The following is a 115343-nucleotide window of genomic DNA, read 5'->3' as shown; positions in this document are numbered from 1 at the left end:
CCGTCCCGACGGTCGATATCGCCAAGACGCCGCTCTATGGCAAGGTGCAGAACCTGCATCCGAACCTGATGCTGGCGCTGTCCGTGGAGTTTCCGACCACGGGCGTGGCGTACCGCGGCGCATACAGCGCCAACACCGAGTACGTCGGCTACTTCAACAGCGGCAAGTGCTACGCGTACGATGCCACGAACGGCTACTTCACGATCAGCGGCAATGCGTCGGCAACCCGCACCTGCTCTGGCCAGTTCAGCGGCAACTTCATGAACTGGGCGGCCTCGTCGGCCATCGACATGCTGCGGCTGGCCATGACCGGCGGCGACCGCGTGGTCGACACCCGCACCCAGACCGTGCTCCAGCGCGCCGTGCTGCAGGCAGACTTCTTCAAGAGCGGCAGCTATTTCCCGCTGAAGACACTGTCGAAGAATGCCAATGGCGTATCGCCCAGCGAAGTCACGCCATACACGTACTCCACCCTGTACATGGCGTCATGTGGCAACCATATCTTCTTCGCCAACTCGGATAGCAACGGATTGAGCTGCAGCAGCCTGGGCCAGTACGCGGACCAGGTCGACCGACGGGGGAACCTGACGGAACGCCGCTCGTACCGGGTGCAAGTGCAGGTTTGCGACAGCAACGAAGCCACGTCCCGGACCGATCTCTGCTACAGCTACGACGGCACCAACTACAAGCCGGTGGGCGAAATGCAGCGCAACGCCGAGCGCGTGCGCTTTGCGGCGTTCGGCTACCTGAACGACAACTACAACAACGGCAACCTGGCGCAGAACGAACGCTACGGCGGTGTGCTGCGTGCGCCGATGAAGTACCTGGGCAATTCGGCCGTCAACACCGACCTCAAGACCATCACGAACACCGCCAAGGAATGGGATGCCTACGGCGTCTTCGCGGCCAACCCGCTCGGCGACAGCACGGGCAACAGCGGCGTGGTCAATTACCTGAACAAATTTGGCCGAACGACGATTACCAGCCTTGGCAAGCCGACCGACAACCCGACCGGCTCGTACAAGACCTACGACCCGCTGAGCGAACTGTTCTACGAATCCATCCGCTACCTGCAGTTCCACAACAAGGGTCCCACGCCGGAAGCGGTCAATAACCTGACCACGGCCAACACCGACAACTTCGCGGTCTACTCGTCCTGGAACGTCGACCCGATGCTGAACAAATGCCAGCGCAACTACGTGCTGACGATCGGCGACATCAACACCCACCAGGACAACTACGTGCCCGGCAACACCTACACCGGGCGCGGCGATCCGACGCGGGCCGTGGACAGCTACAGCGGCTTCGACGTTGTCGACTGGACCAAGCGCGTCCAGGCCATGGAAATGAACAGTCCCGACGTAGGCAACCCGTACGCGGATACCAGCACCACCATCGCCAACATGCTCTCGAGGGGGCACCCGAGCTCGTCGAACTCGTCCTACTACATGGCGGGCGTGGCGTACTGGGCGCACACGGCCGCCTTCCGTCCCGACATGCCGGACGCCCGCGTCACCACTTTCGGCATCGACGTCAACGAGGCGGGCAACGGCACGGTAGGCGACGCGCAGCGCCGCAGCCAGATCTACCTGGCGGCCAAGTACGGCGGCTTCCTGAACGCCCTCAAGGACGGAGGCAACAACGATGGCAACCCGTTCCAGACACTGGTCAACGGCAAGCTGACCAAGACCAATACCGAATGGGAAACGGCCCCCGGTTCGAAACTGCCGACCAACTGGTTCCTGGCCAGCCAGCCGGCCGACATGATCCGGTCGATCCGCAAGGTGTTCGACGTGGTGGCCAACTCCGGCGGCACACTGTCCGGCATCGCGCTGAGCAGCAACACCGTCTTCACCGACCAGACCGTCTACACCCCGGGCTTCGACAGCCAGTGGAACGGCAAGCTGACGGCCTTCCCGCTGGTGCGCGGCACCGACGGCACGGTGAGCGTGTCCGGCACCCAGAAGTGGGAAGCCGGTGCGAAGCTCGCGGGGCGCACTCCGGCCTCGCGCGTCATCTATACGCTGAACAGCCAGACCGGCACCGGCGCGCCGTTCCTGTGGGACAGCCTGTCGAAGGACCAGCAAACGGCGCTGAACCTGAATCCCGAAACCGGCAGCGCCGACGGCCTGGGCAGCAGGCGCGTGGACTACCTGCGCGGCGACCGCAGCCAGGAGAATGACGGCGCCGGCAACGGCGGCTTGTTCCGCCAGCGCCAGACCCGGCTCGGCGACATCATCAACTCGGGCCCCGTGTACGTTGGCGCCCCCGCCCCCCTGCGTCCGGGCACCGGCTACAGCACGTTCTACTCGACCTACCAGTCGCGCACACCGGTGGTCTACGTCGGCGCCAATGACGGCATGCTGCACGGCTTCAATGCCGAGACCGGCGACGAAGTGCTGGCCTACGTGCCCAACGCGCTGTACGGCACCCTGAACCAGCTGACCTCACGCACCTACAACCACCGGCCCTATGTCGATGCCACGCCGACGATCACCGAAGCCCAGATCGGCGACAAGTGGAAGTCGGTGCTGACCGCTGGCTTTGGCGGCGGCGCCCAGGGCGTGTTCGCGCTGGACGTGACCGCCCCGGACAGCTTCGGCGCCGCCAATGTGCTGTGGGAGTTCACCGACCAGCATGACAAGGACATGGGCAACGTCATGGGCCGGCCCCAGATCGCCAAGCTCATGAAGGGCAAGGACAGCAAGGGCGTGCCGCAGTATGGCTGGTACGTGATCGTGGGCAACGGCATCAACGCGAACCTGGAAGACAAGTCCTACGACGCCGACGCCCCCGCGGTGCTGTTCATCCTGTCGCTGGACAAGGCGCCCTCCGAGAACTGGCTGGAAGGCGTCAACTACTGGAAGATCAAGACGCCCGTGCCGGCCGCGGTCCCGCCCTACTCCACCGCCAACGGCCTGAGCACGCCTGCCGTGGTCGCCGGCGCGAACGGCACCGCGCTGGCCGCCTACGCGGGCGACCTGCAGGGCAACCTCTGGAAGTTCGCGCTCTCCGGCACCAGCGACACGTGGAACGCCGGCGAGAAGGGCGCCCTGCCGGCCTATGGCGGCTACCCCGGCAAGCCGATGTTCATTGCCACCGACAAGACCACGGGCACGCGCCAGCCCATCACGATGCAGCCTTCGGTGACCTATGCGCCGGGCGGCTACATGGTGTTGTTCGGTACCGGCAAGTACTACGAACTGGCCGACACCGCACCCAACCCGACGTCGGGCAACGCCTTCTACGGCATCTACGACGACAACACGCTGTCGTATGCCGGCAACCGCAGCGCCCTGAACCCGCTGACGCTGAAGTACAGCGCCGACGGCTCGACGATCCAGTTCACCGGCACGGCGATCGCGCCGGGCTTCGTGGGTCTGCGCAAGCCCGGCTGGGTAATGGACTTCCTGGACAAGACCGAGCGCCAGATCACCTCGGCGGCGCTGTCTGGCGGCCTTGTTTACTTCAACTCGATCTACACGGCCGTCGACGCCTGCAACACCGCCGGCGGCAGCCGCAGCTACACGCTGAACACGCTGACGGGGCTGCCGGTGAACGGCACATCGGGCATCCAGTCGTCCAACGGCCTGCTCGGCGCGCCGACGATCATCGTCGTGACACGCAGCTCGGACCCGCGCGGCTCAGTCGGCGGCTACATCCAGACCACCAAGACGATGGCCCTGAGCTTCGGCGCCGACGGCACCATCTCCACGTCGGGCGGCGGCCCGACCGACCCCGGCCAGAAGAAGCGCCCGGGCCGCCAGAGCTGGCGCGAAGTCCGCAACTTCAAGATTGACTGATGGAGCCCGCGATGCATACTCGACTGCGGGGCCGGCAAGCCGGCTTCACGCTGATGGAACTGATGGTGACGGTCACCGTCATCGGCATCCTGGCCGCGATTGCCTACCCGTCCTACCAGGAATTCATCCGCAAGGGTCGGCGCACCGAAGCCAAGGCGGCGCTGATGGAAAACATGCAGCTTTTCGAGCGGCATTTTTCGCAGGTGAATACCTACTACGCCGCCGGCACGACCGTCACCTGGGACGGCTACAAGAAATACTCGGGCGACAACCCCACCGGCGCAAAGTACACGATCTCGGCGATTCCCTGCACCGGTGCCGGGACACCCAACGACGGGCAGTGCGTGGAGCTGCGTGCAAAGCCGAATGCCGGCTTCGACGATCCCACGTGCGACGCGCTGGTACTGCGCAGCACCAACGAGAAGCTGGTCGCCATCGGCAGCACGGCGCCCAAGTCCGTCCCCAACTGCTGGTGACCGCCATGACCGCTACCCGGCAAAGGCTGCCGCGCCATCGCGGCTTCACGCTGATCGAGTTGATGACCACGATCGCGGTAGCCGCGGTCATCGTCGGCTTCGCCGTGCCCAGCATGGCCACGTTCATGAAGAACCAGCGGCTGCTGACCACGGCGGACAGCCTGAACGCGGCATTGACCAAGGCGCGCACCGTGGCAGCGGCCAGCAACAGCTACATCACGGTGGCGCCGGTCGACGAAGACTGGAAGAAGGGCTGGCAGGTCTTCAACGAGCATGCGTCGCCTGACGGCAAGTACAACGGCACGGACACGCTCATCGCGCAGTACGACCCGCTGCCGGACGGCATGGAGTACGCCTACGACGCCACGAACGGCTACAAGTACATCTCGTTTTCGCCAATCGGCTATTCGCAGTCGGCCAACAAGGCGCAAATGGCGATGGCAATCATGTTCACGCTGGGCGACGCGCGGCGACTCGTCGAAGTCAGTCCCCTCGGGCGGGCCCGGGTCTGCAATCCCGCCGCCGACACGCAGTACTGCGTGATGCCGACGATCAACCAGTAGCCTGGCTGGCGCGGCCGAGGGCGGGAGCGGCCGCCCCCGGCCAGTTCCGAGCCCGGCTCGGACACACATTGACGCAACCCCGCAACGTCCCGACACGTTTCGACCCCGCTTTCGCCGCTATCTTGGCCATCCGTTCCGACCGAACCGATGCGCCATGTCTTCGGCTGTTCCCTGCCCGCTGCACCGCCCTGCCCTACGGCCGCTTCGCGCTCGCGCGGGCGGTGACGTGCTTGTTGAATCGCTGGTCTGCCTGGCGCTGGTGGGCCTGGGCGCGCTGCCGCTTGCGATGCTCGGCAGCAGTTGGCTACGCTGGAGCGGCGATCTCGAACGGCTGAACGGCACGCTGCGGGTTGTCGCCGAACAGGCGGAAGCCGGCCCGGACCGCTGGACGCTGATCGGCGGCGATGCCGACGGCATCGCGCTGTGCGGGGCGCCGATGGCCGGTGACGGTTGCGCGCCGGGAGAGCGGTTCGCTGTCGCCCGGCTGCCGTCGGCCCGCGCTGGCTCGCCGTTCGACATGGCGGCGCCGGCCACCCACGTCGCGTTGTGGGTGCGGCCATGATCGGGCGCCATCGCGCGGCAGGCTTCACACTGGCCGGGATGATGGTCGGCGTCGCGCTGGGCATGTTGGCGATGCTGGCCGTGCTGGCCTGCCTGCAGGTCGTGCGCGACGCCTACGCGAGCGTGGTCGACAGCGTGCTGATCGAAGAACGCGGGCAGCGGGCGCTCGCCATCGTGTCGCACGCGATCCGGCAGGCCGGATGGATCCCGGCGCATGTCGCGCTGGCGCCCGCTCACGCCGCGCCGGCCTCGCCCGTCGAAGGGCGGGACGATTGCGCGCTGCCGTGGCTCCAGTCCGGGCTCCAGTCCGGGCTCCAGTGCGGCCGCTCGGGCGTGCATGCCAGCGACGCGTTGCTGGTGCACGTATCGGGCAGCGGGCTCACCGCCGATCCCACCCTTCCCGACGGCACGATGACCGACTGCGGCGGCTACCCGCTGCCGGCCCGCGCCGTGGCGGCCGAGGGTAGCCGGCCGCCCTACCACGCATCGGCCAATCTGTTCTATATCGGCACCGGCGGCGACGGCGTGCCGCAACTGCTCTGCCGCTATCCGAGCCGGCAGGGAAACCGGGTGCGGTCCGACGCGCATACCGCCGGGACCCTGGTGCGCGGCGTGGAGACGATGCAACTGCGCTATGGCGTCGACATCGACGGCGACGGCGCGCTCGACCGCTTCGTGCCGGCCGACGCCTGGCACGCCCAGGGCCCGGGTGGCTGGCACCGGGTGCGGGCCGTCCAGATCGCGCTGGTCGTGCGCGGCGACCGGCCAACGCTCGCGCCAGGTACGGTGCAGACGCTTCGGCTGTTTCCGATGGACGGTACCGATACCGCCGACGCGTACACCTTCCAGCCGACGACCCATTCGCGCCTGCGGCGCCGGGCCTTCCTGACGACCGTGCGGCTGCGCAATCCGTCGCCCTGCCAGGAGGCGCTATGTTGACCCGCCACCACAGCCAGGGCACCGCGCTGCTGGCATGCGTCGCCATGCTGCTGCTCCTGATGGGCGGCGTCAGCGTCGCCGCCCTGCACTTCCTGCTGGCCGGGCGGCACCTCACGAGCCAGCCGCTCGACCGCGAGATCGCATTCCGGGCCGCCGAGGCGGCCCTGCGCGATGCCGAGGCGGACTTGCTCGCCGCCATTGCCGCCGACGCGGAGCGGATTGCCACGTGGCCGGCCGCCGGTACCTGCGGCCTGGGCGCGCAGCGCGGTCTCTGCGCGGCCGATGGCGACCGCAGCGCATGGCGCGCATGGCTCGAAGGCACCGCGCCGGGCGACCTCGGCATCCCGGTTGGCACCTACACCGGCGCCACGCTGCCGGCGCTGCCCGGCGGCGTCATCGGCGCCACTGTCGCACCGCGCTACCTGATCGAGATCATGGACGACCCGCCGGCCTCGGGCATGTGGCCGCGCATGCGAATCGTCGGGCTGGGTCTGGGGCGTGACCCGGATGTCCGCGTGCTGCTGCAGACGGAATTCCAGCCATGAACGTCTGCCGTCGATTCTTGCGTCTGCTTGTTGGCCTCGCGCTGGCGGCCGGAGCCATCGACAGCGCCGCCGCCATGCCCGGCCAGTTGCCGCTCGGCTATCGGATTGCGGCCGGCACCTATCCCTGGACCGGCCAACTGCACGCGCTGGCGTTCCGCACGGCGAACCTGTCTTCGCAGGCGGTGCTGACGCAATGGGAAGCCGGCGCTCAGCTCGACCGACAGGACATTCACGCCAGGCGGGTGTATCTCGGCGGCAGCCGGCTGACGCCGCTGTACTGGACGGCCGTCGACACCGAGACGCAGGCCGTGCTCGACGGCATCGAGCCCGACGGGCTGGGCGCGGCGCGGCTGGCGTGGCTGCGTGGCGACCTGCGCGACCGCACACTGAGGCGGCGCGACACGCGCCTGGGCAGCGCCGCGGGGTCGCGCGTCCACGTGGTGGCGCCGCCGTCCTGGCAGCCGATGCAGCCCGGCCATGCGGAATTCCGCCAACGCCATGACCGACGCTCGACCATGGTCTGGCTCGGCACCCGTGACGGCTTGCTGCATGGCTTCGACGCCGTGACGGGCCGCGAGCGCGCGGCCTTCCTGCCCCGGGCGATGCTGCCGGAAGCGGCCGCTTTCACCGCCCCCGACGGGGCCATGCCTGCCGCGCCCTGCCCGCGACCGTCGAGCATCGATGCCGATGTCTCGGGCGTGTGGCGGACGCTGCTGCTGTGCGCCATCCCCGCAGCCAGGACGACGACGCCCGCGCACCCGGGCACCGTGTTTGTGCTCGACGTCACCACGCCGGACGCCGCCACACCGATCGGCCTGCTATGGGAAGCCGGCGGCAATCCGGCGTTGCCGTTGTCAGGCAGCGGGCCCGTTGGCGCGGTGATGTGGAAACAGGACGGAATACGACGCTGGGCGGCGGTGGCGCTCGCCGCTTCGGACCGGGACGCGGGACAACGGGCCGGCCTTGCGCTGCTGCCGCTAGACCGGACGCCCCAGCGCTGGTCGGGCACGCATGCGGTGCGTCGCATGGCGCTGCCAGCATCCGGCTGCGGCGCGCCGACCGACGCGACCGAACTGCTGGCTGTCACCGTGCAATCCGCAGCCAACGGCGTGGCCCGCGCGGCGTATGCGACGGATCGGCAAGGCCGGCTCTGGCGCTTTGCGCTCGACGATCTGGGCGGCCCTGCGCCGGGGCCGGCGGCGACGTGCCTCTACCGGCAGCGCGGCGTAGCCGGGCAGGCCGTGGAAGCGCCAGTCGTGGTGCAGACCGGCCAGGGCGCGCTCATCGTCTATGGCACGTCCAGCGAGTTGACGGCGGTGGCCGATGGCGCAAACCCGGCGGCATCTGGCACGCCCGCACGTATCCTGGCGCTGCCGAGCGGCGACGGCGTCGTGCTGCGCTCGGAACGGTCCGACGCCGCCTCACGTGGAGACGGCTGGACGCTGACACTGCCGCACGCCGGCGAGCGCATCGAGACGCTATCCAGCGCCACGCCGGTGCACCTTGGCTTTACGACACTGGACGAACACGGGCAAGCGCGCAGCTATCTCGTCGATGCCGGGACCGGCGAATCGGTCGTCGTGGCCGGCACCGATGGCTTGCCGGCCCACGCGGTCACGGGGCTACCGTGGTCCGGTGGCACTGGCGTGCCGATCGGCGTAGTGTCGCCAGTGGCCACGGGCCCGGCCACCGCGCCGGGGACGTCGGTGCGCGACACCTTCTCGCTCGACCAATGGAACGTCCGTGGCGATGTCGCCGAGCCGTTGCAGCAGGCGCGCTGGCATCGGCGCCGGGGACGGCTGGGCTGGCGCGAACTGATCCGGACCTCGCCATGACCGTGCCACGTGCCAACCCATCGCGCCGGCCCGGGTTCAGCCTCATCGAGTTGCTGATCGTGCTGTGCATCGTCGTCATCCTGACGGTGATGGCCGTACCGGCGTGGCAGCGGCACGTCGAACGGAGCTGGCGGATGCAGGCGCGGGCCGAGCTGCTGTCCGCGATGCTGGCGCTCGAACGCCACGCGCTGCTGACGCTGTCATTCGCGGCCACGCCCGGCGGCGCACACGCCGCTGGCGAGTGGCCGAGGCCAGTCCCCCCGCCGCCGGCCCGGGTGCGACACTGGCTGACGGCGACCAGTTGCGCCGGCATGGACCTGTCGCGCTGCGTCGAAGTTCGCGCAGCGCCCACGCAGCCCGACCCGCGCTGCGGCACGCTGGTGCTTCGCAGTACGGGCGAGTGGCTTTCACTGCCCCCGTCAGGCGATGCGGCAGTGCCAATGCCGGAGGGGTGCTGACATGGCGCGCGCTGACAGGCAACCTTGGCCTCGCGGCATGACGGTCATCGAACTGCTCGTATGCCTGGCGGTGGCCGCGGTGCTCGCCGTCGTGGCGTGGCCATCGATCGGCGCGATCCTGGCCGAACACCACGCATCCCATGCGGCGGACCGGCTGGCGGCGTCGCTGGCGCTGGCGCGGACCACCGCGTCGGCCCGGCGCATGGAGGTCAGCCTGGCGCCAATTGCCGGCGCCAACACGCTGGACCGGGGCTGGCAACTGGCCGTGGTCGGCGCGGCGGGCGGCGATGAGGCCGGGCCGGACCCGCCATTCCTCGTGGTGCCGCTGCACGAGCGATGCCTGCACATTGCGTTGCGGGCGCCCGGCGGCGTTGCAGCCAGGCAAAGCCTGCGCTTGACACCTGTGGGATACTCACGGTCTGAGCGGGGCGGCTTTCTGGCGGCCACATTCCAGGTGCGCTGCGGCAACGCGCAGCGCCAGGTCCGGCTGGGCGCGCAGGGGCGCATCCGGATCTGCCGGCCCGGCGCCGATGCCGATTGCCAATGAGATCCAGCGGACGCGACCGGCATTGCCGCGGACCCATGACCATCCACGCTGTCCCCTGCCCGCCGTTTCACCCGACGCACTTTCAGGCCCGACTCGCCACACCATGTTCTCCGATTCCGACCACACCGCCATGGAGCAGGCCCTCGCACTCGCGGCGCGGGGCATGTTCACCACCACGCCCAACCCGCGCGTCGGCTGTGTCCTGATGAAGGATGGGCAGGTCATCGGCCAGGGCTACACCCAGCCGGCCGGCCAGGACCATGCCGAGATCCAGGCCATGAAGGACGCCATCGCGCATGGCCACGACCCCGCCGGCGCGACGGCCTACGTCACGCTGGAGCCGTGCAGCCACTTCGGGCGCACGCCGCCGTGCGCCGACGCGCTGGTCCGTGCCCGCATCGCGCGCGTGGTGGCGGCCATGGAGGACCCGAATCCGAGCGTGTCCGGGCGTGGCCTGCAGCGGCTGCGCGACGCGGGCATCGACGTCCGCTGCGGCTTGCTGGAAAAGGAAGCGCGCGATCTCAATATCGGCTTTGTCTCGCGGATGACGCGCGGCCTGCCCTGGGTGCGCGTCAAGCTGGCGGCATCGCTGGACGGCGGCACGGCGCTGCACGACGGCACCAGCCAGTGGATCACGGGCCAGGCCGCGCGCGACGACGGGCACTTCTGGCGCGCGCGCGCCTGCGCCATCCTGACCGGCATCGGCACGGTCCGCGACGACAACCCCGCGCTGACCGTGCGGGCAATTCCCACGCCGCGCCAGCCGCAGCGTGTGCTCGTCGACTCCCGGCTCGAAGTGCCGCTGGACGCCCAGATCCTGCACCGCGATACCGGTGAGTTCGCCAAACCCGTGCTGGTGTTCTGCGCCGTGGAAGACCGCGCCCGCCAGCGCGCGCTGGAGGATCGCGGGGCCGAGGTCGTGGTGCTGCCCAACCGCCACGGCAAGGTCGAACTGCGCCGCATGCTGGAAGTCCTGGGCCAGCGCGGCATCAACGAACTGCACGTGGAGGCGGGGTTCAAGCTCAACGGTTCGCTGATTCGCGAGCGTTGTGCGGACGAACTGCTGCTCTACCTCGCACCGCGGCTGCTCGGCGATGCCCAGGGCATGTTCAACCTGCCGCCGCTGGCCCGCCTGGACGACGCGGTGCCGTTCCGCTGGCACGAAATCCAGCAGATCGGCGACGACCTGCGCCTGATCGCCCGCCGCGAGGACAGCATGGACTGACCCCGGCCGCGCGATCCGCATCGCGCCCCGAATCCAAGCCATCAACGCATTCAGACAAAGGCAAGCATGTTTACAGGCATTGTGGCGGCCGTCGGCCGCATCGAATCCGTTTCCCCGCTCGGCGACGCCGATGCGGGCGTCCGCCTGCGCGTGGCCGCCGGCGACCTGGACCTGTCCGACGTGGGCATCGGCGACAGCATCGCCATCCAGGGCGCCTGCATGACGGTCGTGACGCTCGCGGTTGGCCACTTCGACGTGGACGTGTCCCGCGAATCGCTGGACAAGACCGTCGGGCTCGACCAGCCCGGGCGCGTCAATCTGGAGAAAGCGCTACGCCTGGCAGACCGTCTCGGCGGGCACCTCGTGTCCGGTCACGTCGACGGGCTGGGCGAAGTGGTCCGCTTTGCCCCGGTCGGCGAATCGCACGAACTGCGCATCCGCGCCCCGCGCGAGCTGGGTCGCTACCTGGCGTACAAGGGGTCGGTGGTGGTCAACGGCGTGTCGCTGACCGTCAACAGCGTCAGCGACGAGGCCGATGGCTGCGAGTTCTCGATCAACCTGATTCCGCATACCGTGGAAGTGACCACGCTCAACGAACTGGCCGCCGGCAAGCGCGTGAACCTGGAGATCGACCTGATCGCGCGCTACGTCGAACGGATGCTGTCAGCCGCGGACGCCGACGCCAAGCGCTGATCAGGCATCGGACGGACCGGACGGCAAGAACCGCGGCGCCCCGAGGGTGTCGAGCGTACCGTCCGCCTGCTCGACGAACAGCCCGCGCGCCACATTGTGCGGATGCCGGGCGGCTTCGGCGATGCTGAGCACTGGCGCGTAGCAGACGTCCGTGCCACCGAGCAGGCTGTCCCAGTGGGCGCGCGGCTGGCTCAGGAACCGGGCCGCAAAGCGCTGCTTCAGCGCCGGCCAGGCCGCGTGGTCGTACTGACTGGCCGGGTCGACGTCGTCGAAGCCGAGCTTCTGCAGCAGCAGCGCGTAGAACTGGGGTTCCAGCGCGCCGATGGTGACAAAGCCACCGTCGGCGCAGGCGTAGACATCGTAGAACGGCGAAGCGTGGAACGGGCTCGGCGCCGGGCCGTCGAGCTGGCCATTGTTGCGGACCCACAGCGCGATGCTGCCGAGCATGCCGACCATGTCGACGATGGCCGCGTCCACCACGCGCCCGCGTCCGGTGGCGCGGGCGTCGAGCATCGCGCAGACCATGCCGAAGGCCAAGCCCAGCGCGCCGCCGGCGTCGCCCAGGACCGTCGGCGGGGTGATCGGCGCCTGGCCGGGCCGGGCCGACAGGGACAACATTCCGGTCAGCGCCACGTAGTTCAGATCGTGCCCGGCGGTCTGTGCGAGCGGGCCGGCCTGGCCCCAGCCGGTCATCCGGCCGTAGGCCAGCCGAGGGTTCCGGGCGGCGCAATCGGCCGGGCCAAGGCCCAGCCGCTCCATCACGCCGGGCCGGTTGCCTTCGATCAGGCCGTCGGCGGCGGCCACCAGGCGCATCGCCTCGGCGTGGTCGGCCGGCTGCTTGAGGTCCAGCAACACGATGGTCTTGCCGCGCCGCAGCGGGCTGGGCTTGTCGCCGCCGAGCTGGTTGGCCACGGCGCCGCGCTGGGGCCGGGCCACGACTGTCACCTCGGCGCCCATGTCGGCCAGCATCCGGCCGGCCAGCGGTCCGGGCCCCAGGCCCTCGAATTCGACGATGCGGATGCCCTGCAATGGCGGCTTCATGCGCAAACTCCCGGCCGGTCAGTCCCGGCGATGGCTGGCGTGCGGCGACGCGACCCTATCGATATGCCGCCGAATCCACTTGGACGCAACCCGGGCCAACCCGCCCCCCGGGGCCCGGCGGCACGGCTTGCGAACGGGGCGATGGGGGGCGGCATGTCGTACAATAGCGGCCTTGATTTCGCCGGTATCGCGGCATCCGCGCCGGCCTGCCCGCCTGATTGCTCGCATTCCGCATCCCCGCCTGCCACTGAACGCCGCCCCAAGCCATGACAATCGCCCGTACTGAAGACATCATCGCCGACATCCGCGCCGGCCGCATGGTCATCCTCGTCGACGAGGAAGACCGCGAGAACGAGGGCGACCTGGTGCTGGCGGCCGATTTCGTCACGCCCGAGGCGATCAACTTCATGGCCAAGTACGGCCGCGGCCTGATCTGCCTGACGCTGACCGCCGAACGCTGCCGCCAGCTGGAGCTGTATCCCATGGTGTCGCGCAACGGCACGGTGCATGGCACGAACTTCACGGTGTCGATCGAGGCCGCCGAAGGCGTGACCACCGGCATCTCGGCCGCCGACCGCGCCCGTACGGTGCAGGCGGCGGTGGCGCGCGACGCCAGGGCGTCGGACCTGGTGCAGCCCGGCCACATCTTCCCGCTGACTGCCCAGCCCGGCGGCGTGCTGATCCGCGCCGGCCACACCGAGGCCGGCTGCGACCTGGGCGCGCTGGCCGGCCTGACCCCGGCGGCCGTGATCTGCGAGATCATGAAGGACGACGGCACGATGGCGCGCCTGCCCGACCTGGTCGAGTTCGCGCGCGAGCACGATCTGAAGATCGGCACGATTGCCGACCTGATCCACTACCGCAGCCGCACCGAGAGCATCATCGAACGCGTGGGCGAGCGCGACATGCAGACGCCGTGGGGCCAGTTCCGCAGCGTGATGTACCGCGACAAGGCGTCGGGCCGCGCGCACCTGGCCTTCGTGAAGGGCCAGCCGCACCCCGAGCAGGAAACGCTGGTGCGCGTGCACGAGCCGCTGTCGGTGCTGGACCTGCTCGAAGCCAGCCGCACCACCCATTCGTGGAGCGTGCCGGCCGCGCTGGAAGTGCTGCACGGCGCCGAGCGCGGCGTGGTGGTGCTGCTGAACTGCGGCGACGCCCCCGAGCAGTTGTTCGAACAATTCGCGGCGCTGGACGCCCCGCAGGAACGTCCGCGCCGCAAGCCGGACCTGCGCACCTACGGCGTGGGCGCCCAGATCCTGCGCGATGTGGGCGTGGGCAAGATGCGGGTGCTGGGCTCGCCGGGCAAGATGCCCAGCATGACCGGCTACGACCTGGAAATCGTCGGCTGCCAGCCCATGGAAGGCGAGCCGGCCTGCGACTGATCGGCCGGGCGGCCTCTGTCCCGCCCGCCATACGGCATCACACGGCATGACGCGGCATCGGCCCCAACCCGCCGGTGCCTGACCCCAACAACGGAGAAATGACAATGGATCACGGCTTCTACGAGAGCAACCTCGACGGTGAAGGCCTGCGCATCGGTATCGTGCAGGCGCGCTTCAACGAGCCCGTCTGCGACGAACTGCGCGAAGCCTGCACGGCCGAGCTGGAAAAGCTGGGCGTCGAAGGCGAGGACACGCTGCTGGTGACCGTGCCGGGCGCGCTGGAAGTGCCGCTGGCCCTGCAGAAGATGGCCGAGAGCGGCCAGTTCGACGCGCTGATCGCGCTGGGCGCCGTGGTGCGCGGCGAGACCTACCACTTCGAACTGGTCTCGAACGAATCGGGCGCCGGCATCACGCGCGTGGGGCTGGATTTCAACGTGCCCATCGCCAACGGCATCCTGACTGTCGACACCGACGCGCAGGCCCATGCCCGCACCCGCGAGAAAGGCCGCGACTGCGCCCGGACCGCCGTGGAAATGGCCAACCTGGTGGTGGCCCTGGATTCGCTGCGCGAGAACGATGGCGACGACGAAGACGACGAGGAAGATGATGAGTAATGCGCCCGACAACGGCGACGCGAACGACGTTGGCGCCAAGCCGGCCGGCGCGAAGCCCCGCACCGAACCGAAGGCCCCGCCCAAGAGCGCGCGCCGCCGGTCCCGGGAACTGGCCCTGCAGGGCCTGTACCAGTGGCTGCTGAATCGCAACGATATTGGTGCGATTCAGGCCCACCTGCATGACGCGCAAGGCTTCAACAAGGCCGACCGCGAGCATTTCGATGCGCTGCTGGGCGGCGCCGTGCGCGAGGAATCGCGCCTGACCGCCGCGTTCGAACCGTTCCTGGACCGTACGGTCGACGAACTGTCGCCGGTGGAGCGCGCCGCGCTGCTGGTGGGCAGCTACGAACTCGTGCATTGCCTGGACATCCCGTACAAGGTCGTCATCAACGAGGCCGTGGAGCTGACCAAGACCTTTGGCGGCGTCGAGGGCTACAAGTACGTGAACGGCGTGCTGGACAAGCTTGCCGCCCAGGTGCGCGCGGCCGAGGTGGCGGCGCGGCGCTGAGCATCGTCCTGGCGCCTGTCCGGGCATCGCCCGGCCGCCAGGTTGCCGTCCCGATAGTTGTTGCCTTCCGGCCGATGGCATCCGATGATGCCTGTTGACGCCCGTTGGCCGGCATGACACCCGCCCCGGCGGGTGTTTTCATTTGAACCGCTGATCTTTCGCCCTTCAGTCATGGACTACGCCCGCATTGCCACCGCTTCCCGCCTTGCCAACATCGAGGCCTTCCATGTGATGGAACTGGCCAAGCAGGCGGCCGAGCTGGAGCGGGCTGGTCGGCACATCATCCACATGGGGATTGGCGAGCCCGATTTCACGGCGGCGGCGCCGGTCGTCCACGCGGCCGAAGTGGCCATGCGGCGCGGCGTCACGCAGTACACGGGCGCGCTGGGCATCCACGCGCTGCGCGAGGCCATCGCCGGCTACTACAAGACCGCGTACGGGATCGACATTCCCGAGCGGCGCGTGATCGTGACGGCCGGGGCGTCGGGCGCGCTGCTGCTGGCGTGCGCGGTGCTGGTCGAGATTGGCGCCGAGGTGCTGATGCCCGACCCAAGCTATCCGTGCAACCGGCACTTCGTGGCGGCCTTCGACGGCCACGCCAAAATGATCCCGAGCGGCCCCGCCGAACGCTTCCAGCTCACCGCCGCCCAAGTGGCCGCCAACTGGGGCGAAAAAACGCGCGGCGTGCTGCTGGCGTCGCCCTCGAATCCCACGGGCACGTCGATCCTGCCGGACGAACTGAAGGCAATTCTGGCGGAAGTGCGAGAGCGCCGCGGCTTCGCGATCCTGGACGAGATCTACCAGGGCCTGTCGTACGACGCCCCGCCGGTCTCGGCCCTGTCGCTGGACGACAACGTGGTGACCGTCAACAGCTTCTCGAAGTACTTCAACATGACGGGCTGGCGGCTCGGCTGGCTGGTCGTGCCCGATGCGCTGGTCCCGGCCTTCGAGAAAGTGGCGCAGAACCTGTTTATCTGCGCGTCGGCCGTGGCCCAGCACGCGGCCGTGGCCTGCTTCTCGCCCGAGGCGCTGGCGATCTACGACGAGCGCAAGGCCGAGTTCCACCGCCGCCGCGACGCCATCCTGCCCGCACTGGAGGCCCTGGGCCTGCGCGTGCCGGTCAAGCCCGACGGCGCGTTCTACGTCTACGCCGACTGCCGCCACGTGAACCACCCCGCCGCCGGCAACGCCGACAAGCTGACGCAGGCCATCCTGCACGACGCCGGCGTGGTCATGGTGCCCGGCACCGATTTCGGCCCGCACACGGCCAACGACTACATCCGCATCTCGTATGCGACGTCGATGGCCAATATCGAGGAAGCGATGGACCGGATGCATCATTTCCTGCGATGAGACGGGTTGGCGGCCCCTGCGGCACCGGCGTCGTCATCGTCATCGCCAAATGAAAAAAGGCACCCCGAGGGGTGCCTTTCCTTTGCCTGCGCACTGGCGCGCTGGCGGGCCAGCCGTGGCGGGCCCGAGCGGGGATCAGGCCGCCTGTGCCGTGTTGCCCGATGCCTCGAGCTTCTCGCCGTTCTGGTGGTGCTCGGCCTGCGTCTTGTCGTCGCCGGCCGCCTTGGCGGTGGCCGTGTCGGCATTCGAGAGGCCCAGCAGGGCCCGCAGCCGCGCACGCTCGGCCAGCACCTTGGCGCCGTAGCCGCCGTCGGTATTGGTCGTGGCGCCCACGTAGTACTTCAGGCCGCCTTCGATCGTACCGGCGCGGGCGATGCAGTCCTTCAGCACCAGCGCGCCGATCTTGATGTTGGCGTACGGGTTCAGGGCCGCGGTCACGCCGCCCACCGCCTCGTACTTGTCCTGGTGGACCTTGGTCATCACCTGCATCAGGCCCTGCGCACCGACACCGCTTTCGGCGTACGGGTTGAAGCTCGACTCGATCGCGATCACGCCCAGGATCAGCAGCGGATCGATGCCAACCTCGCGGCCGGTCATGTAGGCCGCCTTGACCAGTTGCGCGGTCGCCTGCGTCGCCACGCGATACTTGCGGGCGATGTAGTCGGCCACGGCCGCCTGCTCACGGGCGGACCCGAGGGCGCTCGTGTTGCGGGCGTCCAGCGCCACGCGCTGCACCGGAATCTGGGCAGCCAGGTGCGCCACCGACGGTACCTTGCCGGCCGGCGTCTGGCTCCACTCGTCCACGCCCGACACGGTCGGCAGGCCCTTGGCCTTGACCGGGGTCGTGGCCAGCAGGCGCGCGGCGGCCGCATCGGCAGACATCGACGGCACGGGCGTGCTTGCCACGGCGTTGATCGTGCTGACCGCCTGCGCGTTGGCCACGGCGGCGTCCACCAGCACGGCAGGCGCTTCGTTGCCCGCCAGCGCGCCGGCCAGCGAGGTGCGCCATTGCTGGCTGACGGTGAGGGTGACCGCTGCGGCCACCGACAGCACCCCGAGGCTGTTCAGGGTGTACTTCAAGGTTGTGCGGCCGCCGCGCAGCAACGCGCGGCCTGCCACCGGATGGGCCAGACGCACTTGCAGTGCGCGGCTCACACCGGGTACCGGCTGTCTGAAGCGGACCTGCAATGCCCGCCCGATGCCGGGAAGATGAAGGGTTTTCCAACCGCTCATGCTTACCTCCATCCGTCGCCCGCTGCGCGCGCCCGACAACTGCGCGTGCCCGATCTCAACGTATTCAAGTAAGGATGCTGCGCCACCTAGCAGGGGTGTCCAAGCATCTGTTGGCGGGCGCTCCCCATGCGCCCAACGAGAAACAGGGTACAGCTTGGGGAGCCGCACCCTGCCACGAATCACTCAATACGACCCCAGCCTCCCGCCGGGGGACCGCGCGCCGGGCACCTCGGAGGGGCCGCTTGGCTGGCGGTCGATGGGGACATGTCGACGCTGCTTTTTTCGCTGGCACCTCTTGACAGCAGGCGCCCGGCTATGTTGCAACGCAACACCCCACAGAGCAGACCGGATTGTAGGAACGCTTTTATAACCCGTCAAGCATAAGAACTCGAAAAATTACTACTTCAAGCAATATGTAACAATGACTTTTACAGCACCCCGCGACAAGTCAGTTTCCCGGAATCGCAGGCCCGACCTAGCCTCGCAAATGTCTGGACAAAGGCCCGAACTCGTAACTTGCTTACAATTTCCTGGCGCATTTCGACACGATTTTTTTGCGCCGTTGAGGCCGCGTGTGTATCGTCACACACACCTCATCCGCCCGTCCTGCCATGGCGCGGCGCCACATCCCGAACCAAAATCACCATGCAATACAAAGATTTACGCGATTTCATCGGCCAGCTCGAACAGCGGGGCGACCTGCGCCGCGTGACCGCGCCGGTATCGCCGAACCTGGAGATGACCGAGATCTGCGACCGCCTGCTGCGCGCCAACGGCCCGGCGGCCCTGTTCGAGGCGCCGCGCCGTGACGATGGGGATATCTATAAAGTACCTGTTCTGGCAAATCTGTTCGGGACGACACAAAGAGTGGCACTGGGCATGGGCGCGTCCACGCTGGAGGACCTGCGCGACATCGGCCGCGTGCTGTCCGCGCTCAAGGAGCCCGAGCCGCCGCGCGGCCTGAAGGAAGCCGGCAAGCTGTTCACGCTGGTCAAGTCAGTCTGGGACATGGCGCCCAAGCGCGTCAGCAGCCCGGCTTGCCAGGAGATCGTCTGGGAGGGCAACGACGTCGACCTGGCGCGTCTGCCGATCCAGACCTGCTGGCCCGGCGACGCCGCCCCGCTCATCACCTGGGGCCTGGTCGTGACCAAGGGCCCGCACAAGAAGCGCCAGAACCTGGGCATCTATCGCCAGCAGGTGATCAGCCGCAACCAGGTGATCATGCGCTGGCTGGCGCATCGGGGCGGCGCACTCGATTTCCGCGAGCACGCGCTGGCCAACCCCGGTCAGCCGTTTCCGATCGCCGTGGCGCTGGGCGCCGACCCGGCGACGATCCTCGGCGCCGTGACGCCCGTGCCCGACACGCTGTCCGAATACCAGTTCGCCGGCCTGCTGCGCGGCAGCCGCACCGCGCTGGCAAGCTGCCTGACGCCGACGCTAGGCGAGCTGTCGGTGCCGGCAACGGCCGAGTTCGTGCTCGAAGGCCATATCCAGCCCGATCCGAACCATCCGTCGGGCTACCAGCACGCGCTGGAAGGTCCCTACGGCGACCACACCGGCTACTACAACGAGCAGGACTGGTTCCCGGTCTTCACGATCGACCGCATCACGATGCGGCGCGACCCGATCTACCACTCGACCCACACCGGCAAGCCGCCCGACGAGCCGGCCGTGCTGGGCGTGGCGCTCAACGAGGTGTTCGTCCCGCTGCTGCAGAAGCAATTCCCGGAAATCACCGATTTCTACCTGCCGCCCGAAGGCTGCAGCTATCGCATGGCCGTGGTGCGGATGAAGAAGCAGTACGCCGGCCACGCCAAGCGGGTGATGTTCGGCGTATGGAGCTTCCTGCGGCAGTTCATGTACACCAAGTTCATCATCGTGGTGGACGACGACATCGACGCCCGCGACTGGAAGGAGGTGATCTGGGCCATCACCACGCGCGTGGACCCGACCCGCGACACCGTGATGGTGGACAACACGCCGATCGACTATCTCGACTTCGCCTCGCCGGTGTCCGGGCTGGGCTCGAAGATGGGCATCGACGCCACCGACAAGTGGCCCGGCGAGACCACCCGCGAATGGGGCACGCCGATCCAGATGGACCCGGCCGTCAAGACCCGCGTCGACGCCATCTGGGGCACGCTGTTCGAAGCCGGCAAGTAGCCCGGCAGCCACTGCGGCGGTCCGCTATCATCTGCGGACCGCCCAACACTCTCATGGCCCGCGTCAGACGGGCTGCGGAGGAGACCCATGACCCAGGCAGGGACACTGATGTGGACGCCGTCCGCGGCGTTCGCCCATGGCAGCCAGCTGGCCGCCTTCATGGCATGGCTGCGCCGCGAGCGCGCGCTGGACTTTGCCGACTACGCCAGCCTCTGGCAGTGGTCGGTGACCGATATCGAGGCGTTCTGGCAAGCCATCGTCGACTATTTCGACGTCCGCTTCGACACGCCGCCCCGCGCCGTGCTGGCCGCGCGCACCATGCCCGGCGCGCGCTGGTTCGAAGGCGCCACGCTGAACTACGTGCAGCAGGTGTTCCGCCATACCGGCGCGGGCGCAGACCGCCAGCGCACCGCCATCCGCCATGCCGGCGAGGCGCAGCCGCTGGCCGACATCAGCTGGGCCGCGCTGGAAAGCCAGGTCGCCTCGCTGGCGCATGCGCTGCGGCAGATGGGTGTGGCGCGCGGCGACCGCGTGGCCGGCTATCTGCCCAACATCCCCGCCACGACCATCGCGTTCCTGGCCACCGCCAGCATCGGGGCGATCTGGTCCGGCTGCGCGCCGGACATGGGCCAGGTGGCCGTGATCGACCGGTTCCGGCAGATCGAGCCCAAGGTGCTGATCGCCGTGGACGGCTACCGCTACGGCGGCAAGGACTATGACCGCGCGCCGGTGATAGCCGACCTGGTGACCGCCCTGCCCTCGCTGACCGATATCGTGATCGTCCCGTCCATCGGCAGCGACGTCGCCGTGCCGCCGCGCCTGCGCCGCCACGCCTGGGCCGACGCCATCGCCCACGACGTGCCGCTGCAGGTGGACCCTGTGCCGTTCGACCACCCGCTGTGGATCGTCTACTCGTCCGGCACCACGGGCATGCCGAAGCCGATCGTCCACGGCCACGGCGGCATCGTGATCGAGCAGTTGAAGCTGATGGCGTTCCACAACAACCTCGGCCCCGACGACGTGTTCCACTGGTACAGCAGCAGCGGCTGGATCATGTGGAACGCCCAGGTGGCCGGCCTGTTGCTCGGCACGACGATTGCGCTGTACGACGGCAACCCCGCCTGGCCCGACGCGGGCGTGCTCTGGCGCTTCGTCGACGACGCCCGCGTGACGATGTTCGGCGCCGGCGCGGCGTTCTTCGCCAACTGCATGAAGGCCGGCGTGGAACCGGCGCGGATTGCCGATGTGTCGCGGCTGCGCGGCATCGGCTCCACGGGCTCGCCGCTGTCCGAGGACGCCTATGCCTGGATCTACGGCCACGTCCGCGACGACGTGTGGCTGGCGCCGATGTCGGGCGGCACGGACTTCGCCGGGTCGTTCGTGGCCGGCTGCCCGATGCTGCCGGTCTACGCGGGCGAGATGCAGTGCCGCTGCCTGGCCGCCAAGGTGGAAGCGTTCGACGACCACGGCCACGCACTGATCGACGAGGTCGGCGAACTGGTCTGCACCGAGCCGATGCCGTCGATGCCGCTGTTCCTCTGGGGCGACGTCGACGGCAAACGCTATCGCGACAGCTATTTCGACGTCTACCCGCAGGCGTGGCGGCATGGCGACTGGATCCGCATCACGCCGCGCGGCGGCGCGGTGATCTACGGCCGGTCCGACGCCACGATCAACCGCCACGGCATCCGCATGGGCACCAGCGAGCTGTACCGCGTGGTGGAGGAACTGCCCGAGGTGCTCGACAGCATGGTGGTGGACCTGGAATACCTGGGCCGCGAATCGTACATGCCGCTATTCGTGGTGCTGCGCGAGGGCCGCGTTCTCGACGACACGCTGCGCGAGACGATGCGGGCGCGCATCCGGGCCGCGCTGTCGTCGCGCCACGTGCCGAACGAGATCGTCCAGGTTCCCGGCGTGCCGCGCACACTGTCCGGCAAGAAGATGGAAGTGCCGGTCAAGAAGCTGCTGCTGGGCCACGCGCCGGACAAGATCGCCAATCCCGACGCGATGGCCAATCCGGACTGCCTGCCGTGGTACTTCGCCTACGCGGCCGACTATCTGGCGCGGCAGCCGCGCGTGGCATGAGGGGCGTGGGTGGCGCGGGTGGCGGCTCGGGGCTCAGCGGTCCACGTCCAGTTCGCTGATCTCGCCGGGTTCGTCGCGCGCGCCGCGAATCCAGTCCTGCAGCTCCGGCATGGCCAGGATCGTCTTGCAGAACGCCACCAGCGGCGGCTCCAGCTTCACGCCGTAGGTGACAAACCGGGTGACCACTGGCGCGTACATCGCATCGGCCATCGTGCGCTGCGCGCCAAACAGGTATGGCCCGCCGTAGCGGTCCAGGCATTCGGTCCAGATCGTCGAGATCCGGTCGATATCGGCCTGCGCCCGCGACCACACCTTGAGCCCGGGGAAATGCCCCTTCAGGTTCATCGGCAACGCGGCGCGCATGGCGGCAAACCCCGAATGCATCTCGCCGCAGATGGCGCGGCAGTGCGCGCGGGCGGCCAGATCGGCGGGCAGCAGCCGCGCTTCCGGCCGGATCTCGTTGAGGTATTCGCCGATGGCCAGCGTGTCCCAGACCGTCACGCCCTCGTGGCGCAGGCACGGCACCAGGAACGAGGGCGAGAGCAGCAGAATCTCGGCACGCACCGCGGGATCGTCCGGCGTCACCAGCACCTCCTCGAACTCCAGCCCCGCGAACCTGGCCAGCAGCCAGCCCCGCAGCGACCACGATGAATAGGTCTTGCTGCTGATCGTCAGCGTCGTCTTGCCCATCCTCTCTCCTCCGCCCAGCCCTGGGCGCGATGGTTCGCTTGCAGTATCGGCGGCCCGTCGCCGTTTCGCCAGCGTGCACCGTGGCTGTGCGCGGCGGGTGGTCTGGCGGCTGCCGAAGTGCCGCAAAGTTCACACATTGCGCTTGGGTTGGCGCGGCGCAGACATCGGTCGTCCTGCGTTCGCAACCCGCATGCCACCTCGCCGGGCGCTGCCGGATTGCGCTACGCTCCAGCTTTCCCTTTGCGCGCGCGGCCACGATGACCATCACACAGCGTTTCCAGGGCCAGGACCTGCTCCGCGTCGGCCACGACGACAACTTTCTGCTGCTGGCCCCGGCCCACGGCGGACGCCTGGTCCGCTGGGTCTGCCGCGACGAGGACATCCTCTACTGGCCCGACAACGCCGACTGGTCGCGCGTCGCCAAGGTACGCGGCGGCAACCCGCTGCTGTTCCCGTTCATCGGCCGCCATTTTGTCGACGGCGAGGCCGGCAAATGGCGCGACGGCGCCGGCGCCGTCCACGACCTACCCCAGCATGGCTTCGCCCGCGACCTGCCCTTCGACGTATCGGCCCTCTCCGATGAAGCGGTCAGCCTGTCGCTACACGCGTCCGACGCCACACAGCCAGGCTACCCCTTCAAATTCGTCTTCACGGTCACCTACCGACTCATACCGGACGGCCTGGCGGTGACGCTGCATACCCGGAACACCGGCAGCACCCCGCTCCCCTATTACGCCGGCCACCACTTCTACTTCGCCCTGCCCCACCAGGCGCGCAGCCAGAGCCGCCTCGCGCTGCCGACATCGACGCGCGTCCGCCAGCAAGCTGATGGCAGCCTGACACCGCCCGAAAGCGGCGAGCCCGGCTACGCCCTGGACGACCCCCGCCTGCAGGACACCTTCCACGTGCTGCAGCACGCGACGGCACCCACACGGCTCGAACTCCCAGGCCGCCGCATCAACCTGGACCTCGACATCGAAGGCTCGACACCATGGTACGCAGTGACCACGTGGACGGAACGAGACGATTCTGATTTTTACTGCGTGGAGCCATGGCTGGGTTTGCCAAATGCGATTCACCATGGCAAGGGGCTGCGTTGGGTGGCGCCAGGGGCGGAGGAGTCGGCGAGCTGCCGGGTGATGGTGGGATAGCGGCACCAGTGCGCCGAGTCAGTACCGACACAATTCCGCATGTGATCGGACACCTAATTTAACAACGCATCGGGCCAATCCGCGCCACAATCGTGGCTGGCATGAAGCGTATGGAGGGTCGCATGCGGTGCGAAGGCAAGTGGATGGACGGCGGTACGACTAGTGGGCGGACGGGCGCGAGTACCGCGGTCTTTGGAGCGCTAGACGCCCTGGACAAGCGCCTCGTCCGGATCGACGCCAACCTCGAAGTCATGGACGATCGGCTGCGCAGCGTCGAGAACCGGGTCGAACGGATCGAAGAGCGCGTGATCTTTACCGCGACCAAGGCGGACGTACTGCAGTGCCAGACCGACGTCTACCGCGCCATCAACATGCAGACCTGGCGGCTGGTGACCTTCGTTTCGGGCTTCGGCGCGCTGCTGACCGCGGCGACGTTCTATATCGCGCGGTCCGTCCCTTGACGGCATGGGTGCCGGCGACTTTGCCGCAACTGGCATGAGGCCCCTGGGCAACCATGCTACAATCCGCCCCCAGTAAGCCATAGCGGGCGTCGTATAATGGCCATTACCTTAGCTTCCCAAGCTAAAGACGTGGGTTCGATTCCCATCGCCCGCTCCAGTTCTCACCTGACAAGCCGCCCTGGCACCCGGTCGAAGGATGACCGGTAGACTGCCCGGCGGTTTTTTGTTGCCATGCTTCCCCAAGACACGCATACCGACACGCTGCCCGGCGACGATGCCGACGGCGCCAGCGGAACTCCCGCAGACGCTTCCAGCGCTCCCACCCAGCCCGGCGAAGGGGTCGCGCACCCGCGCCGCATCCGGTCGTTCGTGCGGCGGGCCGGCCGGACGTCGACCGGACAACAGCGCGCCATCGACGACCTGGGCCCGCAGTTCATCGTGCCCTACCGCCCCGAACCGCTGGACTGGACGGCCACCTTCGGCCGCCAGGCGCCGTCGATCCTTGAAATTGGCTTTGGGATGGGTGAGACGACCGCGCATATCGCCGGCCTGCGTCCGGACGACAACTTCCTTGGCTGCGAGGTACATGAGCCGGGCGTCGGGGCGCTGCTGAAGCTGATCGGCGAGCGGGACCTACAGAACGTGCGCATCATGAACCACGATGCCGTCGAGGTGATTGCGCACATGCTGACTGAGCAGTCACTGGACGGCGTGCATATCTTTTTCCCCGACCCGTGGCACAAGAAGCGCCACAACAAGCGCCGGCTGGTGCAGCCGCCGCTGGTCAAGCTGCTGGCCAGCCGACTCAAGCCGGGCGGCTACTTCCATTGCGCCACGGACTGGGAGGAGTACGCGCACCAGATGGTCGAGGTGCTGTCGGGCGAACCCACGCTGGTGAATACGTCGCAGGCGCCGGGTGGCTTTGCCGAACGGCCGGAGTACCGTCCGGTGACGAAGTTCGAGAAGCGTGGCTTGCGGCTGGGCCACGGGGTCTGGGACGTCGTGTTCCGCAAGGCGTAAAAAAAAGGGGCCGGATCGGCCCCTTTTTCATGGGTGGTGCGTTTCGGCGCGCCTCAAGCGTGCCACGACACCAGCCCGGTCCACGCCGTCAGCAGCACGATAATCCCGAAAGCAATCCGGTACCACGCAAACGGCTTGAAATCGTGCGTGGCGACGAATCGCAGCAGCCAGCGCACGCACAGGAACGCGGACAGGAACGCGAACACGAAGCCGATCGCAAAAACGCCAAGATCGTCGGCCGACAGCACGGCGCGCGCCTTGTAGAGTTCGTACACCGTGGCGCCGAAGATCACGGGGATGGCCAGGAAGAACGAAAACTCGGTCGCCACTTGCCGTGACAGGCCGAACAGCATCCCGCCGATGATGGTCGCGCCCGACCGCGACGTGCCGGGCACCAGCGCGAAGCACTGGGCGGCGCCCACCTTGAGCGCATCGCGCCACGTCAGGTCGTCGATCGATTCGATGCGCGGCGCGCCGGCCTTGGCCGCTTCCAGCAGCGCGTTGCCCTGCGGATGCGACACCATGCCCCGCCGCGCCTCGCGCCATTCGGCCCAGAGGATCACCACGCCGCCGACGATGAACGCCATCGCCACCGAGATCGGGTTGAACAGATGTGCCTTGATCCATTTGCCGAACACGAACGCCAGCACGATGGCCGGCAGCGTGGCCACGATCACGTTGATGGCAAACCGTTGCTGCTTCGGGTCGGACGCCAGGCCACCCAGCGCCGCGCCAATGCGGCGACGGAATTCCCAGCAGACCGCCAGGATGGCGCCGAACTGGATCACGATCTCGAAGATCTTGCCCTTCTCGTCGTTGAAATCGAGCAGTTGCCCGGCGAGGATCAGGTGCCCGGTGCTGGAAATGGGAAGAAACTCGGTCAGTCCTTCGACGATGCCGAGAATGACGGCCTTGAGGGCAAGTGCAATATCCATATGGACTCGAAAAAGTACGTGCGAAAGGCGGTCTGACCCGCCCGCGATGCCGGGCACCGCAATATTGTTGATCTGGATTTACGGCCGATTGATCTTGACGTTGATACCGTCGGGCAGGACCGTGATTGTACCGGGCTCCACGCTCGTGCCGGCCAGCCGCAGTTGCTCCGGCTTGAACGTATAGAGCGGGTATCCCTGCAGCAGCTGCTCGGACAACAACCCGCCCAGCGCATTGAGCTGCCGCGAGAACTGGCCCGGCAGCCCCTGCACGTCGAACTGCTTGACCTCGGGGTCCTGCAGGACCAGCGAGTGCGTGGGCGGGTCGTAGCGCAGCGCGCTGTCCAGCGCAAAGCGGCCGGTCAGCGGCTGGCGGAAGAACAGCCGGTTGTCGATGGTCGCGTCGAAGCTCACCAGCACCCGGTTGCGGGGGCTATCGAGCACCAGTTGCGGATTGGCCAACTGGATGTCGAACACTTCCATATAGCGCTTGTTGAACGGAAACTTCCGCGCCAGCGCATCCTGCAACTGGCTCTGCGAGAACGTGTACTCGCTGCGGAAGACGCTGCAGCCGGCCAGCCATCCCGCGCCGGCCAGCGCGGCCAAGCCCGTTGCGGCCAGCCAGCGCCGGCGCGTCATTGCGATCATGCATGCTTCTCCATCTGGGGCGGGACGTCAGGCGGCCAGCGCACCGGGCGCCGTCGCCTGCTCCAGCCGGGTCAGCCACACCAGGGCCGCTTCCCGCGAATCGCCACACATCTCGGCCGACGGCCGCAGGCCGCCGCAGAACGCGGGGCGCTCGGGACGGCCAAAAACCGCGCAGCGCATGTCCGGCATCAGCTGGACGCACCGCTGCCCGGCCGGCTTGCCATCGGGCATGCCCGGCAGGGGCGACGTGATGGACGGGGCGATGCAACACGCGCCACAGCCATCGCGGCAGGTGGGTTCAGACTGGCAGGACATGGTGAAGGTTTCAGTGGCGGATGCCGACAATAGCGGCAGCGCAGTCGCGCGGCCGAGGCGTCATTGTGCCTGAGCGGGCGCGGCCGACCTGCAACAAAGGGCAACATGCGTGCGATACCGCACTTTCACCGTTCGTCGCACGCCGCTTGACGCGCCCGGATCGGCCCCCTACATTACTGACCGACAAGTTATTTAATGCCGCGGCAACCCGTGCGCCGCCTGTCCCGTGACCCCTGCCCTGCCCAAGAAAGACGCCGACACCCGCCGATGGAGCCGCCGCAAGGCCGCGCGCCCGCAGGAACTGGTGGCCGCCGCGCTGACCCTGTTCGTCGAGCGCGGCTATGCCGCGACGCGGCTCGAAGACGTGGCGGCCGCGGCCGGGGTGTCCAAGGGCACCGTCTACCTGTACTTCGCCAACAAGGAAGAGCTGTTCAAGACCGTGGTGCGCGAAAACATGGTGCTGGCGCTGGCCAAGGGCACCGAGGTGGTCGACACCTTCCAGGGCTCCACGCCCGAACTGCTGCGCGAGTTGCTGCTGGGATGGTGGGGCCTGATCGGCGCCACGCCGGTGGCCGGGCTGACCAAGCTGATCATCGCCGAATCGGGCAATTTCCCCGACATTGCCCAGTTCTACCAGGACGAGGTCATGGGCCCGGGCGACGAACTGTTCGCCCGCGTGCTGGCGCGCGGCGTGGCGCGGGGCGAGTTCCGCGAAGTGCCGGCCAATCCGACCACGACGCTGCTCTGCGCCCCGCTGGTGTTCCTGATGTTGTGGCGCAGCGCGTTCAGCCAGTTGAACGTGCCGGCCATCGACCCGGATGCCTTTGTCGACCAGTTGCTGCAGGTGCTGCTGTTCGGCCTGACAACCGGCACGTCGCGCGATACCCCGCTGCCGGCGCCGCAGGGCCCGTTCATCTGGGAGAAGATACGCGACGAACTGAACGCCGAGCGGGCGGCTACGGCATTGCAGGACACCGCCGAAGACGACACCGAACCCGCCCGGCCATGAATACCCCCTCGCCCGCCCCGCCCCCGCGTGCCGCCACGCAACGATAACGGTTTGTAAACATGCCAGCCGGGCCCGCAGGGGTAAAATAGCGGGCTTTTGCGTAACATCCCGGCCAGCCGCGGCAGCGCGCCCGGCCGGGACACAGCAAACCCGGCATCACTCGACACAACAGCGCTGACGGCAAGGCTTACCGGCCGGCCGCGCCACCCCGCAAGCATCTGGAAGGAAAGGCAAGATGGATCTCGAAAAAGCCCGATTCAACATGATCGAACAGCAAATCCGCCCGTGGGACGTGCTGGACCAGGAAATCCTGGACCTGCTGGCCGTGGTCAAGCGGGAAGCGTTCGTGCCGCAGGCGTACGCCGCACTGGCTTTCGTCGACATGGAAATCCCGCTGCCGGGCGGCGAGAACATGATGCCCCCGCGCGTGGAAGCCCGCGTCCTGCAGGACCTGAACGTGCGCAAGCACGAGAACGTGCTGGAAATCGGCGCCGGGTCGGGCTACATGGCCGCGCTGCTGGCCAACCGCGCCCGCCACGTGCTGACCGTCGACATCCGCCCCGAACTGGTGGCCCTGGCGCGCCAGAACCTGGCCAACGCCGGCGTGACCAACGTGGAAGTGGCCGAAGGCAACGCCGCCGACGGCTGGGCCGTGGCCGCGCCGTACGACGTGATCTGCATCTCCGGCTCGATGCCCGAGCTGCCGCAGTCGATCCTGTCGCAGGTCAAGGTGGGCGGCCGTATCGCCGCCATCGTCGGCACGGCGCCGGTCATGGAAGCGCGGATCATCACGCGCGTGTCCGAGACCGCGTACCAGGTGGTGAACGTGTTCGAGACGCTGGCCAAGCCGCTGCAAGGCGCCGCGCAGCCGTCGCGCTTCAAGTTCTGAACCGGAGCCAGCCATGCAGGTGATTACCGCCCCCGAACTGGCGCAGTGGCTGGCCGATGCCAGCCGCGCCAAGCCGGTGCTGCTGGACGTGCGCGAGGATCTGGAGATCCGCACGGCCGCCATGCCCGGCATCACGCATATCCCGATGGGCCAGATTCCGGCCCGTCTGAATGATCTTGACGAAGACGCCGAGATCGTCTGCATCTGCCACCACGGCGCGCGCAGCATGCAGGTCGCCAGCTTTCTGGAGCGCCAGGGCTACGCGAAGGTCTACAACCTGACCGGCGGCATCCACGCGTGGTCGACCCAGGTCGATCCGTCCGTTCCGCAGTACTGATCCGGACCCGGTGCCGGCCCGTTCCGGGGCGGCACCGGGCCACCGCGCCGCATCCCGCCTGTCCGCCGTACCCGCCGTACCCGCAGTTCTTGCAGCACGCCGTACCCCGCCCTGGCTGTCCTATCCGTCGCACTGAACCGAACGTTGGCCGCGCGCACCGCAGGCCGAGCTGGAGATGTCATGAGTTTTGCGCTTTCCGCCGTGCCCGTTGCGGCCAGGAAACCCCTGGTGCTCGCGGCTGCCCTGCTCACCTGGCTGCACGTGCCGTCCGCGCTCGCGGCCGACCTGCTGCAGGTGTACCGCGACGCGCAAGCCAATGACGCCCAGTTCGCCAGCGCCCGCTCCCAGTTGCTGGCCACGCGCGAGAAGCTGCCGCAGGGCCTGTCCGGCCTGCTGCCGCAGGTAGCCGGCACGGCTGGCGCGCAGCGGACCATGGCCGACTACAGCTCGCCGGTGGAAGTCACGCGCTATTTCAACGCCAATACGTGGGCGCTGCAGCTTACCCAGCCGCTGTTCCGCTGGGACCGCTGGGAGACGTACAAGCAGGGCGAACTGGCGGCGATGGCGGGCGAGGTGTCGTTCCAGCAGGCCCAGCTCGACCTGATCACGCGCGCTTCACAAGCCTATTTCGACGTACTGGCCGCGCAGGACAACCTGTACCTGGCCGGCGCCCAGAAAAAGGCGATCGCCGAGCAACTGGAGCAGGCCAAGCGCAATTTCGAGGTAGGCACGGCGACGATCACCGACGCCAACGACGCCCAGGCTCGTTACGACCTGGCCACGTCGACCGAGATCGCCGCGCAGAACGCGCTGGAGATCACGCGCGCCACGCTGCAGCAGGTGACCGGCAAGCCCGTCGACGAACTGATGGGATTGCGTCCCGAAGCGCAGATCCCCGGCCCGCTGCCGGCCGACGTCAACGCGTGGGCGGCGCAGGCCGAGCAGAGCAATCCGCAGGTCAACCTGGCCAACTACAACCTGGAGACCGCCCAGCGCGAGACGAACAAGGCCAAGGCGGGCCACCTGCCGTCCGTGGATCTGGTGGCCTCCTACGGCTACACCAACGCCCAGGGCACGGCCACGCAGCTCAGCAACGTCGGCAGCCGCTACAACTCCGGCGTGGTCGGCGTGCAGCTCAATATCCCGATCTTCACCGGCGGCTTCACCCAGTCCCGCGTGCGCGAGACGCTGGCCCTGGCCGACAAGGCCGCCAGCGACCTGGAATTCGCCCGCCGCACGGCCGCCCAACAGGCCCGGCAGACCTACTCGGGCGTGTTTAACGGCCTGGCCCAGGTCAAGGCCCTGGAAGCGGCCGAACGCTCGGCGCAGAGCGCGGTGGAGTCGAACCAGCTGGGCTACGAGGTGGGCGTGCGGATCAATATCGACGTGCTGAACGCCGAGGCGCAACTGTTCTCGACCCGACGCGACCTGGCCAAGGCCCGCTACGACACGATCATGAACGGGATGCGGCTCAAGGCATCGACCGGCACGCTGTCCGAGGCCGATGTGGTGCAGATCAATACGCTGCTGACGCAGTTGCCGGGGGCGATGTACCGGTTGCCGGAGAAGGCGCGGGTGGGGGCGGTGCCGCAGTCCGCGCCGGCACGCCGCGCGGGCGGCCGGCGCGAGAGCCTGGCGCCGGTCCCGGCGCCGCGCTCCTGAGCGGACCGATTCAGACGGCGCCGACCGCGGCCATCCGGATCGCGTTGGGCGATACGCTGGCGCTGGCCGCCGGCGTGGCCTGATGGCGCTGCGCCAGGCGCGCTTCCCGCGCCGCCAGTCCCAGCAGCATGCCAGTCAATCCCGCATAGAAAACGACATTGGCCTGATGTGCCAGGGTCACCTGCGTCAATCCGCAGATCAACGCCGACAGCACCACGCCCAGCCCACCGCCGCCCAGGCTCACCCCCTTCGGGCAAACGTTGGCGCGGCACGCACGCATCACGCGCGCGAAGAGGACGGCGGGGACGATGAACAGGCCAAGGAAGACGATCAGACCGGGGATGCCGGTGGTCGATGCGGCTTCCACGAAATCGTTGTGCGCATGTTCGAGCACGCAGGCCGTCGACTCGTTCTGCTGGCAGAACGTTGAGGCGTGGAGAATGCGGGCGAACTGGCCGACACCAATCCCGGTCCAGGGATGCTCGGCGAAATACTGCATGCCCAGGTGCCAGATCTTCAGCCGCACGCCTACCGACGTCTCGATCTGGCCGTGCTGGTACTGCTGCACCTCTCTCACCGCGTCGTCGACCCGGGCCGAGACCGGGCTGTCCGGCACGAAATAGGCGGCGGTGCCCAGCAGGGCGGCGCCGGCCAGCGCCACGACAAACATCCGGAAACTGAGACGGCGGTAGCGCACCATCAGCATCGGCACCACGGCCACGAGCATCGCCACCACCGCCCCGCGCGTGCCATTGAGCATCAGGATCATCGTGCCGAGGATGACGTTGAGCCAGGCTTCGGCATGGGCGAACCGGCTGGTACCCGGCCGGGCAAAACCGACCAGCGACAGCGCCGCGACCATGTTGGCAAAGGCAATGGCCTGGACCCAAGCACCGGGGCGCGGGATGCCCATCACGAACTTCTGATAGATCACGATCATCAGCGCGCCGGCCAGCGCCACCGTGATGCCGCGCCAGAGATGGGTCGGATCCGACGCCGTGCGCACCATCACCCAGCACGCGAGGATTGCCAGCAACGCACGAGATGGATTATCGATCACATTCCAGGGCGTGTCGTGGTAGAACTTCGAGAACACGAAGACCGCCAGGAACAGCCCGACCGACACCGCCAGCGGCACCAGGAAATCGGCATGTTCGCGCCATGCCCGCCCCATACCACGCCAGCCCAGCAGGATCAACAGGCCGACGCCGGCCAGGAAAACGCCCGCGCCGCGCGGCACGCACAGAACGAGGATGGGAAACGCAAAGACCAGAACATCTGCGAGCGTCGAGATCCCGTGTTTGCTGAAGTTCATCATAGCTAGAGGTTTCGAATGCCTGTCAGCGACCACTTCGTCACTTGCCCGTTTGAGCCGACCCGGCATTCTAATCGATCCCCCTTTCACCTCCCTTGACGCCGTTCCACCACCTCCAGCAACTGCCACCGGATGGCCGATGCATCGGCCGGCGGGTTTGGCACCTGGTATTCGCGCACGCGCAGCTTGTAGCCGACGCCCGGCTCGAAATCGAGCCCCTCGATCGGGCCGTACCAGAGTTGCCACGGGGCGTCCGGCGATTCGCGCCAGCGGTAGCACTGCATCTTGCCGACCCCGGTGCATTCCACGCGCTGGGAGTCCAGGTAGACGATCTTCTCGCGGCCCGGCACGGCGCCGGTGGCCGGGTCGACCTTGTCGCCGCGCCGGCCCACGCCCTCGCGCTCCACAAACTGCAGCAGCTCGCCGTCGGCCGTCTTCCAGATAATCTGGCGCCCGGTGGTGCCCGCCGACGGCTGGGTGCCGACGGTCGTGAACGGCGACTGCATCGCCTTGAGCAGCGCCGATTCGATTTCCATCCGCGTGCCGGGGCAGGCCATGCGCGTGCCGGCCACGCGGTCGAACTTGATGCCGCTGCTGGTCTTGCCATAGCCGCCTGTGAACCGGTTGCAGCCGCTGGTGCCGCTGACTGTGCCTTGCGACGAATCGATGCCGTCGCTGAAGTTGAAGACGATGGGCTCGCCGTTGTCGCCATGCGGGATGTCCCGCAAGCTGCCGTCCTCGCGCTGCCAGCGCACCAGTTCCCAGCGGCTCGGGCCGCTTGAACGGGTTTCGTTCAGGGTGGGGCTGGCGGACGGGTTGTCGGGCATCGGGCCGGTGGCGCAGGCGGACAGCAGGGCGGCTGTCGCGGCTGCCATCAGGGCTGCGGCAGCAGTACGAAACTTGGGACGATTCGGCATGGGGGCTCCTCGGCGGCTCTGGAAGCGAACGGGCCCTGTGCGCCAACCGCCACCCACAGCGTTTGGGCGGCGCCAAGCGGCGCAAGGACCACTACCGGATCAGTCTAGCCGCCGGCGCACGCTTTGTATGTCAGCGCAACACCGGCGCGAGCGCGCCAAGTGTACGGGCCGTCGCACCGCGATGCAGGCCCGCGAAGGTCAGCGCGTTGGACCGCATCTCGGCCAGCCGGGCCGGATCGTCCAGCACGCCGGCCGCCGCCGCCATCAGTTCGTCGGCATTGGCCACGCGCAGGCAGGCGCCCGCCGCGATGGCGTCTTCCGTTGCCTGGGCAAAGTTGAAGGTGTGCAGCCCCATCAGCACCGGCGTGCCCACGGCGCACGCTTCGATCAGATTCTGCCCGCCCAGCGGGATCAGGCTGCCGCCGATATAGGACATGTCCGATGCCGCGTAGTACATCGCCATCTCGCCCATCGAGTCGCCGAGCACGATGTCGGCCGTGATCGGCGCATCGGGCTTGTCGATGTCGAGCGTGCTGCGGCGCTGGACCGTAAAGCCGGCGCGCGTGGCCATCGCGGCAACCTCGTCGAACCGCTGCGGATGGCGCGGCACCAGCAGCAGCGCCGGCCGCCGGGCGCCCGGCCAGCGCGAGAACGCCTCCAGGATCAGCGGCTCCTCGCCCTCGCGCGTACTTGCGGCGGCCAGCACCTGCCGCCCGCCAAAGGCCCGCCGCAACTGCGCGCCGCGCGCCAGCCCGGCCTCGGGCGGCTGCATGTCGAACTTGAGGTTGCCGGTGATCTGCACCGCGCGCACGCCGAGCGCGCGATAGCGTTCAGCATCGCCGGCCGTCTGCGCCAGCACCATCGTGAAATCGTTGTACAGCGCCGCCGCGGCACCGCCAAAGCGCGCGGTCCGCCGGAAGCTGCGCGGCGACAGCCGGGCGTTGACCAGGAACAGCGGCACGCCGGCACGCCGGGTCACGTGGACGAGGTTCGGCCAGACTTCGGTCTCCATGATCATTCCCGCCTCGGGCCGGAAATGCGCCAGGAAGCTGCGGACCATGTAGGGCACGTCGTACGGCAGGTAGCACTGCTGCACGCGCGGGTTGTCGCCATAGAGCTGCGCGCCGGTCTGGCGGCCGGTGGGCGTCATGTGCGTCAGCAACAGCCGGTGGTCCGGGTAGCTGGCCAGCAGCGCATCGATCAGCGGCTGCGCGGCCCGGGTTTCCCCGACCGACACGGCATGGACCCAGAGCCACGGGCCGTCGGCCGGCACGTCGTCATAGCGGCCCAGCCGCTCGCCCACGTGCTGCACGTAGCCCGGCTCCTTGCGCGACCGCCAGGCCAGGCGCAGCAGCGCCAGTGGCAGGATGACCAGCCACAGCAAGGTATAGATGATTCGAAGCATCAGAGACTGACTCCGCGCACGCGCCGCGCGGCGGCATGGACCTCGTCGACGCCCGGCACGATGCCGTCGTCGCCCACGTTGGCGATGCGGTCCGACCAGTAGCCCTCGGTCTTCCAGCGCCACGTGGCGGTATAGATTTCGACGGTCGGCCGGCACAGCGCCGCCGCGATATGGACCAGTCCGGTATCGACGCCGATCACGACCTCGGCCCGGTTGATCAGCCCGAACCCCTGCATGACCGAGAAGCGCGGCAGCACCTGCGCGCCGGGGATGCCCGCGGCCAGCGCCTCGGCATCGCGCTTCTCCGCTTCGCTGCCCCAGGGCAGCAGCACGGTCAGCCCTTCGGCGTGCAGCCTTTGGCCCAGCGCATGCCAGTTCGCCACCGGCCAGCGCTTTTTGGCGCCCGCCGTGGCGTGGAAGCACACGGCATAGCGGGCCGGCAGGCCGGCCCAGAGCGGATCGTCGACATGAAGCCTGCTGGCGGCCGGACCGAAGAAACGCGGCGGCTCCGGCGGCGTCACACCCGTCAGCGCCGCGCCCAGCAGGCGCGAGCGGAGGACCGAGTGGGTCTGCCGGGGCACCTTGACCGGCGCCGTGTAGAACAGCCGCGCCGCCGGCTCGTAGCCCGAGCCCTGCGTGGCGTTGCCCAGGCCGATCACCGGCGCGCCATCGGCGCGCGTGGCCGTGCGTGCCACGATGGCGGTCTTGAGCAGGCCCTGGGTTTCGAGCACGGCATCGTAGTCGTGGGCGCGGATGGCCGCTCGCAGCGCCGCCACCTCGGCCCAGGTCTCGCCCTGCCAGAACCGCTTGCGCCAGCGCCGCAGCGCGAACGGGATCACGCGCCGCACTTCGGGCAGCAGCCTGACCAGGTCGACATAGCCCTCTTCCACCACCCAGTCGATCTCGGCGTCGGGCCAGCGGGCGCGCAGGTCATGCACGAGCGGCATGTTGTGCACCACGTCGCCCAGCGACGACACCTTGACGATCAGGATGCGCGGCCGCGCCGGCAGCGCGAAGGCCCCCACGGCCGCCAGGGGCTGCGGGGGCGTGCCGGGCTGCGCCTGCACGGCCTCAGAACGGGAGCTTTGCATCCGGTTTTTCCGCCAGGATCACGCGCTTGAACTCGGCCTGGATGCGCGCCAGCGCGGCATCGTTGTCGGCTTCGAAGCGCATCACCACGACGGGCGTGGTGTTGGACGGCCGGGCCAGGCCGAAGCCGTCGGGGTATTCCACGCGGACGCCGTCGATGGTGATCACTTCCTTCGCACCCTCGAACTTCGCGTTCGCGCGGATCTTGTCGAGCAGCGTGAACGCCTCGCCTTCGGCGACCTTCAGTTGCAGTTCCGGCGTGCAGTTGGAATTCGGCAGCGCGTTCAGCACGGCGCTCGGGTCGGCGTGGCGCGACAGGATCTCCAGCAGGCGCGCACCCGTGTACAGGCCGTCGTCAAAGCCGTACCAGCGGTCCTTGAAGAACACGTGGCCGCTCATCTCGCCGGCGATTGGCGCGCCCGTTTCCTTGAGCTTGGCCTTGACCAGCGAATGGCCGGTCTTCCACATCAGCGGCTCGCCACCGTGCTGGCGTATCCACGGCGCCAGCTTGCCCGTGCACTTGACGTCGTAGATGACCTGCTGGCCCGGGTTGCGCGACAGGATTTCCTCGGCGAACAGCATCAACTGGCGGTCCGGGAAGATGACCTGCCCGTCCTTGGTGACCACGCCCAGCCGGTCGCCGTCGCCATCGAAGGCCAGGCCCAGCTCGCAGTCGGTCTCGCGCAGGCACTTCATCAGATCCTGCAGGTTCTCGACGTGGGCGGGATCGGGATGGTGGTTCGGGAAGTGGCCGTCCACGTCGCAGAACAGTTCGACCACTTCGCAGCCGAGTCCGCGAAACAGGTCGCCCACGAAGGCGCCGGCCACGCCGTTGCCGGCGTCCAGCGCGATCTTCATCGGCCGGGCCAGCTTGACGTCGCCGATGATGCGGTCCAGGTACTGCTGGCGGACGTCGACGAGCTTGTAGCTGCCGCCGCCCTCGGTGAACTTGCCGGCGTCGATGCGCTGGCGCAGCGCCTGGATCTGGTCGCCATAGATGGCCTTGCCGCCCAGCACCATCTTGAAACCGTTGTAGTCGGGCGGATTGTGGCTGCCCGTGACCATGATGCCCGACGTGGCGCGACGGCCGTCAAGCTCGATATTCGTGCCGAAGTACACCATCGGCGTGGCGACCATGCCAAGATCAATGACATCGAGCCCGGCGGCGCGCAGCCCTTCGACAAGCCCGCCCAGCAGGTCGGGACCCGACAGTCGGCCGTCCCGGCCCACCACGATGGCTTTTTCGCCAAGTTCGACGGCTGCCGAACCGAAGGACAGGCCGATGTAACGGGCCACTTCCGGGGTCAGCGTCTTGCCGACGATGCCGCGGATGTCATAGGCCTTGAAGATCGAGGGATCAATTTGCATGTGGCTTCCTGGAGACAAGGTTCATCGTGCGTATCCCTCCGGTGTTCCGGCCTGCCGGAGGGGGCGCGGGCAGGGCGCCAAAAAGACGTATTGTGCCGGATTGCGCGTGGCGCAGGCGCTATAATCGCCGTCACCGCCCACTCAGGGGAATTGTTGGGCCCTTTTCGGGTAGATTCGGTCCGCCGGCGCACGTAGCGGCGGCGCTCCAGTCCAACCAGGCAGGCGGTGCGCGCGGCGCCCCCACATCGACATCGCCGCGCCATTTGCGCCGTTGCCCCTTTGATCCAGCTCACGTTGCCAGATTTGCCGCAAGACCGGCCGCGCATCGCCTATCTGATCACGAATTCCGAGATCGGCGGCGCCCAGACCCACGTAGCCGACCTGCTGCGCGCCATGCGCGGGCAGGTGGATGCCGTGCTGCTGGCGGGTGGCGACGGCCCCTTGTTCGATCTGGCGCGGGAATCCGGCATTCCATCGATCCGGCTCGCGGCGATGGACAATGCCCTGTCGCCGGTCAAGGCCATCGGCGCGCTGCGCGAGGTCATGCGGGCGCTGCGGCAGGCCGCGCCGGACGTCATCCATACCCATAGTGCCAAGGCCAGCGCGCTGGGCCGGCTTGCCGGGCGGCTGCTCGGCATCCCTGTCGTCTATACCGTCCATGGCTTTGCCTTCAAGCCGGCGGCGCCGTGGAAGCAGCGGTCGGTCGCCCGCCTCGCCGAATGGTTGCTGGCCCCGCTGACCACGCGCCTGATCTGCGTGGCCGACGCCGAGCGCGCCCTGGCGGCACGGCTGCCGATGCCGGCGCAGCATATCCGCGTGATTCCGAACGGCATTGCCGACGTGGCGGCGCGGGCAATGCCGGCCGAGCCGCTGCGCCGGATCGTGGCCGTCATGCGACTGGCCGCGCCCAAGCGTGCTGATGTGCTGATCCAGGCATTCGCGCAGGCCAACCTGCCCGCGTGCGAACTGGTGATCGCGGGCGATGGTCCGCAGCGCGACGCGCTGGAGTTCCTTGCCAGGCAGGTGGCGCCAGGCCGCGTGCGTCTGCCCGGCAACATCGACGACATCCCGACATTGCTCGCGGACGCACAGGTCTTCATGCTGGCTTCCGACCACGAAGGGTTTCCGCTGTCGGTCCTCGAAGCCATGCGGGCCGGGCTGCCGGTGGTGGCCAGCGATCTGCCGGGTATCAGGCACCAGTTGGATGACGGCGAATGCGGCGTGCTCGTGGCCAACGATGCGGCAGCCTTCGCCGACGCCCTGCGCGCGCTGGCCGATCATCCGGACCGGCGGGCCACGCTGGGCACGGCTGCACGCCAGCGATGGGAAGCCCGCTTCGGGATCGAGCCGATGGTACGCGCCACGCTGGCGGTCTATCGCGAGGCGGTCTCGGCCACGCGCCCCGTGGGCACGCGGGCGTCGGCATCATGAATTCCACCCACACCGACGCCCTGCGGCGCAATGGCACCGGCGCCCCCGCACGGTCGGAGACCACCCGGCGCGCCAGCCGCATGATCGGATGGGCCGCCATCGGGCTGGTCCTGTTCGGCATCAACGCCGCCCTGTCTGAAGTGGCCCACCAGGCCGGGCTTGTCACCTATGTCTTCCCGCGCACGCTGCTCTGGTCGATCGTGCCCTACCTGGCTGCCTTCCTGCTGCTGCACCGGGCGCTGCATCTGCCGGCCATGGAAGGCGCCAGCATCGTCGGGGTGGCCACCACCCTGCCCTTCGCGCTGCTGCTGATCGTCTACGCCGGCTTCCATATCGAGTACTCGCGCGGGGCGGTGCTGGTGGGCTACGGCACGACGCTGGCGTGGATCTGGTTCGGCTATCGGCGCTACGTCCAGAACTACGTGCCGCTGTTTGGCTATCTCGATCCGCAGACGCTCCAGCATCTGAACCGGATCATCGAGATGCCCGGCGCCACGCCGCCGGCCAAGACGCGCTTCGAGCAGATCGGCTCGATCGAGGAGGCCCTGCACTGCGACGGCATCCTGGTCGAGCGCGGCCTGACCGCCGACCCGGATCGCACGCGGCTGCTGACGCAATACCGGCTGGGCCACCTGCGCATGTATTCGGTCGAGCGGATCGGCGAGATGCTGACCGGCCGCGTGGGGCTGGACCATATCGACGAGAACTTCTTTGACGACTACGCCGACCACTACCTGTTCGACTACATCAAGCGGCTGATCGACATCGTGGCCGTGGTGGTCCTGGCGCCGCTGGCCGTGCCGGTGGGGCTGGCCGTGGCATTGGCCGTCAGCCTGGAGACCGAAGGCGGCGCGCTGTTCCGGCAGCGGCGCGTGGGCTTGTTCGGCAAGCCGTTCACGATGCTGAAGTTCCGCAGCATGGGTGTGGACCGGCACGCGCCGGCCCAGTTTGCGCTGCGCCAGGACCCGCGCGTGACCCGCGTGGGCCGGGTTATCCGCAAGTACCGGCTGGACGAGATTCCGCAGCTCTGGAACGTGCTGGTCGGCGACATGAGCTTCATCGGCCCCCGGCCAGAGCAGGTGCCGATGGTCGAGGAATTTTCGGAAACCATCGCCTACTACCCGTACCGGCATCTGGTGCGCCCCGGCCTGTCGGGCTGGGCGCAGGTGCAGCAGGGTTACGTCGGCACCCATGCCGAGACGGTCACCAAGCTCAGCTATGACCTGTACTACGTCAAGCATTGCTCGTTCGCGCTGGACCTGCTGATTGCAGTGAAGACCGTGCGGACGCTACTGACGGGGTATGGGGCGCGGTGATGGCATCGAACGATGGGGCGGGACGCGCACCGATGCGCATCATGCTGGTCACCACCGGCCTGAAAGTCGGCGGAGCGGAACACCAGGTGGTGGCGCTGGCGCACGCCTTCCTGGCCATGGGGCATGCCGTTGCCATCGTCAGCCTGTCGCCGGGACGCGAGATCGAGGTGCCGGCGGGCGCGTACGTGGTGGAGCTCGACATGCGCAAGTCCTTGGCAGGGATGGCCCGCGCCTTGTGGCAGGCCCGCCGGCTCGTCAAGTCGTGGCGGCCCGACGTCCTCCACGCCCACATGATTCACGCCAACATCTTTGCGCGGCTGCTGACGCGGGTGGCGAGCTGTCCGCCGCTGGTTTGCACGGCCCACAGCTTCCGTGAGGGCGGGCGGCTGCGCATGGCGGCCTATCGGCTGACCGATCGCTGGCATGCACTGACCAGCCATGTCAGCGAGGATGGCCGCGCGGGCATGGTCGCGGCCCGTGCGGTGCGCGCCGACCGGATCGTCGTGGTGCCGAACGGCATCGACGTCGACCGGTTCCGGCCCGCATCGGCGTTGCGCGGCGCGATGCGCGCGCGGCTGGGCATCAGTGCCGGCACGCGGCTGGCGCTGAACGTCGGGCGGCTGGTGCCCGAGAAGGCGCAGGCGCTGCTGCTGCAGGCGTTTGCGCGCATCGACCCCGTCACCCTGCCCGTCCATCTGCTGATTGCCGGCGGTGGTCCGCTGCAGCAGGCGCTCGCGGACCAGATCGCGTCGCTGGGCCTGGCGTCGCGCGTGACGCTGCTCGGCCCGCGCCACGACGTGCCTGCCCTGCTGAACGCGGCCGATACCTTCGTGCTGTCATCGGATATCGAAGGACTGCCCATGGTCCTCGTCGAAGCGCTCGCCAGCGGCTGCCCCGTGGTGGCGACCGACGCGCCGGGCGTCCGCGAAGTGCTGGCCGACCAGGGCACCCTCGTGCCGCGCGGCGATGCGGGCGCCTTGTCGGCGGCCATGGATGCAGCGCTGCGGCAAGGGCGCGGATCGCCATCGGACGAAGCCTCGCGCCGGGCCCACGTGATGGCCAGGTTCTCGATCGACGCCGTGGCGCGGCGCTGGCTGGCGATCTACGCTGGCCTGGCCGGCACCGTGGCCGCGCACGAAGCGGAGATTGCCTGATGCGCACGCGGGTGGCGGGCAATCTCCTGTGGATGCTGGTCGAGCGGGGCCTGCAGGTAAGCGCGGGGATTGGCGTCGTCGCCATGCTCGCGCGCGGACTGGGGCCGGAGGGGTTTGCCCACTTCCAGTACGCCCAGGCGGTGGTGCTGATCGCCGCGTCGCTGGCCCTGGTCTGCAGCGGCGAGGTCGTGGTGCCCCGGCTGGTGGCCAACCCCGCGCCGGCCGCCCAGCATCAACTGCTGACCCAGGCGTTCCTGTTGCGATTCATCGGCGCCGCCATCGGCTATGGGCTGCTGTGCGTCTATCTGGCCGCCACGTCGGCGGTGACGGAGATCTGGCTGGCCGCGCTGTGGCTGGGCACTGCCATCTTCCTGCGTGAGCCATTCGGCGTGGTGACGGCCTGGATGCAGGCCCACACGAACAATCGTCCCGGCACGCTGTTCAGCCTGGCCGCGCTGACGGTGAAGGTCGTGATCGTCGCCGTGCTCTACGCCAGCCATGTGCGAGAGGTGTCCGGCTACGCCGTCGCCTTCGCCCTGGAAGCGCTGATCGTGGCCGCGCTGCTGGCCGCCTATTACTTCCGGGAGCGTCCACTGGGAGGCATCGGCTGGCAGCCGGCGCTGGCGCGCGAGCTGGTGGGCGCCGGTACGCTGTTCTGGGTCAGCTTCATCCTGATGATGGGCGCGCGCCGCGTCGACCAGTTGATCCTGCAGCCGTCGGTGCCGACCACGGAATTTGGCGCCTATGCCGCCTGCATGCAGATTCTCGACAACTTCACGATGGTCGCGACGATCCTGGCCGCCGGCATCGCGCCGAGCTACGTGTACGCCCGCGCGCGGTTCGAGGACGCGCACGCGAATATCGGCCGGATCGTGCTCGGCATGGGCGCCGTCGGGCTGGCCGGGGGGGTGGCCATTGCGGTCTGCGCGCCCTGGATCGTCAAGCTGCTATATGGCCAGGCGTTCGAGGCCACGGTGGGACTGCTGCGCATGGCGGCCGTCATCTCGGCGCTGGTGTTCGCCGACGTGGCGCTCACCCTGCTGATGGTGCACCTGCGCAAGCCGCGCTGGATCGCCATCAAATGGGCGCTGGTGCTGGCCACGATCCTGGCATGCGACCTCGTCCTGATTCCCCGCTTCGGCAGTTGGGGCGCGATTGCCGGCTATGCCTTCGGCAACGGGGTGGCCGTGCTGTTCGGGGCGGCACTCTGGTGGCGGTTCCGGCCCGTTTCCGAGATGGCATCGGCATGACTTCGCGCCCGACCGTCTGCTTCCTGACCGGCACGCTCAATGCCTTTGCCGGCGCGGAGCGAATGACCGCCGTCATCGCCAACGCGCTGGCCGAACGCGGTTATCGCGTCAGGATCCTGAGCCTCTGGGACCAGGCGTCCGTGTTTCCGCTGCACCGCAACATCGTCCACGACGCCCTGTTCGCGTCACGGCCGTCATTCAAGCGGCAGTACTTCGCCACGGTGGCGGGGATTCGCCGCTTTGTCCGCCAGCAGCAGATCGACGTGCTGGTCGAAGTAGACACGATGCTGACACTGTTCACGGTGCCGGCCACGCTGGGCATGACCGTGCGCCGGATCGCCTGGGAGCATTGCCATTTCGACGAGGATCTTGGCCGACGGGCGCGGCGGGTGGCGCGGTGGGTAGCGGGCCGATTCAATCAGGCGATCGTGGTGCTTACCCAACGGGACCAGCAAGTCTGGCTGGCCCGCGTGCGGCCGCGGGGCCGCGTGGAAGTGATTGCCAACCCGCTGCCTTTCCCCTTCCCTGCCGCGCCGTCACCGGGTACGGAGCACTGCGTGCTGGCGGTGGGCCGGCTGACCCGCGCCAAGGGCTTCGACGTGCTGCTGCAGGCGTGGTCAATGGTCGCGCCCTCTGCGCCCGGCTGGGTGCTGAAGATCGTTGGAGAAGGCGAGGACCGTGCCGCCCTGGAACGGATGGCCCTCGCTCTGAACCTTGGCGACGCCGTGACGATGCCGGGCGCGCAGCATCGCGTCGAAGACTGCTATCGCGATGCAGCAATCTTTTGCCTGAGCTCGCGCTACGAAGGGTTCGGACTGGTCCTGATCGAAGCCATGTCTTTCGGGCTTGGCATCGTATCGACCGATTGCGAGGCAGGCCCGCGCGAGATCCTTCGGCACGGGGACAATGCCCTGGTCAGTGCCAACGGAAATCCCCAGGCCTTGGCCGAGGCGTTGAAGCAGTTGATCCAGGACGAGGCATGTCGCCGACGGCTTGGCCAGGCGGCACGCGCCGATGCCATGGCCTATTCGCTGGACAGGGTCGTCGGCCAATGGATCGACGTGCTTGCCATCGATGCGGACGAGGCAGGCCAGCGCAGCCTTCAGGCTGAGTCGTGAAGCAAAAGCGCTACAATACCGCCTCCCGGAACGAGCGTCTCACCCCATGCAAGATCGCCCCCGCACACAAAACACTATATTTGCAGACTTGCGCCTGGCCTACGCGCGCTCGATCAGAATCGTCGTCGTCACCGCGATTATTGGCGCGATTGTTGGCTTCGCGCTCTTCCAGCTTCATGAGCCTCGCTGGACGGCCAAGATGCTGGTCAAGCTGGGGCAAGTAACCGCTTTCGTCGATGCCGGCGTCGCCATCAAGCCGCTGGATTCCCAGCTGACGACCGTGGAGCTGGTCAACCAGCCGAACTACCGCTTCGGCGTTCTGGACGCCGTGGGCCTGCCCAAGCCCTATGAGGGCCATGCGGAGTCCACGCTGGTGTTCGAATCGCTGCGTGCCACGCCCGGCCGCGGTGCGGATCTGGTGGCAGTCCAGGTCAATGCCAACTCGCCCGAGCAGGCAAAGAAGGTCCTGAGTGCTTCGTACGCGCTGCTGACGCGCGAACACACGAACATGTTCAACGATGCCGTCGACAGGATGAAGAAGGACCTGGCGGACACCAACGCCCGGCTGGCCGCAGCGGAAGAGGAATATGCGAAGGTGTTCGATGCGATGAAGACGTCGCAGGCACGGGAAGGCACCGCGATGCGTGACCTGTTCGCGACCAACATCGCGGCGACCGTGTCGCGCCAGGTGCTGGACCTGCAACGGCGCAAGACGCAGCTCGAGTACAGCCTGGAGCCGGTCCGCACCTACCCGAGCCGGCTGGTCGACGCACCGTACGTGCCGACCGCACCCACATCGCCGGGCCGGACGGTCTATATCGGCCTCGGCGCGCTGGTCGGGATCATCTTCGGGATCGCGCTGACCGTCCTCTCGCGCCTCCGGTCCTGATCGCCGGGCGCAAGCCCCACCTGAAAAGACAATGCCGCGGCATCGGATTCCGATGCCGCGGCATTGTTGTTTCAGATGTCCTTGCGGCTCTGACCCAAAAACCGCCAGCCCACGAACTTGGCGATCATGCGAAGCTGGTTGACGAAGTAGCTCGGGTTCTTCCACGAATTGATCACCATGGCCTTGGCGAACGCCCAGCCCAGGATCGAGAAGAAATGCAGGTCGTGGATGCGCGAGGCGACGGTCTTCGGCGGCAGATGCCGCATCACGTTCTCGTCGATATCGCACTCGATCACGATATGGACGCGCGTTTGGTCGCTGCGATTTTCCACGCTGTGCAGGTACGACGTGTCGAGCGACCACAGTTGGCCCGGCAGCATCCTGACACGCTTGCGCGAGACCTCGAAGAACACGTTGTCGTTGGTGATCACGGGCACGTGAAAGCGGATCCGCGCGTTCGACGACGCACCCGTGAGGTCGCGGTGCGGATGCAGCATTGCACCCGGCGACAGGTAATAGAACACGCACAAGCCGTCCCGCTTGGCGCCAAGGAAATCGTAGATCTTGCCAAGAAACGGATGCTCCTCGGCTACCAGATCCACCTTGTGCCACTGCAAGTCCTTGTAGCGGCCGGCTTCATGCACATTGCTTTTCTGCTTGTCGAGCTGCAGGCAAAGCTGCCTGATGGGCTCCAATTCCTCGGGCGAGAAGAAATTGTCGCGGATAAGAAACGACCCGTGATTCATTTTTTTTATCACTCCCTGAAACCCGGCACCCCGGGCGCAAAACAGTTACTTCCGTTCAGGCCAGCGTGGTATCGCCGCAAGCCAGCTCCCGCTGGCCGTAGCCCTGAACATACTCGCCAAAAATACCTCTCAGCACTGCATCGTTGCTCTGTTCGGCGGCAAGGCGCATCGACGCCAACACCCTGACGAACGACTCCCACTCCACGTATTCCTCGCGCGCCTTCATGATGCGCTCGTGCGCAGTCGGCTCGGGATTGTCGCCAATCAACAGCTCTTCATAGAGCTTTTCGCCGGGCCGCAGGCCGGTGACCTTGATCTCGATATCGCCGGCCGGATTCGACTCGTCGCGCACCGTCAGGCCGGACAACTGGACCATGCGCCGGGCCAGATCCATGATCCGAACCGGCTGGCCCATGTCGAGCACGAACACTTCGCCGCCGTGGGCCATGGCGCCTGCCTGCAGCACCAGTTGAGCCGCCTCGGGAATCGTCATGAAGTAGCGCGTCACTTCCTCATGCGTGACGGTCAGCGGTCCGCCATCCTGCAACTGGCGGCGGAACAGCGGCACGACGCTGCCGCTGCTGCCCAGCACGTTGCCGAAACGGACCATGGCGAAGACGGTCCGCGTGCGCGACACCACGCAGGGACGGTTATCGAGCGGCTCGAAATCCAGCGTCTGCGTACCGGCCATCGCCTGGAGCACCAGCTCCGCCATGCGCTTGGTCGCGCCCATGACGTTGGTCGGGCGAACGGCCTTGTCGGTCGAGATCAGGACGAAGTATTCGACTTCGCTCTCCAGCGCGGCGCGCGCCATGTTGAGCGTGCCGAAGATGTTGTTCAGCACGCCTTCGGACGGATTGCACTCCACCAGCGGCACATGCTTGTACGCGGCAGCGTGATAGACCGTCGCCGGGCGGTATTTCTGGCAGATCTCGCGCAGGCGGCCCAGCTTCGACACGCTCGCCAGCAGCGGAATGATGTCGACGGCGAGATTGTTTTCCCTGCACAGCGCCTCGAGTTCGCTATGGATCGTGTACAGGCCGAACTCGTTATGTTCGACCAGCAAGATCCGGCGCGGCTTTTCCAGCACGATCTGCCGGCACAGTTCGCTGCCGATGCTGCCGCCTGCGCCGGTGACCAGCACGCACTTGTCAGCCAGGTTCCTGGCCAGCAGCGCCTGGTCCGGTGGCACCGGGGCGCGGCCTAGCAGATCCTCGACGTCGAGTTCCTGGAAGTCGCGGATGGTGACCCGGCCAGCCGCCAGATCCGCCATGCCGGGCAGCGTGCGCACGTGCACCGGCAGTTCGCGCAGCCTGGCGATGATCTCGTTACGCCGGGTACGGCCCAGCGAGGGAACGGCAAGCAAGATGTCGGTCACACCCATGCTCTCCACCGCGTCCTGCACCTCGCCCGGACCGATGATGTCGAGGCCATTGATGGTGCGGCCGATCTTCGCGGGATCGTCGTCGACAAACCCGAGCAGTGCAAACTGGCACCCCAGCGCAAGGGCTGACGCGGTCTGCACGCCCGCATCGCCGGCACCGTAGATCAGGAGCCGCCCTTCCCACTGGCGGCTGCGCGCGATATTGCCGGCCAGCCAGATACGCGCCAGCGCGCGGCTGGCACCGACCAGCAGCAGGAAGAGGATGGGCTGGATCAGGCCCACGCTTCGCGGCACGCCGTCCCATTTGCCGAGCAGCAGCGCCGCGAAGAACAACACGCCGTAGATGCCCACCGCCTTGGCCGTCGTTGCCAGGGCCGCCATGCCCGTGTAGCGGAAAATGGCCCGGTAGAGGCCAAAGCGGACAAACAACGGGAACGCCAGGATCGGTGCAAGCAGATAGACATACTTCTGCTGCAGCACGGGCAGGCCGGTCTGATCTATCCGCAGATAGAACGCCAGCCAGACCGATGCGACAGACAGGACCAGGTCGACGGCCACCACCACGCATCGCTTTGCAGGACGCGGCAATCCCAACAAGAGAGCGATCAGTTTGTTCACCGGGTGGCCTGTTCCAGTACGTTGGCGATCACCGCGCAGGTCTTCTCGATTTCGGCGCTGGTCAGCGTCGGATGCACCAGGAACATCAGGCTCGTCTCGCCCAGTTCCCGAGCCACCGGCAGCCGCTCGGCCGGACGCCAGCCCGTGTTGTCGAAGGCCTTCTCCAGGTACACCTCCGAGCAGGAGCCCTGGTAGCACGGCACGCCGGCGGCGTTGATGGCTTCGGCGATACCGTCGCGCGTCCAGCCGGCCGCAAGGTGCTCGGGCTTCACGTAGACGTAGCACTTGTAGTGCGCGTGCTCCACGCCCTGCGGCACCTCGGGCACGCGAATCGACGCGAACGGGCGGCAGGCAGCCCAGATGGCTTCGGCATTGGCGGTACGGCGAGCCGTCCAGTCGCGCATGCGCCGCAACTGGATCCGGCCGATGACCGCCTGCATCTCCAGCATGCGCCAGTTCGTGCCGAAGCTCTCGTGCAGCCACCGGAAGCCGGGCGGATGCTGGCGCTCGTACACCGCCTCGTAGCTCTTGCCGTGGTCCTTGAAGGACCACATCGTCCGCCACAGGGCCTCGTCGTCGGTGGTCACCATGCCACCTTCGCCGCCCGTGGTCATGATCTTGTCCTGGCAGAAGCTCCACGCGCCGATGTGGCCGATCGATCCGACCGCTCGGCCGCGATAGCGGGCGCCATGGGCCTGCGCGCAGTCTTCGATCACCTTGAACCCGTGCTTGGCCGCAAGCGCCATGATCGGGTCCATGTCGCAGGGCCAGCCGCCCAGATGGACGCAGATGACCGCGCGCGTGCGCGGCGTGAGCACCCCGGCGATCGTCTCTGCCGACAGGTTGCCGCTATCGGGCGCGACGTCGGCGAACACGGGCGTCGCGCCGGCGTTCACCACGCAGGAAATGCTGGCGATGAACGTGCGCGGGGTGACGACGACTTCATCACCGGGCCCGATATCGAGCGCCTTGAGCGCGACATCGAGAGCCAGCGTGCCGTTCGCCAGCGACAGTGCGCGGCGCGTGCCGGTCCACTCAGCGAATTCCTTCTCGAACTCGCGGCACTCGGTGCCGGTCCAGTAATTGACCTTGTTGGACAGCAGTACGCGCTGGACGGCTTCGGCCTCTTCCGCGGTAAAGCTGGGCCATTGGGAAAACGGGGTATTCAGCATGGCGTCTCCGACCGGCAGCTTAATTCGTACGGCGTTCGAGCGGTTTGGCAGGATTGCCCACCACCGTCACACCAGGAGGTACGTTCTTCGTCACCACCGCGCCCATGCCGACCACCGCGCCACGACCGATGACAAGGGGCTCTCCCGGCTTGCCCTGCTTGAGGATGGCGCCGGTGCCAATGTACGCGTGATCCTCGATCACGACATTTCCATTGCATTTCACGCCCGGTGCAAGCGTGACATAGTCCCCGACCACGCAGTCGTGGGCCACATAGCTATAGATATTTGCGTGGAACTGGCGACCGATGCGCACGTTGCTGGTCAGCATCACGAACGCGCACAGGATGGCGCCCTCGCCCACGGTCACGTCGTCCATCGTCACCACGTTGGCGGCGCGCGGCTCGACGAACGCCACGCCGTCCTGCACGCATCGCGCCGCCAGCTTCTCGCGGACCGCACTGTTCGCGATGGCCAGGCTGATGCCACGATAGCTCGCCGGCTCGGCCAGCCACTGCGCGTAGGTCAGCACACGATGGCCATTCAGGCTTTCGGCGCCGGGGTTGTCATCGACGAACACGAGGTCCCACGGTTCCGACTCGGTGCGCTCCAGCTGTTCACGAAGCACCGGCATGACTTCACGGCCGAACCCGCTGGCTCCAAAAATCGCAAATCTCTTCATAGTTATCGTGGTCGCATTAATGTTTCGAACCGGTGAACCGGGACATCGTGGCTTCTCCCGCTGCGCTGACGCCCTCTCGGACCAGCACCTTGCGTACCGTCAGCCACAGGATCCTGATGTCCAGCCAGAACGACCAGTGATCGACGTACCAGACGTCCAGCGCAAACTTCTCTTCCCAACTCAGCGCGTTGCGCCCGTTGACCTGGGCCCAGCCGGTCACGCCCGGCCGCACTTCGTGGCGTCGTGCCTGCTCCGCCGAGTACAGCGGCAAGTACTCCATCAGCAGCGGACGCGGGCCCACCAGGCTCATGTCGCCCTTGAGCACGTTCCACAGCTCCGGCAGCTCGTCGAGGCTGGTGGAGCGCAGCAGGCGGCCAAATGGCGTCAGCCGGTCGGCATCGGGCAGCAATTTACCATCGCTGCCCCGGGCGTCGGTCATCGTGCGGAACTTGACCATCCGGAACGGCTTGCCGTCCTTGCCCGGCCTCGTCTGGGCGAACAGGACCGGGCTGCCGAGCTTGATACGCACCAGCACCGCCAGGCAGCACAAGGGGATGGCCAGCACCACAAGCGCCGAAAAGGCGACGCAAACATCGAAAAAGCGCTTCATGCCGAGGGATCCCGTGCCAGCTTCCTGAAAATATCCCCGAACCGGGACGTGCCGACTTCCAGACTAAGGTGTTGACGATAATACGCCTGGGCACGGCTGCCCATGGCGTCCCGCTCCGCGGGCGGCATTGCCGCCAGGCGCTCCGCGGCATCCGCCAGCGACGCGGCATCTTCCGATTCCGCGACCACGCCACAATCCGCCGCCTGCACCAGGTCGGCGGCATCGCCGTCGACCGCCATCAGCAGGGGCTTCCCCTGCGTCATGTAGGCCTGCGTCTTGGACGGGATCGTGATCCGGAACAGCGGATCACGACGTAAATGCACCAGCAAGGCGTCCGCCGCATTGAGCAGCGTCCCGACTTCCCGCATCGGCACCGGCGGCAGGAATGTCACGTTATCGAGCCCTCTTTCGATGGCCAGTTTCGATAGCCGCTCCGCGTCGAGGCCTCCGCCAACCAGGACAAAGCTCACCGGCGCGCCGCGCGTCTTCAGCAGCGCGGCGGCATCCAGCACGACGTCCAGCGCCTGCGCCCGGCCCATGTTGCCCGCGTAGACGATACGGAAGCGTTCCGGCCCGGGGAAACCCTGCGGCAAGACCCCCGACGGCTGTGCCAGCGACGCCTCGTCAGCCCAGTTGCAAATGATGTCGATCTTGCTCGCCGGGACGCCGCGTTCCACCAGAAGCTGCTTGAAGCCCGGCGACAGCACGACGATGTGGTCGACGCGCCGGTAAACCCACGCGCAGACCTTGCCCACGATATCGAGCACCCGCGGATTGCCGATCATGCCGGTGGCGCGCAGCGTGTCGGGCCACATGTCCTGGATATCGTAGACCACCGGTGTACGGCGGACGAGCCGCAGGATCGACGCGGCGATGCCGACCGTCAGCGGTGGATGATAGGCATAGACCACGTCACACGGCCGGGCGGACAACCCGTGCAACAGTGCGGCCGCCGCGAAGCTGACATAGTTCAGCACGCGATGGATCGCGGAGTTGTCGTGACTGGGGTACAACGGAACGCGGGTCACCCGCACACCGTCGATCAGTTCCCGCTGGCGCCATCGCATGCGATACCCGGGGTACAGCCGGCCCCCGGGGTAGTTCGGGAACCCGGTCAGCACATCCACCTCGAAACCCTGCCGCACGAGTTCGCGCGCGAAGACGAGTCCCTTGAAGGTGGGTTCCGGATCGAACCACTGTGTCAGGAGAAGAACGCGAGGCGCCATGGATCAATACTTCTTCCAGACGATACGGTTCACGTAGTCGGTATAGCTCTGGATGATGCGAAGCACCTTGTCCGAGACGTTCGGCATGCTGTAGTCCGCAACCTGGCGCAGCAGGCGCTGCTCGCCGCGCGGCTGGTCTTCGAGGATCGCAAGACCCTGCATGACGCGGTCCACTTCCAGGCCCACCATCATCACCGCGGCCTCTTCCATGCCTTCGGGGCGCTCGTGCGCCTCGCGCAGGTTCAGCGCCGGGAAATTCATGATCGACGATTCCTCGTTGATCGTGCCGCTGTCGGACAGGACGGCGCGGGCGCTCACCTGAAGCTTGTTGTAATCCGTGAACCCGAGCGGCTTCAGCAGCCTGACGTTGCCGTGGAAGCGCGCGCCCATGGCATCCACGCGCTTCTGGGTGCGCGGATGGGTGGACACGATGACCGGCAGGTTGTAGTGCTCGGCGACAGCGTTCAGCGACTGCACCAGCTTGCCAAAGTTGGCGTCCGAGTCGATGTTCTCCTCGCGGTGCGCGCTCACGACGAAATACTGGTGTTCCTGCAGGCCCAAGCGCGTCAGCACGTCGGAGGCCATGATGCCCGGGCGGTAATGCGCCAGCACCTCGGCCATCGGGCTGCCGGTCTTGATCACCATGTCGGGCGGCAAGCCTTCGCGCAGCAGGTATTCGCGCGCGATCGAGCTGTAGGTCAGGTTGATGTCGGCCGTATGGTCGACGATCCGCCGGTTGGTTTCTTCCGGAACGCGCAAGTCGAAGCATCGATTGCCGGCTTCCATGTGGAAGATGGGGATCTTGCGGCGCTTGGCCGGAATCACGGACAGGCAGCTATTCGTGTCGCCCAGCACCAGCAGCGCCTCGGGCTTCTCGCGGCCCAGCACCTCGTCCATCGCAATGATGATCTTGCCGATGGTTTCCGCCGCGTTGCCACCGGCCGCGTTCAGGAAGTGGTCCGGCTTGCGGATGCCGAGATCGTCGAAGAAGATCTGGTTCAGCTCGTAATCGTAGTTCTGGCCGGTGTGGACCAGCACGTGGTCGCAGTACTCGTCCAGGCGCGCCAGGACACGGGACAGGCGAATGATCTCGGGTCGGGTGCCGACCACGGTCATGACTTTGAGTTTCTTCATCGTAGATTGCTTCTGTCTGAGAGGTCCCGTCACAGCGGGCAGGCGAAGGTGTCCGGGCGAGCCCGATCGAACACTTCGTTCGCCCACAGCATGACCACCATTTCGTCTTGCCCGATGTTCGTGATGTCGTGCGTCCAGCCGGGCACGGTCTCGACGATCTCGGCCTTGTCGCCACTGGTCACCAGCTCGTGGGTCTCGCCGGTCTGCATGTGGCGGAACTTGAAACGGGCCTGGCCCTTGATGACGAGGAATTTCTCGGTCTTGGTGTGGTGGTAGTGGCCGCCACGGGTGATGCCGGCATGGGCCGTGAAATACGAGAACTGCCCGCAGTCGGGCGTCTTCAGCATTTCGACGAACACGCCGCGCGCATCGCCATACTGAGGTACGGGATAGGCAAACGACTCCACCGGCAGATAGCTCACGTAGGTCGCGTAGAGCGCGCGCATCAGCCCGGTGCCGACACGATCGGTCATCAGCGTGTTGCGGCTTTCGCGGAACGCCCGGATGCTGTCGGCGAGTTCGCCTACCGTGGTGGAGTACTGGGGCGTCACCGTGGCAAAGCCGCGGGCGTCGACCTGGGCATCTGCGCCGTCCATCAGTTGCACGAACCGCTGCACGACGTCGTCGACATACACCAGCGTCACCGGCGCCGCGGGGTCGTTGACCTGGATCGGCAGATCACGGGCGATGTTGTGGCAGAACGTAGCCACCGCCGAGTTGTAGTTCGGCTTGCACCACTTGCCGAACACGTTGGGCAGGCGGAACACATGCACCGGCACCTGGTGGCTTTCCTTCAGGTCGAACAGGACCTGCTCGGCGTCGCGCTTGCTCGCGCCGTAGGCATTGCCAAGCTCGGCCTGCGTGGACGACGTGTAGATGACGGGCACGCGCCGCTGATTGGCCACGGCTTCCTGCCGCAGCGCATCGGCAAGCGCCTGGGTCAGGCCCGCGTTACCCGACACAAACTCCGCCGGGTCCTTGGGACGGTTCACGCCCGCCAGGTGAAACACGAAATCGACCGCGCCCACCCGCGCCGGCAGCGTGGCCGGATCGTCCGCGCGCGTGAAGACACTGACCTCGACATCTTTGCGCTCGGCCAGGACGAGCCGGAGGTTCTTGCCGACGAAGCCGTCGGCGCCAGTGATCAGGACTCGCATGACGGACTCACTCCTCCGCGACGGCGTGCTCGCCACGCGCAATGCGCTGCATGAAGTCCAGCTTGAGCAGAAGCGTCTTCATGCCTTCCACGTCCAGACGCGTCGTATTGTGGGAGTTGTAGTCCTCGCCATGTAGGCTTTGCGTAATGCGCTGCTCGCCCTTCTCGAAGAACTTCTCGTAGTTCAGGTCGCGGCCATCGGGCGGGACCCGGAAGTATTCGCCCATGTCCTCGGCGCACGCCATCTCCTCGCGGCTGAGCAGCGCTTCGTACAGCTTTTCGCCGTGACGCGTGCCGATGACATTGACGGTGTGCTCGGGCTTCTTCATCAGATCGAGGATGGCCTTGGCCAGCACTTCCACGGTGGCGGCCGGCGCCTTCTGGACGAAGATGTCGCCGTTGTTGCCGTGCTCGAACGCGTAGAGCACCAGATCCACTGCATCGGCCAGCGTCATCATGAAGCGGGTCATCGTCGGATCGGTGATGGTGATCGGACGACCGGCCAGCACCTGGTCCACGAACAGCGGAATGACCGAACCGCGGGACGCCATGACGTTGCCATAGCGCGTGCCGCAGATGACGGTGCCAGTGCCTTCCAGATTGCGGCTGGCCGCCACCATGACCTTTTCCATCATCGCCTTGCTGATGCCCATGGCGTTGATGGGGTACACGGCCTTGTCGGTGCTCAGGCATACCACGCGCTTGACGCCGGCATTCACGGCCGCTTCAAGCACGTTTTCCGTGCCGAGCACGTTGGTACGTACCGCCTGCATCGGGTGGAACTCGCAGGACGGCACCTGCTTCAGTGCGGCGGCATGAAATACGTAGTCGACGCCGCGCATCGCAGCGGCAACGCTGCTGATGTCGCGCACATCGCCAATGTAGAACTTGAGCTTCGGATCGGCATAGCGCTTGCGCATGTCGTCCTGCTTCTTTTCATCGCGGCTGAAGATGCGGATTTCGCCGATGTCCGAATTCAGGAAACGGCGCAGCACTGCGTTACCGAACGAGCCGGTTCCGCCCGTGATCAACAAAGTCTTTCCGAGAAACATTTCGCACACCCTCAAGTACAAAGATAGCTAACCAAACGACTGTCGCGACGTAATAATCTGGACTCTGTGCCAGTTGATTATTCGCGGGCAAATAGACGATGAATATCGACAGCAACGCAAATACCATGATCCCGGACAGGCTCCGCCATGCGATGGCGGCCATCCACGCGCGCGAATAAATAGCGCCGATCAGGAACATGAGGGGCGGTACGCCCCAGAAAGTCAGGTCCGATGCCAGCCACGGAAACGCCGAGGACCAGACATAGCGGTCATCCCATCCGGATGCCCGCAGGGCATACATCAAACCGTCCTTGTAGATCGCGTCCGTGTCGATAAACGAACTGAAGAATGACACCAGGAACGACGAGTGGCCGATACCGTAGGTCCAATTGTAATCGGTATTCAATGCCAGACTCAGGCCGTAATAGCCCTGGCTCAGATACGCGGTCAGCATGCCGAACGCAAAACGGACCAGATTGATAATGTCTGAGCCGCTATCGACCGTGAAACACGCGACGTCGTTGTATAGGCAAAACGACAGCGCGCCCTGCATGCGGGCGGCCTTGCGCAGTGTAAACAGGGTCACGAAGACCAATACCACGCCGACGGCTAGCAGGTTGCCGCGCCGGAATGCCCGGACATTCATCTGGATGCCACGAATCGCCCGAAATCCCGCGGCAATACCGAGGCCGACAAAGAAGAAGACCAGCAAGTCCCCCATTTCCTTGTCAGTGCCCCGAAACAGGGAAAACAACAGGAAACATGCCACGACGCCAAGCACTGCACGGCGGGCCAGACGATCGAGATCCGGCCAGTAGACCGCCGCCGTGGGCAGGACCAGGAGCACGATAGGCGCCGCGAGTCCCCGCAACGCCGACATCACTTTGCGCAAGGGCGATGACTGCTCCAGGCCCGTAAGCAACTGCAGATAGACCTCGCGCTGGTTCAGCACGGATTCCACCTGCCAGACATGCTTGCCGGTGTACGCATAGATCGACGGCTCGATCAGCATGACGGAAAGCAGGCAGGCGCCAAGAAACAGGCGATTGATCCAGGGATGCGGGGCCGGCGCCAGCTCGACACGCGGCGCGGCGGTCGAGGCAAACAGGACATAGCCCATCGCAAATGCCAGGACACACGCGAAGATGAAGCCCACCAGCGCGTCCGGCTGGCTGAGCCGAAAATCAAAGGGGCCCCAGAAAATCAGGAACAGGGGCAACAGGGTCCAGCCGCAAAAGAAAACGAGCGGCGCAAAGCGGACGCCCACCGAAGTGGCGCGCCATGCTTGCTCGGAAGCCAAAAACCCTGATACCCCGGTTTGCATTCAGTGGCACCCTACCGTTTCCAGCAGATGGTCGGACACCCGATCCACCTGAAAACGCTGCTTGGTCTCTGCAAATGCCCGCGCATCCTTCCAGGGAGCGGACGGTCCGGCAGAAATCATTCGGTCTACGGCGTCGACAAATGCCTGGGCATTCCCGGCGGGCACCGACAGTCCGATCCCGCTGCCCTCCACGAACTCGCCAAAATCGGTCGCCTCTTCCACCGAAGCCAGCACCGGCAGACCGATATTGATGTAATCCAGCGTCTTCGAAGGGAAAGTCGGGACATCGACGCCGCGCACCGTGCTGACAATACCGATGTCGCACGCCGACAGGAGGGCAAGGTACTTCTGGCGCGTCAGGCCGGCCATGTGCATGACATTATGGGCACCTGCATTGATGGCATCCTTGATCATCCCTTCCTGCTCACCATTGCCGACAATCAAAAAGATACATGGAAGCGCCCGCTCCGCTGCCGCCTGGGCCGCACTCAGGATGTCCTCGATGCCGCGTCCCTTGGACAGTTGTCCACCGAATACCAGAATGGTGGCGTCGAGCGGCAAACCGAACGCCTGCCGCGCGGCATCCCGCGCCTCGCTCGAAGACGCGGGAAATGACGACCAAATTGGCAATTCTACAATTTTCTGCGTTGGCGACAGATCGTAGTTGTCGCGCAGGTACGCAATATTCCTGGGCGACATGCAGCCGATCACTTCGAAGCGCCGCATTAGCCAGGTTTCGAGTTTTTTCAGACCGCGCACGAGCGCCTTGCCGTTGAGCAGACCAATCTGTGCGTGATGGTTGGGAAAGAAATCCCACTGCACAAGAAAAGTCCGCGCCCGAGTAAATGCCGTCATGACGATAATCGGCACCAGCATGGCGGTGGCAGGAGAAAACCCGATGACGACGTCCGCGCGGTTTTCGCGCCGGAACTTCAGCAATTGCCCGGCAACGCTGCCCGAAGACAGCGTCCACTTCGCGATTTTCCTGATCAGCGGCGGACCAAAGCTGAGCTGGAATGGGTCGGCGATATAGACGCTCAGTCGCCCGTTGCGCACGGAAACCGGTTTGCCGTACGGCCGCTTCGACCAGTTCACGACGAAGACACTGACGTCGTGGCCTTTGCGAACGAACGCCTCGGCCATTTCATCCGACAGCGAAGGAGTTTCCGCATCCAGCGAATAGCCGGTGCTTAGCAGCACGATCTTCATTCCGCGGACATCCTGAATCGCAATCGGTACATCAGTATCATACCCACCATGAGTCCGAAATAGGTTGCGCCATAGGCATAAACCGGAGCGCGGCCACCACAGTGATCCACCAACAGGGCCGTGCCAGCAAACAGCAGCACCCCCTGCAGGATTTCGTACACCAGGGAGACCCGCACCGTGCCACGGGCCATGAACAGCGTGGAAATACTTACTGCCACGACCCGAAAGGCATCCCCGATCAACTGCGGCACCAGCAGCGTGCTGGCCCCGACAAATTCCGCCGAATACAGCAGGCGATAAAGTTCATGACGGACAAGCCACAGGAACAGTCCGCCCAGAAAGAACAGCACAAGGACCTTGCCCTGAATCCCTACAAAAGCCCGGCGAATCTGCCGGTCTTCCATGCCGGCCAGCTTCGGCATCGCATAACTCAGCAGGAACACGCTGACGAACTGCATGTAGACGTCCGAAATCCGGATCGTCGATTGCCAAAATCCGACCTGGTCCCAGCCCGAGACCGCGCCGACGAGATCCCGCACCGCCATCTGCCCCAGCGTAATGCTGGCCGCACCCGCAAGCGTAATGGCCGAGAACGAGAACATATGGCGCACCTTGGCCATGTCCACGCGCCTGTAGTCCACGGCTACGCGCGACCGCACGCTCCGGAACTTCATGACCAGGAGGGTTGCGCCAGGCATAGCAGGCAACAACACGACGCCCAACGCCGCCCCGGCATACCCGCCGTAGTGAGTCAGCGCCGCCAGCAGGGCGATGCCGATAACGGCACCCGCAGCGTTTGACGCCAGAATGACGCCATACCGTCCATAAGCCGACGCGAACGCCTGGTAAAGGGCACAAAAACCGACCAAGGCCTGGGTGACACCGAGCAGCGCGACAATCCACCGATAATCCTGCGCTCCGAACACCAGCGTCGAAAGTGCCGACGAGCAAACGAGGACGGCCACGGCCATGACAACCGTGGTTGCCACGTAAATCTGCGTGATGACGTCGATCCAGTCCTGCTCCCGCTCGCTACCCTTGTGCGCCGCGATGGCCCTGGTGACGCCCGGCGCGATACCGCCTGCCGCGAGCATCCCGGCAAAGGCAGTAAGGGCCATGAACTGGGAAAGCTGACCAAATTGACCCAGGCTTACCGACGTGGCAATGATTTTTGCGGTAGCCAGTCCGGCCAGCGCCTTGACCAGCGTAGCACCGGCAAGCAAGCCGATTACTCTGAAGTCACGCATGAGCCAGGTTGTGGAGGCCGGTTCTGTTCATAGTTATAGAGTTGCCATTCCGTTGGTATCGCCTCGACCAAGGCCGGGCGAATGACGGGAATCACCGGCAGCCAGGCTACTGCCACCTTGTTGCTGCGGAGCAGCATTTCTCGTTCACCAGCGGACCGAAAGCGTGGCGCAGCCCGTTGTAAGTGGCTTATAAGCAACTTTCAAACGATGACTTCGTTCTCGCCACGTCACGCCAATGTCATGTCGGGCGACATTCTATCCGACGTGGTGCACCGCTTCCGACCAAAATCGGACATTTGTAGCGGGGTGTTACTGACCACCCCATAAGCCGTCACAAAGCCACATTCAGCAACAACTTTTCACGATCCACGCCGTAGCTGGTCGTCATTGCCCGTTCGAAAGGTCGACGCAGCAGAGATTGCCTTCGCGTCGCATACGCGGGGCGAAGACCGTGGGGAACATGGTGCACTGGGCGATGATGCCCGGCGCCCCCAGGCGTTTCAGCAACGCGGGCAGCGCATCGCCCTTCAGGTCGACGCCGAAGCCCTGCTCGTAGAGATAGTCAGACTGCAACGGCTCACGGAGATCGTCGAAGGCGAAGTACGTGAGGTTGTCGACGACCAGATGGCGCGCGCCGTCGCCCTGGATGTTGCATTGGCGTGCAAATGCGCGTATCCCGGGTCGCTGTTTCGCGTAGTCGAGCGTCGGGATGGACAGGCCCTGCCTGGGCAAGCCGAAGCCTGCCGACCGCGACGACTCGATGGTCGGCGGTAACGCCCGGAGCACCAGGACGGCTGCACTGGCGAGGAACAAGACCAGCACCGGAGACAGTACGGCGGCGACAACATGGCCGGTACGCGCGGTATCCGCCGCACGCCAGCGGTCAAGCAGCGTAGCGATGGCGAAGACAAGGCACCACAACGCGATCGGCAGCAGCAGCGATGCGGCATAGAAATTCCACGTCTTGAACAGTGCGGCGTGGCCGACCAGGGCGAGCCAGAACGCTGCCATCCACCACACTGCACCCGCCGGCGCCCGCCGAATGGCCTGGACGACGATCAGCACGGGCGGGAACAGTAGCGCGGCCCAGTAGGTGCCGCGCACGACATAGCCGATGCAGGCGTTGATCGACGCCGCCGGCTGCCATTGCTCCAGCCCGGGTACCGAAGCCAGCCAGGCCGACTGATAGTTGTCGGCAAACACGATGTGCCGCAGCATCGCTTCAGGCGCGGCCTGGACGTTTGCAATCAGCGTTTGCACGAAGGCGCCAGGCGCAGCCCAGGCACCGCCGAGCGATACCGTGTTTCCGGCGAGGATCGCCGACATCTGGGGCGCGCCCGGACACGAGGACACCTGGGCCGCGAACTTCAGCGTCTGCCAGGCCGCGCCAAGGACCACCGCTGCGACAATCGCCGTCCAATACCGGCTTCGCGGTCCAAACGTCGCCACCGCCGAGAGCAGTACCAGCGGAATGAAGAAAACAGCCTTGGGGTGGGTATAGAAGAACAGGCTGGTAACAAGGCAGAATGCCGCGGCCAGCCCTGCCGTGGCGCCCTGATGGCCGGCCGCTCCGTCCCGCCTGAGAACGAGCGGCAGGACGAGCAGCACCGACAGCAGGAACAGCATCATCTGTTCTCCGCGCATCATCACCAGCGTCAGCGGCAGCACACCCACACCCAGCACCGCGACGAACCCCGCAAAGAGCCAGATCCTCAAGACATCGGAACGGATCAGCGCCCGGAACACCATCCATGTCGCCAGGAGCCAGGCGAAACCGATCGCGAGACCACGCACCCGGACCCCCAGCGGGGTGCCGGCATGCATGATCAGATCGGATACAAGTGCGCCCGGCAGATGCAGCCATTGCACGGACTGCAAGAAGCCCGGACCGCATTGCGGCATCAGCGTGTTCAGGCGCCAATCATTGGCGAGGAACATGCCGCGCATCAGCACACCGGCGGCTTCGTCCGCGTAGACCGGTACGAAAATGCCCGTGGCGAGCACCACCCCGAAGACCGCAACAATTGCCCACGCCGGCCACGCCCAACGGTTGCCTGTTTTCACGATATGCAAAGTGGTCAGAAAAGCTGCGCTTGAGAGAGGGGGACGCCCAGGCGCGTTGTTGCCATGATGAGCGGGACACCCGGATCCGGCCATGCCACGCCGATGGTTGGGTCATCCCAGCGAATGCAGTGCTCCGTTTCGGGATGGTAGTAATCGGTCGTCTTGTACAACACGTCGGCGCCATCGGAAGTCACGACGAAACCGTGCGCGAATCCTTCGGGCACCCACATCTGGCGATGGTTGTCACCGGAAAGCGTCGCGCCCACCCATTGCCCGAAAGTCGGCGAACCTCTGCGAATATCCACGGCAACATCGAAAATCTCGCCGGACACCACGCGTACGAGCTTGCCCTGGGGATAGGGCAACTGGTAGTGCAAGCCCCTCAGCACACCCCGCCGCGACCGCGAATGATTATCCTGTACGAATTCGCGTTGCAGCCCCGTGGCTTTGGCGAAGTCCGCCGCATTGAACGCTTCGAAAACAAACCCGCGCGGGTCGTGATAAACCTGCGGCTCGATCAACATCACCTCGGGCAATGCCAGCCGCGTCGCCGTGATCTTCAAGGCCGCATCTCGCCGGAAAGTTCATTGATGACGCGCAGCAGATACTGGCCGTAGGCCACCTTGCGCAGGGGCTCCGCCAACTCGACCACCTGCTCGGCGGTAATCCAGCCACTCCGGTACGCAATCTCCTCCGGGCACGACACCATCAGCCCCTGCCGGTTCTGCAGCGTCGCAATGAAACTGGCTGCCGTCAGCAGCGATTCGTGGGTGCCCGTATCCAGCCACGCATGTCCGCGGCCAAAAATCGTGACGTCCAGTTGACCCGCTTCCAGATAGCGCTTGTTGACATCGGTGATTTCAAGTTCGCCACGCGCCGACGGCTTGACGTCCGCCGCGATGTCGCAAACCTGGTCATCGTAGAAATACAAGCCGGTCACGGCGTAGTGCGAACGCGGATGAGCGGGTTTTTCCTCTAGCGAGATGGCGCGGTACTCGTCGTCGAACTCCACGACACCGTAGCGATGCGGATCCTGCACGTGATAGGCGAAAACCGTGGCTCCCGCTTCCTTGGCCGAGATGGCGCGCAGCTGGCGAGCCAGATCATGACCATAGAAAATATTGTCGCCAAGCACGAGCGCGCACGGCTGGCCGGCGATGAAATCACGACCGATCAGGAATGCCTGCGCGAGTCCGTCCGGCGAAGGCTGCACTGCATAGGAAAGATTGAGCCCCCAACGCGAGCCGTCACCGAGCAGTTCAACGAAACGCGACGACTCTTCAGGCGTCGTGATGATCAGAATATCCCTGATACCAGCCAGCATCAGCGTGGTCAGCGGATAGTAGATCATCGGCTTGTCGTATACCGGCAGCAACTGTTTGGAAACGCTCCGTGTAACCGGATAAAGACGCGTCCCGGATCCACCGGCAAGAATGATGCCCTTACGCATGGGTGCTTTTTCCCCAGATGATTTGTTCCAGCAGCCAGTGGACGCCCTGCTCCCACGGAGGCAGGTGCAATCCAAAGGTTTCACGCAGGCGGTCGGTATTCAGCACGGCATGGGCGGGGCGTGACGCCTTGCCGCCAACCTCCCCCGCCGTACAGGGCTCCACGTCTGTGGGTCCTGATTGTAGATTCGCGCCACAGGCCAGGGCGTACCGCAGGATCTCGCATGCGTAGCCGTGCCGGGAGACCTCGCCGCCCGCCGCGACATGGTACAGACCGGTCGGAAACGCGGCACGTGCGGCGCCCCCCAGCCAGTGCCGCGCCACGATCTGCGCAGTGACATCGGCGACCAGCGCGGCCGATGTCGGCGTGCCGATCTGATCCGACACGACGCGCAGCCGATCGCCGGCAAGCGCGCGCGCGAGAATCGTCTTCAGGAAGTTTGTCCCGTGCAGACCAGCAAGCCACGCCGTGCGCAGCACGAGCGCCGGCCCGCCGGCAGCCATCACCGCCCGCTCCCCTTCGAGCTTTGTCGCGCCGTAGGCTGACAGGGGCGCCGGGACGTCCGCTTCCGTGTAGGGACGTCCGCTGCGGCCATCGAACACGAAATCGGTCGAATAATGGACAAACAGCGCGCCGGCATCGCGCGCGGCTTCCGACAGCCAGCCCGGCGCCGCAGCGTTGATCAGGAAAGCCGCGTCCTGATCTCGTTCCGCCTGCTCGACATCCGTGTAGGCAGCCGCATTGACGACGACGCTCGGCCGGTGCTGCGCAAGCACTGCGCGGCACCGGTCGGGTTCGGCGATATCGCAACCGGAACGGTCGAGTGCCACCACCTCGCCCAGGCAGGCCAGGCTACGGCGCAGTTCAAAGCCAAGCTGTCCGTTGGCGCCCAGTACAAGAAGGGTTGGCCGCTCGCTACGCTGCATAGTGCCGCGCAATCCATTGGCGATACTCGCCCGACGCCACCGAAGCCACCCAAGCCTGATTGTCCAGATACCAGCGGACGGTCTTGCGCAGCCCGCTCTCGAAGGTCTCCAGCGGGGCCCACCGCAGCTCGCGGGTCAGCTTGCCGGCATCGATCGCATAGCGTCGATCGTGTCCGGGCCGGTCCGGCACGAAAGTCATCAGGCGCCGTCGCGGTCCAGCTGCGTCCGGGCGCATCTCGTCAAGCAGGTCGCAGATGGTGTGAACGACATCGAGATTGGTCCGTTCATTCAGGCCGCCAATGTTGTAAGTCTCGCCAGGAACGCCGCGCGCAAGCACCTCGCGCACCGCGCGACAATGGTCCGAGACGTGCAGCCAGTCCCGCACATTGAGACCATCGCCGTAGACCGGCAGCGATTTACCGGCCAGCGCGTTGGCGATAATCAACGGGATAAGCTTCTCGGGAAACTGGTAAGGACCGTAGTTATTCGAGCAATTGGTCGTCAGGACCGGCAGGCCATAGGTGTGGAAATACGCCCGGACCAGATGATCGGATGCGGCCTTGGAGGCGGAATACGGGCTATTCGGCGCGTATGCGGTGGTCTCGGAGAACGGGGCATCGTCAGGCCCCAACGATCCGAAGACTTCGTCGGTGGACACATGCAGCATCCGGAACGCCTGTCGCGCATTTGCATCCAGCGTCCCCCAATAGGCGCGAACCGCCTCCAGCAGCGTGAAGGTGCCTACGATATTGGTCTCGATAAAGTCGGCTGGCCCGTGGATCGACCTGTCGACATGGCTCTCCGCAGCAAAATGGACCACCGCGCGGGGCCGGTGCGTCGCCAGCAGGCTATCGAGCGCGGCGCGATCGCAGATATCCACGCGCGCGAACACATGCCGGGAATCGCCATCGAGAGGTGCCAGCGTCTGGAGATTGGCCGCGTACGTCAGCTTGTCAACATTCACCACGCCGTCGGCTTGCGGATCCGCCAGCCAGTCGAGCACGAAGTTGGCTCCGATGAAACCGGCTCCCCCGGTGACGAGAATATTGGGCAATTGCTGTGGCTCCGTACTGGGTCTCGAAATCCTACCGGTCCGGCACGCGAGCGCCACACAGCGGCATTTCTGCTGACGGGAGAAGGACGGTAGAGGCGGCGCTACCTCGATATGGCTTCCGGTTTACACCGGTTGAATGGCAAAATTGGCGCGTCCGCTTTGAGGTGCCGCATATTCTATCCGAAGTCCGGACCCGATCCGGGCGCGCCGCGTCCGGCCTCGCATGACCCCACCAGCCCCCGCCCTGCCCGGGCGACGCCATGCCAATGACTGCAAACTCCCCGGAAACCGGCCTGTACGCCATCGGCGACCTGCAGGGATGCCACCCTTCCCTTCAGGCGCTTCTAGATCGGGTGCCGGCCGACGCCGGATTGTGCTTCGTCGGTGATCTCGTCAATCGCGGGCCCGATTCCCTGGCAACTGTGCGCACTATTCGCGACATGGGTGCCCGGGCGCGGTCGGTGCTGGGCAATCACGATATTCACTTGCTTGCGGTGGGCGCAGGCGTCCGCAAGGCCGGCAAGTCGGACACGCTGGACGCAATCCTCGCGGCGCCCGATCGCGACGCGCTGCTCGACTGGCTGCGGTGCCGTCCGCTGGCTGTGCGCATCGACGATTTTCTCGTTGTCCACGCCGGTGTGTTGCCGCAATGGAGCGCGGCACAGGTAATGGACCTCGCCGCCGAAGTGGAAGACCAGCTCCGTGGCGCCAACTGGCAGGGCTTTCTTGCCGATGTGTTCGGCAACGCGGCCGACCGCTGGCATGATGGCCTGCGGGGCATTGAACGCCATCGCGTGATCGTTAACGCGTTGACGCGGCTGCGCTACTGCAATGCGGATGGGGTGATGGATCTGAAGACCAAGGAAGGCCTGGGCAGCGCGCCCGATGGCTTCATGCCCTGGTTCGACGTTCCGGGACGTCGTACTACCGATGTGACCATGGTGGTGGGCCACTGGTCGACGCTGGGGCTCGTGATGCGTCCCGACTTGATGGCACTGGACACCGGCTGCGTCTGGGGCGGCCAACTGACGGCAGCCCGGCTCTCGCCGGACCCCGCCCGCCGCGATGTGATTCAGGTCGATTGCCCGGCTTATCGCGATCCGCTGGCGTAATCGCAGGCGATGGGTTGTCCGTCGCAAGGACAGTGACAACCATCCCCGTGCCGCGCAACGTAGAATGGCCGCCGGCTGAGCCCCCGATCAATCAGAAGGCCACGGAATATTCCTTCGATGTACAAGAATCACTACGAGAACAGTGTTGGCGTGCCGCGGACCCGCGGGCACCAGCATCTCCTGCTGGCAGTTGGCACTGCAGTTGCGCTGGTTTTCCTGCTTTCGGCATGGTTCATGCCCATGTGGGAAACCAACGATGACGTTGGCATGTCGATGATTGCCCATGGCTACGGATTTGTTGCCGAAAGCTCGCCCAACCTGATTTTCTCCAACGTCATCTGGGGCCGTATCGTGCGGGCCATGCCGCAGTTCGGCGGCGTGGTTGGCTACACTGTCGCGTCGACGCTTGTCATCGTGCTGGCGGGCGCCGCCATTCTGTATTTCATGATGCGCCTGGGGGTGGCGCGCCTCCATGCGGTCCTTGCCGTCGCGCTGATATTCCTCTGGCCGGTGCTGTTTCCCCAGTTCACGCTGAACGCGGGCTTGCTGGCGGTGGCGGCTGTGCTGGGCTGGCGAACGTTCGCCGAGACTGGCGAGATGTCGAGCCTGGCCGTGGCCAGCCTGCTCGGCTTTTTCGCCTACCTGATACGGGACCAGGAGTTCTGGCTCGTGCTGGCCGTCGGCCTGCCATTCCTGCCATGGAAAGCGCTCGCCCGTCAGCGGGCCATGCAGGCTTCCGTCGTCCTTCTGGCCGTGATGATCGGTGGTGCCGCGTATCTGAACAAGGCTGCCTACGACACCGAAGCCTGGAAGAGTTTCCATGCATTCAACATCGCCCGCGCGCCTTACACCGACTTTCGCGCCGGCGTCCAGGTGAAGGAGCGGCCGGATGTCCTGGCCCGGCACGGTTTCTCGGCCAACGATATCGATCTTGTCAGCGACTGGTTCTTTGTCGACCCGCATTTGATGGACCCGGCCAAGCTTAACGGCATGCTCGACGACATCAAGCTGCACAAGTGGGTGCAGCGTGGCTTCGGTTTGGGTATCGAGTCGCTACGCCAACTGCTGGTGGACCAAATGTGGCCCTTGCTGGCTTGCGCCTGCCTGATCGCGTTCGTCAGCCCGTCGCGCGTGGTGATCATGCTTGGCGTGCTGGTGGTGGCCGCGGTGTTTGCGCTCGGTGCCATTGGAAGGCCCGGCGTGACTCGCGTCTACTATCCGCTCGCGGCGTTCCTGCTTGTTGCCGCCATCTGCGCATTGCCAGCACGCCCTGCACGGTCACGCGGCATTGCTACGCTGGCGCTCGTTCTGGCAGGCGCGGCCGCCCTGCATGCCGCCTGGCCCCACCAACTGGAAGCCAGATCGCGCGTGGCGCAGACCCGGCTGCAACTGGAAGGCGTTCCCAAAGGAACCCTGTTTGTCTGGGGGCCGGCATTCCCCTACGAGGCCGCGTTCACGCCGTTTCACGGCATTCCTGACGCCCGGTCGGTACAGATCTATCCGATGGGTGTTTCGACGCTTGCACCGTTCTCCGTAGCCATGCAGGAAGAACAGGCCGGACGGGGCTTTCTGGCGCGCCTGACGACGGAAGCGGGGTTGAATATCAGCATGCCCTACGGGCGGCTTGAGCGCCTGCGCACCTATTGCCGGGAACACCTGCAATCGACGCTCGACGACAAGGTGATTCATGAACGCCCGGGCTTCGTCATCCATCACGTGCGTTGCCTGCGCCCCGGTTCTACGCGCGGCACGCAAGCTGCGGTGGACAAACACTGAGTTGGCGCGGCATCCCCGGATACCGCCCACCTGGGCGACTACGCCGTGCCTGCGCCGCCCTTCCTAACGACGATGGTGAATTCGTAGAGTCCGTAGTCGTGCAACAGCGCGACGTTGCGCGAATAGCGCCGCTTGCAATGGTCGAATAGCGCGCAAGGGTCCGCGTAATAAAGCGTGTCGCGCATCTTGTCGGCATCGGAGTACGAGGTCAGGCAATTAAACGCGAAACCCAGGCGGCTGGTCCTGTCCATGATGTCCAGCACGCCTTTGATGTAATCCAGCCACTCCGCGTCTCCACGAGCCATGCGCACGTTGAAGATACCGCTGGCGATTCCGAAATCGGCTACCTCATCGGGTTCGCTTCCCACGATGAACCGCGTGGACGGATCGCCGCCCAGGCGCCGGGATGCAGCCTGAATCATCTCCTCCGCCACATCGATGCCGGTATAGCTGAGCTGCGGGTAGCTTTTGCCGAGGTATTCCCTGAGTGCGCCGTAGCCACATCCCAGGTCATTCACGCTGAACGGCTCGGTTCTGTCGCCAATGACCCTGCTCAGTTGCGCAAAGCGAAGAAACTGGCTTTCCTCTCCATTCCAGTCCACGCCTTGCGCGGTCTCGCCGTGCTCCGCAAGTCGTGCGGAGTAATATCCGGCCACCTCGCCCAGCAGGTCTGTGCGTTCCTGGTTCATTCCCGGCCCTTCGTATCGTTACCCATCGTTTGTGCGATCGTCTGCGCCATGGCGTGCGCGATCTTGCCCGGCATGTCCGCATCCATGCCCACCCATAGCGGCAGACGGATCAGTCGCTCGGATTGACGATTGGTGACGGCCAGCGTGCCATGCGGCCGGCCGTACCGCTGGCCGCCCGGCGACGTATGCAGCGGCACATAATGAAAGACAGACGAGATACCCGATGCCTTGAGTTTCTCAAGCACGGCTTGTCGATCGATGCCGTCAGCCAGCAGCACGTAATACATATGGGCATTGTGCTCACAGTGCGTCGGTACGATCGGTCTGCGCAGCCATTCGCGGCTCTCCAGCTCGGAGAATGCCGCGTGATAACGGTCCCAGCTCGCCATACGATCGGCGGTCACCGCATCGGCATGTTCCAACTGCGCCCGCAGGAATGCTGCAATCAATTCACTGGGAAGAAATGAAGAGCCCACTTCCTGCCACGTGTACTTGTCGATTTCGCCGCGAAAGAAGCGGCTGCGGTCCGTACCCTTCTCCCGAATGATCTCGGCACGCGCAACCAGAGCCGGATCATTGACGAGCAACGCGCCGCCCTCTCCGGATATCACGTTCTTGGTTTCGTGGAAACTGAACGCGCCCATATCGCCGAGCGTTCCCAGCGGACGGCCGCGATAGCTTGCCATCACGCCCTGCGCGGCATCCTCCACGACTTTCAGGCCGTGACGGCGCGCGATCTCGTTGATCGCGTCCATCTCGCACGCCACGCCCGCGTAGTGCACCGGAACAATTGCGCGCGTCCGCGGCGTAATCGCTTCCTCAAGCAGGCGCTCATCGAGATTCAGCGTGTCCTCTCGAATATCCACGAACACCGGCACACCGCCACGCAATACGAATGCGTTGGCAGTCGAGACAAAGGTGTAGGACGGCATGATGATTTCATCGCCCGGCTCGATATCGAGCAGCAGCGCCGCCATCTCCAGCGCCGCCGTACAGGAATGCGTCAGCAGGGCACGCGCGCAACCTGTGCGCCGCTCTATCCAGTCGCTGCACCACTTCGTGAATTGCCCATCGCCGGCCAGCTTGCGCGTGCGGGCAAGTTCGGCCACGTACGAAAACTCATCCCCGGTGAGATGAGGTGCGTTGAATGGAATGTTTTGATCGTTCATTGAATTTACCCGCGTGCCGCGACTACGGTGCCCAGCATGATCAGTGCCACACCGGCCAATTTAGGTCCGGAGAACGGCTCGCCCAGGAACCAGATGCTCAGGCACAGCACAATGGCGAAATTCAGGCTCATGAAAGGGTAGGCCTGACTGAGGTCGAACTTCGTCATGGCGGCCATCCAGGCCAGCGACGCCAGAAAGGCAGCAAAGAATCCCGAGAAAATAAGCGGATCCAGCAGCAGCAGCACCAGGAAGCGCAGCTTCTCCAAAGGGGCCTGCGGCATGGCGCCGAACTTGCCGATGCGCCATTTCAGGATGAGCTGACCGTACGTCGTCAGCAAAATCGTGGCGAGAATGTAGAGATAATCGAGAGCGCGTGTCATTTTCTCAATCCAGCACGGCAAGACCAAAACCGGTCGCACCGTAACCGTTGCCGTTGTAGAGCATATAACGCCGCCCGGCATGGTCGAACACGAAAGGATACTCGATCATGTCGGCATCCCACCCGCTCTCCGATACCTCGATACCGCTCTCTTCGTCTTTCCGGACCCAATGGATGCCGTCGTCCGACTCCGCATAACCGATGCGGTAACGATCGATGCGGTGGGAGTACCACATGCGCCAGCAATCCGGGTCCCGGATCACCGAAGGCCGGGAGATCGCCACCTCGGCGTCGCTGGCATAGTCGATCGCCACGGTTCCGTCGCGTTGCCAGTGGATACCATCATCGGACGTCGCGTACCTGATGTGATAGCGATGCTCCGGCCCTTTTGCCGTCTGCCGCCATTCCGTACAGGCGAGATACCACATGCGCCATCCCGTCTCGTCGCGCAACACGCAGCAGCTTGCGCAGAAGTGAGGTTCGCTGGCGGTCCGATCCACAATGGGACCGCGCGCATAGCGCTCGAATGCATTCGGGTTACGCGCCACCGCCAGGCCGATGGCGTTCCGAAATGGCACCGTCACCCCGAGGTTCCAGCCAATGTAATAAAGCCGATCGCCATCGGGTGCCTGCGTCAGCCAGGTCGCCATGGCGCCGCTGTCGTCGAACGCGCCGAGTTCGCCAGGGGATAACACCGGCTCCTTGCCGCACGCGAGAATAATTTCAGGTCGCGTGATATCGATATCGACATAACCGGTATGGCTTCGGCTGGCAGCGTCCCGCGCACTGAAGTAGATGCGATACAGATCGCCACCAAGCGGTTGCGCGATAGGCACCGCCGCATGGGTGCGCATCCATTCAACCGAGCCGTCCGGACAAAAGATCCGACCCAGTTTGCGCCATTGCCCGGTCCTTCTCATATTTTCCGCAGCCTCGAACTGGGCACGGCAGAGCGTGGCGTGGCCTGCTCGACATAGACGCCTTCGCTTTCGGCGTCCGCGAGCATCAGCGTGCCCGCGCCGATCACACATCGTTCGCCAATGGTGATGTGATCGCGTAGCGTGGCGTTGACGCCGATAAAGCACTGGGGCGCGATGGTTACCCCACCCGACACCACGACGTGCGACGCCAGGAAGCAATGGTCCCCGATCGTCGAATGATGGCCGATGTGATTGCCGCTCCAGAGCGTGACGTTGTTGCCAATCGTCACGAACGGCTGGATCACGTTGTTTTCCAGGATGAAGCAGTTCTCGCCGATCTGCCCATCATTGAGCACCGTGGCGCGCGAACTAACGTAGCTGGCGAGGCGATAGCCCTTTTCCCGCACGGCTTCGTATTTTGCCCTGCGTACGCCATTGACCTTTGCGTAGCTCATCGCCACGAACATGGCATGACGGTTGGCCGGAAAACGGGCGTCCACGTCCTCGAAGGGCACTACAGGCAGGCCGCAGAATGTCTCTTCCTTCAGGAAGGCCGCATCGACACAGAACGCCACCACCTCGTACTCTGAATCATGGCCAAAGTAGTAGTGGGCCAACTGCGCGATATCACCCGCTCCGAAGATAACCAAGGGTGTTTTCATTCGCCGATCTCCCTGTTTGCGCACGGTGACGATGACATGACAGGCGCGCGTGCCATTTCCCCACGTCTGCCATAGATTTTCCTCACGATCGTATAGGGCCGGCGCTTTGTCTCGGAAAAGACCTTCGACAGGTACAGGCCGACCACGCCGATGAACGAGATAATCAGTCCACCGAGCAGCCAGATCGAGGCCATGACGGAAGTCCAACCGCTCATGGGATGCGAAAGGAACATCCAGTTCAGGATCAGGTACGCAATATAGACGAGGGCGACCGCGGAAATGGCAAGCCCGAAATAGAAGATACCAACAAGTGGAGCATTGCTGAACGACGTGACCGAGTTCACCAGCAGCGACATCTTGCGGCGCAACGTATAGGTCGTCTCGCTGGTACTGTGCTTGCGGACGGTCTGCGGGCACTGGGCAAATCCAGTGATATGCCACAGCCCTGCCATGAAGACTTCCCGTTCTTCATGAGAAATCAGTGCATCGACATAACGCCGGCTCATCAGCCGCGCGGTGACGACATTCTCGGGCAGCGACAGGCCGGTCAGCAAACGCACCAGGCGATAGAACCACTGACCGCTCCACCGTTCAAACCATCCACCCTTGCGGGCTTCCTGCACGCCGTACACGACATCACATGCCTGCGCCTGGCGTTGGGCGGCAAACGTCAGCAGCCATTCGGGCTCCTCCTCCAGATCTACGTCGAGAAGGAAAACCTCGTCGCCGCGCGAATGGGCGAGCCCGGTCATCATTGCCTTGTGGTGCCCGAAATTGCGCGACAAGTCCACGACGACGACATGCGCATCGCGCTCGGCGCGCTCCACCGCAATTTGCAGGCTGTTGTCGGGCGAACCATCGTTGACGAGAACGATCTCGAAATCCTCGCCGACCAGTTCTCGCGCGCCCGCACTTGCCCGGGTACAGAATTCCTCGATATACGGCGCCGACTGGTAAAGCGTGGCAACAATCGACAGCTTCATGGCTGGACGTATTTCATATAGCGACGCGCGTCGGCGCCACAGTTGAACAGCAGGTCGAGAATGGATACGCCATGCGTGAATTCGCCCCAGAGCTGCAGGTATTCCGCATAACCGCCGTAATCGAACCAGTGGAGCTCAATACCGCGATCGGCAAAAACGGCTTCGTCGACATAATCTCGCGCGGCAGGTCCGGACACGTATCTCGTGCCCCCCGCCTGGGCGCAAAGGTCTGCCAGTCGCTCGGTCTTGCCATCGGTGAGCACGTAATCCCAGGAGTTCGAGATCCTGGTGTCGATCCGAAGGTACGCGCAAATGGCCTCGATAAAGACGCGATTCATCTCGGACAAATTGCCGTAGACCGCGTCGCAATACAGCGGGGCCACCCACTTTGCCACTTCGTCGAAGTGAGCCGCACGCCGATAGTTCTGTTCCAGCGTACGCCAGTGTGTCCGGGCCCATTCCGTCGACGTGTCGATTTCAGTGTCGCGGATCTTCTGGTCGTAACGGCCCTTGACCTGAACAGGCACCGTCAGCCACTGCACACCCTGGGGCGTCTTGATCTGATTTCGGTTACGCCAGTCCCGACGCGTGTATTGCATGTCGTCGTAGAGAATGAACTCGTCGACGCTGGCAATCATATCGAAATAGCCCTTCCACGGAATGTAGTTGGACTGGACGATAGCCACGGATTTCATGTCGTTCCCTTTCGTGACGCCTTGCGTGCGGCGCAGGCGGTGTCGGTCTTGCCAGTCATACCGTTATGGGGAATCGATTGCGCAAGGAAACTGCAACGCTTGCGATAAAGCCGGGTAGTTTACCCGAAGCGGAATCGCTGGCCGCGCGTGCCCTGGCCGCGCTGCGACCTGTCAGGATGGGGCGGCCGCCGCCGTGGGCGCGTCGTCCTTCGCGGCATGGTGCAACCGTTCGGCCACACTCCCAGCCGCCTCCGGCATCCCCCCCACCAGATGCACCACCACCTCCCGCGCAGCCTCCGCCAGCTCCCTGCGGCTTGCCGACTGCGCCAGCAATTGCGGCCCCAGCGTCAGCCGTACCGTGATGGGTGGCGAGCGCAGGATGGCGTCGAGGCATTGGCCTAGCGAGATATCGTCGATATACGCGGGGGCCAGCGTCGGTTGGCCCGTTGCGGCGTCCAGGTAGCTCAGGCCCACCGGCTGCACGGGCAGTCCGCCGGACACCGGCGCCTGCATCAGGTTGGCGTGGAAGGGCAGCACCTTGCTGCCGTCGGTGGTCGTGCCTTCCGGGAACACGCAGACCAGGTCGCCCTGCCGCATCACGTCGGTGATGTGGTGCAGCACACGGTGGGCGTCGCGCTTGCTGGCGCGTTCTATGAAAATTGTGCCGGTTTTGTCACAAAGCCAGCCGATCACCGGCCAGCTGCGGATTTCCGACTTGGCGACGAACCTTACCGGCTGCCAGCTATGGATGACGTAGATGTCCAGCCACGAGATATGGTTGGCCACCAGCATTGCCCCGCGCGGGGCGCCGCCCGGTGGCAGCCCGTGCACTTCCACGGTGATGCCGCAGATGGCCAGCAGCTTGCGCGACCAGCCGCGGATCAGCCGCTCCCGTACGTGAGTGCTCGCCCACGGGAAGACCGTTGCGCAGACGAAGATGCCGCGCAGCAAATGGAATCCCAGCCGCAGCTTGCGTAGCCAGATCATCATCGAATCCTGGAGCCTGCCGGCAACCGGCGATCAGCGCTGCTCGTACACCACCTGGCCGTCGACCAGCGTGGTGCGCACGCGCCCTTCCATTTCGTAGCCCAGCCACGGCGAATTCTTGCCCTGGCTTTTCAGCGCGGCGCGTTCCACCTTCCACACGTGCTTCGGATCGAACACACAGACGTCGGCGGCGCTGCCCGTGGTCAGCGACCCCGCGTGCAGGCCGATCACCCGGGCCGGCTCGCTGGTAATGCGGGCCAGCGCCTTCACCAGCGGCACCTTGTGCTCGGCGGCCCAGCGCAGCGTCAGCGGCAGCAGCAGTTCCAGGCCGGTGGCGCCCGGCGTGGCTTCGGCGAAGGGCAGCAGCTTCTCGTCGTCATCGACCGGGGTGTGGTCGGAACACAACGCATCGATGGTGCCGTCGGCCAAGGCGGCGACGATGGCGTCCCGGTCGCGCGCGCCGCGCAGCGGCGGCGTGAAGCGCATCTGGCTATTGAAGAAGCCGATGTCCATGTCGGTCAGCGACACGTGGTGGATGTTCACGTCGCAGGTCACCGGCAGCCCTTCCTTGCGGGCCTGGCGCACCAACTCCAGCCCGGCCGCCGACGACAGCCGGCACAGGTGCACGCGCGCGCCGGTGGCCCGCATCAGTTCGAAGATGGTGTGCAGCCGCACCGTCTCGGCGATCACGGACACGCCCGACAGGCCCAGCCGCGACGCCACCGCGCCGCTGGCGGCCACGCCGCCGCCCAGGAACGGGTCCTCGGGCCGCAGCCACAGCGTGAAGCCGAACGTCTGCGCGTACTGCATCGCGCGTTGCAGCACCTTGGTGTCCTGGATCGGCATCTCGGCCTGGCTGAAGCCCACGCATCCGGCCTCGGTCAGTTGCCCCATCTCGGTCAGCGCCGCGCCCTTCAGGCCGACGGTCAGCGCGCCCAGCGGATAGACGTGCGTCTGGTTCAGCTTGCGGGCGCGGAACTTGAGCATTTCCACCAGGCCCGGCTCGTCGAGCACGGGGTCGGTATCGGGCGGGCAGACCAGGCTCGTGACGCCGCCCGCCGTGGCCGCGGCCACCTCGGATTCCAGCGTCGCCTTGTACTCGTAGCCCGGCTCGCGCAGGCGCGCGGACAGGTCCACCAGGCCCGGGCACACGATCAGGCCACGCGCGTCGATGGTCTTGTTGGCGTTGAAATCGGCCGGCGCCTGGCCCACGCCCACGATCTTGCCGGCGGCGATGTACAGGTCCTGCTCGGCGTCGACGTTTGCGGCCGGATCGATCAGGCGGCCACCCTGGATGCGGATCTTCATGTCTTCCTGCGATGTGCGGTTCGTTGTACCCAAGGTGCTGCTCAGTCGTTGTTGCCGGCGACGATGCCCATCACGGCCATGCGGACCGCGATGCCGAACGTCACCTGGTTCAGGATCACCGACTGCGGACCGTCGGCCACGGCGGAGTCGATCTCCACGCCGCGGTTCATCGGTCCCGGGTGCATCACGATGGCGTCGGGCCTGGCCAGCGCCAGGCGCTCGGGCGTCAGGCCGTACGCCTTGAAGTATTCCTGCGCGGACGGCAGCAGCGCCCCGCTCATCCGCTCGTTCTGCAGGCGCAGCATGATCACCACGTCCACGCCCTTCAGGCCCTCTTCCATGTTGTGGAAGACGCGCACGCCCATCTGCTCCAGCCCCGACGGCAGCAGCGTGCGCGGGCCAATCGCCCGCACTTCGGGCACGCCCAGCGTGGTCAGCGCGTGGATGTCCGAGCGGGCCACGCGCGAGTGCAGGATGTCGCCGACGATGGCCACCGTCAGATTCGTGAAGTCCTTCTTGAAGTGCCGGATCGTATACATATCCAGCAGCCCCTGCGTCGGGTGCGCGTGGCGGCCGTCGCCGGCGTTGATCACGTGCACATGCGGCGCCACGTGCTGGGCAATCAGGTACGGCGCGCCCGAGCTGGCGTGGCGCACCACGAACATGTCGGCCGACATCGCCGACAGGTTGTTGATGGTGTCCAGCAGCGACTCGCCCTTGCTGGTCGACGACGCGTTGATGTTCAGGTTCAGCACGTCGGCGGACAGCCGCTTGGCGGCAATCTCGAACGTGGTGCGCGTGCGCGTCGAGTTCTCGAAGAACAGGTTGAACACGCTCTTGCCGCGCAGCAGCGGCACCTTCTTGACGTCGCGGTCCGAGTCGGACAGCGAGACGAACTGGCTGGCGGTGTCGAGGATGTGCGTGATCATGTCACGCGACAGCCCCTCGATCGACAACAGGTGCTTGAGCTCGCCGTTCCGGGTGAGCTGCGGGTTGCGGAACATCTTGGTCATGGCAGGTGGGTCGGGGCGCGATTCGGTCTGGCGGGTTCGGTCGGGCGGATACGGTCTAAGTACGGCTTCGGTGCTTGACGTTCAGGCGGCGGCGCGGGTTGACACTCAGGCACGGGCCTCGGTGGCAAACGCAAAGCGCGTGGCGGCGCCCTCGCCCTGGCGCGACAGCACCAGCGTCCTGTCCTGCGGCAGTTCAAGGGTCGCCGCGGCGTAGTCGGCGGCAAACGGCAACTGGCGGCCGCCGCGGTCGGCCAGCACGGCCAGCGCCACGCGCGCGGGGCGGCCGTAGTCGAACAGCTCGTTCACGGCGGCGCGGATCGTGCGGCCCGTGGCCAGCACGTCGTCGATCAGCAGGATGTTGCGGTCTTCCACCGAAAACGGCAGCGTGGTCGGCTGCGCCTGGCTGTGCAGGCCCTTCTTGGCGTAGTCGTCACGGTGGAAGGCGACGTTGATCACGCCGTGCTCGCCCAGCTTCAGGTCGGCTGCCAGCCGCTCGGCAATCCAGGCGCCGCCGGAGTGGATGCCGGCCACCGACCAGCGGGCGCGGTCCGCAGACGGCATCAGGGCCTGGGCCTGGTCGCGCAGCGCGTGGTAGAGCGCCTCGGCATCGGGAGTCGAAGTCTGGGTCATAGCGGGATTTCGTCGAAATACTGTTGCAGGATGATCCGGGCGGCTTCGGCGTCCAGCGCCCCGCGCCGCGCCCCGGCCATCGAGGCCGCACGCGACGAGTAGCGCTCGTCCACCCATTCCACGGGCAGGTTGAAGCGCCCGTTGAGCTGGTTGCCAAAGCGGCGCGCCAGCCGCATCGACGCCTGTTCCGCGTCGTCAGGCCCGGCTTCCGGGTTGACCGGCATGCCGACCACCAGCCGCACCGGCGTCCATTCCCGGATCAGCGCGCCCACGGCCTCGAAACGGCCTTCGACCGTCACATTGGGCAGGATGGTCAGCGCCGAGGCTTGCCGCGTGATGAAATTTCCCAGCGCCACGCCGATTTTCTTCTCGCCGTAGTCGAACGCGAGCACCGTGCCGTCGCGGGGCGTCTCGCGCCCCGGCAGCTCAGGCATGCCCGGCCTCGCCGGAAAGCATCGTCACGTCGATGCCGAGCAGGCGCACGGCCGCCGCGAAGCGTTCCTCGGGCGGCACACTGAAGATGATTTCGGGATCGGCCTGGACGGTCAGCCAGCCATTGCGGCTCAGCTCTTCCTCCAGCTGCCCGGCGCCCCAGCCCGCGTAGCCGAGCGTCAGCAGGAACCGGTGCGGGCCGCTGCCGTTGGCCACAGCCTCCAGCACGTCCTTGGAGGTGGTCATTTCCAGCCCGCCGGGCACCGCCAGCGACGACACGTAGATGCCGACCGGATCATGCAGCACAAAGCCGCGCTCGGTCTGCACCGGGCCGCCGAAGTAGACCGGCTGGTGGGCAACAGGCTGGATTTCGAGCTTGAGATCGATCTTGTCGAAGAGCGTGGCCATGTCGATGTCGATCGGCCGGTTGATCACCAGGCCAAGCGCGCCGCGCTCGTTATGCTCGCAGAGGTAGACAACGGAACCCGAAAACGTCGGATCTGCCATGCCGGGCATGGCAATCAGGAACTGATTGGTGAGATTGATGGAAGCTTCGGGCGTCGCCATGGCTTGCATTCTACCAAATCACACCCCGGCTGCCGCGGAAAACTTCTGCCGCCGCCGTCACCCGGCGGGCACGCCGGCCGGGCCTCAGTCGCCCGCCGACTTCAGCGCCACCATGTCCTCGGGCGTCAGCCAGCGCCACTCGCCGGGCGCCAGCGCGGGGTCCAGCCGCAGGCCGCCGATGGCGCTGCGATGCAGGGCCGTCACATGGTTCCCGGCCGCAGCCACCATGCGCTTGACCTGGTGGTACTTGCCCTGCAGCAGCGCCAGCCGCAGGCTGCGCTCGCCAGTGGCCTCGCAGGCATGGGCGGCGATGGGCGCCGGCTCGTCGTCAAGCTGCACGCCGTCGCGCAGGGCCTGGACCTGCTCCGGCGTGACCGGATCGAAGGTCGTCACCTCGTACACCTTGGGCACCTGTTTTTTGGGCGACGTCTGCGCATGGATGAACTGGCCGTCGTCGGTCAGCAGCAACAGGCCGGTCGTGTCGTGATCGAGCCGGCCCACGGCCTGCACCTCGCGCTGGCGCAGCGGCACCGGCAGCAGGTTATACACACTGGGATGGTGGCGCGGCTTCTGCGAGCACTCGTAGCCGGTGGGCTTGTGCAGCATCAGGTACGCCTTGGTGCACGCCAGCCATTCCTCGCCGTCCACGGTCAGGCGCAGGCCGTCCACCTCGAAGCGTGCACCCGGGTCTTCGCACAGTTCGCCGTTGACCTCGACCAGCCCGGCCTCCACCAGGTCGCCACAATAGCGGCGGGTGCCGAAGCCTTGGGATTGCAGGATGCGGTCGAGTGTCGTGGCCATGGATGAACTGCGTGTCGGTGATGTGAAGGATATGCGGGCTATGTTAGGTTACGGCGATGCCAAGATCACCTTCCCCCGTCGCCCCCGCGGGCGCGCGCCTGCCCTACCGGATCGACCGGCGGTACGCGCGCGGCCTGGTCTGGTTTCGGCGCGACCTGCGCGCCGACGACCACGCGGCGCTGCATTATGCCCTCAAGCACTGCGAGCAGGTGTGGTGCGTGTTCGTGTTCGACCGCGAAATCCTCGATCCGCTGCTGGAACGGGGCCTGAAGGCCGACCGGCGCGTCGAGTTCATCCTCGCATCGCTGGCGCCGCTGCGGCAGGCGCTGACCACGGCCGGCGGCGGCCTGATCGTGCTCGACGACCGGGCACGCGACGCCATCCCCCGACTTGCAGCAGCCCTTGACGCCGAGGCCGTCTTTGCCAACCACGACTACGAACCGGCCGCCAACGACCGCGACGCGGCCGTGCGCCAGGCGCTGGAAGCCGAATCGCGCGCGCTGCTGACGTTCAAGGACCAGGTCATCTTCGAGGCCGACGAGATCCTGACCGGCCAGGGCCGGCCGTTCAGCGTCTTCACGCCGTACAAGAACGCCTGGCTGCGCGAAGTGACGCCGTTCGACCTGCGCGCCTACCCGGTCACCGCGTACCGGAAGGCGCTGGCGCCCGTGCCGTCGCGGCTCGACAAGCCGCTGCCGACGCTCGCGTCGCTGGGCTTCGCGCCGAGCAACCTGCCCGACCTTGCGCTGCCCACCGGCACCGACGGCGCACAGGCTCTGTTCGACGACTTCCTGACCCGCATCGGCGAATACGACCGCCGCCGCGACTACCCCGCGCTGCGCGGCCCGAGTTACCTGTCGGTCCACCTGCGCTTCGGCACCATCTCGATCCGCACGCTCGCCCGCACCGCCCACCAGGCCATGGAGACCGGCGGCGCAGGCGCCAATGGCGCAGCCGTCTGGCTGTCCGAGCTGATCTGGCGCGATTTCTATTTCATGATCCTGCACCACCATCCGCACCTGGCGGACGGCAAGTCATACCACCCGGAATACGACGGGCTGCGCTGGGTCGACGGCCACACCGGCGACGGCTACTTCGACGCCTGGTGCCGGGGCCAGACCGGCTACCCGCTGGTCGATGCCGCGATGCTGCAGATCAACCAGAGCGGCTACATGCACAACCGGCTGCGCATGGTCACGGCCAGCTTCCTGATCAAGGACCTGGGCGTGGACTGGCGGCGCGGCGAGCAGTACTTCGCCGACCAGCTCAACGATTTCGACTTCTCGGCCAACAATGGCGGCTGGCAGTGGGCGGCGTCCACCGGTTGCGACGCGCAGCCCTACTTCCGCATCTTCAATCCGGTCACCCAGTCGGAAAAGTTCGACCCGCAGGGCCGCTTCATCCGCAAGTACCTGCCCGTGCTGGAACGGCTGCCGGACCGCTACCTCCACGCCCCATGGACCGCGCCGGCCGACGTGCTGGCCGCAGCCGGCGTGAAGCTGGGCGAGAACTATCCGCACCCGATCGTGCAGCACAAGGTGGCGCGCATGGAAGCGCTGGAGCGCTACGGCGCGGTGAAAGGCGCGAAGGCGGTGGAGGAGTAAGACGCCAGGCACGGCCCCGGGTTTGCTTCAAGCCGCCAGCATCGCACTTTCCCGATAGTGCTTCTGCGCATCCTCGGGGCGGTCGGTTTCCTCGAACATCCGCGCCAGCGCCAGGTGGCTGCGCACGCAGATCGGCCGCTGACTTTCGCGGTTGGCGTAGCGCAGCGCCCGTTCGAAGTTCGACTGGGCCTTGCCCCAGAGCTGCTCGCCCAGGCACAGCACGCCCAGCGTGTAGTACAGGTCGGCATCGTTCGGATGTTCGACCAGCCATTTCTCGGCCTGCTGGATCTGCGGCAGCGCCTTGCCCGGTTCCGCGCAGTCGGCGTAGCGTTGCACCAGCCGGCTGTCCCAGTTCACCTTCAGGGCTTCCTCGACGATCCGGCGCGCTTCGTTCTGCCGGTTCAGCGCCGAGAAATAGCGCGCGGCCTGTTCGGCGATGCGTACCGCGTGCCGCTCGTCGGCCGACAGCGACCGCCAGAAGTGGTACAGCGATTCCGCGTCGTGGCGGCGCTCTTCCAGCATCGCCTCCACCGCCATCTGCTTGAGCCGCAGCGCCAGCACCGGATGCAGCGCGTTGCGCTTTTCCAGCGTGCGCGCCAGCCGCAGCACCTCGCTCCAGTTCTTCAGGTGCTGGTGCGCGCGCAGCGCGATCCGCTGCACGTGAATCTGGCGCCCGCCCTTTTCCTGCAACTGGGCGATGGTCTCCAGCGCCCCCTCGGGGTCCCGCGCGTCGACCAGCAGTTCGGCCATCGACACCAGGCGGGCCTGCTCGCGCTCGGGATCGGTGACCTGCGACATCCAGGCGTCGCGCCGTTCCGATTCCTGCATCCGATGTGCGGCCCGCGCGCCCACCAGCGCCGCCGTCTGCGCCTGCTCGGGCCACGACTGGGCCTCCTTGGCGGCCCGCTCGGCGCGCGCAAAGCGCCCGGCAAACAGGTTCTCGATCGACTCGCGCAGCGCGGCCTGCGCCTTGCTCATGCGGCTGCGTTCGCGGTACGCGGCGGCCCGGCGCGGCATTTCCGACAGGTGGCGCACCGTGGACATCACGGTCCAGACCACGAAGAACATCAGCAGCAGCAGCGCCAGCGCCAGGTTCAGCGACATCTCCACCCGGTACGGCGGATAGAACAGCACCACGTTGCTGTGATTGAACTGCGTGAACAGCGCCAGCCCGACCGCGCCGCCAAACAGTACGGCTACCCAGAAAAGCAGTCGCATGCGGCTACTCCTTCTTCAGCGCGCGCAGCGCACCCAGGCTCTCGGCCATGGTCGGCAGCGACACGCTCACGGCGCTGGCCTGCGCCTGCTTCAGCAGCGTCAGCACGCCCTGCACGCGGCGCGAGCGGGTGTCGAAATAGCGGCCGATCATCGCCTGGGCGGCGGCCAGGTCGTTGCGGAAGACCGGCTCGTTGCGCGACAGCAACGCCAGCCGGGCGTTCAGCAGCCGCAGCTTGACGTTCTCGCGCAGGAACCAGCCCTGGTCGCCCGACAGCAGCAGTGCGTTGGCGTCTTCCACCTTGCGCACGCGGATCACCTGGCCCAGTTCGGCCAGCACGTAGTCCCAGGTGCGGGTCAGCACGTTGCCGCCGCTGGCCGATCCGGCCGCGGCCGGCGCCGAGGCCCCCTTGGCGCCGGGGCCCACCGCGCGGTCGGTCTCGCCCGGCACGCGGTCCAGCATGCGCTCGCCGGACAGCAGCGGCAGCGCGTCGATCTGGTTGATCGATTCGTCGAGCTTGATCGCGGCGCCGGTCAGGTCCGTGTCGGGCACGGCCTTCATGCGCGCGATGTCGCGGGCCAGCGCGCGGCGCAACTGGTTGTACTGCGGCTTGTCCGCGCGCGCCAGCCGGGCGTCGGCGCTCTGCAGCGCGGCCAGCGCCACCTGGACGTTGCCGGTCAGCTGGAGCTGCTGGCCGGCATTGGTCAGCAACTGCTGGATCTCGGCGATTTCCCAGTCGTCGCGGTTGCGCATCAGGTCCTGGTAGACCTGTTCCAGCGCCGCCTGCTTGTCGCGGGCTTCCACCACCTGGCCGTCCAGCGCGCCAACCTTGGCCTGCAGTTCCTTGACGATGTCCTGCGCGTTCCTGGACAGCACGCGCGTTTCCTGCACCAGCGCGTCGTTGCTCTGCTGGCGGCGCGCCAGCTCTTCGGTCAGGTGCTCCACGCGCATCTGCAGCCAGAAGAAGCCGCCGGCAATGGCCAGCAGCAACACGGCAGCGATGACCCACCAGGCCGCCATGTTGCGGCGGGCGGCCGATCCGGCCGCGTGGGACGTGTGGGTAGCGCCGGCGGCACCGGACGGCGCGGCATGGCTCGACGAGGGGGACGTGGTGTCTGGCGTCACGCGTTCGACCTTCGTTGTCGTGGGTCCGGGGGACCCTGTTGGTTCTTTATCGGTTGGGGCGGATGCCGGCGCGGCGGCCGGTTCGGGCTGCGGCACGGGCACCGGCACCGGATCGGCCATCGCCACAGGCGCCGCTGGGCCCGCATGCGCGTTGCCCCACTGCGTGCACGTGGCCAGCAGGCCGGCATCGCCGGGCGCGGCGGGCAGTACGTGCGCAAAGCCCAGCGCCTGGGCCTGCGCGGCAATTCTCGCATGCGGCGCAATGCACTGCATCTGCTTCAGACGCTCGTGTTCCTGCGGCGACAGGTGCAGCCGCGCCAGCGCGTCGAGGTTGCGTACCGCTTCGGAACTGGTCAGCAGCCACGCATACGGCGGCGCGCCGGGCCGCAGGCTGTCGCGCACGGCCTGCCATTGCATCGTGGTGGGCTCGGGCAGCGTCCGGCTGTAGGCTTCCACGGCCTCGACCGTGGCGCCCGACTCGCGCAGCCGGTCGCCCAGCCAGTCGCGCCCGCCGTTGCCGCGGATGATCAGAACCTGCCGGCCGGAAAACGCGCCGGGCGCGGTGTCGAGCTGGGACCAGAGCGCCTCGGAGTCGAAACGCGGGGTATCGGCGGCCGGGTCGGTGCCGTCCTGCGCGCCGGCCGGGGCGATCACGCGATGGGTAGGCGGCGCGATGCCGCGCTCGGCCAGCGCCGCCACGCTCGACGGCCCGACCACGGCCACCGGCACGCCGGCGGGCCACTGGGCGGCGCCGGCCGTGTTCTGGACCTGGGCCAGCGCATCGAGCGCGAACGACACCGCGTTGGGGCTGACGAAGACGACCAGAGCATAGGTATCGAGCCGGGCCAGCGCCGCGCGCAGCGGCGCGTCGTCGGCGGCCGGGCCGATGGCCAGCAGCGGAAAACCAAGCACGTCGAGGCCCGCGTTGTGCAGGGCCTCGGTCAGTTGCCGGGACTGCCCGGCGGGTCGCGTGACTACGACGGTCGGGCGGGGCATCGGGCGATCCTCAGGCGGGTCCGGCGGTCGACAGGGCGGCCAGTACCGCGTCGGCACCCTGCCCCAGCAGGTCGCCGGCCACGGCGGCGCCGAGCTGCTCGGCGGCCTGGACCGAATCCACCGGCGCGGTGGCGTGGGCCCGCACGTTGCGGCTGCCGTCGGGCAGCGCGACGAATGCATCCAGTTGCAGTGTCGTGCCGTGCCAGCGCGCATGCGCGGCCAGCGGCACCTGGCAGGACCCGCCCAGCCGGCGCGACACGGCGCGCTCGGCCGAGACGGCCAGCAGCGTCGGCACATCGTTGAGCGGCGCCAGCCACTGGGCCACCTCGGGCCGGTCGGCGCGGATCTCGATGCCCAGCGCGCCCTGTCCGGCGGCCGGCAGCGAGCTTTCCGGCTCGATCAGCGCGCGGATGCGTTCGCCCAGCCCCAGCCGCTTCAGGCCGGCCGCGGCCAGGATGATCGCGCCGTATTCGCCACGGTCCAGCTTACCCAGCCGGGTGTCCAGGTTGCCGCGCAGCGGCTTGATGACCAGATGCGGATAACGGCTGCGCAGGGCGGCCTCGCGGCGCAGGCTCGACGTGCCGACCACGGTGCCGGGCGGCATCTCGTCGAGCGAGGCAAACTGGGCGGACACCAGCGCATCGCGCGGGTCCTCGCGCTCCATGACGGCGGTCAGCGCAAAGCCCTCGGGCAGCTCCATCGGCACGTCCTTGAGCGAATGGACGGCCAGGTCCGCGCGCCCTTCCGCCATGGCCACTTCCAGTTCCTTCACGAACAGCCCCTTGCCGCCTACCTTGGACAGGGTCCTGTCGAGAATCTGATCACCCCTTGTCGTCATGCCGAGAATGGACACATCGCACTGGGGATAGTATTGTTGCAACGCAGCACGGACATGTTCGGCCTGCCACATCGCCAGCCGGCTTTCGCGCGACGCGATGACGAGCTTTTGTGGCAGGCTGCGTGACGTAGCAGCGGACGAAGACGACGGGTGGGCGGGTGCTTGCATGCGCGCATGTTAGCACGCACCCCCTCGCAAAACCGCCACAATGGCCGGCCCGAAAGTGACTTTCCGGACGGTTGTTGATGCCGGTTGGCCCGGGGCACCTGTCCGGGGTTCGATACATATATAAGACGTACCGAGAAGAGGAGATAGTGAATGACGCAGCCTGCTGCGCGCCCCACCGGCCGTACCCGTTCCACCAGCCGCAAGCCCACCTCGCCCGCATCGCCCGCCTCGGGCCAGCATGACGCGCCGGGCGCCGCCCCGGACGCCACCCCCCGCAAAACCCCGTCCCGCAACGCCGCCCCGCGCGCCAAGCCCACGCTGTCCGTGGTGACCGCCGAAGGCAACACCGTCGCCCCGGCCCGCCGCACCGCCGACAAGGACGTGCCGCTGCGCGAGGACATCCGCTTTCTGGGCCGCCTGCTGGGCGACTGCGTGCGCGAGCAGGAAGGCGATGCCGCGTTCGACCTCGTGGAAACCATCCGCCAGACGGCCGTGCGCTTCCGCCGCGAGAACGACCGCGCCGCGGGCGCCGAGCTGGACCGCCTGCTCAAGCGGCTGTCGCGCGACCAGACCAATTCCGTGGTGCGGGCGTTCAGCTACTTCTCGCACCTGGCCAACATCGCCGAGGACCAGCACCACAACCGACGCCGCCGCGTGCACGCGCTGGCCGGATCGCCGCCGCAGCCGGGCAGCCTGGCCCGCGCGCTGGAAGCCATCGACGCGGCCGGCGTGACCGGCAAGCAGGTGCGGGACTTCCTCAACGACGCGCTGATCATGCCGGTGCTAACCGCGCACCCCACCGAGGTGCAGCGCAAGTCGATCCTGGACGCCGAGCGCGAGATTGCCCGCCTGCTGGCCGAGCGAGACCTGCCGATGACGGCCCGCGAGCGCGACCACAACACCGCACAGCTGCGCGCCCGCGTGACCACGCTCTGGCAGACCCGCATGCTGCGCAACACGCGCCTGATGGTGGTCGACGAGATCGAGAACGCGCTGTCCTACTACCGCACGACGTTCCTGCAGGGCATTCCCCGGCTGATGGCCGACCTGGAGGAGGACCTGGCCCAGGTGTTCCCGCGCCGCAGCAAGGCCGGCGCCGTGCCCGAGCCGCTGGCGCCGTTCCTGCAGATGGGCTCCTGGATCGGCGGCGACCGCGACGGCAATCCGAATGTGACGGCCGAGACGCTCCAGCACGCGGCCCAGCAGCAGTCGTCGCTGATCATGCAGTGGTATCTGGACGAAGTGCACGCGCTGGGGGCGGAACTGCCGCTGTCGTCGCTGATGGTCGATGCCAGCGCCGAGCTGCTGGCGCTGGCCGATGCCTCGCCCGACCACTCCGACCATCGCGCCGACGAGCCGTACCGCCGCGCGCTGATCGGCATCTATGCGCGGCTGGCCGCCACCACCGAGCGCCTGACCGGCCACGTGGCCCCGCGCCATCCGGTGGCCGACGTGGCGCCGTACGACAACGCCGAGGCGTTCGCGGCCGACATCCGCATCGTGCTCGATTCGCTGCGCCAGCATCACGGCGAGGCGCTGGCCCGGGGCCGGATCGACGCGCTGGTGCGCGCGATTGCGATCTTCGGCTTCCACCTGGCGTCGGTGGACATGCGCCAGGTGTCGGACGTGCACGAGGCCGTCATCGCCGAACTGTTCAAGGCGGCCGGCATCGCGCCCGACTACGCGGCGCTGCCCGAGCCCCGCAAGCTGGAACTGCTGCTGGCCGAACTGCGCCAGCCGCGCCTGCTGATGCTGCCGTGGCACGACTATTCCGAGCAGACGCGCAAGGAGCTGGCCATCTTCGCCATGGCGCGCGACCTGCGCGCCCGCTACGGCAACCGCGTGGCGCGCAACTACATCATTTCGCATACCGAGACGCTGTCCGACCTCGTGGAAGTGATGCTGCTGCAGAAGGAAACCGGGCTGCTGCGCGGCACGCTGGGCAGCAAGACCGATCCGGCCCGCATGGAGCTGATGGTCATCCCGCTGTTCGAAACGATCGAGGATCTGCGCAACGCGGCCGGCATCATGGAGTCGCTGCTGGACCTGCCCGGCTTCGACGCGGTGATCCGCCACCACGGCGTGGAGCAGGAAGTGATGCTCGGCTACTCGGACTCGAACAAGGACGGCGGCTTCCTGACGTCGAACTGGGAGCTGTACAAGGCCGAACTGGCGCTGGTGAAGCTGTTCGAGGCGCGCCGCGTGAAGCTGCGGCTGTTCCACGGCCGCGGCGGCACCGTGGGGCGCGGCGGCGGCCCGACCTACGAGGCCATCCTGTCGCAGCCGCCGGGCACTGTGAACGGCCAGATCCGGCTGACCGAGCAGGGCGAGATCATCAATAGCAAGTTCGCCAATGCGGAGATCGGCCGGCGCAACCTGGAAACGGTGATCGCGGCCACGCTGGAGGCGTCGCTGCTGCCCACGCAGAACGCGCCGGCCGGGCTGGCCACGTTCGAGGGCATCATGCAGCAGTTGTCGGACCGGGCCTTCCGCGCCTACCGCCACCTGGTCTACGAGACGCCCGGCTTCAAGGACTACTTCTTCGCCACCACGCCGATCACCGAGATTGCCGACCTGAACCTGGGCTCGCGCCCGGCCTCGCGCAAGCTGATGGACAAGAAGCACCGCAAGATCGAGGACCTGCGCGCCATTCCGTGGGGCTTCTCGTGGGGCCAGTGCCGGCTGCTGCTGCCGGGCTGGTACGGCTTCGGCAGCGCGGTCAAGGCGCTGCTGGACGAGGCGCCGGACGAGAAATCGCGCAAGGCATGCGTGGCCACGTTGAAGCGCATGGTCAAGACGTGGCCGTTCTTCCGCACGCTGATGTCGAACATGGACATGGTGCTGGCCAAGACCGACCTGGCCGTGGCGTCGCGCTACGCGGCGCTGTGTGACGACGCCGCGCTGCGCAAGACCGTGTTCTCGCGCATCAGCGCCGAATGGCACCTGACCTGCGACATGCTGAGCCTGATCACGGGCCGCACCGAGCGCCTGGCCGAGAACCCGCTGCTGGCGCGGTCGATCAAGAACCGCTTTGCCTACCTGGACCCGCTGAACCACCTGCAGGTGGAACTGCTCAAGCGCTACCGCGCCGGCAAGGACGCCGACGACGTCCGCGTGCGACGCGGGATTCACTTGACGATCAACGGCGTGGCGGCGGGGTTGCGCAACAGCGGGTGAATCGTCGCTGATGCGTGCCGTAGCCGGCGGTTTTCTCCTCTCGCCCGCGCAGCGGGAGAGGGGAGCCAGCCGCCAGCGTTTGTCCCCCTCCCAGGCGATATAATCGCCGTTTCCGATTTTCCGCCCTGCCCCTGCCATGACCTCCCAACTTGCCAAGAAAGGCGAAGCCTGGTCCGCCCGCTTCTCCGAACCGATGTCCGACCTCGTCAAGCGCTACACCGCGTCGGTGTTCTTCGACAAGCGCCTGGCGCTGTTCGACATCCAGGGCTCGCTGGCCCACGCGGCCATGCTGGCCAGGCAGGGCATCATCGCCGAGGCCGACCGCGCCGAGATCGAGCGCGGCATGACGCAGATCCGGGGCGAGATCGAGGCCGGCCAGTTCGAGTGGAAGCTCGACCTGGAGGACGTCCACCTGAACATCGAGGCCCGCCTGACCGCGCTGGTCGGCGACGCCGGCAAGCGGCTGCACACTGGCCGGTCGCGCAACGACCAGGTGGCCACCGACATCCGCCTGTGGCTGCGCAGCGAGATCGACAACATCATCGGCCTGCTGGGCGACCTGCGCGGCGCGCTGCTGGACCTGGCCGAGAAGAACGCCGACACGATCCTGCCCGGCTTCACCCACCTGCAGGTGGCCCAGCCCGTCACGTTCGGCCACCACCTGCTGGCCTACGTCGAAATGTTCACACGCGACGCCGAGCGCATGGCCGACTGCCGCCGCCGCGTGAACCGCCTGCCGCTGGGCGCCGCCGCGCTGGCCGGCACCAGCTATCCGATCGACCGCGAGTTCGTGGCGCAGCAGCTCGGCTTTGACGGCGTGTGCCGCAATTCGCTGGACGCCGTGTCGGATCGTGATTTCGCCATCGAGTTCGTCGCGGCGGCGTCGCTGGTGATGACGCACGTCTCGCGCTTCTCCGAGGAACTGGTGATCTGGATGAGCCCGCGCGTCGGCTTCATCGACATCGCCGACCGCTTCTGCACGGGCAGCTCGATCATGCCGCAGAAGAAGAACCCGGACGTGCCCGAGCTGGCGCGCGGCAAGACCGGCCGCGTGTTCGGCCACCTGAGCGGCCTGCTGGTGCTGATGAAGGGCCAGCCGCTGGCGTACAACAAGGACAACCAGGAAGACAAGGAACCGCTGTTCGACACCGTGGATACGATCGTCGACACGCTGCGGATCTTTGCCGACATGGTGCCCGGCATCAGCGTCAAGCCCGACGCGATGCGCGCCGCCGCGTTGCAGGGCTACGCCACGGCGACCGACCTGGCCGACTACCTGGTCAAGCGCGGCCTGCCGTTCCGCGATGCCCACGAGGCCGTGGCCCATGCCGTGCGCGCCTGCGACGACCGCCGCTGCGACCTGGCAGACCTCTCCGTCGACGAACTGCGCCAGGCGTCCGGCCTGGGCGACAAGGCGTCGCTGATCGGTGACGACGTGCACGCCGTGCTGACGCTGGAAGGCTCGGTGGCCGCGCGCAACCACATCGGCGGCACCGCGCCGGACCAGGTGCGCGCTGCCATTGCCGCGGCCCGCGCCACGCTGGCCGGCTGACCGCCGCGCCACGCCCTGGCGGGGCGGCGCATCCGCCGCCCCGCGTCCCCCCGGCTGACGCCACCTTTCCCCCCTGCTTTCCCGCTGCTGTCCCGCTCGTTTCCCGCTCGTTTCCCGCCTACCTTACGCGGACCTTACGCCGGTCTGAAAGCCGCTCGCCACGCCACGCGCGCCCTGTCCCGCCGATGCAAAAAAGTGACGCACTGGGGATTCACCCTAGCGTCGCCCCGCGCCGAAACCCGTAGACTGACGCGCCACCTTTTTGTATCTCCACCTGGGACGATCACATGTCTTTCCTCATGAAAATCTCGCGGCTTATCGACGCCGTGAACGATTTCATCGGGCAGTGGGCGAAATGGCTGATCCTGCTGGCCGTGCTGATCTGCGCCGGGAACGCCATCATCCGCTACGCTTTCAGCATCAGCTCCAATGCCTGGCTCGAATTGCAGTGGTACCTCTTTGCGGGGGTGTTCCTGCTGGGGGCGCCGTACACGCTGCGGCGCGACGAGCATGTGCGCATCGACGTGGTGGCCGGCCACCTGTCCGAGCGCAAGCAGGTCTGGATCGACATCTTCGGCATCCTGTTCTTCCTGCTGCCGATCTGCTCGATCATCCTCTGGCTGTCGATCCCGTACTTCTGGCTGTCGTACGCCGGCCACGAGATGTCGGGCAACGCGGGCGGGCTGATCCGCTGGCCAGCCAAGTTCCTGATCGTGGCGGGCTTCTTCCTGATCATCCTGCAGGGCCTGTCCGAGCTGATCAAGCGCGTGGCCTACCTGAAGGGCCTGCTGCCGTTCTCGGCGTTCCGCAAGCACGCCACCGACCCGGCCGAGGAGATTGCCGCCATCGCGCAGGCCAACTCGCTGCCGCCGACACCAAAACAATAAGGGACGCGCCATGATGTCATTTGTCGCCGCGAACATGGCGCCGATCATGTTCGCCAGCCTGGTGGTATTCCTGCTGTCGGGCTTCCCGATCGCGTTTGCGCTGGCCGCCAACGGGCTGCTGTTCGCCTTCATCGGGATCGAGCTGGGCATGCTGCCGCCCGAGCTGCTGCAGGCGCTGCCCAGCCGCCTGTTCGGCATCATCGAGAACGACACGCTGCTGGCCATTCCGTTCTTCACGTTCATGGGACTGGTGCTGGAACGCTCCGGCATGGCCGAGGACCTGCTGGACACGATCGGCCAGCTCTTCGGCCCGATCCGGGGCGGCCTGGCCTACGCCGTGATCTTCGTCGGCGCGCTGCTGGCGGCCACGACCGGCGTGGTGGCCGCGTCGGTGATCTCGATGGGCCTGATCTCGCTGCCGCTGATGCTGAAGTACAAGTACGACAAGCGGCTGGCGTCGGGCGTGATCGCGGCGTCGGGCACGCTGGCGCAGATCATCCCGCCGTCGCTGGTGCTGATCGTGCTGGCCGACCAGCTTGGCCGCTCGGTCGGCGACATGTACAAGGGCGCCTTCGTGCCCGGCCTGGTGCTGACCGGCCTGTACATGCTCTACGTGCTGCTGGTGACGCTGATCCGCCCGAACGCCGCGCCCGCGCTGCCCCTGGAGGCGCGCACGTTCCGCGAGCCCGGCGGGCAGACCGGCAGCCGGTCGGTGCTGGTGCTGACCGTGCTGTCGGTGGCCGTGGCGGTTGCCGTGGACAAGCTCTACAAGCCGGAGGCCCCGCTGGACGAGCGCCTGGTCATCAGCGTCGGCGCCGGCATCACGTTCGCCTTCCTGGTGGCCGTGATCAACAAGGGCCTGAAGCTGAACCTGCTGTCGCACATGGCCGAGAAGGTCACCTTTGTGCTGATTCCGCCGCTCGCGCTGATCTTCCTGGTGCTGGGCACGATCTTCATCGGCGTGGCCACGCCCACCGAAGGCGGCGGCATGGGCGCGCTGGGCGCGCTGGTCCTGGCGCTGATCAAGGGCCGGTTGAACCTGAGTCTGACCAAGCAGGCGATGGAATCGACGCTGAAGCTGTCGGCGTTCGTGATCTTCATCCTGATTGGCGCGCGCGTGTTCTCGCTGACGTTCTACGGCGTGGACGGCCATATCTGGGTGGAGCACCTGCTGACCGCGCTGCCCGGCGGCCAGCTCGGCTTCCTGATCGCCGTCAACGTGCTGTTCTTCCTGCTGGCGTTCTTCCTGGACTTCTTCGAGCTGGCGTTCATCCTGGTGCCGCTGGTGGGCCCGGTGGCTGACAAGCTCGGCATCGACCTGATCTGGTTCGGCGTGCTGCTGGCCGTGAACATGCAGACGTCGTTCATGCACCCGCCGTTCGGCTTCTCGCTGTTCTACCTTCGCTCGGTGGCGCCGCGCGAAGTGAAGACCACCGACATCTACTGGGGCGCGGTGCCGTTCGTCGTGATCCAGCTTGTCATGGTGGGCCTGATCATCGCCTTCCCGGGCATCGTCAGCACCGGCACCGGCCCGAAGCAGGACCGCAGCATCACGCGCGATCTCAGCATCGACCTGCAGCAGTCCGCGCCGACCCCCGCCGCGCCGTCCGGGCCCGCGCCCGAGGCGCCGTCGCTGGGTGGTGGCGCCGAAGGCAAGAGCCAGCCCGAGCTGCCTTCGGCCCCGCAGGAAAGCGAGCCGGCCGCGCCGCAGTTCCAGTTCGAGAAGTCGAAGTAACCCGCCAGCCAGAACAAAAAACCCCCGCGCCGCGAGGCCGGGGGTTTTTTCTTTGTCCGCCCAGAACTGGCGAAACCGCTACGTCACTGCTTCACGCAATCGACGAAGTACGCCTTCTGGCCGTCGACCTCGTCTTCCACCAGGCCGTGGATGTCGGTCTCGAAGCCCGGGAACAGCTTGTTGAACTCGCGGGCGAACTTCAGGTACTGGACGATCGTCCGGTTGAAGCGCTCGCCCGGGATCAGCAGCGGGATGCCCGGCGGGTACGGCGTCAGCAGGATGGCCGTGACGCGGCCTTCCAGCTCGTCCACGGGCACGCGCTCGATCTCGCGGTGCGCCATCATCGCCCAGGCGTCCGACGGCTTCATCGCCGGTTCCATGTCCGACAGGTACATCTCGGTGGTCACGCGGGCCACGTCGTTGGCCTTGTAGACGCTGTGGATCGCGTCGCACAGGTCGCGCAGGCCCATCCGCTCGTACTGCGGGTACTTGCCGACGAACTCGGGCAGCACGCGCCAGAGCGGCTGGTTCTGGTCGTAGTCGTCCTTGAACTGCTGCAGCTCCGTGACCAGCGAGTTCCAGCGGCCCTTGGTGATGCCGATCGTGAACATGATGAAGAACGAGTACAAACCCGTCTTCTCGATGATGATGCCGTGCTCGGCCAGGTACTTGGTGACGATGGCCGCCGGGATGCCGCGCTCGCTGAACTCGCCGTCCACGTCCAGCCCCGGGGTGATGATCGTGGCCTTGATCGGGTCCAGCAGGTTGAAGCCGTCGGCCAGGTCGCCAAAGCCGTGCCAGCGCTCGTTGGCCTTGAGCAGCCAGTCGTCGCGCTCGGCCATGCCTTCCTCGGACAGCGAGTCCGGGCCCCAGACCTTGAACCACCAGTCGCCGTTGTTGACCACGTCGTAGTCGGCCTCGACCTTGCGCACGGCACGGCGGAAGTCCAGCGCCTCGGCAATGCTTTCCTCGACCAGCGCGGTGCCGCCCGGCGCTTCCATCATCGCCGCGGCCACGTCGCACGAGGCGATGATCGAGTACTGCGGGCTGGTCGACGTATGCATCAGGTACGCCTCGTTGAAGCGGTACCGGTCCAGCTTGCGCGACTCGGAATCCTGCACCAGGATCTGGGACGCCTGCGACAGCCCGGCCAGCAGCTTGTGCGTGGACTGCGTGGCAAACACCAGCGCGTCCTTGCTGCGCGGCCGGTCGCGGCCAATCGCGTGCATGTTGCGGTAGAAGTCGTGGAACGCCGCGTGCGGCAGCCAGGCTTCGTCGAAATGGAGCGTGTCGATCTCGGACGCCAGCATCTCCTTGATCTGCTCGGCGTTGTACAGCACGCCGTCGTACGTGCCCTGCGTGATCGTCAGGATGCGCGGCTTCTGGTTCTTGGCCTTGCTGGCGAACGGGTGGTTGGCGATCTTGCGGCGGATGGTCTCCGGGTCGAACTCGCTCTTCGGGATCGGGCCGATGATGCCGTAGTGGTTGCGCGTCGGCATCAGGAACACCGGGATCGCCCCGGTCATCATGATCGCGTGCAGGATCGACTTGTGGCAGTTGCGGTCCACCACCACGATGTCACCCGGCGCCACGTTGGCGTGCCAGACCATCTTGTTCGACGTCGACGTGCCGTTGGTCACGAAGAACATGTGGTCGGAATTGAAGATCCGGGCCGCATTGCGCTCGGACGCCGCCACCGGGCCGGTATGGTCCAGCAGCTGGCCCAGTTCCTCCACGGCGTTGCAGACGTCGGCGCGCAGCATGTTCTCGCCGAAGAACTGGTGGAACACCTGGCCTACCGGGCTCTTCAGGAACGCCACGCCGCCCGAGTGGCCCGGGCAGTGCCACGAGTATGAGCTGTCCTGCGCGTAGTCGATCAGCGCCTTGAAGAACGGCGGGGCCAGCGTGTCCAGGTAGACCTTGGCCTCGCGGATGATGTGGCGCGCCACGAATTCGGGGGTGTCCTCGAACATGTGGATGAAGCCGTGCAGCTCGCGCAGGATGTCGTTCGGAATGTGACGCGAAGTGCGCGTCTCGCCGTACAGGAAGATCGGCAGGTCGGTGTTGCGGCGGCGCACCTCGTTGACGAACGCGCGCAGCTTCTCGATCGCGGCGGCCTCGGGCTGGTCGTCGGCGCGGACGAACTCGTCGTCGTCGATCGACACGATGAACGTGGATGCCCGGCTGGCTTGCTGCGCGAACGACGTCAGGTCGCCATAGCTGGTCAGGCCCATCACTTCCATGCCCTCGCGCTCGATGGCCTCGGCCAGCGCGCGGATGCCCGAGCCGGAAATGTTCTCGGAGCGGAAGTCTTCATCGATGATGATGACGGGGAAGCGGAATTTCATCGGGCAATCCTTGATGAGGTGCTTGTAAAGACTTGAGCCACATGGCCCGCGGCCTTGCTGTGCGGCGGCGGCATGTGGCTCTTGGGTCAGGTCCGGCGCCGGGCCGGTTCATGGCCGGCGGCGCCCCCGGCGGGGTCGGGCCGCCGGCATTCTAGTCCGGGAAGATGACAGGCCGTCAGGTCTTGGGCAGCGTCACCCCGTGCTGGCCCTGGTACTTGCCGCCCCGGTCGCGGTACGACGTCTCGCAGACCTCGTCGGACTCGAAGAACAGCACCTGCGCGCAGCCCTCGCCCGCGTAGATCTTGGCCGGCAGCGGCGTGGTGTTCGAGAACTCCAGCGTCACGTAGCCTTCCCACTCGGGTTCGAACGGCGTCACGTTGACGATGATGCCGCAGCGCGCGTAGGTGCTCTTGCCCAGGCAGATCGTCAGCACGCTGCGCGGGATGCGGAAGTACTCCATCGTCCGGGCCAGCGCGAACGAGTTCGGCGGGATGATGCAGACGTCGCCCTTGAAGTCGACGAACGACTTCTCGTCGAAGTTCTTCGGATCGACGATCGTGCTGTTGATGTTCGTGAAGATCTTGAATTCGTCGGCGCACCGGATGTCGTAGCCGTAGCTTGAGGTGCCGTAGGAAACGATCTTGCGCCCCGCCGACTCCCGTACCTGGCCGGGCTCGAACGGTTCGATCATGCCGTGCTGCTCCGCCATGCGGCGGATCCACTTGTCGGATTTGATGCTCATATAGACGTGGCAGGGTGGACGGGCGGCGGGCCGGCCCAGCCGGGCGCCGCACGCGAATTGGGGCGCATTGTACAACCATATGGCCCGTCTCCCCCGCGGGGCGGCCCCCTCCCCCGCGCGGCGGGAGAAGGGTCGCGCGGCATGCCCGGCTACGAGGCGGCGATGACCCCGCACGCGATCCGCCCGCCCGCGTTGCCCGTGGGCTGGGTGCGGTAGTCGTCCGGGTCCTTGTGGACGATCACGGCCTTGCCGATCACGCTGTTCGGGCCGGGGCCCACCGTCACGTCGGACATCATGAACTGGGCGCGGGCGTTGCCGGCCGAATCGGCGGTCAGGTTGTTCATGTCGCCGGCGTGGTGGTCGGCCATCGACATCTGGCCATGCGGCTTGCCGCCCGGGTTGAAGTGGCCGCCGGCGCTCATGGCGTCCGGCGCCGAGCAGTCGCCCTTCTCGTGGATATGGAAGCCGTGCGTGGTGCCCGGCGGCAGGCCGGTCACGGCCACCACGACCATCACCCCGCCTTGCTGCTGGTCAAACGTGACACGGCCCGACGTGTTCGTGCCGCTCTTGGGCGTCAGCGGCGCCGCGGCGCGCGTGGCACCCGGCGCGGCGGCGGCGGCCGTGGTGGCCATCGGCGCGGCGGACGGGCTCTTGCCCGGCTGCGAGCATCCCGCTGCCAGCACGGCGGCGGCGCCCATGGTCAATCCGAAAAGTACCCGTTTCATGCGTTCCTCCTCTTCTTGCTTGTGAGCGCGATCGATGCGCGTGGTTGCGACGCCCTGCCGGGTGGATTGTAGGACAGCCGCCCGGCACGACAATGTCGGACGGCGTCCCATTTTGGCCCGGCCGGCCCGGTGCTCAGGTGTTCTGGACGACGATGCTCGGAAACTTGTTGCTCATGTCGCGCGCCTTGTCGGCCACCTTGATCGCCACCTTGCGGGCCATCTCGCGGTAGATGGCGGCAATCTGGCCGTCGGGGTCGGCCACCACGGTCGGGCGGCCCGAATCGGCCTGCTCGCGGATCGACAGGTTCAGCGGCAGGCTGCCCAGCACGTCCACGTCGTAGTCCTTGCTCATTTTTTCAGCACCGCCGGTGCCGAAGATGTGCTCGGTGTGGCCGCAGTTCGGGCAGCAGTAGACGGCCATGTTCTCGACGATGCCCAGGATGGGGATGCCCACCTTTTCGAACATCTTCAGGCCCTTGCGGGCGTCCAGCAGCGCGATGTCCTGCGGGGTGGTCACGATCACGGCGCCCGTGACCGGCACCTTCTGGGACAGCGTGAGCTGGATGTCGCCGGTGCCCGGCGGCATGTCGACGATCAGGTAGTCCAGGTCGTTCCAGTTGGTCTGGCGCAGCAGTTGTTCCAGCGCCGACGTCACCATCGGGCCGCGCCACACCATCGGGTTGTCCTGCTCGATCAGGAAGCCGATCGAGTTGGCCTGCAGGCCGTGGCCCTGCAGCGGCATCATGGTCTGGCCGTCGGTCGATTCCGGGCGGCCGGAGATGCCCAGCATCATCGGCAGGCTCGGGCCGTAGATGTCGGCGTCGAGCATGCCCACGCGGGCGCCCTCGGCGGCCAGCGCCAGCGCCAGGTTCACCGCCGTGGTGGACTTGCCCACCCCGCCCTTGCCGGACGCCACGGCAATCACGTTGCGCACGCCGGGCAGCAGCTTCACGCCGCGCTGCACCGCGTGGGCCACGATCTTCATCGACACCGTCACGTTGACGGCCGCCACGCCGTCGAGCTTGCGCACGGCGTCGGTGACCAGCCCGCGGATCAGGTCGAACTGGCTCTTGCCCGGGTAGCCCAGCTCCACTTCCAGTGACACGTTGCCGCCGTCGACCCGCACGTTGCGCGCGGCGCGGGTGGAGACGAGGTCCTTGCCCGTGTTGGGATCGATGACGGTACGCAGGGCTTCGGTTACCTGTTCAATGGTGGCAGTCAAGACGGACTCCGCTCTGTATTGGAATAGTGGGGATTCAATGGGTACGGCAGGCGCGCCATGCCGGCTCGCCGGGACAGCGGCCAAGGTAGCAGGTCCGGCCGCCGTGCGGGGCATCGCCCCGTTTTAACCTTGGCTTAAGTGGGGGATTACAGACATTTACATCTCTCACATTCTCAGGCTTGTGCCTGGCACGCCATGTGCCTATTGTAGTGCCGCCAGCCTGACCGCAAGGCCGCCCGACGTGTCGGCGCGGCCCGGGTCTTGAGCGTTTTCATACGCAATGTTGAATCTTGTCGCGGGATGGCCGCCGATGCGCGGCCCGCGTTACCATGCGGCAGGCCGTTGGCAAAAATTTCACGGGAAACTCAGAAGGAGAAAGCATGAACTTCAAGCTCGTCACCGTTTCGATCGTCGCGGCGGCCGCCCTTGCGGGTTGCGCCACGGAGCAGCAGACCAACACCGCGGTGGGTACCGGCGTTGGCGCGGCGGTCGGCGCAGGGCTGGGCAACCTGATCGGCGGCAACACCACCGGCACGCTGGTGGGCGCGGCCGTGGGCGGTGCGCTGGGCGGCGCCACCGGGTACAACTGGAACGCCATCCGCGGCAAGCTGAACAAGGACACGGCCGGCACGGGCACGCAGATCACCGAGCAGCCGGACGGGTCGCTGAAGGTCAACATCCCGAGCCAGGTGACCTTCGATACGGACAGCGCCACGATCAAGCCGTCGTTCCGCAGCGTGCTGGACCAGGTGTCGCAGACGCTGAGCCAGCACCAGGACGTGGCGGCCAACGTCGTCGGCCATACCGACAGCACCGGCAACCCGAGCTACAACATGCAGCTTTCGCAACGTCGCGCCCAGAGCGTGGCGTCGTACCTGGGTGACCACGGCGTCTCGCGCAACCGCCTGACCGCCGAAGGCCGGGGCCAGACGCAGCCCGTGGCCGACAACGGCACCGAGGCCGGCCGGGCCCAGAATCGCCGTGTCGAAATTTTCTTGAAACCAATTTCGGGGTGACCAGTCATAGAGTTCAGGTACCGCTTGCCACCGTTGCTGGCTCGCGATGGGTGGCTGACCTCCCGGGCGGTACCTGATTTCTCCTCCTTTTCCGTTGTGGAAAGCTGCGCCGGTGACTAACCGGCGCTTTTTTTTGGCCGTTCGCCGCCGAATCGGCCAGTTCTGGCCCGATTCCCGCCCCTGGCGGCCCGATTGTGCCGCCCCGGCCGCCATCCCGAGCAAGCCGGCGTCGCAGTTGCTAAAATAGCCGGTTCCTTCGTCCGGCAGCCGCCGGGCGCGCACCGATCCCCACTGAACGGCCACTTCATGACCGCACGCCGCATCCTTGTTACCTCCGCCCTGCCGTACGCCAACGGCCAGATCCACATCGGCCACCTGGTGGAATACATCCAGACCGACATCTGGGTGCGCTTCCAGCGCATGATGGGCAACGAGGTCTACTACGTCGGCGCCGACGATACCCACGGCACCCCGGTCATGCTGCGCGCGGAAAAGGAAGGCATCACGCCCAAACAGCTCATCGACCGCGTCTGGACCGAGCACAAGCGCGATTTCGACAGCTTCCTGGTGTCGTTCGACAACTACCACAGCACCGACGCCGACGAGAACCGCGAACTCTGCGAGAAGATCTACCTGGCGTTGAAGGACCAGGACCTGATTGCCGAGCGCGAGGTCGAGCAGTTCTTCGACCCGGTCAAGAACATGTTCCTGCCGGACCGCTTCATCAAGGGCGAATGCCCGAAGTGCGGCGCGAAGGACCAATACGGCGACTCATGTGAAGTTTGCGGCACAACCTACGTGCCGACCGACCTGAAGAACCCGTACTCGGTGGTGTCCGGCGCCACGCCGGTGCGCAAGTCGTCGACCCACTTTTTCTTCAAGCTGTCCGATCCGCGCTGCGAGTCGTTCCTGCGCGAATGGGTGGCCGACCTGGCGCAGCCCGAGGCCAGCAACAAGATGCAGGAGTGGCTGGGCGCCGAGGGCGAGGCATCGACGCTGTCCGACTGGGACATCTCGCGCGACGCCCCCTACTTCGGCTTCGAGATCCCGGGCGCCCCGGGCAAGTATTTCTACGTCTGGCTCGACGCCCCGATCGGCTACTACGCCAGCTTCAAGAACCTGGCGGCCCGGCGCGGCATCGACTTCGACGCCTGGGTGGGCCCGCACTCCACGGCCGAGCAGTACCACTTCATCGGCAAGGACATCCTGTACTTCCACACGCTGTTCTGGCCCGCGATGCTGAAGTTCTCGGGCTACCGCACGCCGACCAACGTCTTTGCGCACGGCTTCCTGACCGTGGATGGCGCCAAGATGAGCAAGTCGCGCGGCACGTTCATCACGGCCCAGAGCTACATCGACACCGGCATGAACCCGGAATGGCTGCGTTACTACTTCGCCGCCAAGCTCAACGCGAGCATGGAAGACCTGGACCTGAACCTGGACGACTTTGTCGCGCGCGTGAACAGCGACCTGATCGGCAAGTACGTGAACATCGCCAGCCGGGCGGCCGGTTTCCTGGTCAAGCGCTTCGACGGCAAGGTCGACGAGGCCGCGCTGGCCAACCCGCTGCTGGAACAGCTGCGCCAGGCCGCGCCGCAGGTGGCCGCGTACTACGAGGGCCGCGAGTACAGCAAGGCGCTGCGCCTGGTGATGGAGCTGACCGACGCCGTCAACGCGTTTGTCGACACCAACAAGCCGTGGGAACTGGCCAAGGACGAGACCAAGCGCGACGCGCTGCACGCCGCCTGCTCGGTCTCGCTGGAAGCGTTCCGCCTGCTGACGGTGTTCCTGAAGCCCGTGGTGCCCACCGTGGCCGCCGGCGTGGAGGCGTTCCTGAACGTCGAGCCGCTCGACTGGCGCGCCATCGACCGCCAACTGTCGGCCGACCGTCCGATCCAGCCCTACCAGCACCTGATGACCCGCGTCGACGCCAAGCAGATCGAGGCGCTGCTGGCCGCCAACAAGGAATCGCTGCAGGCCGCCAACCCGGCCGGCGTCCCGGACGCCGCCGGCGCGGCCATCGAACCGATCGCCGACACGATCACGATCGACGACTTCGCCAGGATCGACCTGCGCGTGGCCAAGATCGTCGCCTGCCAGAAGGTGGAAGGATCGAACAAGCTGCTGCAGTTGACGCTGGACGTGGGCGAAGGCAAGACGCGCAACGTGTTCTCGGGCATCCAGTCGGCCTACACGCCCGAGCAGCTGGTGGGCAAGCTGACCGTGGTGGTGGCCAACCTGGCGCCGCGCAAGATGAAGTTCGGCATGTCCGAAGGCATGGTCCTGGCCGCCTCCGCCGCCGACGAGAAGGCCAACCCGGGCCTGTACATCCTGGAACCGCACAGCGGTGCGGTGCCGGGGATGCGGATCCGCTGACGCCCTTCGTTGTGACTGCCGCCAGTGGCCGAGACCGGCCACTGGCCATGCATAGCCTGAACCGCGCGTCCGGGAATCTGCCCGGACCATTCGCCAGCGCTCGTACCGGGCGCGTCTCCCCTCCCGTTCGTCCCAATCCCGAAGCCTGCACAAGCCTGCCGCCATCAACAGATCGGTGATTCGTCACGCAGGGGCGTTCAGATTCGTAAAGCGGCTATTCACTAGCGCGTGCGCAGTTTCTAGCGTGGATCCGGCATACACCTCCGTATGCCGCATACGCCAAGGAGTTCAGCATGCCAAAAGTGATTCACCGCTGGTTGGATGCCTGTGTGCTTGCCCGGGTCATCTCAATCGCAGTCGCATTGTTCATGCCCTTGTTACTACCCAGTCCTGCGCAAGCCCAGGTTGGGCCCAATGACAAGGTCTGCTTCTACGAGCACGCAGGGTTCCGCGGCGCGCAATTCTGCGTGGGACCGGGCAAGCTCCACGATGTACTCCCCCCGTGGATCGACCGGAAGATTTCCTCGGTTCGGGTGCCGCGCGGCTTGAAAGCCTTGCTGTTCACCGAACAACTTGGCGATGGCCGAGGGTTAGGCACAGACCGCGACCTTGACTACCCGGTTCTGGCCCGCATCGGCATGAATGACTTGACCCGATCGCTCCAGGTTTCCCGGCTGCAGCCAGACTGCACCAAGAATTGCCTGATCCTTCTTGAGAACGCCTATGACCTGCAAACCCAGTTCGAGAAATACTGGACCCAATCCAAGGCCGGACATGTGAGTCTGGCATTCGAACTGCGCCGCAACCACCCATTCACAGTCCAGACGTTTGGCATGAGCGTCAGGTTTGATGGCTCCAGCGCCACCATCGAGACCATGCCATCGCTCCCACGCTCCGTGACCCGCCTGAGCACCATCCAGGTCGCGCCATCTGCCGCATACGGGGTCGTCGCCTTCGCCACGGATGGACGAAACTTCATCTCGACACAGGTCTTCCTGACAGACAAGAACCGACGGTATCTGAATGCCACGCCGATCATTACCAGATCGCTGCAAATGGGGGCCAATTCGACATTGGCCATTCACAACACCGTGGTACCAGGACGTTCGCTGGGCACGCTATCGCTGACCGCCGCCTCGTTCGCTGTCGAGGACCAGCCCGCCAGCCGGCGCGTCCGCAGAGGCACCCATTGCTGGAACAACCCCGTACTGGCTGTCATCAACTTCTTTTCCGGAAACTGTTCGACGCCCAGTGCCGATAGTTTCTACGCTGACGACCGGGATAAACCCGAGAATAACCTGACACTCATCGCCGGGGAAAAAGCAAACGAATCAGCCGCATTTCCTGCCGTTCATGAAAATGCCGGCACTACCGCGCTGCTCGATGAAATTATCGGCATCGGGCAGAACCCCATGGCGATTCACGCGGCTGCGCGCGTCTGCGACAAGTCGCTGGCTGCGGTCATCCGATCGCGCGAGCGTCGTGGCGTTGATGACCACGTCGATTGCGGTTTCCAGACGGCGGCCATTATCACGCTTTACCAGGCAGCTTTCAGCGAATACTGGAACCTGCAGGATTTCACGACCATTATCGATAACATCCGCCGTACAGGCCGCGCTGGTTATCCCACCAACGACGAGCGCAGCGCACAGCGCCTGGCATCGGCCGTCATGGCCCGCGTCACCGAGTTAGACCAGATCACGCAAAGCTTCCACGAAGCCAACGTTCTGTATCAATACTCGACGTATGGCTCGATGGATTTCGAGAACATCACCGCCCAGTACGCTGCGGCGCGTGCCGCCATGCCGCCAGGGCCTGGCCCAAGTACCCGCTTTGCAAACGTCACGCAGGCCGCATCGGCTGCCTTGGGCCGGTACACGCTCGACATGCGCGACTATCGCCCGCCCGCCTCTCGACCGCCGCGCCTATGGTCGAATGGCCAGTGGGTCGAAACGCAAGACGCATTCTCCGCGGAAATTCTCGTCAGCACTGATACCCAACGACTGGGGGAAATCAGCACAGCCCTTGCGCAATGGGAAACCGACTACCGGGCCGCCGCGGCTGCCGCAAGCACCGGCGGAGACAGCAGCTATGCGCGACTGCTGCAAATGGGCGTGTCCCTGAGCCGTAGCTTGCAGCAGCGTATGGCGATCGGACCCCGTCCCAACATCGTCGTCGTAGCCGTATCGTTCCGCGGCCAGGTCGTGGCGGTACTGCGCGGCTATTTTTTCGGTGACGGGACCAGCGCTGATATCGGGTCTGCCGTGAGCATGCCGTCGAATGTCCAGTTGCCGTACCGTGAGGGTGCGCTGCGTGGCGCCGGTGGATTCGCGCTTGCGGCCTTCCTGGACTACGCCCGGCAGCGTGGCGTACGCATCGTCAATACCAATGTGGCAACCGCGCCATCCGCGGAGATTGCCCGCGTTGGATTCCGCTTCTCCGATGAACTCTAGGCGGGACCTGAAGATGCGCGGACGCCTGGACTGACTAGCCGCCGCCCATCTTCGATGGATCGTCGCTCCGCGACGTCGTGCCGACCGTGCCATCAGGGTTGAAATGAACGTTGAAAAACGCACGGTCGGTCGGGGTTTCCATCCAGCGGTAGCCCCAGACCTCTTCCTGCTTCAGCCGGAACGCCTCCACCTTGGTCGGCTTGCCCAGCAGGCGGCGAATCTGGTCTTTGGTCATCCCGGGCCGCACCCTGGCGAAGTTCGCGGCCGTCAGCGCCTGTTCGATGGCGCGCACGGTGCCGTCGGGGTTGGTCGTGACCATCCACGTCGACGTGCCTTCGGGCCCGCGCGGGTATTCGAGCCGGCGGCCGCCGTCCGGCTCTTCCCAGACGATCTCGGGCTTGCCGGCCTGGCGCCGCACGTCGTCCTCGGTCGATTTGCCGATCTCGATGCCCTTGAACAACTGGCTGTCCGGCTTGACGCTGTTCCACGTGTCGGTGGCCACGTCGCGCGCCTTCTTCATCGCTTCGTCCACCTTCTGCTGGTCGCACCCGAACAGGGCGAGCAGGCTGGCTATCAGTCCCATGGCGGCTAGGCGTCTGCGCGACGCGCGGTAGAAAGGTTTCATCGCAGGCTTCGATTCATCGTTTGATCGCTTCGACCGGATCGCCGGCCGGCGCGCTGGCGCCTTCCACGGCGGCATCGGCCGCCGCGTTCGAGCGCCGCCCCGACCCGCCGGTAAACAGCGTACTCCAGTTGTTGAAGCGCCGGTTGAACAGCACCGACAGCCCGTTGATCGACCCGCCCTTGGCAATCAGCGACCAGCGCCGCGAGAACGCCCAGGTCAGCTTGACCACGTTGGATGCCGACGTCAGGCTCTGCTCGTAGCCCACCGAGATCTGGTCCGACACCGCCTTGCCGATGCTCACCACCTGCTGGTCGTTCAGGCCCGCCGTGCTGGGGCCGATCGAGAATTCGTCGATGCCGAAGTGCGACACCACGCTCTTGCCGGCCTTGCCGCCGATCATGCCCAGTGCCGCGCCGCCCAGCGCGCTGCCGCTCAACTGCCGCTGCTGGCTCGATCCCGCGCTCTCGGCGCCGTAGCCGAACATCAGCCACGACAGCTTGTCCTCGTCGGGCACGTTCGGCTCGGACACCAGCCGCACGCGCGGCAGCCGCACCGTGCCCGTCACCTCCACGCCGGCCTCCACCTCCTGGTTGCGGCGCATGGCGCGGATGAACATGTTCGGGTTGTCCACCGGGCCGTTGAAGTTGATCGTGCCGCGGTCGATGTCGAGCTTGCGCCCGAATGCCTCGTAGGTGCCGTCCACCACGCGCACCGTGCCCGTCGCGCGCATCGGCGACAGCGGCTCGCTGCGGATGCCCAGTTGCCCGGCCAGCAGGATGTCGGCCCCGGCCCCCCGGAAGCGGAAGTCGTTGCCCAGGTCGATCGTCACGTCGATCAGCGGGCTGAAGCGGCTGGCCGGCTTGGACTCCGGCACCACCGGCGTGGCCGCCGTCTTCAGTTCGCGCTCATCCTTGCGGCGCACCACCACCACGTCGTCGCCCAGCACCGGCGCGCTGGCCTTGGGCAGGTCGAACAGCCCGCGGTCCACGCGGAACTTGCCGCGGATGGCCAGCTGCTGGTTCTCGTTGGCGATGCCGGCCTCGCCCGAGACGATCAGCGTGCGCTCGGGGCTGGCAAACAGCTGCAGCCGGTCCGCCACGATCCGGCCCGTGATGTTCGGATCGGTCTGGCCCAGCTTGACCGCGCCCGTGGCCGTCAGCGTGCCGTCGCCGCCGCGAAAGCGCACCTGCCGCAGTTCCACGGTGTTCTGGTCCAGCACCACGTGCACCTCGCCATCGGTTAGCCGGATACCAAGGTCGTACAGCGTGATGCCGATGTCGCTGCCATCCACGGTGCCGGTCAGCAGCGGATTGCCGACCGTGCCGGCCAGCCGCAGCGCCGCCGCCAGCTTGCCCTGGAGCGCGTACTGCGGCCCGGTCAGCGCTTCCAGCGACTTCAGGCGCGGCACGTCGGCGGTGACCGTGCCGCCCAGCGCCGACGCCGGCCCCACCGTCAGCAACCCCTGCTCGGTGACCAGCCCGGCCGACGCATCGACGGCCACCTTGCCGATCCGCTGCGACGTGGTGCCGCCGCGCAGCGTCACGCGGTTGCCGCCAAAGTCCGCGCGCAGCGCCGTCTCGCCCAGCCCCAGCGTGGTCCAGCCCCGGCCGGCGTTGACCGACGCGTCGCCGCTGCGCCGCCGCACCTCGGCAAACCCGGTGGCCGTCTCGGCCAGGTTCAGGTTCCAGTTGGCATCGAGCACGAGGTCCGAGCGCACCGGCGGCGCCTCGCCGGTCCACGTCTCCATCAGCTTGAGCAGGTTGGCCACTTCCACGCCGTTGAAGTTGCCCTGCGTGCGGATGCGCCCGTGATCGAACTCGAAGCCGTCCACGCGCATCGTCGCCCGCGCGAACTGCAGTTGCGCCGGGCCCAGCCGGATGCGCTGGTCCGCCACCATCAGCTGCGCGGGCGCCAGCAGCCGCACGTTCACCGCGCCGCGCTCTTCCAGCGTGCGGATCGTGCCGTTCCAGCCCTGCTCGCCGCGCCAGGCGCCCTGCCCGGCCAGCGCCAGCTGCATCGCCTGGCCGTGCATCGTGCCGGCTGCGCGGGCGTCGAATGTGTGATTGGCCTGCGTGCCGCTCAGCGTGGCGTCGAGCGTACGGATCGACGCCTGCGGGCCCTGGTAGTCGCGCGCGGCCAGCCGGGCGGCCAGCGTGCCGTCCAGCCCGCCGCGCAGTTCCACGTGGCCATCGGCGCTGGCCACCTTGTGCGGCCCCACCACCAGCGCCTGCGCGCTGTAGTCGCCCACCACCTCAGGCTTCTTCAGCGTGCCGGTGACCACGGCGTCCAGCCGGGCGCGGCCGCCGACGCCGAATTTCAGGCGATCCAGCTGCGGCGCGTCGACGTTGACCCGCAGGCTGTCGCCCCGCGCGCCAAAGCTGCCCCTGAGGTTGACCTGGTTGCCCGCCATCAGCAGCGACGCCTCGCTGGGCAGCAGCCGCTCGCCCTCCACGCGCACCTTGCCGTTGCCGGTCATTGGCAGCCCCGCGTACTCGCTCTCGCCCAGCGCAAAGTCCAGCGCCACGCGCAGCACGTTGGCCAGCGACCCCTTGGCCGAGAAATCGGCGTTGATGCGGCCCGGTGCCACCCTGGCCAGCCGCGCCGGGTCGAAGTTGGTCAGCTTGCCCTTGAAGTCGAACGCCTGCGCGTCCTTGAGCCCGAGCTTGCCGTCGGCCGTCAGCGTGCCGCTGCCCAGCCCCGCGCGCAGCGCCGCCAGCGTGACCGCCTCGGCATCGATCCGCGCATCGGCGAACAGCTTGATCTCGCCGCCCTCCACGTCCAGCGCCACGCTCTGCCGGCCCGGCTCCAGCCGCACGATGACCGGCCCGGACAGGTTGGTCGCCACCATGCCCGTGTGCAGCGCCGCGGCGTCCAGCCGCCGCACGTCCAGGTCAAAGCCGCCGCGCCCATCGTGCAGCGTGCCCTGCCCGACGATCTCGGCGCGCCCCGGCAGCGTGATGCGCAGGTCGCGCAGCGTCTGCGTCATCTCGCTCAGTTCCACGCGCGCCTGCACCGCGTGCACGGGCAGCCGTTCCTTGTCGATCGGACCCGGCTCCAGGTTGCGGACCGTGACCTCGCCGGCCACGGCCAGCGGGTTCCTGGTCGGCGCGGCCGGCGTGGGCACCGGCGCCGACGCCGACGCGGCCGACGCAGCCGCCACGGCGCTGGCCGTCGATTCGCCGGGCCGGGGCTGGGCCACCTGCGGCGGCGGCGCGATGGCCTCCACCGGGCGCAGTTCGGCATGGACGGTCAGGTTGGCCTGCGGAGCCGTGGGGCTGAACAGCCGGGGGTTGATGCGCTCGCCATCGACAATCAGGTGCGTGAACGGCACCTTGCCGAACGGCGTCACGTCGGCGTTGCCGCGCGCGCGGATGCGGTCGCCGTTGGCTTCCAGTTCGGCGCGCAGGCTGTCCAGCGACCCGCTGGCGGTGGCGGAAACGGCATACGTCTCTTCCTTCCAGCGCCCTTCCAGCAGGGCCTCGGCCGACAGCGGGAACGGCGTGGTGCCGCCGATCTGGGCGTTGGCCTGCAGCTTGCCGTACGGCGTGACCAGCCGGTCGACGACCACGCGATGCCGCTGCCCGTCGCTGTGCAGCGCGCCGGACAGGTCCGACAGCACGAGCGGGCTCGACGTGGCCGGTGGCCCCTGCAACAGCGACAGCTCGGCCACCGTCAGCGTGTCGACGTCGACAGCCAGCGGCAGCGTCAGCGAATCCGGCATCCGGGCCGGCTCGGTGCTCGGGGCCGACGCCGGCAGCCGCGCGTCGATCTTGCCCAGCCGCAGCCATTCCACGTGCAGCCGCCGCGGCGACCACGAAAGCTGCCAGCGCGCGTCGATGCGGTCGACCGTCACGCGCGTGTCGCCGCTGGCGTAGACCACGTCGCGCAGCCGCAGCCCGCTGGCCACCGATCCGCCCTCGTACGTCCCGGCCAGCATGCCGGCCGACAGCCGCGTGGCGATGTTCCACAGGTGGCGCGTGCCGGTTTCCGTGCGCAGCGCCTGCACGGTCGTGACGGCCAGCGCCACCAGCAGCGCCAGCAGCACGGCCACGGTCCAGCCCAGCACCTTCCAGATGCGGCGGCGGGGCCGGCGCGGCTGGCGCGGGGCGTCGCGGTCCTCGCGCGGCACGGGCGGCATGTCCGGCATGTTCATCAGAACGCCACCCCGAGCGAGATATGCGGCCGGAACTGCCGCTGCTGGATGCCGTAGCCGATGTCCAGCTGCACCGGCCCCACCGGGCTGCGCCAGCGCGCGCCAACGCCCACGCCGTGGTAGATCGTGATGCCGTCGAGGTTGTTGGTGGCCGTGCCCATGTCCCAGAACACCGCCGCGCCCCAGTCCGGCTTGAACCAGTACTGGTATTCCAGGCTGCCGGTGCCCAGGTAGCGCGCCGGCAGCACGCTCTGGCCGTTCGGCGTGCCGATCGACTGGTAGCTGTAGCCGCGGATCGAATCGGTGCCGCCGGCGCGGAAGCGCAGCGTGGCCGGGATCAGCGACGGGTCGTCGGAGGTCATGTTGGCGCCCAGTTCCAGCCGGGCGACGAACAGGTCACGGTTGCCCACCGGCACGTACTGCCGGATGCGGCCGTACACGCGCAGGAACGTGGCGTCGCTGAGCGCGCCCTTGACGGCCACGCCGACCTGGGTGTTGATCACGTTGCCACGGCGGGGAAACACCGGGTTGTCCACGTCGCGGCGTGTCCACGCGAACGCCGGCACCAGCGCCTTCGAGTACTGCGATGGCTGGCCGTACGGTGTCAGGATGTCGTAGTAGAAGTCCAGCGAGACCGTGGTGTCGTACTTCTCGCGCGAGCGCGACCGCTTCAGGCCGGCGCGCCAGCTCTTGGTGTCGGTGCTCTCGATGTCGATGGTCCGCTCGTAGCTCGTGTAGAGGCTGTTGCGATAGGTGTGCGAATCGGGCGGCATGGCCATTTCCGCAAACGCATACTGGCGCTTCTGCTCGATCCGGGCCTGCGAGTCGAACACCCAGGCGCGGTTGAACAGGTTGTAGTACGAGTAGCGGCCTTCGACCTGGGCGCCGGTATCGGTCGTGAAACCGACGCCGGAGCTGAGCCGGTGCGTCGGGTACTCGCGCACCTTCACGCGCACCGGCGCCGTCACGGTCTGCTGCTGCGCGGCGGCCTCGGCCGAGGTGGCGGCGGGCGGCTCTTCCAGCTCGACCTGCACGTTCGAGAAATAGGGCTGGTTCTGCACCGCGCGCTGGAATTCCAGCAGGCGCTCCACGCGGTACGGCTCGCCCTCGCGCAGCGGGTTGACATTGCGGATGATCTGCTCGGGATAGCGGCGCGTGCCCTCGATCTCCAGCGGCCCCAGCACATAGGCCGGCCCGCTCTCGTACTTCGCGCTCAGGTCGGCGGCGTGCTCGTCGGGCTCGATCCGCGCCCGGGACGACGCCAGCCGGGCGCCGTAGTAGCTCTGGCTCTGCAACTGCACCAGCGCGTCTTCCTTGGCCTTGTCCCAGTCGGCCTGGCGGAACGGGTCGCCCACGGGCAGGCCCCACTTGCGGCGCATTGCCTCGATCTGCGCCGGCGACTGGGTGGCCGCCGGGCCGGCCACCTCCACATCAGCCCGGCGGATCAGCGTGCGGGCGCCGGGGTCGACGGTGATGTGGACCACGCGGCTGTCGCCCTGGCCTTCCACGGTGGCCTTGGTGACCGGGTCGAACCAGCCCTCGGTGGACGCGAACTGGCGCACCTGGTCGCCCACGGTCTCCACCATGTACTGGAACTGGTCGTCGGAAATGTCGGTGCGGGTGGTGTAGCGGGCCAGGTCGAGGTGTTCCTCAAGGATGTCCTTGAGCGCCTTGGGGGCGTCGATCTCCACCTTGTAGGCGGCCTTGGCCGCGTGGGCGTGGCCCGGGGCGCCCAGCAGCGCCGCGATCAGCAGGACGGCCAGGCACAGGGCCAGTGCCGCGGCGCGCGCATGCCGGCCGGCACCGCCATGGATGCGCCGCGCCTGTGCTGCGACGGTCGGTTCGGCCAGCCGGCCCAAATCAAGCGTCATCCGTCCTAGTGGCTCCCGAATCAAGTCGCTATTTGACCACACCACCGGCCGCGCCAGACCATCGTCCGGGCAAATTTGACGTTTTCAGCAGGGTGACCGGCAGCGCCCGGTGCCGATACGGTAAAATCCAGCCCCGTCATCCCCAACGCCGCCCCCTGCGGGCACAGGTTTCACCATGGCCATGTACGAATCGGATATCACCCAGTTCCTGAAGACCCTCAAGCAGGAGCGCCCGTCCCTGGAAGCCGAACAGCGCGAAGGCCGCGCCCTGCTGTGGGACAAGACCCCGATCGACCTGGAAGAACGCGCCCGCGCCAATGCGTCGCGCGTGGCCCAGAAGCCGTACGTCTACTCGTCCGACAACTGATCGGCCACCCGGCCCACCCCCTCCCGCACCCGACACGATGCCGCCGAGCGACCCGCTGGACCCCGCCGCGCAGGAAAAGCTGACCCTGCCCGTGGCGCTGCCCAGCGTGGGGCAGCCCGGCGCCGGCACGGCCAATCCGGCCGACATGGTCGACGGGATGGCGTTCGCGCGGCTGTACGGCGAGCCGCTGTTCAAGCTGCCGCAGGACCTGTACATCCCGCCCGACGCGCTGGAAGTGTTCCTGGAGGCGTTCGAGGGCCCGCTGGACCTGCTGCTGTACCTGATCCGCAAGCAGAACTTCAACGTCCTGGACATCCCGATGGCCCAGGTGACGCGCCAGTATCTCTCGTACGTCGACCAGATCCGGCAGCGCAACCTGGAACTGGCGGCCGAGTACCTGCTGATGGCCGCGATGCTCATCGAGATCAAGTCGCGGATGTTGCTGCCGGTCAAGAAGGCCGACAGCGACGAGGAAGCCGAGGATCCGCGCGCCGAACTGGTGCGCCGCCTGCTGGAATACGAGCAGATGAAACTGGCCGCCCAGCGGCTGGACACCGTGCCCCAGCTTGGCCGCGATTTCCTGCGCTCGCAGGTCTACATCGAGCAGAGCATCGCCCCGCGCTTTCCCGACGTGGAAACCGTGGACCTGCAGTCCGCCTGGGCCGACGTGCTCAAGCGCGCCAAGCTGAACCAGCACCACAAGATCTCGCGCGAGGAACTGTCCGTGCGCGAGCACATGAGCCAGATCCTGCGCCGCCTGCAACACGCCCGCTTCATGGAGTTCAGCGAGCTGTTCGAGGACGCCATCCGCTCTGGCAAGGGCGTGCCCGTGGTGGTGGTGAACTTCATCGCCATGCTGGAGCTGTCGCGCGAGGCGCTGGTCGAGATTACCCAGGCAGAGCCGTTCGCACCGATTTATGTGCGATTGGCGTACACGCCGGCCTGATCCTTCCACCGGGCGGAACAATTGCCGCGGGCTGCCGGCCTGAACCGGCGCGGATGCTCTACAATCCGCCGACAGCCGGCCACTGTGTTCCCTAGAGTCCGGCACGCACGCTGCCACGCAGCGGCACGCTCAACCACGACGGCACACCACATTTCATGAAAGTCATTTCCTCCATCCAGGCGCTGCGGGACCAGCTCCGCGGCCAGAACCGCGTGGCCTTCGTGCCCACCATGGGCAACCTGCACGAAGGCCACCTGTCGCTGATGCGCCTGGCGCGCCAGCACGGCGACCCCGTGGTGGCGTCGATCTTCGTCAACCGCCTGCAGTTCGGCCCGAACGAGGATTTCGACAAGTACCCGCGCACGCTGCAGGACGACATCGAGAAGCTGCAGAGCGAGGGCGTGTACGTGCTGTTCGCGCCGACCGAATCGGACATGTACCCGGTGCCGCAGGAATACCGCGTGGACCCGCCGCACGACCTGGGCGACATCCTGGAAGGCGAGTTCCGCCCGGGGTTCTTCAAGGGCGTCTGCACCGTGGTGATGAAGCTGTTTTGCTGCGTGCAGCCGCGCGTGGCCGTGTTCGGCAAGAAGGATTACCAGCAACTGATGATCGTGCGGCGCATGGCGCAGCAGTTCGCGCTGCCCGTGGACATCATCCCGGCCGAGACCGTGCGGGCCGAGGACGGCCTGGCGCTGTCGTCGCGCAACCGCTACCTGGGCGAGGCCGACCGCAAGGAGGCGCCGGTCCTCTACAAGACGCTGCACGAGGTGCGCGACACCGTGCTGGGCAACGGCAACGTCGACCTGCTGGCCGTGGAAGCCGACGCGCTGGCCCGGCTGCAGGCGCGCGGCTGGAACCCCGACTACGTGTCGATCCGCAAGCGCAGCAACCTCCAGGCCCCCACCCGCGAGGAATTCGCCGCCGGCGAGCCGCTGGTGGTGCTGTCGGCCGCCAAGCTGGGCAACACGCGGCTGATCGACAACCTGGAAATCTGAAGCGCTTTCCGCTACCCCCGCTTCAGCCGCACCCGTTCGCGTTCCAGATGCCGCTGATGGCCGCTGCGGCGTTTCCACCAGATCAGCACGCCCGTCAGCGCAAACGCCAGCGGCATCAGGCCGAACGCGGTGATGAACACGCGGCCGTAGGTGCCGAACGCCTCGCCGGTGTGCAGCGGGAACAGCCAGAAGATCAAGGCATCGCCCGATTGCGCGTCGCGCGGGTCGCGGGCGCCTAGCGGGCGGCCGGTGTAGGCGTCCAGCCAGAGCCGCGTGGCGCCGCTGTCGGCCTGCAGCTCACCCTCCTGGCGCAGCCGCACCTCATAGGCGTCGCCGGGCTTGCGCGGCAGGCTGATCCGCGTGACCTGCGCGCCCGGGAACTGGCGCTGGGCGGCCGTCATGGCCTGCGCCGGCGTGATCGCGTGGGCGCCGGGCGGCGGCGGGTCCGACTGGTGCTTTGCCGGCGCGCTCACGGTCATCACGCTGCCGATGATCGGCGTGACCCACTTCGGCAGGTTCAGGTACCAGCCCGAGAATGCGATCACGGCCAGCACCGGCGCGGCGAAGATGCCGCCGGCGCGGTGGAACGTATAGGTGAAGCGCGACCACGACCCGCCGTGCGCAATCCGCACAGACTGCTTCCACGCGCGCAGCCGCGACTTCGGCCACCATAGCGCCACGCCCAGCAGCACGCTCAGCAGCAGCACCATGCCGGTCACGCCGACGATGGTCTTGCCGGTCTCGCCGGACAGCAGGTAGCGGTGCAGGTGGAACAGCGTCGGCATGATCTGCTGGCGCGACAGCCCCGGCACGCCAAACAGCCGCTCGCCCTTCACGGCCAGCGTGATCGGGTCGATCATCACCTGCCGCGACCGCCCCGGCGCCGCCTGCGCGCCCTGGATCGGGTAGTAGGCGATGAACACGTCGTGCTCGTCGATCGGCAGCATCAGCAGGTTCGGCTTGCCATAGCGCGGGTCGGCCATCAGCCTGGCCGTGACGGATTCCACGGTCGCGGCCCCCACCGGGATGCGGGTGGCCGACACGCCCTGCAGCAGATCGGGATTCAGCCATTTGTCGATGTCGTCGCGCCACGAGATCAGCGTGCCGGTCAGGCCCATCAGGACGAAGAGCAGGCCGAAGACCAGGCCGATGTAGAGGTGAAGCTTGACTAGGACGGTGCGCAGGCGGCCGGAGACCATGTGACTCTTTGTTCTGGGATGCCGCGCTGGCCGCGGGGCATCGGGCATTTTGGCCCTCGCATCTGTGCGCCAGCGCGCTAATGCAAATGCGAAGAATTCGCGATTCTAGCAGCGTGACGTTAAGATCGTGGCCGCACCGCATTCCAACGTCATCCGGGTGCCGCCCCCGCCCTGCCATGCCCTTGATCGAACTGCTTCCCGCCTCTCCGGCCGATGCCGACCTGCTTGCCGCCATGCACGCGGACAGCTGGCGCCACGCCTATGCCGGCCTGGTTCCCGCCGAATATCTTGACGTCCACGCCCCCGCCGAACGGCTGGCCACCTGGCGCGCCCGCATGCTCGAAGGGGCCGAGGCGCCGCTGGAAGCCACCATCCTGCGTGTGAACGGCAACCCGGCCGGCTTCTCGTGCCTGATGCCGCTGGCCGAGCCCGGCTACGGCATCTACCTGGACAATCTGCATGTGATGCCGGCGTACCATGGCCGCGGCTACGGCAAGACGCTGATGGCCTGCTGCGCCACGCGCGTGGCCAGCCAGTGGCCGGGCCGGCCGCTGTTCCTGTACGTGCTCGATGGCAACACCCAGGCGCGCGATTTCTACCGGCGCCTGGGCGGCGTGGAATCGGACGTCTTCGAAGACCCGTTCCCGGGCACCGACCTGATGGTGGCCGTGCGCCGCGTGAGCTGGGACGACGTGGACGCGCTGGTCAGCCGCCTGGCACCGGGGCCGTAGCTGCCAGCGGGGCCAGCATCGCGCGCAGGTCCAGGTGTTCGGCCATGCTGGCCGCCAGCCGGTCGATCGATGCCTCGCGCAGCGCGTCCAGGTCCACGCCACCGGCGTGCGCCAGCCCGGCCCAGCGCAGCAGCGCGCCGCAGGCGTCCGGCTGGTCGAACAGGCCGTGGACGTAGGTCGCCATGACCTGGCCGTCTTCGGACACCGCCCCGTCGGGCCGACGCCCCGCGCCCGCCTCCCCCTCCGCCAGCCACAACGCCGGCCGCGCCAGCGCCGGCCCCTGCGTCACCCCCAGATGGATCTCGTAGCCCGCCACGGCCGCGCCGCCGGCCGCCAGTTCACCGTTCACGCGCCGTAGCTGCTTCTCGGGCGCCAGCGTGGTGTCGAAGTCGAGCAGTCCCAGCCCGTCGCTGCTGCCGGCCGGCCCCTCGCGGCCATCGGGATCATGGATGCGCCGCCCCAGCATCTGCATGCCGCCGCAGATGCCCAGCAGCTTGCCGCCATAGCGCAGGTGCCGCAGCAGCGCGTGGTCCCACCCGTTGGCGCGCAGGAACGCCAGGTCGGCCCGCACGCTCTTGCTGCCGGGCAGGATCACCAGGTCCGCCGGCGGCATCGGGCGGCCCGGGCCGATGAATTGCAGGTCGACGTCCGGATGGGCGCGCAGCGCGTCGAAATCGGTATGGTTGGAGATGCGCGGCAGCACCGGCACCACCACGCGCAGCGCCTGGCCGTCGCGCCGGGCCACCTGCGCGCTGGCAATGGCGTCCTCGGCGTCCAGGTGCAGCCCGTGCAGGTACGGCAGCACGCCGAACACCGGCTTGCCCGTGCGCGCGGCCAGCCAGTCCAGCCCCGGCTGCAGCAGCGCGATATCGCCCCGGAACCGGTTGATGACGAAGCCCTTCACGCGGGCCCGCTCGCTGTCGGACAGGCAGTCCAGCGTGCCGACCAGATGCGCGAACACGCCGCCCCGGTCGATATCGGCCACCAGCACCACCGGGCAGTCCACGCGCTCGGCAAAGCCCATGTTGGCGATGTCGCGGTCGCGCAGGTTCACCTCGGCCGGGCTGCCGGCGCCTTCCACCAGCACCACGTCGTACGCCCGTTCGAGCCGCCCATGGCTTTCCAGCACCGCCGCCATCGCCTGCGGCTTGTAGGCGTGGTAGGCGCGGGCGTCCAGGTCCATGCGGGCGCGGCCGTGGATGATGACCTGCGCGCCGATGTCGCTGCTGGGCTTGAGCAGCACCGGGTTCATGTCGGTGTGCGGCGCCAGCCCGGCCGCCTGGGCCTGCAGCGCCTGGGCGCGGCCGATCTCGCCGCCATCCACCGTCACCGCGCTGTTCAGCGCCATGTTCTGCGGCTTGAACGGCGCCACGGCCACGCCGGCGCGCGCCAGCACGCGGCACAGCCCGGCCACCACGGTGCTCTTGCCGGCGTCCGAGGTGGTGCCCTGGACCATCAGGGTGCCGCGCAGGGCACGCGGCGCAAACGGGAACGGAGGATTTTGCATCGCGCGATTATCGCAGCAGGGTTGGCGCGGCGGGCGCCGGCCTGCAAAAACCGTGCGTGCGGGGCGCGGATGCGGCGGCTACAATACGCCCGATGAAGACCCCCGCCACGCCTCGGGCGCTCAATCTCTCGGCCACCACCGAGCCGGCTTCGGCAGGCGCGGCCGCGGACGTCGAACCCGACACCGCCCCGGCCCCGCAGCCGCAGGCCGGCACCGCCGCGCCGCGCGAGCTGACGCTGGTGCTCGGCGGCGCGCGCTCCGGCAAGAGCCATTTCGCCGAGCAACTGGCCACCGACCACGCGGCGCTGACGCGCGGGCCGGTCACCTACATCGCCACGGCCCGGCACAACGCCGAACCGGCCGACGAGGAGATGGAAGTCCGCATCGCGCTGCACCGGGCACGCCGCCCCGCAGACTGGACGCTCGTCGAGGAACCCGTGCACCTGGCCGACGCGCTCTACGCGCACGCGCGCCACGACGGCTGCATCCTGGTGGACTGCGTGACGCTGTGGCTCAACAACCTGATCTTCGGCGACGGCCGCGACTACCCCGAGCACGGCGTCATCACGCCGCCGCCGGCCTTTACCGAGGAAATCGACGCGCTGATGACCGCGCTGCCGATGCTGCCCGGCCACGTGATCCTGGTCTCGAACGAGATCGGCTTCGGCGTGGTGCCGATGGGCGCCATCACCCGCTTCTACGTCGACGAACTGGGCCGGCTCAACCAGAAGCTGGCCGCCACCGCCGACCGCGTGCGGCTGCTCGTGGCCGGCATCCCGGTCGCGATCAAGGACCCGCCCCCTTCCCGCCTGCACGCCGCACGATGATGCTGTTGTCCTGGCCGGCCTGCGTGGCCGCCGCGCTCGCCGGCGTGCTGCTGGACCGCTGGCTCGGCGAGCCGCGCCGCTGGCATCCGCTGGTCGGCTTTGGCCGCCTGGCCACGGCCGTCGCCAACCGGCTGAACCGCCCCGGCAGCCACCCGCTGCGCCAGCGCGCGGCGGGGCTGCTCGCGTGGTCGGCCGCGGTGCTCGGGCCCGCCGCCGCCGTGGCGTGGCTGGTCGGCATGGCCGGCGCCGTGCATCCGGTGCTGGCGTGGACGCTGCACGTGCTGGCGCTCTACTTCGCGCTGGGCGCCTGCAGCCTCGCGCGCCATATCGCCCCGATTGCCGATGCACTGGCCGCCGACGACCTGCCCGCCGC

100 protein-coding genes and 1 tRNA gene (2 of these 101 running past the window's edge) are annotated in these 115343 nt (G+C 66.8%); 47 read left to right on the top strand and 54 right to left on the bottom strand.

The features are described 5' to 3' along the window. The 11 genes from EHF44_RS09510 to EHF44_RS09460 all read left to right on the top strand — a co-directional run. Positions 1-3803: the 3' portion of a pilus assembly protein gene (locus tag EHF44_RS09510; RefSeq protein WP_124683519.1), read on the top strand. Its footprint begins 76 nt before the window's first position; 3803 of the gene's 3879 nt are visible here — the last part of the coding sequence; the start codon falls outside the window, past its left edge; its stop codon occupies positions 3801-3803. 11 nt (positions 3804-3814) lie between these two features. Continuing rightward, positions 3815-4279, top strand: a complete 465-nt coding sequence (locus tag EHF44_RS09505) for a type IV pilin protein (protein ID WP_124683518.1) — start codon at positions 3815-3817, stop codon at positions 4277-4279. 5 nt (positions 4280-4284) lie between these two features. After that, complete coding sequence (locus EHF44_RS09500) at positions 4285-4842, top strand: GspH/FimT family pseudopilin (protein ID WP_124683517.1); 558 nt, start codon at positions 4285-4287, stop codon at positions 4840-4842. 226 nt (positions 4843-5068) lie between these two features. Further along, on the top strand, positions 5069-5404 hold the full coding sequence (locus EHF44_RS09495) for a hypothetical protein (protein WP_124683516.1): 336 nt from the start codon (positions 5069-5071) through the stop codon (positions 5402-5404). After that, positions 5401-6342, top strand: coding sequence for a PilW family protein (locus tag EHF44_RS09490; RefSeq protein WP_253700014.1), 942 nt, complete (start codon positions 5401-5403; stop codon positions 6340-6342). The genes EHF44_RS09495 and EHF44_RS09490 overlap by 4 nt, the downstream gene beginning before the upstream one ends. Continuing rightward, positions 6336-6887, top strand: a complete 552-nt coding sequence (locus EHF44_RS09485; protein ID WP_124683515.1) for a pilus assembly protein — start codon at positions 6336-6338, stop codon at positions 6885-6887. Before EHF44_RS09490 ends, EHF44_RS09485 begins: the two co-directional genes overlap by 7 nt. Further along, the gene (locus tag EHF44_RS09480) at positions 6884-8722 is read left to right on the top strand and encodes a PilC/PilY family type IV pilus protein (RefSeq protein ID WP_124683514.1); all 1839 of its coding nucleotides are present in this window, start codon (positions 6884-6886) and stop codon (positions 8720-8722) included. Before EHF44_RS09485 ends, EHF44_RS09480 begins: the two co-directional genes overlap by 4 nt. Beyond that, entirely contained in the window at positions 8719-9180 is a 462-nt protein-coding gene (locus EHF44_RS09475; protein ID WP_124683513.1) for a type IV pilin protein, read from the top strand. Before EHF44_RS09480 ends, EHF44_RS09475 begins: the two co-directional genes overlap by 4 nt. A gap of 37 nt (positions 9181-9217) precedes the next feature. Beyond that, positions 9218-9727 (top strand): GspH/FimT family protein, encoded by a 510-nt coding sequence (locus EHF44_RS09470; protein WP_253700012.1) that lies wholly within the window; start codon positions 9218-9220, stop codon positions 9725-9727. Between the two features lie 103 nt (positions 9728-9830). Further along, positions 9831-10952, top strand: coding sequence for a bifunctional diaminohydroxyphosphoribosylaminopyrimidine deaminase/5-amino-6-(5-phosphoribosylamino)uracil reductase RibD (ribD, locus tag EHF44_RS09465; RefSeq protein WP_124683511.1), 1122 nt, complete (start codon positions 9831-9833; stop codon positions 10950-10952). Between the two features lie 66 nt (positions 10953-11018). Further along, positions 11019-11645, top strand: a complete 627-nt coding sequence (locus tag EHF44_RS09460) for a riboflavin synthase (protein ID WP_124683510.1) — start codon at positions 11019-11021, stop codon at positions 11643-11645. Here the strand turns inward: EHF44_RS09460 and EHF44_RS09455 are convergent, their stop codons facing one another. After that, a complete protein-coding gene (locus tag EHF44_RS09455) occupies positions 11646-12686 on the bottom strand; it encodes a CaiB/BaiF CoA transferase family protein (RefSeq protein WP_124683509.1) in 1041 nt (346 codons plus the stop codon). A gap of 266 nt (positions 12687-12952) precedes the next feature. Between EHF44_RS09455 and ribBA the strand changes: the two genes are divergently transcribed. The 4 genes from ribBA to EHF44_RS09435 all read left to right on the top strand — a co-directional run bounded on the left by ribBA (position 12953) and on the right by EHF44_RS09435 (position 16543). Beyond that, positions 12953-14068, top strand: a complete 1116-nt coding sequence (gene ribBA, locus EHF44_RS09450) for a bifunctional 3,4-dihydroxy-2-butanone-4-phosphate synthase/GTP cyclohydrolase II (RefSeq protein ID WP_124683508.1) — start codon at positions 12953-12955, stop codon at positions 14066-14068. A gap of 104 nt (positions 14069-14172) precedes the next feature. Continuing rightward, complete coding sequence (gene ribH, locus EHF44_RS09445) at positions 14173-14682, top strand: 6,7-dimethyl-8-ribityllumazine synthase (RefSeq protein WP_124685052.1); 510 nt, start codon at positions 14173-14175, stop codon at positions 14680-14682. Further along, the gene (nusB, locus tag EHF44_RS09440; RefSeq protein ID WP_124685053.1) at positions 14675-15190 is read left to right on the top strand and encodes a transcription antitermination factor NusB; all 516 of its coding nucleotides are present in this window, start codon (positions 14675-14677) and stop codon (positions 15188-15190) included. Before ribH ends, nusB begins: the two co-directional genes overlap by 8 nt. Positions 15191-15361: 171 nt before the next feature. Next, entirely contained in the window at positions 15362-16543 is a 1182-nt protein-coding gene (locus tag EHF44_RS09435; RefSeq protein ID WP_124683507.1) for a pyridoxal phosphate-dependent aminotransferase, read from the top strand. A gap of 135 nt (positions 16544-16678) precedes the next feature. Here EHF44_RS09435 and EHF44_RS09430 read toward each other — a convergent pair whose 3' ends face one another. Then, a complete protein-coding gene (locus EHF44_RS09430) occupies positions 16679-17776 on the bottom strand; it encodes a lytic transglycosylase domain-containing protein (protein WP_124683506.1) in 1098 nt (365 codons plus the stop codon). A gap of 645 nt (positions 17777-18421) precedes the next feature. Between EHF44_RS09430 and ubiD the strand changes: the two genes are divergently transcribed. Together ubiD and EHF44_RS09420 are read left to right on the top strand one after the other, a co-directional pair. Beyond that, positions 18422-19939, top strand: coding sequence for a 4-hydroxy-3-polyprenylbenzoate decarboxylase (gene ubiD / locus EHF44_RS09425; RefSeq protein WP_124683505.1), 1518 nt, complete (start codon positions 18422-18424; stop codon positions 19937-19939). Between the two features lie 87 nt (positions 19940-20026). Then, positions 20027-22027: an acetoacetate--CoA ligase gene (locus EHF44_RS09420; RefSeq protein WP_124683504.1), complete on the top strand. Its 2001-nt coding sequence runs from the start codon at positions 20027-20029 to the stop codon at positions 22025-22027. A 33-nt stretch (positions 22028-22060) separates the two neighbouring features. Here the strand turns inward: EHF44_RS09420 and EHF44_RS09415 are convergent, their stop codons facing one another. Beyond that, complete coding sequence (locus tag EHF44_RS09415) at positions 22061-22717, bottom strand: glutathione S-transferase family protein (RefSeq protein ID WP_124683503.1); 657 nt, start codon at positions 22715-22717, stop codon at positions 22061-22063. Between the two features lie 257 nt (positions 22718-22974). Here EHF44_RS09415 and EHF44_RS09410 point away from each other — a divergent pair, with 257 nt between their 5' ends. The 4 genes from EHF44_RS09410 (at position 22975) to trmB (ending at position 25349) form a co-directional block, all read left to right on the top strand. Beyond that, entirely contained in the window at positions 22975-23868 is an 894-nt protein-coding gene (locus EHF44_RS09410; protein WP_124683502.1) for an aldose epimerase, read from the top strand. Between the two features lie 101 nt (positions 23869-23969). Continuing rightward, positions 23970-24329: a hypothetical protein gene (locus EHF44_RS09405; protein WP_124683501.1), complete on the top strand. Its 360-nt coding sequence runs from the start codon at positions 23970-23972 to the stop codon at positions 24327-24329. Positions 24330-24411: 82 nt separating this feature from the next. Beyond that, positions 24412-24486 (top strand) — tRNA-Gly (locus EHF44_RS09400). A gap of 74 nt (positions 24487-24560) precedes the next feature. After that, positions 24561-25349 carry a tRNA (guanosine(46)-N7)-methyltransferase TrmB gene (gene trmB, locus EHF44_RS09395; RefSeq protein ID WP_124683500.1) on the top strand — a complete coding sequence of 263 codons (789 nt, stop codon included), beginning with the start codon at positions 24561-24563 and terminating at the stop codon, positions 25347-25349. A 53-nt stretch (positions 25350-25402) separates the two neighbouring features. Here trmB and EHF44_RS09390 read toward each other — a convergent pair whose 3' ends face one another. The 3 genes from EHF44_RS09390 to EHF44_RS09380 form a co-directional block, all read right to left on the bottom strand. Then, positions 25403-26284 carry an undecaprenyl-diphosphate phosphatase gene (locus EHF44_RS09390; protein ID WP_124683499.1) on the bottom strand — a complete coding sequence of 294 codons (882 nt, stop codon included), beginning with the start codon at positions 26282-26284 and terminating at the stop codon, positions 25403-25405. Positions 26285-26362: 78 nt separating this feature from the next. Then, a complete protein-coding gene (locus tag EHF44_RS09385) occupies positions 26363-26929 on the bottom strand; it encodes a DUF1439 domain-containing protein (RefSeq protein WP_124683498.1) in 567 nt (188 codons plus the stop codon). 27 nt (positions 26930-26956) lie between these two features. Then, positions 26957-27244, bottom strand: coding sequence for a YkgJ family cysteine cluster protein (locus EHF44_RS09380; protein ID WP_124683497.1), 288 nt, complete (start codon positions 27242-27244; stop codon positions 26957-26959). A gap of 226 nt (positions 27245-27470) precedes the next feature. Between EHF44_RS09380 and EHF44_RS09375 the strand changes: the two genes are divergently transcribed. From EHF44_RS09375 to EHF44_RS09360, 4 genes are all read left to right on the top strand, one after another. Then, entirely contained in the window at positions 27471-28253 is a 783-nt protein-coding gene (locus EHF44_RS09375; RefSeq protein WP_124683496.1) for a TetR/AcrR family transcriptional regulator, read from the top strand. Between the two features lie 235 nt (positions 28254-28488). After that, positions 28489-29142, top strand: coding sequence for a protein-L-isoaspartate O-methyltransferase family protein (locus EHF44_RS09370; protein ID WP_124683495.1), 654 nt, complete (start codon positions 28489-28491; stop codon positions 29140-29142). 13 nt (positions 29143-29155) lie between these two features. Continuing rightward, positions 29156-29479, top strand: a complete 324-nt coding sequence (locus EHF44_RS09365) for a rhodanese-like domain-containing protein (RefSeq protein ID WP_124683494.1) — start codon at positions 29156-29158, stop codon at positions 29477-29479. Positions 29480-29659: 180 nt separating this feature from the next. After that, positions 29660-31141 (top strand): TolC family outer membrane protein, encoded by a 1482-nt coding sequence (locus tag EHF44_RS09360; RefSeq protein WP_124683493.1) that lies wholly within the window; start codon positions 29660-29662, stop codon positions 31139-31141. Positions 31142-31151: 10 nt separating this feature from the next. Here EHF44_RS09360 and EHF44_RS09355 read toward each other — a convergent pair whose 3' ends face one another. The 5 genes from EHF44_RS09355 to EHF44_RS09335 form a co-directional block, all read right to left on the bottom strand. Continuing rightward, positions 31152-32459, bottom strand: a complete 1308-nt coding sequence (locus EHF44_RS09355; RefSeq protein WP_253700010.1) for an O-antigen ligase family protein — start codon at positions 32457-32459, stop codon at positions 31152-31154. Positions 32460-32542: 83 nt separating this feature from the next. Then, positions 32543-33331, bottom strand: a complete 789-nt coding sequence (locus EHF44_RS09350; protein ID WP_253700008.1) for an META and DUF4377 domain-containing protein — start codon at positions 33329-33331, stop codon at positions 32543-32545. 172 nt (positions 33332-33503) lie between these two features. Beyond that, positions 33504-34778, bottom strand: coding sequence for a lipid IV(A) 3-deoxy-D-manno-octulosonic acid transferase (gene waaA / locus EHF44_RS09345; RefSeq protein ID WP_124683491.1), 1275 nt, complete (start codon positions 34776-34778; stop codon positions 33504-33506). After that, entirely contained in the window at positions 34778-35869 is a 1092-nt protein-coding gene (gene waaC / locus EHF44_RS09340) for a lipopolysaccharide heptosyltransferase I (protein ID WP_253700006.1), read from the bottom strand. The genes waaA and waaC overlap by 1 nt, the downstream gene beginning before the upstream one ends. Beyond that, complete coding sequence (locus tag EHF44_RS09335) at positions 35850-37235, bottom strand: phosphomannomutase/phosphoglucomutase (protein ID WP_124683490.1); 1386 nt, start codon at positions 37233-37235, stop codon at positions 35850-35852. The genes waaC and EHF44_RS09335 overlap by 20 nt, the downstream gene beginning before the upstream one ends. Before the next feature lie 294 nt (positions 37236-37529). Here EHF44_RS09335 and EHF44_RS09330 point away from each other — a divergent pair, with 294 nt between their 5' ends. The 6 genes from EHF44_RS09330 to EHF44_RS09305 are packed head-to-tail and all read left to right on the top strand — an operon-like array spanning position 37530 to position 44393. After that, positions 37530-38666, top strand: a complete 1137-nt coding sequence (locus tag EHF44_RS09330) for a glycosyltransferase family 4 protein (protein ID WP_124683489.1) — start codon at positions 37530-37532, stop codon at positions 38664-38666. Beyond that, entirely contained in the window at positions 38663-39982 is a 1320-nt protein-coding gene (locus EHF44_RS09325; protein ID WP_124683488.1) for an exopolysaccharide biosynthesis polyprenyl glycosylphosphotransferase, read from the top strand. The genes EHF44_RS09330 and EHF44_RS09325 overlap by 4 nt, the downstream gene beginning before the upstream one ends. Then, positions 39982-41136 (top strand): glycosyltransferase, encoded by a 1155-nt coding sequence (locus tag EHF44_RS09320; RefSeq protein WP_253700004.1) that lies wholly within the window; start codon positions 39982-39984, stop codon positions 41134-41136. Before EHF44_RS09325 ends, EHF44_RS09320 begins: the two co-directional genes overlap by 1 nt. Continuing rightward, entirely contained in the window at positions 41136-42386 is a 1251-nt protein-coding gene (locus EHF44_RS09315; RefSeq protein ID WP_124683487.1) for a lipopolysaccharide biosynthesis protein, read from the top strand. Before EHF44_RS09320 ends, EHF44_RS09315 begins: the two co-directional genes overlap by 1 nt. Continuing rightward, on the top strand, positions 42383-43504 hold the full coding sequence (locus EHF44_RS09310; RefSeq protein WP_124683486.1) for a glycosyltransferase family 4 protein: 1122 nt from the start codon (positions 42383-42385) through the stop codon (positions 43502-43504). The genes EHF44_RS09315 and EHF44_RS09310 overlap by 4 nt, the downstream gene beginning before the upstream one ends. Before the next feature lie 46 nt (positions 43505-43550). Then, positions 43551-44393, top strand: a complete 843-nt coding sequence (locus tag EHF44_RS09305; protein ID WP_124683485.1) for a hypothetical protein — start codon at positions 43551-43553, stop codon at positions 44391-44393. A gap of 71 nt (positions 44394-44464) precedes the next feature. On the opposite strand, the gene EHF44_RS09300 is transcribed toward EHF44_RS09305, so the two are convergent. The 17 genes from EHF44_RS09300 to rfbB form a co-directional block, all read right to left on the bottom strand. Continuing rightward, positions 44465-45139, bottom strand: a complete 675-nt coding sequence (locus EHF44_RS09300) for an aspartyl/asparaginyl beta-hydroxylase domain-containing protein (protein WP_124683484.1) — start codon at positions 45137-45139, stop codon at positions 44465-44467. A 55-nt stretch (positions 45140-45194) separates the two neighbouring features. Further along, positions 45195-47132 carry a polysaccharide biosynthesis protein gene (locus EHF44_RS09295; RefSeq protein WP_124685048.1) on the bottom strand — a complete coding sequence of 646 codons (1938 nt, stop codon included), beginning with the start codon at positions 47130-47132 and terminating at the stop codon, positions 45195-45197. Positions 47133-47137: 5 nt separating this feature from the next. Beyond that, positions 47138-48313 (bottom strand): DegT/DnrJ/EryC1/StrS family aminotransferase, encoded by a 1176-nt coding sequence (locus tag EHF44_RS09290; RefSeq protein WP_124683483.1) that lies wholly within the window; start codon positions 48311-48313, stop codon positions 47138-47140. Positions 48314-48332: 19 nt separating this feature from the next. Beyond that, a complete protein-coding gene (locus EHF44_RS09285; RefSeq protein ID WP_124683482.1) occupies positions 48333-48992 on the bottom strand; it encodes an acetyltransferase in 660 nt (219 codons plus the stop codon). A gap of 16 nt (positions 48993-49008) precedes the next feature. After that, positions 49009-49602 carry a sugar transferase gene (locus EHF44_RS09280; RefSeq protein ID WP_124683481.1) on the bottom strand — a complete coding sequence of 198 codons (594 nt, stop codon included), beginning with the start codon at positions 49600-49602 and terminating at the stop codon, positions 49009-49011. Next, entirely contained in the window at positions 49599-50828 is a 1230-nt protein-coding gene (locus EHF44_RS09275; RefSeq protein WP_124683480.1) for a glycosyltransferase family 4 protein, read from the bottom strand. Before EHF44_RS09275 ends, EHF44_RS09280 begins: the two co-directional genes overlap by 4 nt. 3 nt (positions 50829-50831) lie before the next feature. After that, complete coding sequence (wecB, locus tag EHF44_RS09270) at positions 50832-51962, bottom strand: non-hydrolyzing UDP-N-acetylglucosamine 2-epimerase (RefSeq protein WP_124683479.1); 1131 nt, start codon at positions 51960-51962, stop codon at positions 50832-50834. 29 nt (positions 51963-51991) lie between these two features. After that, on the bottom strand, positions 51992-53119 hold the full coding sequence (gene wbjC, locus EHF44_RS09265) for a UDP-2-acetamido-2,6-beta-L-arabino-hexul-4-ose reductase (protein WP_124683478.1): 1128 nt from the start codon (positions 53117-53119) through the stop codon (positions 51992-51994). A gap of 7 nt (positions 53120-53126) precedes the next feature. After that, entirely contained in the window at positions 53127-54170 is a 1044-nt protein-coding gene (locus EHF44_RS09260) for a polysaccharide biosynthesis protein (protein ID WP_124683477.1), read from the bottom strand. Next, positions 54118-55494, bottom strand: a complete 1377-nt coding sequence (locus tag EHF44_RS09255; protein WP_124683476.1) for a hypothetical protein — start codon at positions 55492-55494, stop codon at positions 54118-54120. The genes EHF44_RS09260 and EHF44_RS09255 overlap by 53 nt, the downstream gene beginning before the upstream one ends. Beyond that, the gene (locus tag EHF44_RS09250) at positions 55495-56703 is read right to left on the bottom strand and encodes a glycosyltransferase family 4 protein (RefSeq protein ID WP_124683475.1); all 1209 of its coding nucleotides are present in this window, start codon (positions 56701-56703) and stop codon (positions 55495-55497) included. Continuing rightward, the gene (locus tag EHF44_RS09245) at positions 56700-57950 is read right to left on the bottom strand and encodes an oligosaccharide flippase family protein (RefSeq protein WP_124683474.1); all 1251 of its coding nucleotides are present in this window, start codon (positions 57948-57950) and stop codon (positions 56700-56702) included. Before EHF44_RS09245 ends, EHF44_RS09250 begins: the two co-directional genes overlap by 4 nt. A gap of 384 nt (positions 57951-58334) precedes the next feature. Further along, positions 58335-60014: a hypothetical protein gene (locus EHF44_RS09240; RefSeq protein ID WP_124683473.1), complete on the bottom strand. Its 1680-nt coding sequence runs from the start codon at positions 60012-60014 to the stop codon at positions 58335-58337. 14 nt (positions 60015-60028) lie between these two features. Next, on the bottom strand, positions 60029-60571 hold the full coding sequence (rfbC, locus tag EHF44_RS09235) for a dTDP-4-dehydrorhamnose 3,5-epimerase (RefSeq protein WP_124685047.1): 543 nt from the start codon (positions 60569-60571) through the stop codon (positions 60029-60031). A gap of 2 nt (positions 60572-60573) precedes the next feature. Beyond that, the gene (gene rfbA / locus EHF44_RS09230; protein WP_124683472.1) at positions 60574-61464 is read right to left on the bottom strand and encodes a glucose-1-phosphate thymidylyltransferase RfbA; all 891 of its coding nucleotides are present in this window, start codon (positions 61462-61464) and stop codon (positions 60574-60576) included. Then, positions 61457-62389 carry a dTDP-4-dehydrorhamnose reductase gene (gene rfbD / locus EHF44_RS09225; protein ID WP_124683471.1) on the bottom strand — a complete coding sequence of 311 codons (933 nt, stop codon included), beginning with the start codon at positions 62387-62389 and terminating at the stop codon, positions 61457-61459. The genes rfbA and rfbD overlap by 8 nt, the downstream gene beginning before the upstream one ends. Next, positions 62379-63443 carry a dTDP-glucose 4,6-dehydratase gene (rfbB, locus tag EHF44_RS09220; RefSeq protein WP_124683470.1) on the bottom strand — a complete coding sequence of 355 codons (1065 nt, stop codon included), beginning with the start codon at positions 63441-63443 and terminating at the stop codon, positions 62379-62381. Before rfbB ends, rfbD begins: the two co-directional genes overlap by 11 nt. 260 nt (positions 63444-63703) lie before the next feature. Here rfbB and EHF44_RS09215 point away from each other — a divergent pair, with 260 nt between their 5' ends. Both EHF44_RS09215 and EHF44_RS09210 read left to right on the top strand, forming a co-directional pair. Beyond that, entirely contained in the window at positions 63704-64555 is an 852-nt protein-coding gene (locus EHF44_RS09215) for a symmetrical bis(5'-nucleosyl)-tetraphosphatase (protein ID WP_437340325.1), read from the top strand. A gap of 117 nt (positions 64556-64672) precedes the next feature. Next, positions 64673-66331 carry a hypothetical protein gene (locus tag EHF44_RS09210; RefSeq protein WP_124683469.1) on the top strand — a complete coding sequence of 553 codons (1659 nt, stop codon included), beginning with the start codon at positions 64673-64675 and terminating at the stop codon, positions 66329-66331. A 38-nt stretch (positions 66332-66369) separates the two neighbouring features. Here EHF44_RS09210 and EHF44_RS09205 read toward each other — a convergent pair whose 3' ends face one another. The 14 genes from EHF44_RS09205 to EHF44_RS09140 all read right to left on the bottom strand — a co-directional run bounded on the left by EHF44_RS09205 (position 66370) and on the right by EHF44_RS09140 (position 77566). After that, positions 66370-67020, bottom strand: coding sequence for a class I SAM-dependent methyltransferase (locus EHF44_RS09205; protein WP_124683468.1), 651 nt, complete (start codon positions 67018-67020; stop codon positions 66370-66372). Further along, positions 67017-68189, bottom strand: coding sequence for a dTDP-4-amino-4,6-dideoxygalactose transaminase (gene rffA, locus EHF44_RS09200; protein WP_124683467.1), 1173 nt, complete (start codon positions 68187-68189; stop codon positions 67017-67019). Before rffA ends, EHF44_RS09205 begins: the two co-directional genes overlap by 4 nt. A gap of 5 nt (positions 68190-68194) precedes the next feature. Then, complete coding sequence (locus EHF44_RS09195) at positions 68195-68569, bottom strand: EamA family transporter (protein ID WP_124683466.1); 375 nt, start codon at positions 68567-68569, stop codon at positions 68195-68197. A 4-nt stretch (positions 68570-68573) separates the two neighbouring features. Then, positions 68574-69422 carry a hypothetical protein gene (locus EHF44_RS09190; protein ID WP_253700002.1) on the bottom strand — a complete coding sequence of 283 codons (849 nt, stop codon included), beginning with the start codon at positions 69420-69422 and terminating at the stop codon, positions 68574-68576. Between the two features lie 62 nt (positions 69423-69484). Continuing rightward, positions 69485-70150 carry an acetyltransferase gene (locus tag EHF44_RS09185; protein ID WP_124683464.1) on the bottom strand — a complete coding sequence of 222 codons (666 nt, stop codon included), beginning with the start codon at positions 70148-70150 and terminating at the stop codon, positions 69485-69487. Continuing rightward, complete coding sequence (locus tag EHF44_RS09180; RefSeq protein ID WP_124683463.1) at positions 70147-71133, bottom strand: glycosyltransferase family 2 protein; 987 nt, start codon at positions 71131-71133, stop codon at positions 70147-70149. Before EHF44_RS09180 ends, EHF44_RS09185 begins: the two co-directional genes overlap by 4 nt. Further along, positions 71130-71828, bottom strand: coding sequence for a WbqC family protein (locus EHF44_RS09175; RefSeq protein ID WP_124683462.1), 699 nt, complete (start codon positions 71826-71828; stop codon positions 71130-71132). Before EHF44_RS09175 ends, EHF44_RS09180 begins: the two co-directional genes overlap by 4 nt. Before the next feature lie 171 nt (positions 71829-71999). Further along, positions 72000-72815, bottom strand: a complete 816-nt coding sequence (locus EHF44_RS09170) for a lysophospholipid acyltransferase family protein (RefSeq protein ID WP_124685045.1) — start codon at positions 72813-72815, stop codon at positions 72000-72002. A gap of 33 nt (positions 72816-72848) precedes the next feature. Continuing rightward, positions 72849-74123, bottom strand: a complete 1275-nt coding sequence (locus tag EHF44_RS09165; protein WP_124683461.1) for a dihydroorotase — start codon at positions 74121-74123, stop codon at positions 72849-72851. A gap of 41 nt (positions 74124-74164) precedes the next feature. After that, positions 74165-75136 (bottom strand): aspartate carbamoyltransferase catalytic subunit, encoded by a 972-nt coding sequence (locus tag EHF44_RS09160; RefSeq protein ID WP_124683460.1) that lies wholly within the window; start codon positions 75134-75136, stop codon positions 74165-74167. A 105-nt stretch (positions 75137-75241) separates the two neighbouring features. Next, a complete protein-coding gene (gene pyrR, locus EHF44_RS09155; RefSeq protein ID WP_124683459.1) occupies positions 75242-75766 on the bottom strand; it encodes a bifunctional pyr operon transcriptional regulator/uracil phosphoribosyltransferase PyrR in 525 nt (174 codons plus the stop codon). After that, complete coding sequence (gene ruvX, locus EHF44_RS09150; RefSeq protein ID WP_124683458.1) at positions 75763-76200, bottom strand: Holliday junction resolvase RuvX; 438 nt, start codon at positions 76198-76200, stop codon at positions 75763-75765. The genes pyrR and ruvX overlap by 4 nt, the downstream gene beginning before the upstream one ends. Then, positions 76193-76765, bottom strand: a complete 573-nt coding sequence (locus EHF44_RS09145; RefSeq protein ID WP_092601787.1) for a YqgE/AlgH family protein — start codon at positions 76763-76765, stop codon at positions 76193-76195. The genes ruvX and EHF44_RS09145 overlap by 8 nt, the downstream gene beginning before the upstream one ends. A gap of 84 nt (positions 76766-76849) precedes the next feature. Then, positions 76850-77566, bottom strand: coding sequence for a pseudouridine synthase (locus EHF44_RS09140; RefSeq protein WP_124683457.1), 717 nt, complete (start codon positions 77564-77566; stop codon positions 76850-76852). A gap of 56 nt (positions 77567-77622) precedes the next feature. Here EHF44_RS09140 and EHF44_RS09135 point away from each other — a divergent pair, with 56 nt between their 5' ends. After that, on the top strand, positions 77623-79170 hold the full coding sequence (locus EHF44_RS09135; protein ID WP_124683456.1) for a cryptochrome/photolyase family protein: 1548 nt from the start codon (positions 77623-77625) through the stop codon (positions 79168-79170). Positions 79171-79197: 27 nt separating this feature from the next. On the opposite strand, the gene EHF44_RS09130 is transcribed toward EHF44_RS09135, so the two are convergent. The 3 genes from EHF44_RS09130 to hemC are packed head-to-tail and all read right to left on the bottom strand — an operon-like array spanning position 79198 to position 83513. Then, positions 79198-80388, bottom strand: coding sequence for a heme biosynthesis protein HemY (locus EHF44_RS09130; RefSeq protein ID WP_124683455.1), 1191 nt, complete (start codon positions 80386-80388; stop codon positions 79198-79200). A gap of 4 nt (positions 80389-80392) precedes the next feature. Then, on the bottom strand, positions 80393-82507 hold the full coding sequence (gene hemDX, locus EHF44_RS09125; protein WP_124683454.1) for a fused uroporphyrinogen-III synthase HemD/membrane protein HemX: 2115 nt from the start codon (positions 82505-82507) through the stop codon (positions 80393-80395). 10 nt (positions 82508-82517) lie between these two features. Further along, entirely contained in the window at positions 82518-83513 is a 996-nt protein-coding gene (hemC, locus tag EHF44_RS09120) for a hydroxymethylbilane synthase (protein WP_124683453.1), read from the bottom strand. Positions 83514-83663: 150 nt separating this feature from the next. Here hemC and ppc point away from each other — a divergent pair, with 150 nt between their 5' ends. From ppc to EHF44_RS09100, 4 genes are all read left to right on the top strand, one after another. Next, positions 83664-86690 carry a phosphoenolpyruvate carboxylase gene (gene ppc / locus EHF44_RS09115; RefSeq protein WP_124683452.1) on the top strand — a complete coding sequence of 1009 codons (3027 nt, stop codon included), beginning with the start codon at positions 83664-83666 and terminating at the stop codon, positions 86688-86690. 136 nt (positions 86691-86826) lie between these two features. After that, a complete protein-coding gene (gene argH / locus EHF44_RS09110) occupies positions 86827-88242 on the top strand; it encodes an argininosuccinate lyase (RefSeq protein WP_124683451.1) in 1416 nt (471 codons plus the stop codon). 287 nt (positions 88243-88529) lie between these two features. Next, complete coding sequence (locus tag EHF44_RS09105; protein WP_124683450.1) at positions 88530-89129, top strand: TRAP transporter small permease subunit; 600 nt, start codon at positions 88530-88532, stop codon at positions 89127-89129. Positions 89130-89139: 10 nt separating this feature from the next. Then, positions 89140-90864, top strand: coding sequence for a TRAP transporter large permease (locus EHF44_RS09100; protein ID WP_124683449.1), 1725 nt, complete (start codon positions 89140-89142; stop codon positions 90862-90864). Between the two features lie 83 nt (positions 90865-90947). Here the strand turns inward: EHF44_RS09100 and EHF44_RS09095 are convergent, their stop codons facing one another. From EHF44_RS09095 to apbC, 4 genes are all read right to left on the bottom strand, one after another. Beyond that, positions 90948-93212, bottom strand: coding sequence for an arginine/lysine/ornithine decarboxylase (locus EHF44_RS09095; protein ID WP_124683448.1), 2265 nt, complete (start codon positions 93210-93212; stop codon positions 90948-90950). A 175-nt stretch (positions 93213-93387) separates the two neighbouring features. Next, complete coding sequence (dcd, locus tag EHF44_RS09090; RefSeq protein ID WP_124683447.1) at positions 93388-93954, bottom strand: dCTP deaminase; 567 nt, start codon at positions 93952-93954, stop codon at positions 93388-93390. A 149-nt stretch (positions 93955-94103) separates the two neighbouring features. After that, complete coding sequence (locus EHF44_RS09085; RefSeq protein ID WP_124683446.1) at positions 94104-94679, bottom strand: superoxide dismutase family protein; 576 nt, start codon at positions 94677-94679, stop codon at positions 94104-94106. Between the two features lie 133 nt (positions 94680-94812). Next, a complete protein-coding gene (apbC, locus tag EHF44_RS09080; RefSeq protein ID WP_124683445.1) occupies positions 94813-95901 on the bottom strand; it encodes an iron-sulfur cluster carrier protein ApbC in 1089 nt (362 codons plus the stop codon). Positions 95902-96281: 380 nt separating this feature from the next. Here apbC and EHF44_RS09075 point away from each other — a divergent pair, with 380 nt between their 5' ends. The 3 genes from EHF44_RS09075 to EHF44_RS09065 all read left to right on the top strand — a co-directional run bounded on the left by EHF44_RS09075 (position 96282) and on the right by EHF44_RS09065 (position 101746). Beyond that, positions 96282-96917, top strand: coding sequence for an OmpA family protein (locus EHF44_RS09075; RefSeq protein WP_124683444.1), 636 nt, complete (start codon positions 96282-96284; stop codon positions 96915-96917). 306 nt (positions 96918-97223) lie between these two features. After that, positions 97224-99293, top strand: coding sequence for a methionine--tRNA ligase (gene metG, locus EHF44_RS09070; protein WP_124683443.1), 2070 nt, complete (start codon positions 97224-97226; stop codon positions 99291-99293). Between the two features lie 293 nt (positions 99294-99586). Next, the gene (locus EHF44_RS09065) at positions 99587-101746 is read left to right on the top strand and encodes a hypothetical protein (RefSeq protein WP_124683442.1); all 2160 of its coding nucleotides are present in this window, start codon (positions 99587-99589) and stop codon (positions 101744-101746) included. Between the two features lie 34 nt (positions 101747-101780). Here EHF44_RS09065 and bamE read toward each other — a convergent pair whose 3' ends face one another. From bamE to EHF44_RS09050, 3 genes are read right to left on the bottom strand one after another with little or no spacing between them, the layout of a single operon-like run. Then, positions 101781-102329 (bottom strand): outer membrane protein assembly factor BamE domain-containing protein, encoded by a 549-nt coding sequence (gene bamE / locus EHF44_RS09060; RefSeq protein WP_124683441.1) that lies wholly within the window; start codon positions 102327-102329, stop codon positions 101781-101783. Positions 102330-102384: 55 nt separating this feature from the next. After that, on the bottom strand, positions 102385-106524 hold the full coding sequence (locus EHF44_RS09055; RefSeq protein WP_124683440.1) for a translocation/assembly module TamB domain-containing protein: 4140 nt from the start codon (positions 106522-106524) through the stop codon (positions 102385-102387). Beyond that, on the bottom strand, positions 106524-108395 hold the full coding sequence (locus EHF44_RS09050; RefSeq protein WP_124683439.1) for an autotransporter assembly complex protein TamA: 1872 nt from the start codon (positions 108393-108395) through the stop codon (positions 106524-106526). The genes EHF44_RS09055 and EHF44_RS09050 overlap by 1 nt, the downstream gene beginning before the upstream one ends. Before the next feature lie 175 nt (positions 108396-108570). Here EHF44_RS09050 and EHF44_RS09045 point away from each other — a divergent pair, with 175 nt between their 5' ends. The 3 genes from EHF44_RS09045 (at position 108571) to panC (ending at position 110706) form a co-directional block, all read left to right on the top strand. Next, positions 108571-108762, top strand: a complete 192-nt coding sequence (locus EHF44_RS09045; protein WP_124683438.1) for a DUF3460 family protein — start codon at positions 108571-108573, stop codon at positions 108760-108762. 37 nt (positions 108763-108799) lie between these two features. Then, positions 108800-109708: a segregation and condensation protein A gene (locus tag EHF44_RS09040; RefSeq protein ID WP_124683437.1), complete on the top strand. Its 909-nt coding sequence runs from the start codon at positions 108800-108802 to the stop codon at positions 109706-109708. Between the two features lie 155 nt (positions 109709-109863). Continuing rightward, positions 109864-110706, top strand: a complete 843-nt coding sequence (gene panC / locus EHF44_RS09035; RefSeq protein WP_124683436.1) for a pantoate--beta-alanine ligase — start codon at positions 109864-109866, stop codon at positions 110704-110706. Positions 110707-110717: 11 nt separating this feature from the next. Here panC and EHF44_RS09030 read toward each other — a convergent pair whose 3' ends face one another. Continuing rightward, entirely contained in the window at positions 110718-111905 is a 1188-nt protein-coding gene (locus EHF44_RS09030) for a PepSY-associated TM helix domain-containing protein (protein ID WP_124683435.1), read from the bottom strand. Between the two features lie 176 nt (positions 111906-112081). Between EHF44_RS09030 and EHF44_RS09025 the strand changes: the two genes are divergently transcribed. Further along, entirely contained in the window at positions 112082-112636 is a 555-nt protein-coding gene (locus EHF44_RS09025; RefSeq protein ID WP_124683434.1) for a GNAT family N-acetyltransferase, read from the top strand. Here EHF44_RS09025 and EHF44_RS09020 read toward each other — a convergent pair. Further along, the gene (locus EHF44_RS09020; RefSeq protein WP_124685044.1) at positions 112611-114092 is read right to left on the bottom strand and encodes a cobyric acid synthase; all 1482 of its coding nucleotides are present in this window, start codon (positions 114090-114092) and stop codon (positions 112611-112613) included. The genes EHF44_RS09025 and EHF44_RS09020 overlap by 26 nt on opposite strands. 143 nt (positions 114093-114235) lie before the next feature. On the opposite strand from EHF44_RS09020, the gene cobU reads away from it, so the two are divergent. Both cobU and EHF44_RS09010 read left to right on the top strand, forming a co-directional pair. Next, on the top strand, positions 114236-114970 hold the full coding sequence (cobU, locus tag EHF44_RS09015) for a bifunctional adenosylcobinamide kinase/adenosylcobinamide-phosphate guanylyltransferase (protein ID WP_124683433.1): 735 nt from the start codon (positions 114236-114238) through the stop codon (positions 114968-114970). Beyond that, on the top strand, positions 114967-115343 hold the beginning of the coding sequence (locus EHF44_RS09010; RefSeq protein WP_124683432.1) for a CobD/CbiB family cobalamin biosynthesis protein. Its footprint extends 589 nt past the window's final position; the window shows 377 of its 966 coding nt (coding positions 1-377); its start codon is at positions 114967-114969; its stop codon lies off the right edge, out of view. The genes cobU and EHF44_RS09010 overlap by 4 nt, the downstream gene beginning before the upstream one ends.

The organism is Cupriavidus pauculus, assembly GCF_003854935.1.
GTDB classification, from domain to species: domain Bacteria; phylum Pseudomonadota; class Gammaproteobacteria; order Burkholderiales; family Burkholderiaceae; genus Cupriavidus; species Cupriavidus pauculus_C.
The sequence above is the reverse complement of the archived record's forward strand: the minus strand, read 5'-3'. Positions and strand labels throughout refer to the sequence as shown.

Coding starts and splice junctions, on each gene's coding strand:
- EHF44_RS09505 (WP_124683518.1), top strand. CDS start 3,815: ATGCATACTCGACTGCGGGGCCGGCAAGCCGGCTTCACGCTGATGGAA.
- EHF44_RS09500 (WP_124683517.1), top strand. CDS start 4,285: ATGACCGCTACCCGGCAAAGGCTGCCGCGCCATCGCGGCTTCACGCTG.
- EHF44_RS09490 (WP_253700014.1), top strand. CDS start 5,401: ATGATCGGGCGCCATCGCGCGGCAGGCTTCACACTGGCCGGGATGATG.
- EHF44_RS09485 (WP_124683515.1), top strand. CDS start 6,336: ATGTTGACCCGCCACCACAGCCAGGGCACCGCGCTGCTGGCATGCGTC.
- EHF44_RS09480 (WP_124683514.1), top strand. CDS start 6,884: ATGAACGTCTGCCGTCGATTCTTGCGTCTGCTTGTTGGCCTCGCGCTG.
- EHF44_RS09475 (WP_124683513.1), top strand. CDS start 8,719: ATGACCGTGCCACGTGCCAACCCATCGCGCCGGCCCGGGTTCAGCCTC.
- EHF44_RS09470 (WP_253700012.1), top strand. CDS start 9,218: ATGACGGTCATCGAACTGCTCGTATGCCTGGCGGTGGCCGCGGTGCTC.
- ribD (WP_124683511.1), top strand. CDS start 9,831: ATGTTCTCCGATTCCGACCACACCGCCATGGAGCAGGCCCTCGCACTC.
- EHF44_RS09460 (WP_124683510.1), top strand. CDS start 11,019: ATGTTTACAGGCATTGTGGCGGCCGTCGGCCGCATCGAATCCGTTTCC.
- EHF44_RS09455 (WP_124683509.1), bottom strand. CDS start 12,686: ATGAAGCCGCCATTGCAGGGCATCCGCATCGTCGAATTCGAGGGCCTG.
- ribBA (WP_124683508.1), top strand. CDS start 12,953: ATGACAATCGCCCGTACTGAAGACATCATCGCCGACATCCGCGCCGGC.
- ribH (WP_124685052.1), top strand. CDS start 14,173: ATGGATCACGGCTTCTACGAGAGCAACCTCGACGGTGAAGGCCTGCGC.
- nusB (WP_124685053.1), top strand. CDS start 14,675: ATGAGTAATGCGCCCGACAACGGCGACGCGAACGACGTTGGCGCCAAG.
- EHF44_RS09435 (WP_124683507.1), top strand. CDS start 15,362: ATGGACTACGCCCGCATTGCCACCGCTTCCCGCCTTGCCAACATCGAG.
- EHF44_RS09430 (WP_124683506.1), bottom strand. CDS start 17,776: ATGAGCGGTTGGAAAACCCTTCATCTTCCCGGCATCGGGCGGGCATTG.
- ubiD (WP_124683505.1), top strand. CDS start 18,422: ATGCAATACAAAGATTTACGCGATTTCATCGGCCAGCTCGAACAGCGG.
- EHF44_RS09420 (WP_124683504.1), top strand. CDS start 20,027: ATGACCCAGGCAGGGACACTGATGTGGACGCCGTCCGCGGCGTTCGCC.
- EHF44_RS09415 (WP_124683503.1), bottom strand. CDS start 22,717: ATGGGCAAGACGACGCTGACGATCAGCAGCAAGACCTATTCATCGTGG.
- EHF44_RS09410 (WP_124683502.1), top strand. CDS start 22,975: ATGACCATCACACAGCGTTTCCAGGGCCAGGACCTGCTCCGCGTCGGC.
- EHF44_RS09405 (WP_124683501.1), top strand. CDS start 23,970: ATGAAGCGTATGGAGGGTCGCATGCGGTGCGAAGGCAAGTGGATGGAC.
- trmB (WP_124683500.1), top strand. CDS start 24,561: ATGCTTCCCCAAGACACGCATACCGACACGCTGCCCGGCGACGATGCC.
- EHF44_RS09390 (WP_124683499.1), bottom strand. CDS start 26,284: ATGGATATTGCACTTGCCCTCAAGGCCGTCATTCTCGGCATCGTCGAA.
- EHF44_RS09385 (WP_124683498.1), bottom strand. CDS start 26,929: ATGATCGCAATGACGCGCCGGCGCTGGCTGGCCGCAACGGGCTTGGCC.
- EHF44_RS09380 (WP_124683497.1), bottom strand. CDS start 27,244: ATGTCCTGCCAGTCTGAACCCACCTGCCGCGATGGCTGTGGCGCGTGT.
- EHF44_RS09370 (WP_124683495.1), top strand. CDS start 28,489: ATGGATCTCGAAAAAGCCCGATTCAACATGATCGAACAGCAAATCCGC.
- EHF44_RS09365 (WP_124683494.1), top strand. CDS start 29,156: ATGCAGGTGATTACCGCCCCCGAACTGGCGCAGTGGCTGGCCGATGCC.
- EHF44_RS09360 (WP_124683493.1), top strand. CDS start 29,660: ATGAGTTTTGCGCTTTCCGCCGTGCCCGTTGCGGCCAGGAAACCCCTG.
- EHF44_RS09355 (WP_253700010.1), bottom strand. CDS start 32,459: ATGATGAACTTCAGCAAACACGGGATCTCGACGCTCGCAGATGTTCTG.
- EHF44_RS09350 (WP_253700008.1), bottom strand. CDS start 33,331: ATGGCAGCCGCGACAGCCGCCCTGCTGTCCGCCTGCGCCACCGGCCCG.
- waaA (WP_124683491.1), bottom strand. CDS start 34,778: ATGCTTCGAATCATCTATACCTTGCTGTGGCTGGTCATCCTGCCACTG.
- waaC (WP_253700006.1), bottom strand. CDS start 35,869: ATGCAAAGCTCCCGTTCTGAGGCCGTGCAGGCGCAGCCCGGCACGCCC.
- EHF44_RS09335 (WP_124683490.1), bottom strand. CDS start 37,235: ATGCAAATTGATCCCTCGATCTTCAAGGCCTATGACATCCGCGGCATC.
- EHF44_RS09325 (WP_124683488.1), top strand. CDS start 38,663: ATGAATTCCACCCACACCGACGCCCTGCGGCGCAATGGCACCGGCGCC.
- EHF44_RS09320 (WP_253700004.1), top strand. CDS start 39,982: ATGGCATCGAACGATGGGGCGGGACGCGCACCGATGCGCATCATGCTG.
- EHF44_RS09315 (WP_124683487.1), top strand. CDS start 41,136: ATGCGCACGCGGGTGGCGGGCAATCTCCTGTGGATGCTGGTCGAGCGG.
- EHF44_RS09310 (WP_124683486.1), top strand. CDS start 42,383: ATGACTTCGCGCCCGACCGTCTGCTTCCTGACCGGCACGCTCAATGCC.
- EHF44_RS09305 (WP_124683485.1), top strand. CDS start 43,551: ATGCAAGATCGCCCCCGCACACAAAACACTATATTTGCAGACTTGCGC.
- EHF44_RS09300 (WP_124683484.1), bottom strand. CDS start 45,139: ATGAATCACGGGTCGTTTCTTATCCGCGACAATTTCTTCTCGCCCGAG.
- EHF44_RS09290 (WP_124683483.1), bottom strand. CDS start 48,313: ATGCTGAATACCCCGTTTTCCCAATGGCCCAGCTTTACCGCGGAAGAG.
- EHF44_RS09285 (WP_124683482.1), bottom strand. CDS start 48,992: ATGAAGAGATTTGCGATTTTTGGAGCCAGCGGGTTCGGCCGTGAAGTC.
- EHF44_RS09280 (WP_124683481.1), bottom strand. CDS start 49,602: ATGAAGCGCTTTTTCGATGTTTGCGTCGCCTTTTCGGCGCTTGTGGTG.
- EHF44_RS09275 (WP_124683480.1), bottom strand. CDS start 50,828: ATGGCGCCTCGCGTTCTTCTCCTGACACAGTGGTTCGATCCGGAACCC.
- wecB (WP_124683479.1), bottom strand. CDS start 51,962: ATGAAGAAACTCAAAGTCATGACCGTGGTCGGCACCCGACCCGAGATC.
- wbjC (WP_124683478.1), bottom strand. CDS start 53,119: ATGCGAGTCCTGATCACTGGCGCCGACGGCTTCGTCGGCAAGAACCTC.
- EHF44_RS09260 (WP_124683477.1), bottom strand. CDS start 54,170: ATGTTTCTCGGAAAGACTTTGTTGATCACGGGCGGAACCGGCTCGTTC.
- EHF44_RS09255 (WP_124683476.1), bottom strand. CDS start 55,494: ATGCAAACCGGGGTATCAGGGTTTTTGGCTTCCGAGCAAGCATGGCGC.
- EHF44_RS09250 (WP_124683475.1), bottom strand. CDS start 56,703: ATGAAGATCGTGCTGCTAAGCACCGGCTATTCGCTGGATGCGGAAACT.
- EHF44_RS09245 (WP_124683474.1), bottom strand. CDS start 57,950: ATGCGTGACTTCAGAGTAATCGGCTTGCTTGCCGGTGCTACGCTGGTC.
- rfbA (WP_124683472.1), bottom strand. CDS start 61,464: ATGCGTAAGGGCATCATTCTTGCCGGTGGATCCGGGACGCGTCTTTAT.
- rfbD (WP_124683471.1), bottom strand. CDS start 62,389: ATGCAGCGTAGCGAGCGGCCAACCCTTCTTGTACTGGGCGCCAACGGA.
- EHF44_RS09215 (WP_437340325.1), top strand. CDS start 63,704: ATGCCAATGACTGCAAACTCCCCGGAAACCGGCCTGTACGCCATCGGC.
- EHF44_RS09210 (WP_124683469.1), top strand. CDS start 64,673: ATGTACAAGAATCACTACGAGAACAGTGTTGGCGTGCCGCGGACCCGC.
- EHF44_RS09205 (WP_124683468.1), bottom strand. CDS start 67,020: ATGAACCAGGAACGCACAGACCTGCTGGGCGAGGTGGCCGGATATTAC.
- rffA (WP_124683467.1), bottom strand. CDS start 68,189: ATGAACGATCAAAACATTCCATTCAACGCACCTCATCTCACCGGGGAT.
- EHF44_RS09195 (WP_124683466.1), bottom strand. CDS start 68,569: ATGACACGCGCTCTCGATTATCTCTACATTCTCGCCACGATTTTGCTG.
- EHF44_RS09190 (WP_253700002.1), bottom strand. CDS start 69,422: ATGCGCACCCATGCGGCGGTGCCTATCGCGCAACCGCTTGGTGGCGAT.
- EHF44_RS09185 (WP_124683464.1), bottom strand. CDS start 70,150: ATGAAAACACCCTTGGTTATCTTCGGAGCGGGTGATATCGCGCAGTTG.
- EHF44_RS09180 (WP_124683463.1), bottom strand. CDS start 71,133: ATGAAGCTGTCGATTGTTGCCACGCTTTACCAGTCGGCGCCGTATATC.
- EHF44_RS09175 (WP_124683462.1), bottom strand. CDS start 71,828: ATGAAATCCGTGGCTATCGTCCAGTCCAACTACATTCCGTGGAAGGGC.
- EHF44_RS09170 (WP_124685045.1), bottom strand. CDS start 72,815: ATGATCTGGCTACGCAAGCTGCGGCTGGGATTCCATTTGCTGCGCGGC.
- EHF44_RS09165 (WP_124683461.1), bottom strand. CDS start 74,123: ATGAAGATCCGCATCCAGGGTGGCCGCCTGATCGATCCGGCCGCAAAC.
- EHF44_RS09160 (WP_124683460.1), bottom strand. CDS start 75,136: ATGACCAAGATGTTCCGCAACCCGCAGCTCACCCGGAACGGCGAGCTC.
- pyrR (WP_124683459.1), bottom strand. CDS start 75,766: ATGACCCAGACTTCGACTCCCGATGCCGAGGCGCTCTACCACGCGCTG.
- ruvX (WP_124683458.1), bottom strand. CDS start 76,200: ATGCCTGAGCTGCCGGGGCGCGAGACGCCCCGCGACGGCACGGTGCTC.
- EHF44_RS09145 (WP_092601787.1), bottom strand. CDS start 76,765: ATGGCGACGCCCGAAGCTTCCATCAATCTCACCAATCAGTTCCTGATT.
- EHF44_RS09140 (WP_124683457.1), bottom strand. CDS start 77,566: ATGGCCACGACACTCGACCGCATCCTGCAATCCCAAGGCTTCGGCACC.
- EHF44_RS09135 (WP_124683456.1), top strand. CDS start 77,623: ATGCCAAGATCACCTTCCCCCGTCGCCCCCGCGGGCGCGCGCCTGCCC.
- EHF44_RS09130 (WP_124683455.1), bottom strand. CDS start 80,388: ATGCGACTGCTTTTCTGGGTAGCCGTACTGTTTGGCGGCGCGGTCGGG.
- hemDX (WP_124683454.1), bottom strand. CDS start 82,507: ATGCCCCGCCCGACCGTCGTAGTCACGCGACCCGCCGGGCAGTCCCGG.
- hemC (WP_124683453.1), bottom strand. CDS start 83,513: ATGCAAGCACCCGCCCACCCGTCGTCTTCGTCCGCTGCTACGTCACGC.
- ppc (WP_124683452.1), top strand. CDS start 83,664: ATGACGCAGCCTGCTGCGCGCCCCACCGGCCGTACCCGTTCCACCAGC.
- argH (WP_124683451.1), top strand. CDS start 86,827: ATGACCTCCCAACTTGCCAAGAAAGGCGAAGCCTGGTCCGCCCGCTTC.
- EHF44_RS09105 (WP_124683450.1), top strand. CDS start 88,530: ATGTCTTTCCTCATGAAAATCTCGCGGCTTATCGACGCCGTGAACGAT.
- EHF44_RS09100 (WP_124683449.1), top strand. CDS start 89,140: ATGATGTCATTTGTCGCCGCGAACATGGCGCCGATCATGTTCGCCAGC.
- EHF44_RS09095 (WP_124683448.1), bottom strand. CDS start 93,212: ATGAAATTCCGCTTCCCCGTCATCATCATCGATGAAGACTTCCGCTCC.
- dcd (WP_124683447.1), bottom strand. CDS start 93,954: ATGAGCATCAAATCCGACAAGTGGATCCGCCGCATGGCGGAGCAGCAC.
- EHF44_RS09085 (WP_124683446.1), bottom strand. CDS start 94,679: ATGAAACGGGTACTTTTCGGATTGACCATGGGCGCCGCCGCCGTGCTG.
- EHF44_RS09075 (WP_124683444.1), top strand. CDS start 96,282: ATGAACTTCAAGCTCGTCACCGTTTCGATCGTCGCGGCGGCCGCCCTT.
- metG (WP_124683443.1), top strand. CDS start 97,224: ATGACCGCACGCCGCATCCTTGTTACCTCCGCCCTGCCGTACGCCAAC.
- EHF44_RS09065 (WP_124683442.1), top strand. CDS start 99,587: ATGCCAAAAGTGATTCACCGCTGGTTGGATGCCTGTGTGCTTGCCCGG.
- bamE (WP_124683441.1), bottom strand. CDS start 102,329: ATGGGACTGATAGCCAGCCTGCTCGCCCTGTTCGGGTGCGACCAGCAG.
- EHF44_RS09055 (WP_124683440.1), bottom strand. CDS start 106,524: ATGAACATGCCGGACATGCCGCCCGTGCCGCGCGAGGACCGCGACGCC.
- EHF44_RS09050 (WP_124683439.1), bottom strand. CDS start 108,395: ATGACGCTTGATTTGGGCCGGCTGGCCGAACCGACCGTCGCAGCACAG.
- EHF44_RS09045 (WP_124683438.1), top strand. CDS start 108,571: ATGGCCATGTACGAATCGGATATCACCCAGTTCCTGAAGACCCTCAAG.
- EHF44_RS09040 (WP_124683437.1), top strand. CDS start 108,800: ATGCCGCCGAGCGACCCGCTGGACCCCGCCGCGCAGGAAAAGCTGACC.
- panC (WP_124683436.1), top strand. CDS start 109,864: ATGAAAGTCATTTCCTCCATCCAGGCGCTGCGGGACCAGCTCCGCGGC.
- EHF44_RS09030 (WP_124683435.1), bottom strand. CDS start 111,905: ATGGTCTCCGGCCGCCTGCGCACCGTCCTAGTCAAGCTTCACCTCTAC.
- EHF44_RS09025 (WP_124683434.1), top strand. CDS start 112,082: ATGCCCTTGATCGAACTGCTTCCCGCCTCTCCGGCCGATGCCGACCTG.
- EHF44_RS09020 (WP_124685044.1), bottom strand. CDS start 114,092: ATGGTCCAGGGCACCACCTCGGACGCCGGCAAGAGCACCGTGGTGGCC.
- cobU (WP_124683433.1), top strand. CDS start 114,236: ATGAAGACCCCCGCCACGCCTCGGGCGCTCAATCTCTCGGCCACCACC.